At 49.6% G+C, this 115,343-nt stretch carries 98 protein-coding genes, 16 tRNA genes and 2 pseudogenes; 28 read left to right on the top strand and 88 right to left on the bottom strand.

What is annotated here, in order from left to right; all coding sequences use genetic code 11:
* The first annotated feature begins 72 nt into the window (after positions 1-72).
* Both ACAN56_RS21300 and ACAN56_RS21295 read left to right on the top strand, forming a co-directional pair.
* Positions 73-1,569, top strand: coding sequence for a DHA2 family efflux MFS transporter permease subunit (locus ACAN56_RS21300; protein WP_379145654.1), 1,497 nt, complete (start codon positions 73-75; stop codon positions 1,567-1,569).
* A gap of 199 nt (positions 1,570-1,768) precedes the next feature.
* Complete coding sequence (locus ACAN56_RS21295) at positions 1,769-2,338, top strand: hypothetical protein (RefSeq protein WP_379145653.1); 570 nt, start codon at positions 1,769-1,771, stop codon at positions 2,336-2,338.
* A gap of 68 nt (positions 2,339-2,406) precedes the next feature.
* Here the strand turns inward: ACAN56_RS21295 and ACAN56_RS21290 are convergent, their stop codons facing one another.
* The 11 genes from ACAN56_RS21290 to ACAN56_RS21240 form a co-directional block, all read right to left on the bottom strand.
* Positions 2,407-4,464 (bottom strand): iron ABC transporter permease, encoded by a 2,058-nt coding sequence (locus ACAN56_RS21290; protein ID WP_379145651.1) that lies wholly within the window; start codon positions 4,462-4,464, stop codon positions 2,407-2,409.
* Between the two features lie 8 nt (positions 4,465-4,472).
* Entirely contained in the window at positions 4,473-5,501 is a 1,029-nt protein-coding gene (locus ACAN56_RS21285) for an ABC transporter substrate-binding protein (protein ID WP_038596330.1), read from the bottom strand.
* 369 nt (positions 5,502-5,870) lie between these two features.
* Positions 5,871-7,517, bottom strand: a complete 1,647-nt coding sequence (locus ACAN56_RS21280; protein WP_379145649.1) for a bifunctional metallophosphatase/5'-nucleotidase — start codon at positions 7,515-7,517, stop codon at positions 5,871-5,873.
* Positions 7,518-7,540: 23 nt separating this feature from the next.
* On the bottom strand, positions 7,541-8,368 hold the full coding sequence (locus ACAN56_RS21275; RefSeq protein ID WP_342437185.1) for a carbohydrate ABC transporter permease: 828 nt from the start codon (positions 8,366-8,368) through the stop codon (positions 7,541-7,543).
* A gap of 12 nt (positions 8,369-8,380) precedes the next feature.
* Complete coding sequence (locus ACAN56_RS21270; protein ID WP_038596336.1) at positions 8,381-9,265, bottom strand: carbohydrate ABC transporter permease; 885 nt, start codon at positions 9,263-9,265, stop codon at positions 8,381-8,383.
* A gap of 89 nt (positions 9,266-9,354) precedes the next feature.
* Entirely contained in the window at positions 9,355-10,650 is a 1,296-nt protein-coding gene (locus ACAN56_RS21265) for an ABC transporter substrate-binding protein (protein ID WP_379145647.1), read from the bottom strand.
* Positions 10,651-10,886: 236 nt separating this feature from the next.
* Positions 10,887-11,738: a response regulator transcription factor gene (locus ACAN56_RS21260; RefSeq protein WP_379145645.1), complete on the bottom strand. Its 852-nt coding sequence runs from the start codon at positions 11,736-11,738 to the stop codon at positions 10,887-10,889.
* Complete coding sequence (locus tag ACAN56_RS21255; RefSeq protein ID WP_379145644.1) at positions 11,735-13,510, bottom strand: cache domain-containing sensor histidine kinase; 1,776 nt, start codon at positions 13,508-13,510, stop codon at positions 11,735-11,737. The genes ACAN56_RS21260 and ACAN56_RS21255 overlap by 4 nt, the downstream gene beginning before the upstream one ends.
* A gap of 305 nt (positions 13,511-13,815) precedes the next feature.
* The gene (locus tag ACAN56_RS21250) at positions 13,816-14,586 is read right to left on the bottom strand and encodes a DODA-type extradiol aromatic ring-opening family dioxygenase (protein WP_379145643.1); all 771 of its coding nucleotides are present in this window, start codon (positions 14,584-14,586) and stop codon (positions 13,816-13,818) included.
* Positions 14,587-14,592: 6 nt separating this feature from the next.
* The gene (locus tag ACAN56_RS21245; RefSeq protein WP_379145642.1) at positions 14,593-15,252 is read right to left on the bottom strand and encodes an alpha/beta hydrolase; all 660 of its coding nucleotides are present in this window, start codon (positions 15,250-15,252) and stop codon (positions 14,593-14,595) included.
* Between the two features lie 22 nt (positions 15,253-15,274).
* Entirely contained in the window at positions 15,275-15,679 is a 405-nt protein-coding gene (locus ACAN56_RS21240; protein ID WP_038596347.1) for a DoxX family protein, read from the bottom strand.
* A gap of 147 nt (positions 15,680-15,826) precedes the next feature.
* Between ACAN56_RS21240 and ACAN56_RS21235 the strand changes: the two genes are divergently transcribed.
* Positions 15,827-16,378: a helix-turn-helix domain-containing protein gene (locus ACAN56_RS21235; protein WP_038596349.1), complete on the top strand. Its 552-nt coding sequence runs from the start codon at positions 15,827-15,829 to the stop codon at positions 16,376-16,378.
* 230 nt (positions 16,379-16,608) lie between these two features.
* Here the strand turns inward: ACAN56_RS21235 and ACAN56_RS21230 are convergent, their stop codons facing one another.
* A complete protein-coding gene (locus ACAN56_RS21230; RefSeq protein WP_379145640.1) occupies positions 16,609-17,112 on the bottom strand; it encodes a MerR family transcriptional regulator in 504 nt (167 codons plus the stop codon).
* A 129-nt stretch (positions 17,113-17,241) separates the two neighbouring features.
* On the opposite strand from ACAN56_RS21230, the gene ACAN56_RS21225 reads away from it, so the two are divergent.
* Positions 17,242-18,363, top strand: a complete 1,122-nt coding sequence (locus ACAN56_RS21225) for an NADH-dependent flavin oxidoreductase (protein ID WP_379145702.1) — start codon at positions 17,242-17,244, stop codon at positions 18,361-18,363.
* Between the two features lie 293 nt (positions 18,364-18,656).
* Here the strand turns inward: ACAN56_RS21225 and ACAN56_RS21220 are convergent, their stop codons facing one another.
* Complete coding sequence (locus ACAN56_RS21220; RefSeq protein ID WP_038596355.1) at positions 18,657-20,051, bottom strand: PTS transporter subunit EIIC; 1,395 nt, start codon at positions 20,049-20,051, stop codon at positions 18,657-18,659.
* Between the two features lie 253 nt (positions 20,052-20,304).
* Between ACAN56_RS21220 and ACAN56_RS21215 the strand changes: the two genes are divergently transcribed.
* Positions 20,305-21,504 (top strand): enolase C-terminal domain-like protein, encoded by a 1,200-nt coding sequence (locus ACAN56_RS21215; protein ID WP_379145639.1) that lies wholly within the window; start codon positions 20,305-20,307, stop codon positions 21,502-21,504.
* A gap of 72 nt (positions 21,505-21,576) precedes the next feature.
* Here ACAN56_RS21215 and ACAN56_RS21210 read toward each other — a convergent pair whose 3' ends face one another.
* A complete protein-coding gene (locus tag ACAN56_RS21210) occupies positions 21,577-22,284 on the bottom strand; it encodes a GntR family transcriptional regulator (RefSeq protein ID WP_038596360.1) in 708 nt (235 codons plus the stop codon).
* A gap of 63 nt (positions 22,285-22,347) precedes the next feature.
* On the opposite strand from ACAN56_RS21210, the gene ACAN56_RS21205 reads away from it, so the two are divergent.
* On the top strand, positions 22,348-22,842 hold the full coding sequence (locus ACAN56_RS21205) for a PTS sugar transporter subunit IIA (RefSeq protein ID WP_379145638.1): 495 nt from the start codon (positions 22,348-22,350) through the stop codon (positions 22,840-22,842).
* A gap of 244 nt (positions 22,843-23,086) precedes the next feature.
* On the opposite strand, the gene ACAN56_RS21200 is transcribed toward ACAN56_RS21205, so the two are convergent.
* Positions 23,087-23,908, bottom strand: coding sequence for a TrmH family RNA methyltransferase (locus ACAN56_RS21200; protein ID WP_379145637.1), 822 nt, complete (start codon positions 23,906-23,908; stop codon positions 23,087-23,089).
* Between the two features lie 390 nt (positions 23,909-24,298).
* A complete protein-coding gene (locus ACAN56_RS21195; protein WP_379145635.1) occupies positions 24,299-24,958 on the bottom strand; it encodes a potassium channel family protein in 660 nt (219 codons plus the stop codon).
* Between the two features lie 372 nt (positions 24,959-25,330).
* Between ACAN56_RS21195 and sspI the strand changes: the two genes are divergently transcribed.
* Positions 25,331-25,567, top strand: coding sequence for a small acid-soluble spore protein SspI (gene sspI / locus ACAN56_RS21190; RefSeq protein ID WP_038596368.1), 237 nt, complete (start codon positions 25,331-25,333; stop codon positions 25,565-25,567).
* 142 nt (positions 25,568-25,709) lie between these two features.
* Here the strand turns inward: sspI and ACAN56_RS21185 are convergent, their stop codons facing one another.
* The 10 genes from ACAN56_RS21185 to ACAN56_RS21140 form a co-directional block, all read right to left on the bottom strand.
* The gene (locus ACAN56_RS21185; protein WP_038596370.1) at positions 25,710-27,296 is read right to left on the bottom strand and encodes a peptide chain release factor 3; all 1,587 of its coding nucleotides are present in this window, start codon (positions 27,294-27,296) and stop codon (positions 25,710-25,712) included.
* A gap of 487 nt (positions 27,297-27,783) precedes the next feature.
* Positions 27,784-29,334 (bottom strand): glucose-6-phosphate dehydrogenase, encoded by a 1,551-nt coding sequence (zwf, locus tag ACAN56_RS21180; protein WP_038596372.1) that lies wholly within the window; start codon positions 29,332-29,334, stop codon positions 27,784-27,786.
* Between the two features lie 238 nt (positions 29,335-29,572).
* Positions 29,573-30,388, bottom strand: a complete 816-nt coding sequence (locus tag ACAN56_RS21175; protein WP_379145634.1) for a YwmB family TATA-box binding protein — start codon at positions 30,386-30,388, stop codon at positions 29,573-29,575.
* A gap of 83 nt (positions 30,389-30,471) precedes the next feature.
* Entirely contained in the window at positions 30,472-31,125 is a 654-nt protein-coding gene (locus ACAN56_RS21170; protein WP_038600745.1) for a response regulator, read from the bottom strand.
* 23 nt (positions 31,126-31,148) lie between these two features.
* Complete coding sequence (locus tag ACAN56_RS21165; protein ID WP_379145701.1) at positions 31,149-32,162, bottom strand: sensor histidine kinase; 1,014 nt, start codon at positions 32,160-32,162, stop codon at positions 31,149-31,151.
* A 59-nt stretch (positions 32,163-32,221) separates the two neighbouring features.
* Complete coding sequence (gene liaF / locus ACAN56_RS21160; protein ID WP_379145633.1) at positions 32,222-32,869, bottom strand: cell wall-active antibiotics response protein LiaF; 648 nt, start codon at positions 32,867-32,869, stop codon at positions 32,222-32,224.
* A gap of 245 nt (positions 32,870-33,114) precedes the next feature.
* Positions 33,115-33,819, bottom strand: coding sequence for a PspA/IM30 family protein (locus ACAN56_RS21155; protein ID WP_038596377.1), 705 nt, complete (start codon positions 33,817-33,819; stop codon positions 33,115-33,117).
* A gap of 3 nt (positions 33,820-33,822) precedes the next feature.
* Positions 33,823-34,308 (bottom strand): PspC domain-containing protein, encoded by a 486-nt coding sequence (locus tag ACAN56_RS21150; protein ID WP_038596379.1) that lies wholly within the window; start codon positions 34,306-34,308, stop codon positions 33,823-33,825.
* Between the two features lie 4 nt (positions 34,309-34,312).
* Positions 34,313-34,990 carry a PspA/IM30 family protein gene (locus ACAN56_RS21145; RefSeq protein WP_038596387.1) on the bottom strand — a complete coding sequence of 226 codons (678 nt, stop codon included), beginning with the start codon at positions 34,988-34,990 and terminating at the stop codon, positions 34,313-34,315.
* 47 nt (positions 34,991-35,037) lie between these two features.
* Positions 35,038-35,340, bottom strand: coding sequence for a LiaF transmembrane domain-containing protein (locus tag ACAN56_RS21140; protein ID WP_038596389.1), 303 nt, complete (start codon positions 35,338-35,340; stop codon positions 35,038-35,040).
* Positions 35,341-35,595: 255 nt separating this feature from the next.
* Here ACAN56_RS21140 and ACAN56_RS21135 point away from each other — a divergent pair, with 255 nt between their 5' ends.
* The 5 genes from ACAN56_RS21135 to ACAN56_RS21115 all read left to right on the top strand — a co-directional run bounded on the left by ACAN56_RS21135 (position 35,596) and on the right by ACAN56_RS21115 (position 43,012).
* Positions 35,596-36,282 (top strand): response regulator transcription factor, encoded by a 687-nt coding sequence (locus ACAN56_RS21135; RefSeq protein WP_038596391.1) that lies wholly within the window; start codon positions 35,596-35,598, stop codon positions 36,280-36,282.
* Positions 36,279-37,313 (top strand): sensor histidine kinase, encoded by a 1,035-nt coding sequence (locus ACAN56_RS21130; RefSeq protein ID WP_379145630.1) that lies wholly within the window; start codon positions 36,279-36,281, stop codon positions 37,311-37,313. Before ACAN56_RS21135 ends, ACAN56_RS21130 begins: the two co-directional genes overlap by 4 nt.
* Positions 37,314-37,402: 89 nt before the next feature.
* Complete coding sequence (locus ACAN56_RS21125) at positions 37,403-38,107, top strand: ABC transporter ATP-binding protein (RefSeq protein ID WP_038596393.1); 705 nt, start codon at positions 37,403-37,405, stop codon at positions 38,105-38,107.
* The gene (locus ACAN56_RS21120; RefSeq protein WP_379145627.1) at positions 38,104-40,635 is read left to right on the top strand and encodes an FtsX-like permease family protein; all 2,532 of its coding nucleotides are present in this window, start codon (positions 38,104-38,106) and stop codon (positions 40,633-40,635) included. Before ACAN56_RS21125 ends, ACAN56_RS21120 begins: the two co-directional genes overlap by 4 nt.
* Positions 40,636-40,819: 184 nt before the next feature.
* Positions 40,820-43,012, top strand: coding sequence for an alpha-galactosidase (locus ACAN56_RS21115; RefSeq protein WP_379145625.1), 2,193 nt, complete (start codon positions 40,820-40,822; stop codon positions 43,010-43,012).
* Positions 43,013-43,111: 99 nt separating this feature from the next.
* Here the strand turns inward: ACAN56_RS21115 and ACAN56_RS21110 are convergent, their stop codons facing one another.
* From ACAN56_RS21110 to ACAN56_RS21095, 4 genes are all read right to left on the bottom strand, one after another.
* Complete coding sequence (locus ACAN56_RS21110; RefSeq protein ID WP_379145623.1) at positions 43,112-44,059, bottom strand: helix-turn-helix domain-containing protein; 948 nt, start codon at positions 44,057-44,059, stop codon at positions 43,112-43,114.
* 27 nt (positions 44,060-44,086) lie between these two features.
* On the bottom strand, positions 44,087-45,058 hold the full coding sequence (gene yedA, locus ACAN56_RS21105; RefSeq protein ID WP_379145621.1) for a drug/metabolite exporter YedA: 972 nt from the start codon (positions 45,056-45,058) through the stop codon (positions 44,087-44,089).
* An 11-nt stretch (positions 45,059-45,069) separates the two neighbouring features.
* Positions 45,070-45,264, bottom strand: a complete 195-nt coding sequence (locus ACAN56_RS21100) for an Lrp/AsnC family transcriptional regulator (protein WP_379145617.1) — start codon at positions 45,262-45,264, stop codon at positions 45,070-45,072.
* Between the two features lie 601 nt (positions 45,265-45,865).
* Entirely contained in the window at positions 45,866-46,432 is a 567-nt protein-coding gene (locus ACAN56_RS21095) for a GbsR/MarR family transcriptional regulator (protein WP_379145615.1), read from the bottom strand.
* Positions 46,433-46,653: 221 nt separating this feature from the next.
* On the opposite strand from ACAN56_RS21095, the gene ACAN56_RS21090 reads away from it, so the two are divergent.
* The 6 genes from ACAN56_RS21090 to ACAN56_RS21065 all read left to right on the top strand — a co-directional run bounded on the left by ACAN56_RS21090 (position 46,654) and on the right by ACAN56_RS21065 (position 51,970).
* Positions 46,654-47,535 carry a carbohydrate ABC transporter permease gene (locus ACAN56_RS21090; RefSeq protein WP_342437212.1) on the top strand — a complete coding sequence of 294 codons (882 nt, stop codon included), beginning with the start codon at positions 46,654-46,656 and terminating at the stop codon, positions 47,533-47,535.
* A 32-nt stretch (positions 47,536-47,567) separates the two neighbouring features.
* Entirely contained in the window at positions 47,568-48,410 is an 843-nt protein-coding gene (locus ACAN56_RS21085; protein ID WP_052092313.1) for a carbohydrate ABC transporter permease, read from the top strand.
* A 33-nt stretch (positions 48,411-48,443) separates the two neighbouring features.
* Positions 48,444-49,790, top strand: coding sequence for an ABC transporter substrate-binding protein (locus tag ACAN56_RS21080; RefSeq protein ID WP_379145612.1), 1,347 nt, complete (start codon positions 48,444-48,446; stop codon positions 49,788-49,790).
* 105 nt (positions 49,791-49,895) lie between these two features.
* On the top strand, positions 49,896-50,681 hold the full coding sequence (locus ACAN56_RS21075; RefSeq protein WP_379145610.1) for an HAD family hydrolase: 786 nt from the start codon (positions 49,896-49,898) through the stop codon (positions 50,679-50,681).
* Positions 50,678-51,019 carry a DMT family transporter gene (locus ACAN56_RS21070; protein WP_076112573.1) on the top strand — a complete coding sequence of 114 codons (342 nt, stop codon included), beginning with the start codon at positions 50,678-50,680 and terminating at the stop codon, positions 51,017-51,019. The genes ACAN56_RS21075 and ACAN56_RS21070 overlap by 4 nt, the downstream gene beginning before the upstream one ends.
* A gap of 66 nt (positions 51,020-51,085) precedes the next feature.
* Positions 51,086-51,970 carry a metallophosphoesterase family protein gene (locus tag ACAN56_RS21065; RefSeq protein ID WP_038596409.1) on the top strand — a complete coding sequence of 295 codons (885 nt, stop codon included), beginning with the start codon at positions 51,086-51,088 and terminating at the stop codon, positions 51,968-51,970.
* Between the two features lie 172 nt (positions 51,971-52,142).
* On the opposite strand, the gene ACAN56_RS21060 is transcribed toward ACAN56_RS21065, so the two are convergent.
* The 24 genes and pseudogenes from ACAN56_RS21060 to ACAN56_RS20945 all read right to left on the bottom strand — a co-directional run bounded on the left by ACAN56_RS21060 (position 52,143) and on the right by ACAN56_RS20945 (position 78,657).
* Positions 52,143-52,967, bottom strand: a complete 825-nt coding sequence (locus ACAN56_RS21060; RefSeq protein WP_038596411.1) for a MetQ/NlpA family ABC transporter substrate-binding protein — start codon at positions 52,965-52,967, stop codon at positions 52,143-52,145.
* Between the two features lie 61 nt (positions 52,968-53,028).
* Positions 53,029-53,691, bottom strand: coding sequence for a methionine ABC transporter permease (locus ACAN56_RS21055; RefSeq protein ID WP_379145606.1), 663 nt, complete (start codon positions 53,689-53,691; stop codon positions 53,029-53,031).
* Positions 53,684-54,445: a methionine ABC transporter ATP-binding protein gene (locus ACAN56_RS21050; protein WP_379145700.1), complete on the bottom strand. Its 762-nt coding sequence runs from the start codon at positions 54,443-54,445 to the stop codon at positions 53,684-53,686. The genes ACAN56_RS21055 and ACAN56_RS21050 overlap by 8 nt, the downstream gene beginning before the upstream one ends.
* Positions 54,446-54,677: 232 nt before the next feature.
* Positions 54,678-54,857 carry a hypothetical protein gene (locus ACAN56_RS21045; RefSeq protein WP_379145705.1) on the bottom strand — a complete coding sequence of 60 codons (180 nt, stop codon included), beginning with the start codon at positions 54,855-54,857 and terminating at the stop codon, positions 54,678-54,680.
* Between the two features lie 34 nt (positions 54,858-54,891).
* Positions 54,892-56,052 carry an ABC transporter permease gene (locus tag ACAN56_RS21040; RefSeq protein ID WP_379145603.1) on the bottom strand — a complete coding sequence of 387 codons (1,161 nt, stop codon included), beginning with the start codon at positions 56,050-56,052 and terminating at the stop codon, positions 54,892-54,894.
* Positions 56,006-57,274, bottom strand: a complete 1,269-nt coding sequence (locus tag ACAN56_RS21035; protein ID WP_379145601.1) for an ABC transporter permease — start codon at positions 57,272-57,274, stop codon at positions 56,006-56,008. The genes ACAN56_RS21040 and ACAN56_RS21035 overlap by 47 nt, the downstream gene beginning before the upstream one ends.
* 11 nt (positions 57,275-57,285) lie before the next feature.
* Positions 57,286-58,221: an ABC transporter ATP-binding protein gene (locus ACAN56_RS21030; RefSeq protein ID WP_038596421.1), complete on the bottom strand. Its 936-nt coding sequence runs from the start codon at positions 58,219-58,221 to the stop codon at positions 57,286-57,288.
* Between the two features lie 204 nt (positions 58,222-58,425).
* Positions 58,426-59,079 (bottom strand): response regulator transcription factor, encoded by a 654-nt coding sequence (locus ACAN56_RS21025; protein ID WP_081966265.1) that lies wholly within the window; start codon positions 59,077-59,079, stop codon positions 58,426-58,428.
* A 27-nt stretch (positions 59,080-59,106) separates the two neighbouring features.
* A complete protein-coding gene (locus ACAN56_RS21020; protein ID WP_379145597.1) occupies positions 59,107-60,273 on the bottom strand; it encodes a sensor histidine kinase in 1,167 nt (388 codons plus the stop codon).
* A 161-nt stretch (positions 60,274-60,434) separates the two neighbouring features.
* Positions 60,435-60,833: pseudogene (locus ACAN56_RS21015) on the bottom strand (endo-1,4-beta-xylanase); the annotation flags it as partial.
* A 53-nt stretch (positions 60,834-60,886) separates the two neighbouring features.
* Positions 60,887-62,425 carry a glycoside hydrolase family 43 protein gene (locus tag ACAN56_RS21010; RefSeq protein WP_379145595.1) on the bottom strand — a complete coding sequence of 513 codons (1,539 nt, stop codon included), beginning with the start codon at positions 62,423-62,425 and terminating at the stop codon, positions 60,887-60,889.
* Between the two features lie 41 nt (positions 62,426-62,466).
* The gene (locus tag ACAN56_RS21005; protein WP_379145593.1) at positions 62,467-63,426 is read right to left on the bottom strand and encodes a carbohydrate ABC transporter permease; all 960 of its coding nucleotides are present in this window, start codon (positions 63,424-63,426) and stop codon (positions 62,467-62,469) included.
* Positions 63,427-63,428: 2 nt separating this feature from the next.
* Positions 63,429-64,400 (bottom strand): ABC transporter permease, encoded by a 972-nt coding sequence (locus tag ACAN56_RS21000; protein WP_038596429.1) that lies wholly within the window; start codon positions 64,398-64,400, stop codon positions 63,429-63,431.
* A 74-nt stretch (positions 64,401-64,474) separates the two neighbouring features.
* The gene (locus ACAN56_RS20995) at positions 64,475-66,175 is read right to left on the bottom strand and encodes an extracellular solute-binding protein (RefSeq protein WP_379145590.1); all 1,701 of its coding nucleotides are present in this window, start codon (positions 66,173-66,175) and stop codon (positions 64,475-64,477) included.
* Between the two features lie 114 nt (positions 66,176-66,289).
* Complete coding sequence (locus ACAN56_RS20990; protein WP_379145588.1) at positions 66,290-67,828, bottom strand: response regulator transcription factor; 1,539 nt, start codon at positions 67,826-67,828, stop codon at positions 66,290-66,292.
* On the bottom strand, positions 67,825-69,651 hold the full coding sequence (locus tag ACAN56_RS20985) for a cache domain-containing sensor histidine kinase (RefSeq protein WP_038596435.1): 1,827 nt from the start codon (positions 69,649-69,651) through the stop codon (positions 67,825-67,827). The genes ACAN56_RS20990 and ACAN56_RS20985 overlap by 4 nt, the downstream gene beginning before the upstream one ends.
* Before the next feature lie 20 nt (positions 69,652-69,671).
* Complete coding sequence (locus tag ACAN56_RS20980) at positions 69,672-71,213, bottom strand: response regulator (RefSeq protein WP_379145584.1); 1,542 nt, start codon at positions 71,211-71,213, stop codon at positions 69,672-69,674.
* 252 nt (positions 71,214-71,465) lie between these two features.
* On the bottom strand, positions 71,466-72,872 hold the full coding sequence (locus tag ACAN56_RS20975; RefSeq protein ID WP_379145582.1) for an ADP-ribosylglycohydrolase family protein: 1,407 nt from the start codon (positions 72,870-72,872) through the stop codon (positions 71,466-71,468).
* A gap of 3 nt (positions 72,873-72,875) precedes the next feature.
* Positions 72,876-73,832: a nucleoside hydrolase gene (locus ACAN56_RS20970; protein ID WP_038596441.1), complete on the bottom strand. Its 957-nt coding sequence runs from the start codon at positions 73,830-73,832 to the stop codon at positions 72,876-72,878.
* Positions 73,833-73,871: 39 nt separating this feature from the next.
* Positions 73,872-74,810, bottom strand: a complete 939-nt coding sequence (locus ACAN56_RS20965; protein WP_038596443.1) for an ABC transporter permease — start codon at positions 74,808-74,810, stop codon at positions 73,872-73,874.
* On the bottom strand, positions 74,807-75,856 hold the full coding sequence (locus ACAN56_RS20960; protein ID WP_379145579.1) for an ABC transporter permease: 1,050 nt from the start codon (positions 75,854-75,856) through the stop codon (positions 74,807-74,809). The genes ACAN56_RS20965 and ACAN56_RS20960 overlap by 4 nt, the downstream gene beginning before the upstream one ends.
* A complete protein-coding gene (locus tag ACAN56_RS20955) occupies positions 75,849-76,538 on the bottom strand; it encodes an ATP-binding cassette domain-containing protein (RefSeq protein WP_379145699.1) in 690 nt (229 codons plus the stop codon). The genes ACAN56_RS20960 and ACAN56_RS20955 overlap by 8 nt, the downstream gene beginning before the upstream one ends.
* Positions 76,504-77,412: an ABC transporter ATP-binding protein gene (locus tag ACAN56_RS20950; protein WP_379145576.1), complete on the bottom strand. Its 909-nt coding sequence runs from the start codon at positions 77,410-77,412 to the stop codon at positions 76,504-76,506. The genes ACAN56_RS20955 and ACAN56_RS20950 overlap by 35 nt, the downstream gene beginning before the upstream one ends.
* 108 nt (positions 77,413-77,520) lie before the next feature.
* Positions 77,521-78,657: a BMP family ABC transporter substrate-binding protein gene (locus tag ACAN56_RS20945; protein ID WP_038596449.1), complete on the bottom strand. Its 1,137-nt coding sequence runs from the start codon at positions 78,655-78,657 to the stop codon at positions 77,521-77,523.
* Between the two features lie 326 nt (positions 78,658-78,983).
* Here ACAN56_RS20945 and ACAN56_RS20940 point away from each other — a divergent pair, with 326 nt between their 5' ends.
* A complete protein-coding gene (locus tag ACAN56_RS20940; protein WP_038596451.1) occupies positions 78,984-79,733 on the top strand; it encodes an AraC family transcriptional regulator in 750 nt (249 codons plus the stop codon).
* A gap of 91 nt (positions 79,734-79,824) precedes the next feature.
* On the opposite strand, the gene ACAN56_RS20935 is transcribed toward ACAN56_RS20940, so the two are convergent.
* The 6 genes from ACAN56_RS20935 to ACAN56_RS20910 all read right to left on the bottom strand — a co-directional run bounded on the left by ACAN56_RS20935 (position 79,825) and on the right by ACAN56_RS20910 (position 89,327).
* Positions 79,825-81,360: an extracellular solute-binding protein gene (locus ACAN56_RS20935; RefSeq protein WP_379145571.1), complete on the bottom strand. Its 1,536-nt coding sequence runs from the start codon at positions 81,358-81,360 to the stop codon at positions 79,825-79,827.
* 79 nt (positions 81,361-81,439) lie between these two features.
* Positions 81,440-82,300, bottom strand: a complete 861-nt coding sequence (locus ACAN56_RS20930; RefSeq protein ID WP_038596454.1) for a carbohydrate ABC transporter permease — start codon at positions 82,298-82,300, stop codon at positions 81,440-81,442.
* Positions 82,294-83,202 (bottom strand): ABC transporter permease, encoded by a 909-nt coding sequence (locus tag ACAN56_RS20925; protein ID WP_231578518.1) that lies wholly within the window; start codon positions 83,200-83,202, stop codon positions 82,294-82,296. The genes ACAN56_RS20930 and ACAN56_RS20925 overlap by 7 nt, the downstream gene beginning before the upstream one ends.
* A gap of 397 nt (positions 83,203-83,599) precedes the next feature.
* Positions 83,600-85,120 carry a response regulator transcription factor gene (locus ACAN56_RS20920; protein WP_379145567.1) on the bottom strand — a complete coding sequence of 507 codons (1,521 nt, stop codon included), beginning with the start codon at positions 85,118-85,120 and terminating at the stop codon, positions 83,600-83,602.
* A complete protein-coding gene (locus tag ACAN56_RS20915; RefSeq protein ID WP_379145563.1) occupies positions 85,098-86,900 on the bottom strand; it encodes a sensor histidine kinase in 1,803 nt (600 codons plus the stop codon). The genes ACAN56_RS20920 and ACAN56_RS20915 overlap by 23 nt, the downstream gene beginning before the upstream one ends.
* Positions 86,901-87,017: 117 nt before the next feature.
* The gene (locus ACAN56_RS20910; protein ID WP_379145561.1) at positions 87,018-89,327 is read right to left on the bottom strand and encodes an FAD-dependent oxidoreductase; all 2,310 of its coding nucleotides are present in this window, start codon (positions 89,325-89,327) and stop codon (positions 87,018-87,020) included.
* A 359-nt stretch (positions 89,328-89,686) separates the two neighbouring features.
* Between ACAN56_RS20910 and ACAN56_RS20905 the strand changes: the two genes are divergently transcribed.
* Entirely contained in the window at positions 89,687-91,918 is a 2,232-nt protein-coding gene (locus ACAN56_RS20905; RefSeq protein ID WP_379145558.1) for a helix-turn-helix transcriptional regulator, read from the top strand.
* Between the two features lie 195 nt (positions 91,919-92,113).
* Positions 92,114-92,716 (top strand): class I SAM-dependent methyltransferase, encoded by a 603-nt coding sequence (locus tag ACAN56_RS20900; protein WP_379145555.1) that lies wholly within the window; start codon positions 92,114-92,116, stop codon positions 92,714-92,716.
* 256 nt (positions 92,717-92,972) lie between these two features.
* Here the strand turns inward: ACAN56_RS20900 and ACAN56_RS20895 are convergent, their stop codons facing one another.
* From ACAN56_RS20895 to ACAN56_RS20880, 4 genes are all read right to left on the bottom strand, one after another.
* Positions 92,973-94,571 (bottom strand): extracellular solute-binding protein, encoded by a 1,599-nt coding sequence (locus ACAN56_RS20895; protein WP_379145553.1) that lies wholly within the window; start codon positions 94,569-94,571, stop codon positions 92,973-92,975.
* A gap of 104 nt (positions 94,572-94,675) precedes the next feature.
* Positions 94,676-95,569, bottom strand: coding sequence for a carbohydrate ABC transporter permease (locus tag ACAN56_RS20890; RefSeq protein WP_038596468.1), 894 nt, complete (start codon positions 95,567-95,569; stop codon positions 94,676-94,678).
* Positions 95,570-95,593: 24 nt separating this feature from the next.
* Entirely contained in the window at positions 95,594-96,532 is a 939-nt protein-coding gene (locus ACAN56_RS20885) for an ABC transporter permease (RefSeq protein ID WP_231578519.1), read from the bottom strand.
* A gap of 399 nt (positions 96,533-96,931) precedes the next feature.
* Positions 96,932-98,365, bottom strand: coding sequence for an MATE family efflux transporter (locus ACAN56_RS20880; protein WP_379145698.1), 1,434 nt, complete (start codon positions 98,363-98,365; stop codon positions 96,932-96,934).
* Between the two features lie 128 nt (positions 98,366-98,493).
* Here ACAN56_RS20880 and ACAN56_RS20875 point away from each other — a divergent pair, with 128 nt between their 5' ends.
* Positions 98,494-99,375, top strand: a complete 882-nt coding sequence (locus ACAN56_RS20875; RefSeq protein ID WP_379145550.1) for an AraC family transcriptional regulator — start codon at positions 98,494-98,496, stop codon at positions 99,373-99,375.
* A 200-nt stretch (positions 99,376-99,575) separates the two neighbouring features.
* Here ACAN56_RS20875 and ACAN56_RS20870 read toward each other — a convergent pair whose 3' ends face one another.
* The gene (locus ACAN56_RS20870) at positions 99,576-99,956 is read right to left on the bottom strand and encodes a MerR family transcriptional regulator (RefSeq protein WP_038596472.1); all 381 of its coding nucleotides are present in this window, start codon (positions 99,954-99,956) and stop codon (positions 99,576-99,578) included.
* A gap of 153 nt (positions 99,957-100,109) precedes the next feature.
* Here ACAN56_RS20870 and ACAN56_RS20865 point away from each other — a divergent pair, with 153 nt between their 5' ends.
* Positions 100,110-101,030, top strand: a complete 921-nt coding sequence (locus ACAN56_RS20865) for an aldo/keto reductase (protein WP_038596474.1) — start codon at positions 100,110-100,112, stop codon at positions 101,028-101,030.
* A gap of 801 nt (positions 101,031-101,831) precedes the next feature.
* Here ACAN56_RS20865 and ACAN56_RS20860 read toward each other — a convergent pair.
* From ACAN56_RS20860 to ACAN56_RS20830, 7 genes are all read right to left on the bottom strand, one after another.
* The gene (locus tag ACAN56_RS20860; protein WP_379145546.1) at positions 101,832-102,641 is read right to left on the bottom strand and encodes a hypothetical protein; all 810 of its coding nucleotides are present in this window, start codon (positions 102,639-102,641) and stop codon (positions 101,832-101,834) included.
* Positions 102,631-103,170: an RNA polymerase sigma factor gene (locus tag ACAN56_RS20855; RefSeq protein WP_379145544.1), complete on the bottom strand. Its 540-nt coding sequence runs from the start codon at positions 103,168-103,170 to the stop codon at positions 102,631-102,633. Before ACAN56_RS20855 ends, ACAN56_RS20860 begins: the two co-directional genes overlap by 11 nt.
* Before the next feature lie 286 nt (positions 103,171-103,456).
* Positions 103,457-103,696: a NifU family protein gene (locus ACAN56_RS20850; protein ID WP_038596501.1), complete on the bottom strand. Its 240-nt coding sequence runs from the start codon at positions 103,694-103,696 to the stop codon at positions 103,457-103,459.
* A 320-nt stretch (positions 103,697-104,016) separates the two neighbouring features.
* Entirely contained in the window at positions 104,017-105,414 is a 1,398-nt protein-coding gene (sufB, locus tag ACAN56_RS20845) for a Fe-S cluster assembly protein SufB (protein ID WP_038596505.1), read from the bottom strand.
* A 53-nt stretch (positions 105,415-105,467) separates the two neighbouring features.
* Complete coding sequence (gene sufD / locus ACAN56_RS20840; protein ID WP_379145539.1) at positions 105,468-106,775, bottom strand: Fe-S cluster assembly protein SufD; 1,308 nt, start codon at positions 106,773-106,775, stop codon at positions 105,468-105,470.
* A gap of 23 nt (positions 106,776-106,798) precedes the next feature.
* Positions 106,799-107,578 (bottom strand): Fe-S cluster assembly ATPase SufC, encoded by a 780-nt coding sequence (sufC, locus tag ACAN56_RS20835; RefSeq protein WP_038596507.1) that lies wholly within the window; start codon positions 107,576-107,578, stop codon positions 106,799-106,801.
* Complete coding sequence (locus ACAN56_RS20830; RefSeq protein WP_038600788.1) at positions 107,559-108,080, bottom strand: MarR family transcriptional regulator; 522 nt, start codon at positions 108,078-108,080, stop codon at positions 107,559-107,561. The genes sufC and ACAN56_RS20830 overlap by 20 nt, the downstream gene beginning before the upstream one ends.
* Before the next feature lie 423 nt (positions 108,081-108,503).
* Here ACAN56_RS20830 and ACAN56_RS20825 point away from each other — a divergent pair, with 423 nt between their 5' ends.
* The 5 genes and pseudogenes from ACAN56_RS20825 to ACAN56_RS20805 all read left to right on the top strand — a co-directional run bounded on the left by ACAN56_RS20825 (position 108,504) and on the right by ACAN56_RS20805 (position 112,467).
* Positions 108,504-108,692 (top strand): hypothetical protein, encoded by a 189-nt coding sequence (locus ACAN56_RS20825; RefSeq protein WP_038596509.1) that lies wholly within the window; start codon positions 108,504-108,506, stop codon positions 108,690-108,692.
* A gap of 492 nt (positions 108,693-109,184) precedes the next feature.
* Positions 109,185-109,574 carry a sigma factor-like helix-turn-helix DNA-binding protein gene (locus ACAN56_RS20820; protein ID WP_379145534.1) on the top strand — a complete coding sequence of 130 codons (390 nt, stop codon included), beginning with the start codon at positions 109,185-109,187 and terminating at the stop codon, positions 109,572-109,574.
* Positions 109,575-109,879: 305 nt separating this feature from the next.
* On the top strand, positions 109,880-110,551 hold the full coding sequence (locus ACAN56_RS20815) for a FadR/GntR family transcriptional regulator (RefSeq protein WP_379145531.1): 672 nt from the start codon (positions 109,880-109,882) through the stop codon (positions 110,549-110,551).
* Between the two features lie 54 nt (positions 110,552-110,605).
* A pseudogene (locus ACAN56_RS20810) lies at positions 110,606-111,202 on the top strand (ATP-binding cassette domain-containing protein); the annotation flags it as partial.
* A gap of 23 nt (positions 111,203-111,225) precedes the next feature.
* Positions 111,226-112,467, top strand: a complete 1,242-nt coding sequence (locus tag ACAN56_RS20805; RefSeq protein ID WP_038596519.1) for a CynX/NimT family MFS transporter — start codon at positions 111,226-111,228, stop codon at positions 112,465-112,467.
* A gap of 1,210 nt (positions 112,468-113,677) precedes the next feature.
* Here the strand turns inward: ACAN56_RS20805 and ACAN56_RS20800 are convergent.
* The 16 genes from ACAN56_RS20800 to ACAN56_RS20725 form a co-directional block, all read right to left on the bottom strand.
* Positions 113,678-113,759: transfer RNA gene (locus ACAN56_RS20800), tRNA-Leu, on the bottom strand.
* Between the two features lie 35 nt (positions 113,760-113,794).
* Positions 113,795-113,868 (bottom strand) — tRNA-Cys (locus ACAN56_RS20795).
* Positions 113,869-113,874: 6 nt separating this feature from the next.
* A tRNA-Gly gene (locus ACAN56_RS20790) sits at positions 113,875-113,949 on the bottom strand.
* A gap of 4 nt (positions 113,950-113,953) precedes the next feature.
* Positions 113,954-114,028 (bottom strand) — tRNA-Gln (locus ACAN56_RS20785).
* A gap of 19 nt (positions 114,029-114,047) precedes the next feature.
* Positions 114,048-114,123 (bottom strand) — tRNA-His (locus tag ACAN56_RS20780).
* Positions 114,124-114,169: 46 nt separating this feature from the next.
* Positions 114,170-114,245 (bottom strand) — tRNA-His (locus tag ACAN56_RS20775).
* A gap of 24 nt (positions 114,246-114,269) precedes the next feature.
* Positions 114,270-114,343: transfer RNA gene (locus ACAN56_RS20770), tRNA-Trp, on the bottom strand.
* 5 nt (positions 114,344-114,348) lie between these two features.
* A tRNA-Tyr gene (locus ACAN56_RS20765) sits at positions 114,349-114,434 on the bottom strand.
* A gap of 5 nt (positions 114,435-114,439) precedes the next feature.
* Positions 114,440-114,515 (bottom strand) — tRNA-Thr (locus tag ACAN56_RS20760).
* Between the two features lie 18 nt (positions 114,516-114,533).
* A tRNA-Phe gene (locus ACAN56_RS20755) sits at positions 114,534-114,609 on the bottom strand.
* Positions 114,610-114,632: 23 nt separating this feature from the next.
* Positions 114,633-114,710: transfer RNA gene (locus ACAN56_RS20750), tRNA-Asp, on the bottom strand.
* A 4-nt stretch (positions 114,711-114,714) separates the two neighbouring features.
* A tRNA-Met gene (locus ACAN56_RS20745) sits at positions 114,715-114,791 on the bottom strand.
* Positions 114,792-114,824: 33 nt separating this feature from the next.
* Positions 114,825-114,900 (bottom strand) — tRNA-Val (locus ACAN56_RS20740).
* Positions 114,901-114,955: 55 nt separating this feature from the next.
* Positions 114,956-115,030 (bottom strand) — tRNA-Glu (locus tag ACAN56_RS20735).
* Between the two features lie 17 nt (positions 115,031-115,047).
* Positions 115,048-115,140 (bottom strand) — tRNA-Ser (locus ACAN56_RS20730).
* 3 nt (positions 115,141-115,143) lie between these two features.
* Positions 115,144-115,219 (bottom strand) — tRNA-Asn (locus ACAN56_RS20725).
* Between the last annotated feature and the right edge of the window lie 124 nt (positions 115,220-115,343).

The raw sequence follows: 115,343 nt of genomic DNA, 5'->3' as shown, positions 1-115,343 counted from the left end.
TTTATACATTGTAAACTATACAACACATTGTATATTAAGTCCAAGATCTACGATTTGAAAGGATGGAGTGGAGTGAGTAAAGAAATAGAAGCAACAAGCAGTTCCATAAAAAAGGGACCCATCTTATTCATTATGATTTTGGGAGCCTTTCTTGCGACGTTGAATCAGACCGTAATGAGCGTTGCCGTGCCGGGATTAATGATTGATTTTAACATCTCAGCGGCAACGGCCCAGTGGCTGACAACAGGTTATATGCTCGTTAACGGAGTACTGATTCCGATTACGGCTTATTTAATGCAACGATTTACTACGCGTGAGCTTTTCCAGACTTCCATGTTTATTTTCCTGGCAGGAACGATCGTATCGGCCCTTGCCACAAGCTTCCCTGTTCTGCTGACCGGGCGCATGATTCAGGCAGCCGGCGCCGGGATTATTATGCCGCTGCTTACCAATGTCATATTAGCCCTCTTCCCTCGTGAAAAGCGGGGAGCAGCCATGGGTATGGTCGGGCTAGCGATTATTTTCGCACCTGCGATAGGGCCAACTCTGGCCGGATATATTCTGGAACATTACACCTGGGAAACGATGTTTTACGGGATGATCCCACTTACTGTCATTGTGATCATCTGCGGATTTATTTATTTGAGGAATGTATCGACACGTTCCTATCCCAAAATTGATATGGTCAGCGTCATCCTTTCCACCATCGGTTTCGGAACTTTGCTGTATGGCTTCAGCCGGGCTGCAAGTGCAGGCTGGTCGAGCGCGGAGGTGCTTTTGTCTCTCGGTGCAGGCATCCTTTCTCTCGCCTTGTTTACTTGGCGGCAGCTGGCTTCCCAAAACCCGCTTCTTGATCTCCGGGCCTTTAAATACAATATGTTCTCTTTAACCACTGTCATAAGTATCGCCGTTACGATCGTGATGTACGCCGATATGATGCTGCTGCCTCTGTATCTTCAGAATGCGCGCGGATATACGGCCATGGAATCCGGTCTGCTGCTGCTTCCCGGCGCGCTTATAATGGGACTGCTCATGCCGGTCACAGGCAAGCTGTTTGACCGGTTCGGCGCAAAATGGCTGGCCATCATCGGTCTACTGATCACGATTGCGACGACGCTAAGCTTTGTGAACTTGACAGACTCGACCAGCTACAGTTATCTGGTACTTATGTCCACAGGCCGGCGGATCGGGATGGCTCTGCTCCTCATGCCTATACAAACCTTAGGGTTGAATCAATTGCCAGCCAAGCTTAATGCGCACGGTACAGCCATCTCCAATACCGTTAGACAAGTGGCCGGTGCCGTGGGCACTTCTCTGCTTGTAACGGTGATGACAAGCCGTACCACGACTCATATGCAGGAGATGATGGCTGCAGGTGGCGCCAAGGGCGCAACACAGGAGCACATGATAATGGAAGCTTCGATTCAGGGCATCAATGACGCCTATCTCGTAATTGTGGGAATCGGTATTCTCGGATTGCTGCTCTCCTTCTTCATCAAACAAGTGGGACAAACCTCCGGGAAAGAGCCCGGACAGAAGCTGAAAACGATCACTGCGGAAGAAGTCTAGATTACAGAATAACCAGTACACACCACGACGAAGTTCCAGATAACTAGAACGCACAACTTTCCAGCCCTTTCGCTTCCCAATAGGAAGCCGGAAGGGCTCTATTCTTGTTCCGGCACATTCTACATGTCTGTATGAAGCCAAATGCAACTTTCCATAAGCAATGTCGTCTTATTATCATATTCAAAAAAGGTGGGATACAATGCTTAAATCTACCCTGGTTTCCATCCTATTGACGGCTTTCATCCTCTTAACCGCGTGCGCTGGAGGTCTAAATAAATCCAACACAGCAGTAAATACACCCGGAAACGATGTTAAACCGACAGTATCCCAAAGTCCGTTGAACGGTAATAGCGGGGTAAAAGAACAAGATATTACGGAGACAAATCTGGAGGATGTATCTAATTTTGATTCGGGAATGTTCATAAACCTGAAATCCTACGAAGATCAGTTAACTGAAGAAAACGTATCGGCGCTTTCCGCACTCGAAAAGAATCTTGCAGCGTTGGTTGAGCATAACAACACGGATTATAATGCCGGTTTTGTGAATGAAAAGCTGGTTGACGCTATGAAGTATTATTACAGCGAACAATTCCAGTATCGGTTTACAGCGATCGAGAGCATTGAGCCAAATCCGATGAATGATAATTTACACATTACTGTTACCGGACAACGTTTGGATACGAATACTCAGACGATTGAGGATGTCAAAATGATGTACGCTCTTGGTCAGAACGACCAGGGAGACTGGGTGATTTATACAATTGACTGAGCGTACAAACAAAAAACCGATACCTAAAAGGTACCGGTTTTAAGTCATTCTAGTTCTCTTCATCCCTTTTACTTCTTGCTGACAAGCGAACGGTACATTAGAAACAGGAAATATGGAGCTCCAATGATCATAATAATCAGGCCTGACGGTATTTCTATCGGGGCCATTATGGTTCTTCCAATCGTATCGGCAATGACCAGCATTAATCCCCCCAGCAGTCCCGACAAAATAATGGAGCGTCTCGTGTGATGCCCGATCATCATCCGTACTGCATGCGGTGCCATAAGCCCGAGAAATCCGATTGTCCCTACGCTGGCAACGGCTCCCGCTGCAAGCAAAACGCCAATAATCATGGCCCACAGCCGCGTTCCCCGAACCGGCAAGCCAAAACCTGTTGAACTCTCGTCGCCAAACGCCAGCAAATCAAATTTCCGGCCCAGATAATATGCAATCGGCACAAGGACAATCAGAAAGATAAACAGGCTGTAAAACTGATTCCAGCCCCGGCCATAGGTCGAACCCGTCAGCCAAATAAAGGAACTGCTGCTCCACAGGCTTGCCTTAACGATCATAACCTGTATGCCCGCAGAGCCGACGGCCGATACAGCGATTCCGAGCAGGATCAGCACAGACGGATTTAAGGCTTTACGCCAGGCCAGAAAGAATACAAAGGCTGCTGCGACAACCCCACCCGCAATCGCGGCAAAAGGTAAAACCACTACCGTCAATGCAGGCCATGCGAACAGTACGATCATCGCACCAAGCCCGGCGCCTGAGGTCACGCCGATAATCGAAGCGTCGGCCAGCGGATTGCGGACAGCGCTTTGAATTAAGACACCGCTGACGGCCAGCGCGATACCGCCGCAAGCTGCAACGAGAGTACGCGGAAGCCGCAGATTCAGCAGCACAGAAAACGATTGATCTCCCCCGGGGATAAGACTGCCCAGCAAATCAGCCAGCGGAATTCTCGTTCCCCCAAGCGATAAGCTCACAAGGATGACAACGAGGAGCAGTGCGGTCATGAATATCGCCGTAGGAACAAAACGCATACGCAGCGCGGCTCCCCCAACGCTCATGGATGACTGTCCGGAGCCTGAACCGGAAATATTCTTCATCTTGGTAAGCACCAGCCAAATGAGCCATGGCGCTCCAATAATCGCCATAACCGCACCGACCGGTATCTCACCTACATTGCTCCGCACCACACGCGCAAGCGTATCCGCTGCCGTAATGAGCAATGCTCCCCACAAGGCACTCGCGGGAATAAGCAGGCGATGCTTGCGGATACCGCTAAGCCGGACCAGATGCGGAGCGACCAGACCGACGAAACCTATCGGTCCGACCACACTGACCACGATCGCAGCCATGAGCACGGATATGCCCAGGCCCACTGCCCGGGTTAACCCTACACGCTGTCCCAGCGAACGGGCGGTTGACTCATCAAGCTCAAGCGCATCGAATTGCCGGCCGGCGAATACTGCCGCCCCAATCAGTGCAAGGACGAAAGGCCAAGCGTACCGGACACCATCCCAGTCCAGTTGAATCAGGGAACCTGCGCCCCATAAGAATAAATTTTGTGTTTCCGTCTGTTTGAAGATATGTAAGGCAGATGTGAACGCACCCAATACCATAGATACGATCATACCCGATAAGGCCAGCCGGACAGGCGTGGCCGCCTTGCCTCCGCCCAGGAAATAGGCGGCAATGGCCGCCAGAAGTCCCCCTCCCGCTGCCAGCAAAAACGGGAACTGCTGCTGCATAGCCGGGAAAGCAACCACACCTAGGACAACCATAAAGTAAGCCCCGGCATTAATCCCCAGCGTATCCGAGGATGCGAGCGGGTTCTTCGTTATGGTTTGCAGTAATGCACCAGCCGCAGCTAAAGCAGCCCCGGCCAGAATCCCGATAACCGTACGGGGCATCCGGATATCCCAAAGCAGATTATGCTCCATCACATCCTGGCGGTTCAGCAATCCATCCAATAGGGTGGCTGCCGGAATTTTGGCCTCTCCGAAGCCGAGGCTCAGGAGGAATAGAACGAAGAGGACGGCAAGGCCGCCCCCAAATATTCCAATTAGCCGCCAGGTCATTCCGATTGAGGATGCCTTGCTACTATTCTCGTTCATCAAAGTACTCATTTCGTTAAACTATTTACAACTTCATCCACGATAACCTTGGAGGAGACCGGACCGCCGAACACCCAAGTTGCGCTGCCTAATCCAAAGGTGCGTTTCTCCTTCACGAAGGTAAGGCCTTTCCAGACGGAATTATCCTTCAGCTCGTTCGAGAAAATATCATCATCCTTCTGGACGATATAGATCAGATTGGTATCCTGAACCGCAGGCAATGCTTCAACTGTCGATGTGCTGAATCCGTAAGCCTCAAAAGCTTCGGGTTTCCAATCGTTTTTTAAGCCGATCCGGTCCAGCGTCTGTACCGCCAGAGAATTATCCGTAAAGAGACGCATCGTCGCTGCATTCTGATAGCTGTAGGCTTGCGTCAGTACATAGTTCAAGCCTTCCTTGCCTGCAGCGGCCAGCTTCGTCTTGGCATCCGCATAATGCGCATCCAAATCTGCCAGGACCTTATCACCTTCCGCGGTCTTGCCGACAGCGGCTGCAATCGTTTTGAAGATGTCTTCCATCATCGTGTATTGATCGCCTTGGCCTTCAGGCGGATACAGGCCGAAAATCAGCGTTGGCGCAATGCCCTTCAATTGCTCATAGATGGCTTCATGGCTGTCTGTATTCGCAATAATCAAATCCGGCTTCAGCGCCGCAATCGTCTCCAGATTCGGCTCACCGCGTGTACCGACATCAGTCACGCCTGCATCCAGGGGCGCTTCGCCAGTTACCCACACCTTATAGTTTTCGTTATCGGCATTCCCTACCGGCTGCATGCCGAGGGCAATAATATCTTCAGTAAATGTCCACTCCAGCACTACGACCTTTTGCGCAGGCTTGTCCAGCTTAACCTCACCTTTAGCATCCTTCAGTACAATCGGGCCACTCGCCGCTTCACTGCCAGCATTCGTTGCAGTTGCAGTGGCATTGCCAGTTGCGCTTTCGTTAGCTGCCGGACTTTTCGTATTGTTGGATCCACAACCTGCCACAACCAGTATGACAGCAATAACCAGAACTAAACTCAACAACCTTTTGTGCATTTTGTAAATCCCCCTGATATTCAGATATAAGTTCTCTATGATAATCGTTATCGTTATATTGATAATGATTATCATTTCTATTCATATTAGCTATCTTATATGCGATTTCCCGGAATGTCAAAGTTAAAATTTAAATATATGGAGAAGTGACGCTTGAGATCAGGTAGCTTTCTCTTGCGCCAAATTTACTCAAGCAAGCAGCCGCTGATCAAAAACACAGAGAGCATAGCCCGGGACACAAATAATTCCGGCAAACTACATGCAGTTTGCCGGAATTATTGAGTAGATGACAAGCGGTATTGACGTTTGGAGCCTTTTTACTGTTTATGTCCTCCCTGATAAGAAACCTGATCTATCAAGGATTCTTGATTATTTAGCCTTATCACTAATTTCAGAACCACTCTGCCTGTTGATCCCAACAATGGACCAGTTGTCATCAACTTCCGGCGATAACGTCTTACGATCCCGGATGTAGCTTACAAGCATATAACGGATGCTGCATGCCGATTCCCAATGTTTTGTCGCGCTAACCAATTTGGACGCCTTCAATAAGCTGCTGTAGCGATAATTGTTGACAGCAAGCTGCAGCTGTTCGGTATCGGCAAGCGGTTTGCCTTTGTACATCACATTTATGATCCGGCTACCGGAGGGTTGCGACAGGTCGATCTGATAATCGATACCAGCGAACATATCATAGAGATAACTCGGGACCTCGGGGTTGATACTAATCGCAGAGTCACCTGGCTGCCACTGTTTGAAATGCGTTGCTGAGGCTTCCATATAAGCCTTAAGCTCTTTGCCGGTTACATTGACAATGTACAGCAAATTATCGAATGGATAAATGCGGTACACATCAGCGTACGTCAATGGGCCCTGCTTCAAATCCGCCTTGTCCGAAAAAAGGCTCGTGGCGGCAACATCCGCACCGCTGGCCTCAAGCATCGCCTTCTGAATCAATGTAATGACTGCTGTATCCCGCAATCTTCCCGCTGGTACGCCACTGGTTTCATCCTGTGGCTGGAAGTCGGCTGTTGCATAGCCCAGAATGCCACCGTCCATTTCTGTTGAGGATACTCCACCTCCCTGCTCGATGAAGCGAAGCGTCTCTTCATGCGCTTCTGAGACCAGACTCCGGAAATCCGGGTCCGGCTCCCAGCCGGCCATATCAACAATCGAGACTTCCCGGTTCACAACCCGGGGTCCTTCACCGCCAAGCTCGACCGTAAGGTCGAAGCGTACCACTTCCCGCCCCCGGTCGCGCGGTCCTCCAATGACGGTATCACCGGTACGTTCTTTAACCGTAATGTGCATATGACCGACCAGAAGCACATCAGCCTCAGGAACCAGCCGGACAATGTGTTCAGCGGCATCCGAACCGCCTTTTTCATCGAATTCCGCCACCATTCCCGCATGCGCGCTGATCATAATAATGTCAGCCTTACCTTCAGCCCTCAGTGAGGCTGCAATCCTCTGTGCCGTTTCAGCCATGGGGCCAAAGCGCAGAGCATCCACCTTCCCACCGTCCCAGCGCGGGACATTAGGGTTAGTCAGACCGATAACAGCAATCTTAATACCTTGTACCTCAACAAGCGTATAAGGCTCTGCAAACAGTTCCCCATTGAGATAACAGGCATTCGCAGCAAGCACTGGAAATTCCAGCTCCCGCCTGAATTTCTCAATCAGGGCAAGACCAAAGTTAAATTCATGATTGCCCAAGGTCATGGCCGAATATCCCATTGCATTCAGCGCCACTGAGACCGGATGTACACTATCCAGCCGCTTATTGAAGACATCATCAGTCAGCATATTGCCTTGGAACACATCACCATTATCAATCAGAATGACCTCGGCTCCACTCTGTCTGATCTCCCGGACATAGGAGGCGACTCTGGCCATCCCGTCATTTGTTGTATCCACACCGTCTTCGTAACGATAGCCCCACAGATTTCCGTGAAGATCCGAGGTGGCAATAATTACGATATTCAATATATTACTGGTGTCCGCCCGTTCAAACATAATTCCATCCTTCTCTCGTCTCTTTACTTCAGAATTGCACCTGCGGTAAAACTCTTCTCCATCTGGTCACTGAACAGCACGTAGGCCAGTAGAATGGGAAGGGTCGATATGACCATGGCTGCTGCGAGCGGTCCCCAGCTAATGCTGTATTGACCGCTGAAATTCATCAGGCCCAGCGGCAACGTCCGCAGCTCTTGCTTTTGAATAAAGGTCGCAGCCATGAGGAGCTCATTCCATACGGCTAAAAACACGAAGATCGCTACCGAAGCAAGCGGTGGCTTCAGCAAGGGCAGCACAACTTTGAAGAAGGATTTAACGACTCCGCAGCCGTCCATAAACGCAGCTTCCTCCAGTTCCTTCGGCATGGTCCGCAGAAAAGCCGACAGCATGTATACGCCAATAGGCAAATTCACAGCAATATACGGCAAAATAATCGATAATCTCGAACTGAGAATGCCAAGATTCTTCAGTATCATAAAGAGCGGGATTAGCGTAGCGTGAATTGGAACCATGACGCCCATCAATAGAACGAACAAAATCACACCGTTATATTTGAATTTCATGCGTGTCAAAGCATACGCCATCATTGAAGCAAACAGAAGCACAAAAAAGAGTGTAACCAGCGTGACGGTCACACTGTTGAAAAAGTATTGGCTGACTTTAGCGCTTACCCAAGCCTCTGTAAAATTGTCTAAACGCCATTTGGTGGGCAACGCCCAGACCGCTCCGCCAATAATCTCCGAGTTATCCTTAAACGCACTTACCACAAGCCAGTAGAGCGGGAACAACTGGAGGACGGCGATGATGATCATCAGTATGTAAATGGCTGTATTTTTCGTTTTATTGAACATGACCTGTCCTCCTTAATATTCAATTTTCTCCTGGGTCAACAACTTATTAATCACCCAGGCAATAATGAGACATTCCAGCACCATAAATACAGCAAGCGCGCTGCCGTAACCGAAATTCTGCTTCAGGAACGCTTCCTGGAACATTTTTAGCGCAATCACAGTTGTTGAATCAAGCGGTCCTCCGTTAGTCATCACATACACACTTTCGAATGTTTTCAGTGCATATATAACGTTCAGGACGATACAGATCCGCAACACATCGGATAATAAAGGAAAGGTGATGTAACGTACCGCTTTCCAGCCTGTCGCTCCGTCCAGCTTCGCTGCTTCATAATACTGTTCCGGGATACCTTGCATTCCGGCGAACAGGATCAGCATATTGTAACCAACGTAATGCCAAGTGGTTACGATTAATACGGACAGTAGTGCCGTCTTAGTGTCCCCAAGCCACGCTTGTGTCCAACTGCCCAGTCCCATGGCATCCATCAACGTGTTCAGCATGCCGATGTTCGGATCATAGATTTTGACCCATAGCAGGCTCACCATTGTTGTTGACATCACTACAGGGAAAAAGTAAATATTGCGGAACCATTTACGCCCCTTCATTTTTCGGGAGACCAGCATCGCCAAGGCAAACGAAATCGGCAACTGGATAAACACACCTACAAGCAAAAAGGCGAAGCTGTTCCATACCGCCTGCCAAAAGCTTTTATCAACCGTAAACATCTCAATGTAGTTGTCTAGTCCAATGAAGGTCATGGGATTGATGCCGTCCCAATCTTGGAGACTGTAATAGGCTGTAATCAAAATAGGCACAAAATAGAAGATCAGAAACACGATTAATCCGGGCAATAAAAACAAAGCTAATATTTTTTTATTAGAGAGCGCTTTTTCCATCACTTACCCACCTGTCAAGTTGCAGAAAAGCGATGCGGTCCAACTGACTGCATCGCTTTTCCCAGAATATATTTTTGAAACGCTACAGCTTACTCTGCCTTGCGAAGCAAGGTTTCCAGTTCAGTTGTGAACTGCTCAGCTGTCAACACGCCACCATATAGCTGCTGTGTCAGATCACGATATTCCTGACCTGCATCTGCTGAAAGCAGACCGAACCACATCGCCTGCGTTTTAGTGGTTTTACCGATATCTGTAGCGTAAGCTGAAAGCTGCTCATTCTGTGATTCAGACTTAACGTCGCTTTTGGCATATCCGGGCAGACCTTTTCTAACAAATTCGTCATTGAGCTTCAAAGACATGCGAATGGCAAATTCTTTGGCTGCATCCACATTTTTGGAGCTGTTGTTGACAAACAATGAGTAAGGCGCCTCAGCATTCTGGAAACCGATTGTTGAACTGTGGATCTCTTCTGCACCTGTTTTCGGAAATGCGATATACCCCAAATTGTCGCCCATTGCAGTCGACAGAGAAGTGAAGTTAAAGCTGCCGTCGATCCACATCAAGGCTTTATCATTCTTAAACAGTTCTTGTGCATCCAGGTAGGCGGAGCCGAGGAAACCCTTTTGGAAGGCATTTGAGTTCACCAATGTTACCACCTGATTCGCTGCATCAACAAATGGTGCGTCTGTGAATTTAGCTTGTCCCTTAATCGCCTCATCGAAGGCATTAACGTCCTCACGCGCTACAAGCATGTTGTAGAGCAGATCTGCCTGCCATCTTTCTTTCCCGCCGAGTGCGATTGGAATCACACCTTCATCGTTTGCGGTTTTAATCAACTCCTGAAGCTCATCCCACGTTGTTGGAGCAGAAGCGCCAAGCTCGCCCATCAGCTTTTTGTTATAGTAAAGAACCAGTGTTGTACTGATGTTGGAAGGAACGGAATAGATGTTGCCATCGTCCTCTGTTACCAACTGATTGTCCAGAAATTGCGAGCCTAGTCCCGTGGAATCCAGTGTATCGTTCAATGGAGCAACTGTCTTCGACTGCAGAACAGGGGTCCGGTATGACTTTCCGGCATGCTGTTGGAAAACATCCGGAAGTTCATTTGCGGCAAGCGCAACACTTAGTTTAGTTTTGTATGTCTCATCTTGTATGTATTCATAATTCAGTTCAGCGCCAATTTCCGCTGCGGTAGCTTCGGCAGTTGCTTGGTACATCGGATCTGCATCGAATATCCATAACGTGATAGATTTCTTACTATCCGCTGCTGTCGCTTCCTTGTTCTGAGTCCCTCCATTGTTTACTTCCGCACCTCCACAAGAAGTAAGCACTACACTAACAAGCGCGACGGATGCTGCAATAACCCCAAACTTTTTACCAAACATCTGATTTGGACCACCTTTCAAAATTTACGGATACGAGCTACAGGTACAATCTTAACAAGTGTGAAGCTAGGTTCGAATGGATATATATTGGTTTTGACAGTAAAATTTTTAGGTATGTTATATTACTTAACACTGAGTTTACAAACCACCCCTGTGTTAACATCCCCTGAACATCAGGTTTACTTTGCACGAACAAAAAAGCCCGGCTGGAAAACCGGACTTCAACTAGCAACTGCTCAATCTCTCTCTACATTGGACCCCTCGTATACCTTATTTGGGGTAATTCCGTACTTCTTCTTGAAGCATTTGCTAAAGTAGAACGGATCTCTATAGCCGACCTGATGTGCTATCGTCGCTACCTTTGGAGCCAAGGATTCATCCGCAGCAGCCCCTTGGCGCAACAGCTCCATAGCTTTGCCAAGGCGGACATGGGTCACATATTCCACAAAAGACTCACTTGTCTCCTTCTTGAACATGTGACTTAAATAGCTCGGATTCACGAAGAGGACACTCGCTGTACTTTGAAGCGACAAGCTGTCATCGGCATAATGTGCAGTCACATGATCAACCGCTTTGCGAACCAGCCGTTTACCGCTGCCCTGACGCCTTCCCTCCTCAGTTGACTGCCCTGCTTCCGGTTCTTGTACATAACCCGCTTCTTTTTTCAAACGATTAATATAACGCTCTGCTTCCCATTTCTCAGTCAATTGCGTACGGATAGTTATAAGTGCTTGTTCAACCGCTTCCTCATCAATAGGCTTCAACAAATAATGATCCGCTCCGAGCGAAATGGCCTTCTGTGCATAAGTAAAGTTGTCGTAGCTTGTGATGAAAATCAGCTTTGCAGCTGAGTCGAGGGCGCGGACGGCCTTTACAAAGTCGAGCCCATTCATATTCGGCATTTCAATATCTGTAATGATGAGATCGATCGCTTGTTCCTCCACAATCTTCAAGGCTGCTGAACCCTCTTCAGCCTCTGCGACCACCTCAAAACCGGCAGAAGTCCAATCAATCAAATGGATCAAAAGCTGCCTGAAATAATATTCGTCATCCACAATCAGGACGCGGGCTACCGGCGCTGTATTCATAGTCTAGCTGTCCCCTCCTCCTGTCCGCTCGTTTTCAAGATCAGCGGCAAGCGTACCTGCACTTCCACTCCATTGCCTGGTTCAGATGTCAGGACGATGCCATAAGATTCACCGAACCTCAGTTGAATCCGGTCCTGAATATTTTTAAGTCCGAAGCTGTATACCTCTTCTTCGCCATTGTCCAACCAAATAAGCCGTTTTTCCTCTTCACTCATGCCTTTACCGTTGTCACGTACAATAAAGCAGAGATTGCTCTGCTCGCCCGTCCTTTCCGTATAGCCTATAATTTCACACAGTCCTCCGTCAGGCATCCCTCTGATTCCATGGTGGATCGCATTCTCGACAAGAGGCTGCAGCAGCATCGTAGGCACTTGGCAGGACTCTATTCCCGGTTCAAACGAAATCCGGTAAGCCAGCTTTTTAAAGCGGATTTGCTGAATGTATAAATAGCTTTCCAGATGTTTTTTTTCCTGTGCAGCAGCAATTAGCTCCTGTCCATTGCTAAGTGAAATCCGGTAGAATTCGCCAAGCGCCTTCAGGATACTGCTTATTTCTTTAGCATTCGTCATCACAGCCATCGCACGTATCGTGTCCAGCGTATTATACAAAAAATGTGGTTTGATCTGCGAATACAGCAGCCTTAGCTCCAGCAGCCGCTTCGTCTTCTCTTCATCTTCAATTCTTAGCATCAACCCCTGAATATGCTCCACCATTTCATTAAATGTCGCACCCAGCCTGCCAATTTCGTCTTGCGTTTCGGCGGATGCACGAACATCAAAGTTCCCGGCACCTACTTCAACAATCACCTCACTGAGCTGGCTAAGGGGCCGAGTTAGAAGCCGCGAGAACACAAAGGACAAAAACGCTGCCGAGAGCATGCTGATCAGTCCGAAGCCGACCATTAATAATGCGATTTTCCAATACCCATAGGTCAACTCCGAAGTGGTAACAAGATGGACAACCTTCAAGCCATAGGGATCAAGGCTTTGTAAGGACACTAAATAACGCATTCCATCGACTTGCTCGGTCCTGCTCCCTTCAACTGCTGACTTCGCCCATTTGGCAAGAGAGTCATCTTGAATCGCCTGGCTGACCAGTGAAGCTTCATTCGCGGATACAATTATTCCGTCCTGGTTAATGACCAAAGTAGGATTCTGATTAGAATGTTCATTATGGTACATTCGGGCGAGTGTCCGCTCGTCAATATTCACATAAATATAACCAAGCGGAGTCCCCTTCTCCATGCTCATAATAACTCTGCACACACTAATCAAATTCTTCTTCTTCATACCGGACAGAAATGATGGCTGCAGCGTATCTCCCCAGACCGCTCCACCTTTTGCAGCATCAATCGCTTCTTTGGGATAAATGCCGAGACTCTGCAAAGTAACACCGGTCAAATTGGAGGTATAATAGAGTTCGCCGCTTAAGGATTCGATAATAACGGAATCAATATTCGGCTCGGTCTCCAGCATCGCAGCCAGCGTATTATGTATTGATTTCAGAGCAGAAACGTCATCGCTTGCTACGGTATCTCTACTGAGCACCTTCTGTGTATCCTGATTTATCAAAGCGAATTTCGAGAAGTTCTGAACAGATTGAAACACGGTCTCCATAGATTGTTTTATCAGTTTCACTTCTTGCTGCGAGCTTGCTGAAGTCCTTTCCAAGGTCTGATTAAAGACAATTCTATGAATGCTTATTATAAAGATTACCAGGGCCAGCGATACGATAAGAATGTTGCTGATTAGAATCTTTTGCCGCAGCGGCATGTTTCGTCTGACCTCCATTGTATATTAAATATTTCAGCGAAATTGATAATCATATTTTTTATATAACTATAACATTTTAAAGCAAGTCTGTTGATTATATAGATTGAACTCAAAGTTTTAGAGTACAGGATGTTCAATCTATATAGAATAGCCCCTGCACATAAAAAGTGGCAGTCCTAGACAAGAAAAATGTCCTAGACTGCCACTGTTTGATTGAGCTAACAAGCTTATTTAATCGCATTTGGTAACTTGCCCGTTTTCGCTGATGCGGAAAAATAACTCATCTCTACGACTGCCATACGATCTTAATTGAATTGCCAGCAACTTAAGCTTAGGTTACCGTACTGGTAGCTTCGGTGAAGAAGTTTCGCATTACGGTTAGCGTCACCCGTTCCCATTGCGAGAAGAAGCGGAATGAAGTGTTCACTGGTTGGTACGGCCTCTTGGGCGTAAGGAGCGAGCTCGCGGTATTGGAACAGGGCTTCCGTATCCCATAGCTCCAGTTTACTTTGAATCCAGTTGTCGAATTGTTCCGCCCACTCGTCAACCTCCTCGGACCGCCAGTTCAATGCACTTAAATTATGAACGGTTCCACCGCTTCCGATGATAAGCACATCCTGCTCGCGAAGCTCCGCCAATGCCTTCCCAATTTGATACTGCTGCTCATTAGACAGATAACGATTTACAGATAGCGCTATGACAGGGATATCCGCATCCGGATATAGCAGCTTTAGAACGGCCCATGCCCCGTGATCCAGACCTCTTGTTTCATTTCGGGTATTCTCAACCCCATGCTTGGTAAACAGGTTTTCAATCTGCTCTACTGACGAGCGGTCACTTTGGGCCGGATAAGTCATCTGGTACAGCTCATCCTGGAACCCGCCAAAATCATAAATGGTCTCATACGTTGCAGCAGCGCCAACCGTCTGTACCGCCTCCTCCCAATGAGCGGAGAAGAGAACAATTGCTTTCGGCTTTGGCGTGTGGTCTTTAAATTGTTTAAGCAGCTTTGTATATTCGTTATCCTCTAGCACGATTGATGGTGCGCCATGTGCAAAAAAATAGGATGGCATCATGTGTCTTCACTCCTTATTTATATTTGATTCGGCATCCTTCTTAAGCCACTTCAGAAAATCCAGCTGGTTCTCTTCAGATACGCCATGATCGGTCGGATATAATTTGAAAGTTATGCGCTCCGTTTGGTCTTTTAAATAGGCAGATGTCTCGTGCCCAATACGAACCGGGAACACAGAATCATATTCTCCATGCGAGACAAATATGGAAACATCCTTAACACTTCGAAGTGAATACTCCGTTTTCACAAATTCAGGAATATATCCGTTGAGTGCTACAATTCCTTTTAACTGCTCTCCCATCGTGAGCGCAAGCGTCATAGACAGGATTGCACCTTGGCTAAAACCGAGCAAATAACGTTTGTCAGGATCGATCGGATACTTCTCCGTCGCATAATGAATGAAAGCTTCGAGATCTTTAACCGCTTGGTCAAACATTTCCCGAATCGGGTTTCCCAGACTCTTCAACTCGTAATACTGGTATCCCGCACCAAGCGGCAAATTACCGCGAATCCCAATGATGATGAAATCTTGAGCTAATGGAGCGACCAAACCGAACATATTTTGTTCATTCGATCCTTTGCCGTGCAATGTAAAAATCGTCGGATATGTCTTCCCCTGCTCCAGATTATCCGGTAAGTGAACGTCATATTGATAAATAGGATTCATCTTAGTCTCCTCCTTGCTGCAGTTATCTACTGCGCTTGCTCATAATAAAATGGTCAACAGATAGCGGTGTTCGTTCAGCAACAACCAGATACAACGAGATCAATATGAATCCAAGGTCCAGCTCATACCCGGCCATCTGACCATTACCTAGTAATCCCACTGATAATTTGGCCGTCATAATGGCCCCGATGAGCACAATCACAAACAATCCTGATACATAACGAGTAAATAATCCCAGGATAAGCATAATACCGCCGACAAGCTCAATCACCGCAACAACATAAGCTACAAATCCCGGAACCCCCAGTGAGCTAAACCATGCTTCTACATTGCCAAGGCCCATTTGAAACTTATCTACAGCATGAAATACAAAGATGATGCCCAGCACCACACGCATAATAATGGAAACGACAGTTGTTCTATTCATTCGTTTCTCTCCTCTAAAATATTAGTAATAAAAATATAAAATCTATATGTGTAATTAAAGATGAATTGCGTTGACTTGTCAATATAAAAATTGATAATATGAAATTAAGTTTTGTATTACAAATATTTTTTTGGGGGGTGTGCTCAGATGGATATTGGCTCTACTATACGAGCAATCCGGAAACGAAAAAATATCACTATCGCTCAAATATGCGAAATGACCGGCCTGTCCCAAGGTTTTATGAGTCAGGTTGAAACAAATAAGACTTCACCGTCCATTTCAACGCTGGAAAATATAGCCCACGCCTTAAAGGTACCGCTAGCCTATTTGCTTTTAAAGAAGGAAGAACGAATGCGAATTGTCCGGAAAGACGAACGGACCATCACAACTAGCGGTTCAGAACATCTAAAAGTGGAACACTTGAGTTCCACAAAGAACGTACGGATGATGATCGTAGAATTTCCTCCGGGTACAATGATTGGAGATGCCCCCCATGCGCATGAAGGCGAGGAGGTACATGTGGTCATAAAAGGGAGTATATACGCGGAACAAGGGGAAGATGGGGCTGAATTTGGTGAAGGGGATTCCTTTAGTTGGAATGCTTGTACGCCCCATTTAGTAAGAAATATTGGTGAAGATACAGCAATCGTGCTAATCTCCATCTATACAGAGAACGAGAACGGACAGGACCTCATCTAAGCTAAAAGCCCTCTAAACAAGAACCACCTGCCAACGCCCCGCCGATATTACAAATGAAAACTAAAGCGAATATCTTGTCGTGTATAAAGCTAGAGTTTTCACTCCGCACATGCAAATACCATACTCAATCATCTCCCCTGAGTGTCTAAAGAAAACAAAATATTATATTGACCCCAACTACATAAAACAGTGGCAGTCATAGACTGCCACTGTTTTATGAGCTAACAAGCTTATTTAATCGCATTTGGTAATTTGCCCGTTTTCGCAGATGCGGAAAAATAACTCATCTCTACGACGGAAATGGGTTTTGTTTTTGTCTCCTTGAATTCTTCTAGAACGCCGTCTGGACTTTGATCTGAGCATTCCCCTCGGGGTCGCCCTTCTTCTAACTTTATGTCAATGAAATCAACGATTTGCTGAAGCGATGAGATTTGGCTGACAATATTATCGCGTTGGCTCCTTAATTCCTCAACCAACTCCAGATGTTCGGCGGGATCAGCGTCAGCGGAGACCTTCAAAAATGGTTTCATTGCCTCCAGGGAAATCCCCGTTTTTTTCAGACAGACTATCAACCGGATCGAATTGATGTCCTTCTGGTGGTAAACTCGATGCCCATTGTCCTTCCTGTCCGCCTGAGGGAGCAAATTAATCTTTTCGTAATAACGGATCGTGTCCTCAGAAAGTCCAGTTAGCTCCGCAGTTTGCTTTATCGTGAACGTTTGCTCGGTTATCATCCCGCACCTCCGGAAATTGAAACTTAGGGGCATTATACATCTTAGAGTCGGCTCCAAGTCAAGTCTCTAACCTTGGAACAACTAATTCTGTATTTATGTCTTGACTTAAAGCCGACTCCAACAAATAACATAGCCGTTACGGGGAAGGAGGAGCCGTTTCGTTTCAAGAATGGGGTCGAAGTAAAGAACCGCGTCGTTCTTGCACCCATGACCATTTCTTATTCTCAGCAAGACGGTACGCTATCTGATGAGATAACCGCATATTACGAAAGCCGTTCAAACGGTGTTGGAATAGCTGTCACTGGAAGTACCGTGGTGACACCAAATGGGAAGATGTTTGGCGGGGAGGTGGGGGCTGATCGTGATGATATGATCCCAAGCCTGCAACGTTTGGCAACAGCAATAAAGAAACACGGGGCAAAAGCCATTCTACAAATCTTTCATGGTGGTCGCGAATGTCTGCCCGAAGTGGTACCCAATGGTGAGATTGTAAGTGCGAGTGCGGTTGCTAAGGAAGGGGGAAGTGTGATTCCTCGAGCACTCGAAGAGCAGGAAATTATAGAGATCATTCATGCGTTTGGCGCTAGCACCCGTAGGGCGATCGAGGCTGGTTTCGACGGGGTAGAGATTCACGGGGCAAATCGATTCCTTATTCAACAATTTTTCTCACCATACACAAACCGGCGTGATGATCGCTGGGGAGGAAATGTGGACAAACGTATGGCGTTTCCGCTCGCTATTGTAGATGAAGTGAAAAAAGTGGTGGATGAACATGCCAAACAGCCGTTTCTAGTGGGATATCGGTTGTCCCCAGAAGAAGAAATGACACCCGGTATTACAATGGCCGATACACTAAAATTGATAGATGCCCTGGCAAACCAAAACTTGGATTATTTGCATGTCTCTTTAATGAACTTCTGGTCTAAGCCTAGACGTGGAGTAGAGGACAATCGCTCTAGAATGGAAATTATTTATGAGCTCGTTGGGCAAAGAGTTCCCGTTATCGGTGTAGGTTCAATCTACACACCTGATGAGGCGCTTAGAGCGTTACAATCGGGTGTCCCTTTTATAGCACTTGGACGAGAATTGATTATCGATCCAGATTGGGTTGAAAAAATAACTCAAGGTAAGGAAAGTGAAATTCGTACTGAGTTAACTTTAAATGATCAAGAACAATTGGGGATCTCTGATCCATTATGGCAGAAAATTATCAATACCCCAGGATGGTTCCCGATCGCAAATCAAGGTTAACAGCCACCCCTGTAAGAAGATGTTGATTTGCCGCAACGACAAAAAGACTGGAGAATGGATCGGGGGAAAAATCGATCTTCTCCAGTCTTTTGGCTTCTTGTGGACACTAATGTGAGTTGTAATCCCCTTCTTGCTTTGCCTTGTTCCTGTCGGACAGGATCTTATCTAAGACAACAAAAGCCCACAGTCAGCCAGTTAGGCCGAGTGCGGGCTTTTCAATATCTTTCGAAAACGTTATACAGCAAAATTTAAGGCTACCTGTAATGCTTCCCACAAATAACATATTTGCTGCATTACTGTGCAGACTGCAGGGAGGCTTTATTGGCATTTTCAACATCATTTTTACTCAGAAGTAGATTGCAAACGGTAAAACCTACCGCAACCGCAATGAGCATTCCCGAAATTGCATAGACAAAGTAGGGGCCGATGTATGCCGGAATACTGAAAATACTGGACAGTACATATCCGTACAAACGGACACCGAAGAAACTAATGTAGGCGGAAGCAACCGTACTGGCAATCGTGGCAGCCAAGAAGGCTTTTTTGTACTTTGCTAACACCCCGAACAAAGCGGGCTCTGTTATTCCCAGCAAGCCGGAGACGGCAGCGGAGACGATAATTGTTTTTTCTTTCGGGGTCTTCACTTTAAAATACACGGCAAAGGTTGCGCCTACAATCGAGAAGTTAGCCATACACATCATTGGCATTAACATATCGTAGCCTTGTGTTGCAAAGTTCTGCAGCGCAATTGGGGTCATGGCATGGTGCATGCCCGTAAAGACAGCTATTGGACGAATCGCACCAACAACCACACCAGCTAGAACAGGGGAGATGTCAAACAAGCCTTGAACCAGCCAAGCCAGTCCGTTTCCTAAATAGACACCGATTGGACCAATAACAGCTAAAGCCATAAATCCAGAGATAAATAGAGTCAACGTTGGGGTAACTACCGTTCTGAGCACTTCCGGAACAATCTTGTTAACCCAGCCATAAATATAACTCATCGCCCAAACGGCAAAAATAATCGGGATGACGGTTCCGCTATAGTTGAAAACAGGAATCGGGAGCAGATTAAGGAAATGAAAGGAGGATATCTCACCGGCTTTCGCCGCATCCACCATCGTTGGGAACATAATAGTTGCCGCTATGGCAATGGCCAAATACTGATTGGTCTTAAAAATCTTGGCCGCCGAGGCTGCCAGGAAGAATGGCAGGAAAGTGAACACACCGCTGGCCATCATATTTATTATTTGAAAGGTCTCACTTTTATCCGAGATGTAATGAAGTGCAGTCAAACCGGCAATAAGTCCTTTGATTAATCCCGCACCTGCAATTGCTGGTACAATGGGCCCGAATACGCCAGATACTATGTTCATGAAGAGAGTAACAAAACCTACTTTTTGCTTGCTTCCCTTCTCCTCTTCAGGACTCTGCGCATCCTTCAGCTTGAGCTCATTAGCCAGAACGGTGTAATATTCTCCGACTTTAGGACCTAGTATTATTTGAAACTGGTCTTGATTGAACTGCGCACCAAGTACTGGGTCCAACTCTTTGATTTTCGCAATATCTACTTTATTTTTATCTTTCAGCTCAAATCTAAGTCGTGTCATACAATGCCAAGCGTTTTCAATATTCTCCTCACCGCCTATACCTGCAATCATGTCCTTAATAGCTTTCTCTTTGCTCATCAAGAATTCTCCTGTCCTAATGGATATTGGTTCCGTTTACACACTGAATAGTATCATAAAGAAACTTCTAATAAAAGCAGTCCAAAACGGTTCGCCTTTATCAAAAAAACCTTTATAACAAAGGGTTTTTATTCAATTTCCATCATAATTGGACTGATATCTTTCGTTATTCAACCGGTTTACCAAACCAAATTGATTCTTCCTTTCAAACTATGGTTCAATACTCTTAGAAATTGTAGAAAAGAGGAGAAACATGAACCCTTCCATCATCACTAATGTGGAAAGCTTTATACTAAAACCTGACCGTCATAATCTGGTGGTTGTCAGGGTAATTACGGATAATGGAGTCATTGGATATGGCTGCGCCACTTTTCAGCAACGGCCCAAAGCCGTCCAGCTCGTCATAGAGGAATACCTCAGACCGATTTTACTTGGCCGTGACGCCAACCATATTGAAGACTTGTGGCATATGATGATGGTCAATTCATACTGGCGCAACGGACCTATTCTGAATAATGCAGTTTCCGGTGTTGATATGGCTCTATGGGATATTAAAGGCAAGCTCGCCGGTATGCCATTGTATCAGCTGTTTGGCGGCAAATCACGGGATGCCATTCCGGCATATACTCATGCAGTTGCTGACAATATTGAAGATCTGTACAGCGAGATTGATGGACTCCTTGAACAAGGATACAAGCACATCCGTTGCCAGCTTGGCTTCTACGGAGGGAATCCTTCACAGCTGCACTCTCCGGCCACTTCCACAGCGGGCTCCTATTATGATCAGGACGAGTATATGGAGACTACGGTCAGAATGTTTGCTCTTTTGCGGGAAAAGTATAACAACCGGTTCCATATTCTTCATGATGTTCACGAGCGGTTATTCCCCAATCAGGCCGTGCAGTTTGCCAAAGCGGTCGAACCGTATAAACCCTACTTTATCGAGGATATTTTGCCGCCGGATCAGAATGAATGGTTAGGGCAGATCCGCTCACAAACGTCAACGGCGATTGCCACAGGCGAACTGTTCAACAATCCGCTGGAATGGAGAAACCTGATTGCGGGTAGACAGATTGATTTCATCCGCTGCCATGTATCCCAAATCGGGGGAATTACACCTGCGCTGAAGCTTGGAGCATTATGCGAGGCTTTCGGGGTTCGTATCGCCTGGCATACACCATCCGATATTACGCCAATTGGAATTGCCGTCAATACACATCTCAACATTCATCTGCATAATGCAGCGATTCAGGAGAATATTCCGATTAAAGCAAACACCCGCAGCGTATTTTCGCACAATATTGACGCCATTGATGGCTATATTTATCCGATTGATCTGCCGGGCATCGGCGTAGAGTTCAATGAGGAACAGGCAGGTGCCTTCCCGGTGGAATACCGTATGCATGAATGGACACAGGCCAGATTACCCGACGGGACGCTAATGACGCCGTAATTAAGGCGCAGCAAAAGACTCTCCGGCACTGCGGTCAGCACGGAGAGTTTCAGGTCAATGATTAGCTGCGTATCAGAGGTTTCTTCTTTTGTGATGCTCGTTGTTGAAGGCCGTCAAGTACGTGCACTTATAGTCGACAGCCACAATTTCACTGATTTCAAAAATGGTACCGTTATTCAGTATTCCACGGCTTGAAATTTTCATTGCTGGACTTTTCTTTTTTTGCTGCAAGAACACCGCTTGTTCTTTATCAAGCGAGATTGCCTCATAAGTATTCAGGTAATGTGAGATAGTGAACTTATGCTTTTTCACAAATGACTGAATGGAATTCTCGGCATCCTTCTGTGTTAATACAGGGAATAATGTCGCAGGCAATCTCGACTGCTCAATCTGCATTGTCTGATAGTTAACGATTCTCAAGCGCTGGTACATCCACACTTCATCCTCGGCAGTTATATTAAAGATTTGCTGGTCACTAGGGGTGGAAGGAAGCTTCTGCAGCTCGATGACCTTAGACTGAATATTGGAATAAGGATTCTCTGTAAGTGAGTTGTAGATCAGCGGACTGGCTTGAATATTTTTGTTAATAAAAATGCCCGAGCCCTGGACAACCTTAACCATACCCATATATTTCAGCTTCTTAATGGATTCTTGTATTGTAAATCTGGAAACCTTATATTGCGCCGCCAATTCTCTTTCTGTAGGAAGCTTCCAGTCTGAATAATGTTTTTGATAGATTTTACTGAGCAGATCATGGATGACAAAGTCTCTTTTGTTCACAAGGCAGGCCCCCTATTCGTTGTTTCATTGCTATTCTAACACACAGTTACAGGAGGAAAACCTATGTTTGGGTTTAAGAAAAAAAAGATAGAATCGCTTTCCATAGATATCTCATCGCCTCTCTCCGGTCAATTCTTAGCTCTGGATGAAGTTCAGGACGAAGCCTTCTCAAGTAAAACGATGGGCGAGGGTTTCGCCATCTTGCCAGATTCCGGCAGGGTCATTGCTCCTTTTGACGGCATTATCGCCCATATCATGGAAAAGAGTAAGCATGCTATTCTCATCGAGCACAATTCCGGCGTTCAATTGCTCATTCATGTTGGCATGGATACCGTTTCTCTTAAAGGAAAGGGTTTTACAGCTCATGTAAGCAACAGCGACCGGGTGAAAAAAGGGCAACTTCTGCTGGAATTTGATATGGAAACTCTCCGGGAAAACGGATGTTCTACTGTTACGCCCATCGTTATTCCAGGAGGACAGGACAACATATCGCGGGTCGAGGTTGTAAGCGAGAGTAAACAACCTGAGAACGAGACGGTGTTACGTATATTTTATTAAGTTGTTCAGGGCTGCTTCCGCTAATAATTTGATTACAGAAGTACAAATTAGTCTGGTATAACTTACCATATGATATAAAAATTCAGTGTGGTATAAATAACGTTCGTACGCTGTATTACTTATAGCCCTGCCCACATACCAATAGCAGCAATCTCTTGTCACACAAGGGATTGCTGCTATTTCTCGGTCTCATCTTGAAACTATAAGCGGTCTCATTCATGCTTAAAAACAGTCCTACTTTATGTTATAACTCACAGTGAGATGGGTTTATTTGCGGTGGATACCCCCGCTGCCGCATCCCCTCAAACAGCAGAATGGTCGCTGCCATCGCCGCATTGAGCGATTCGGCACGGCCAGCCATCGGGATGATAATGCTTTTATCGACGAGCGCGGCCGTTTCCGGCGAGATGCCCTTGCCTTCACTGCCGATCAGCAGCCACTGGCTGCCGTGAAAATCGTGGGTGTAGCAGGAGTCCTCACCAGTCAGCGAGGTGCTGACTAAGAGCGCGCCGCGTTCCCGCGCCTGCGGCAAAACAACACTTAAATCGCCCTCCACCACCGGGAGATGGAACATCGAGCCCATCGTGGAACGAATGGTCTTCGGGTTGTACAGATCGGCGCAGCCTTGGCCGAGGATCACGCCGTCCGCGCCTGCCGCATCCGCGCTGCGGATGATCGTCCCCACGTTGCCGGGGTCCTGAACTCCGTCCAGCACAACGACTAGACTATCCGGCTTCGCAAGGATCGTCTCCACGCCCTGCTGTTCCTTGCGCACCACCGCAAATACCGGCTGCGGCGTATTGGTGCTGCTGCACTTCGCAATCACTGGCGCTGATACGCCGATGACCTCCATACCCTGTACCGCCTGCAGCAGTTCCTTCAGCTCAGACGGCATGCCCTTATCGAGATCATACGCCAATATTTCCACATCGGCTTCGGCCAGCAGCGCCTCTTGTACGAGATGAATACCTTCCACAATATATTTACCGGACTTATCGCGGTGTTTCTTCTCCTGCAGTCCGGCCCATTCCTTCACCCGCGTATTTTGCGGAGACATAATTTCCATGAGGTCCTACCTTTCTGTTCACCTGCAGCTTAGTTATCGCATCTTTGCTGCCTTTTTCCTTGCAGTCACTACGATCTTCCCATGTATTTCTCTAACAAGCTGCACCTGCTCACAGCTTCATTTTAAGTGTATTTCCTGCAACTAAAATCACGCTTTTTACCGCTAATTCCAATTTAGTTGTAGTCTGTACATTTATAATCATCATTATGGCTATAAATCAGGGGTATGCTAAATTTTAATTGCACGAAATACATCTATCCTTCTGAACAAGCGGTTAACGAAGCAAATAGCTGTACAGAGTGCAACTAAGTAAATCCGGCCACTATCGTCAGCGCACTTAACACTTCCTACAGCACCACGGAGCCACGTTACACTTCGTTTGCTCGTGCGTTATTGATATGCCATCTCCAGCTTAGTCAGGTTGTCCTTGTGGCCAACGATGACAAGAACATCGCCATCGGCCAGCCGGTCCTCGGCTCTTGGAGTAATATTCATTTCTTCGCCCCGGCGGACCGCCATCACATTGCAGCCATATTTGGCGCGTATATTCAGCTCCTGCAGGTTTTTGCCCAGCATCGGCCTGGGAACCTTCATATCCAGAATACTGTAATCCGGCGACAGCTCAATATAGTCAAGGATGTTCGGCGAGGCCAGATGATGCGCCACCCGCATGCCCATGTCCCGTTCGGGATAAATGACTTTGTCTGCACCGATCTTGCTTAGCACCTTGCCGTGCAGCTCACTTTTGGCCTTGACCAGAATCGCCGGCACCCCAAGGTCCTTCAAGATCAGCGTCGTAAGAATACTCGCCTGAATATCTTCTCCGATTGCCACTACGACAACATCAAAATTTCGAATACCCAGTGCGCGCAGCGCTTCCTCATCGGTGGAATCCGCAGATACGGCATGGGTAACAATTCCCGAAATTTCCTGTGTGCGCTGCTCATCCGAATCGATGGCCAGCACATCAAATCCCATCCCGCTGAGCGCCTTGGCTACACTTGAGCCGAAACGTCCCATTCCGATGATGGCATATTGTTTTTTAGCCATGTCCGTGTACCTCCCGCTCACATTTTACATCTCACACAGTATAGCATAAGCACACACAAACTTGAATTTTCAGCATCGCCGCAGGGTACATTAGTACAGGGCGTTTCAGCATGAGCAGGCTTCGAAAGCCAGTTATGCGAACCATTGGCAGGAAGCTTTGCTCACAAAACTAAGCACATGCTTTCGAAGCAGTTTTGTACGAAGGAATGCAGGAAGCTTTGCTCACAAATACCAAGCACATGCTTTCGAAGCAGTTTTGTACGAAGAATTGCAGGAAGCTTTGCTCACAAAACCAAGCACATGCTTTCGAAGTCAGTTTTGTACGAAGAATTGCAGGAAGCCTTGCTCACAAAACTTTTAAGGGGGTACATTATGCCGGTTACCATTGATTTGCGCCAGGCGATTCTCCATAAAGTGCACGGCCAGTCCGAAGAAGACCTGCGGCACATGATTGAAGGCTCCGTGGACGGGCCGGAAGCTGCGCTTCCCGGACTTGGCGTCGTATTTGAAATGGTCTGGAAGGACCTCGGAGAGGCCAAGCAGGATCATGTGATTAGTCTGCTCCATAGACATCTGGAGGAGGTTACTCCCGGATCCATCACATCCTAGAAAGCCTCATGATCCAAAAACCTCCGTCACCCAAGGTGCATCTGCACACATGGGGGCGGAGGTTTTTACTACCTATTTGAAACTGCCGCAGGTGCAGCTGTATCACCTGCATCTACAGCCTGAATTCGTCAACAGCCTACACTCAAGGAGCTGTTTCCAGGAACTTCGCAGTCGGGTTCTTCTCCATCGCTGTACGCATCGCATATTCGTTCTCGAACAGCACCACGTAGTTGCCCTTCTTATCGGTAACCAGCGTAGAGTTGATACGGAATTTGCCGGGGTCCGGTTTATTCTCATCCACGATCCAGCGTGCGAACTGATATGACATCCGCTGCAGCTGAACATCCACGCCATATTCACCCTTCATCCGGTACTCGAACACCTCAAACTGCAGCTGTCCGACTACTCCGAGCAGAATATCGTCAAAGTTGACCGTACGGAACACCTGAATCATGCCCTCTTCCGTCAGCTGATCAATACCCTTCTGGAACTGCTTCGATTTCAGCGCGTTTTTGATGCTTACTTTGGAGAAAATCTCCGGTGAGAACGTCGGCAGCTCATCGAACTCCATATCCCCGGCTTGACTGAGCGTATCGCCGATCCGGAAAATACCCGGATCAAACAGCCCGATAATATCGCCCGGATACGCCTCTTCGACGATATCGCGGTCTTGGGCCAGGAACTGCTGCGGCTGGGACAGCTTGATGTCTTTGCCTGCACGGACATGTTTTACGCTCATGCCGCGCTCGAACTTGCCGGACACGATCCGCAGGAAAGCAATCCGGTCGCGGTGGGCCGGGTTCATGTTCGCCTGGATTTTGAATACATAGCCGGTAAATTTCTCATTGGTCGGCTCAATGGAGCCAACTGTACTGCGGCGCGGCTCCGGCTTCGGTGCAAGATCCAGGAAGTTGTCCAGGAATGTCTGCACCCCGAAATTGTTGATTGCACTGCCGAAGAATACCGGAGTAAGCTCTCCGCGAAGTACCTTCTCATAGTCAAAAGGATCGCCCGCAACGTCCAGCAGCTCCAGCTCCTGGCACAGCTGATCATGCAGGTACTCACCGGCCATCTCACGGATGATCGGGTCACGGTAGCTTTCCACCTTTTGCACTTTAATTACGGAATGGTCATCACCCTGGAACAGCTCCACCTGATTCTTCATCCGGTCGTACACACCGCACAGTTCACGTCCGCTGCCGATTGGCCAGTTCATTGGAACAGAACGGATGCCCAGCACATTCTCAAGCTCTTCCATCAGATCAAACGGACTTTGCCCTTCACGGTCCAGCTTGTTGATGAACGTAAAGATCGGAATGCCGCGTTTGGCGCAGACCTGGAACAGCTTGATGGTCTGTGTTTCTACGCCCTTCGCCACGTCGATCAGCATCACCGCGCTATCCGCAGCCGTTAACGTACGGTAGGTATCCTCACTGAAATCCTGGTGACCCGGGGTATCCAGAATGTTCACCCGATGGTCTAAATAGTCGAACTGCATCACAGAGGAAGTAACGGAAATCCCGCGCTGTTTCTCTATTTCCATCCAGTCACTTGTTGCATGTTTGCTTGCCTTGCGGGCTTTAACGGTTCCCGCTAACCGGATGGCTCCGCCGAACAGCAGCAGCTTCTCCGTAAGTGTTGTTTTACCCGCATCCGGGTGGGAAATGATCGCAAAGGTTCTGCGTTTGTCCACTTCCTGTTGCAGCTTCTGATCCGGTGCCTTATTCATTGCACATATCCCTTCATATATAAATTCATGCTTCTGCTTATATCACACGGGTTGTTCATCAAATCGGCGCTCTGCTCATGAGTACAAATCCCTTCATTGGTGAATTCATTGTTATCCCATAATAGTCTCCAGTTCCGCTTCTAGTGAAAGCATCCTTTAAAGTATATCAAAATCCGGCAAACTTTATCTACAAAAAAGCGGCTTATACCAAATATCTTGTAAGAAAAACAGCGATTGCAGCCTATTATGTACAGCCCTCGGCCTATATGAGGCTATTTTCCGTGAATTTCACCAAGTGGAAACGGCTTTGCCGTCCTTTTTAAGGACGGTATCGTTTCAGCGAGAAATAGAAGGATAAGTTATCGTGTGAAACATATAAATTCTTATATTTGGGCAAATCCCGTCTCTACGCTAACGGAGGTATCGCAAAAAAGCTCTCCCTGCAGCCTCTGCAGGGGGAGCTTCAATCTTGCAGCTTATTCAGGTCTTAGCTGTTAACCCGCCAGACCACATTGTCTTCTTCCTGTCCGTTTACCGGCCACCAATGGAAACCTTCCTGAGCCAGCAATTGATCGGCTTCTACCGGACCCCACGAACCTGCAGGGTACGAAGCCAGATCAGCCGCTTCTTCCTTCCACGCTTTGGCGATACGGTCCACGAACGACCATGCCGACGAAACCTCATCCCAACGGGTGAAATAGGTCGAATCTCCACGCGCCGCATCATGCAGCAGACGCTCATAAGCTTCCGGCGAGTTGATCCCCACCATGCAGCTTTGGCAGAAATCCATAGCCAGCGGCTGAATTTCCGATTCCGAGCCCGGTTTCTTGGCATTAATCTTCACATAGATGCCTTCCATCGGATTCACGCGGATAACGAGCAGGTTAGGCTCGAGGTTATGCTTTTGACCCAGATAGACATTGGTTGGCATACCCTTGAACTCTACAACCACTTCCGTCGTCTTCACCGGAAGACGTTTACCCGTACGGATGTAGAAAGGAACGCCTGCCCAGCGGAAATTGTCCACAAATACACGCGCCGCGAAATACGTCTCGGTATTGGATTCGGGATCCACTTTGTCTTCCTGGCGGTAAGCCGGAAGGGTCTTGCCTTTATACAGGCCTTGGGTATATTGGCCGCGTACCACGTTCTCGCGCACTTCTTCGGAGGAAGCATACGGACGCAGCGAACGAAGCACCTTGACCTTCTCATCACGGATATCTTCAGCCAGCAAACGGCTTGGCGGTTCCATAGCGATCATCGTCAGCAGCTGCAAAATATGGTTCTGGCCCATGTCGCGCAGCGCTCCCGCATGATCGTAATATCCGCCGCGCTCTTCTACCCCAACGGTTTCACCAAGGGTGATCTGAATGTTGGCGATGTGCTTGTTGTTCCAGAGCGGTTCAAAGAAGGCATTCGCAAAACGGATGACTTCGATGTTCTGCACCATTTCCTTGCCCAGGTAGTGGTCGATCCGGTAAATCTCTTCTTCCTTAAACACCTGGCGGATCTGTTCGTTCAGCTGCTCAGCAGACTCCAGGTTGTAACCGAACGGCTTCTCGATCACCAGACGGTTCCAGCCTGAACTTTGCAGCATGCCACCAGCTTTGAGGTTGAACGACACGCTGCCGAACAGCTCAGGAGCAAGGGCGAGATAGAACAGACGGTTGCCCGGAATGCGGAATTTCTCTTCGATTGCCTCCGTTTGCGCGTTGAGCTCGCGGAAGCCGTCGATATTATTGATGTCCAAAGACTTGTATTCAAAATGCTGCACAAACTCATTCCATTCTGCAGCATCTCCCGCCTGGTAGCGGCAGAATTCGCGAATGGACTCTTTCACATCTTCCCGGAATTCCTCCTGGGTGCGGGGACGCCGAGCCACGCCAATTACCGCAAAATCATGTGTCAGCTTACCTTCACGGTACAAACTGTAAATCGCCGGAAAAAGCTTACGCCGGGCTAGATCTCCGGTTGCCCCAAAGATAAAAAATACAGCGCCGGGTGTATGCAGTGCATCAAGGGTTTGATTTTCAGCCATGGCTCCTCATCTCTCTGTATGTAATATAGTTGACAATCATTCTCAACGTCCGTCAAATTATAAAAAACGCATGACGGCGTGATGTCATTTTATCATATTCGCAGAAAGGATGCTATCACATTCCTGACAGTTTTTCTCGGGATTTCGTAATTTTCCATTAATCTTTCTTATTCGTTTACATACTCCAGCTTATATAACAATTAATGTATATTACCTTCGGATTTCATTGAATCCGCCCTCAATATTCAATCGTGATCAGCGGCAGCCCGATCGTTACCCGGTTGCTATTGTTGTTGCCGTTCTTATGAACAGCTGTCTGCATAGCGACAGCATGCTTCCCGCTGCTCACATAACGCGCCAAGCCCGGGACACTGTAAGAGCGGCTGTACGTGGTTTCGTCTTCATACTCTTCCACCGCCTGCATGCCGGAGACCGCGGCAGCGATGGCCTGTTCTGTATGAACAAGCGCTTCGCGCGGGGTTCCTTGTGTGGACGCCACGCCCTGAAGGGAAACATTCCACTCCGGCTCGATGCCGGCAGCCTGCATCTGCACACCCGCTTCTTGCGCCGCTACCTGAAATGCCGTTGCCTTGAGCAAATCAGCCGTTTCAAGGGTTACGATCACGTAGCTGCTGCTCTGGTCAATCCCGCTCCAGAACATGGAGATTTTCCCTGATGGGTTAAAGGAAGCGGCAGCACGGAAGGTTGTGTGTCCATCCTCTTCACTGTGCTCCGGCGTTCCAAGTCCAAGACGTTCAGCCAGGCCGGCAGCGGCTTCCGCAGATTCCGCAGCGTTACCGCTGTATTCCCCCTGCCATTTCAGCACAAGCCGCAGCGGGGATCCCGGTTCAGTGGATTTCCGTCCGGCTGTAACCAGCAGCTCCAGACCTTGCTCCAGTCCAGCCCCTTCGGAAATGATAACATCAGCCGCAGCCGATGCCGTCACAGTCTCTCCGCCTGCCCCATTGCGGAACCCCGCCAGTAATAGTGCCGCAATACACATGCATAGCAGCGCTAATGTGACCTTCCCTCTTCCTCTGTTCCGCAGCTTCATCTCCGCATCTCCCTCTCGAACCAATCTAGTAATCTACTAGAAAGGATGTCCAGGTTAAAGAGGATATATACTTCATGAGGCTGTTATTCAGCCAGACCGTTCTTGTAAGCATATATAGCTGCCTGGGTCCGGTCTTCCACACCTAGCTTGGCGAGAATGTTCGTTACGTGAAATTTCACAGTTTTGATCCCGATAATCAGCTGGTCGGCAATATCCTGATTGGATTTGCCCTGGGCCAGCAGCTTCAGCACTTCCATTTCGCGCTCGGTAAGCTCCTTATAGGCAGGTGATTCGCCCTTGGCGTTATTACGGAAACGGTTCATCATTTTGGAGGCTACCTGCGACTCCAGCACCGATTGGCCTCTTGCCGCTGCACGGATGGCATCCGCCACTTCACTGGCCCGCGAGGTTTTCAGCAAATAGCTGAAGGCTCCGGCTTCAATGACCGGGTACATTTTTTCGTCATCCAAATAGCTGGTAAGTACGATTACCTTACAATCCGGATAAAGCTTCAGGAGCTGTCTCGTTGTTTCGATGCCGTCCATGCCGTCCATCACAAGATCCATCAGCACCACATCCGGATTATATTCCTGGGCCAGCCGGATGCCTTCTTCTCCGCTTCCGGCTTCGCCCACAACTTCAATTCCGTCCTCGGTGCCAAGCACCGCAGCAAGTCCGATCCGGACCATTTCATGATCGTCCACGAGCAGTACTTTGATCGCTTCCGCTTCCTCCATCTCCATGGTTTGCCCTTGCCCCCTTATTCATTAACTAGTGGTACAGTAATTTCAATGCGCATCCCTTTGCCGGGTGCGGTGATAAATTGAATGGAACCTCCGGTTTCATTGATCCGCTCCTGCATATTGGAGAGTCCGTAGGAAGTCTGCTTACTCTCATCCATCTCGAAGCCAATCCCGTCATCCCGCAGTGTGAGCCGCACGGTATCTCCCCGGCGGTGCAGCCGGATTTCCATCTTATCCGCTTTGGCGTGGCGCAGTGTATTGGAAATGGCCTCCTGCACAATGCGGAACAAATGATTCTCGATCCCTTTAAGCAGATGCACATCCGGGTCCATCTCAAACACAATCTCCATAGGAACCTTAATCTCCAGTTCCTTAATCAACTCCTGCAGCCCCTGCTCCAGACCTTTGCCCTCCAAGTACACCGGACGCAGGTGCAGCAGCAGTGCCCGCATCTCCGACTGGGCTACGGCGGACATCTCCTCGATAAGAGCAATCTGCCGCTGTGCCTTGTCAAAGTCCTTCTCCAGCGTTCTGCCTACAGCCGTCGCCGTCATGGAGATCGCGAACAGCTGCTGCGATACAGCATCATGCAGCTCACGCGCCAGCCGCTGCCTTTCCTCCATAATCGCCGATACGCGCGCCTGTTCGGCAAGCTTGGCGTTATTGGTGGACAGCCGCTGCAGTGTGTTCACCTGGTTCTCCCACTTGCCGCTGATCCGGCCAAGCTGCAAGCCGAGCCTGCCCAATTCATCCGTACCCAGTTCCGGCATGGCCGGGGTAAGATTTCCTTTCTCCCAGGCTACGAGTGTTGCCCGCAGCCGCTCCAGCTTGCGCTTGATACGGAAGCTCTGGTAGAAACCGAAGCCAATCCCGAAAACCATCGGCAGCAGAATTAGCGTCACCGCCGTTCTTACTCCGATCTTCCAGTTTTCAAAGGGCTGCAAATATCCGTATGTATACATAATGTACAGGATAACCAGCAGCATGACAAAGGAGAACAGAGCCCCCTCGCCCATGCTGCGCGTTACCATACTCCTATTCTTTTCCTCCACGCCGGGAGCACTCCCTTCTTAGCTAACGCTCATCCCTTTTAGGACTTGCTTATATCCAGGTCACCCATTAAATAAGATACATTAATCTTCACCTTATTCTCGCTGATGTCATAATTGGCCGATTTCCAATTGAGCCGGTTCAGCATTCCGGTATCCCGATGGCTGCCGAATTCGATCGAGCCGAACAGCACAAAGGCTTCAATCTCCACTCCGTAGTCTTCCGACAAATGAACATCCATATCGCCAAAAATGCCCTGAAACAGCATGATGGTCTCTTTATCCTCCGCCATGGCCAGCGAAAGATCCACATCGGCTTCACCCATCACATGCCATGCACTCAGACTGCGCATCACCCATGGGGAGAGGTCCCAGTCAAACCGGGAAGAGAAGCTTTGCTTCTGCATGAACCCGCCGCGTTTCTGCATTCTTTTGGACTTTACAAAAAACATCCCCAGTGAGATCAGACAAATCCCCAATACAAGCAGCAAATGATCCAGCAGCATCAGTACGGCACCGACTCCAAGCAGAGTATAACCCTGCTTCACCCTGCCCGATGTCGTCCGGTAAATCCCCAGCAGCAGGAACAGGAGCGCGACAATGGAGAAAAAGCCGATCCATCTGCCAAATATCATCAAGCAGCCTATTCCAATCAGTCCGATGGCAATCAAACGGTTTCGTTTATCCATTTCGCACCTCCTTAAAGTTTTGCGGAGCAAAACTAACTTCGTAAGCATAAACCTAAAGTTTTGCGCAGCAAAACTGATTAATGTTGAAGTTTCTCCAATCGATGATTGTATGCATCATGAATTGGAGAAACTTCCACCTATAGCCGCATCCCGCTACAAAAGCCATACCGGTATGGAGAATCCATACCGTATGGCTTTACCTTGTTCAGCATATCATATACGCCTATTGTTTAGGAACTGGCTTATTATTCTTTTTTGTCAAGTGACGGGGATGAAGAAGTTGGGTTCAGCTTGCTCTTAAGTGCAGCGAGCTGCTCATCCACTTTAAGCTGCTTCTCGGCATCCACAGGCTTGCTGTATACACCGGCCGAAGGGCTGTAAGGGGCACGCATAACATCTGCTTCCGCTTCAAGCTGCATGATCTTTTCTTCCATACGGTGGAATCCGAGCGATGCACTGCCGCTTTCGATGGCATGAACACTGCTGATTTGCGACATTTGCTTCTTGGCTTTCGCCATTTGTGCACGGGATACCAGCTCGTTGCGTTTGTTGCGCAGTTTGTAGAACTCATCCTTCATGTCATGCAGCTGCTGTACCAGTTCTTTGGCTTGCACTTCCGCTTGAGCATGAAGATCGCTGTATTCAACCTGCTTCTGGTCGAAATAGATTTTTTCCTCCAGCAGCTTGCGGGTTACTTCTTCCTGGCCATTCTTCAGGGCAAGCTCAGCCTGTGCCGCACGTTGTCCGGACATTTTAGCTGCTTCATCGACGCGCTGCTTCATCCGGCGCTCATTGGCCATTTGCTTCGCTACAGTAACCTCAGCTTCGTGAATTTCTGCCTCCATATCGCGCAGATATTGATTCAGCATTACAATTGGGTCCTCTACCTTATCCAGCAAGTCGTTTACCGACGCCTTTGTCATATCTTTAATCCGTTGAAATACTCCCATGTTTTACACTTCTCCCTTCTCGTATTTAGCAAGTTTTTGTTTAAGCTCTTCGACTTCTTTCTGCAGGGCCTTCTTCTCAATATCCTTCATCATGGCATCCAGACCGGAGTCCGGGGCCGAGTAAGCATTTGCTTTGTCATAACCGGGGTTATAGCCGGGCTGACCATTATTCGGACCATATCCTCCCTGTCCATGAGGACCCTGCGGGCCTTGCGGGCCGCGTCCATATCCAGGTCCTCCGGAGTAAGGGCCGCCATAAGGGCCGCCCGGAGCTCCGGGTCCAGGGCCAAAAGGATTATACTGCGTTGGCTCCTTGGGAATGACAAGCGCTGCAACAAGGTACACCAGAATCGTTGCGCCCCCGGTAAAGGGGATGCTGACCAAGAGCAATATCCGGAACAGGGTGGAGTCAATACCGAGAGTCTCGGACACTCCTCCTGCAAGCCCTGTCATTACCTTGTCACGGGTTGAACGGTACAATCGGCTCATAGTACTACTCCTTTCCGTCATTGTTAAGCTTCTCCTTCAGACGGGCCATTTCTCTTTCCAGTACAGTTGCTACGGTTTCTCCAGCCTGCACTGCGTATTCCTGCCCCATCCGGCGCAAATCGCGCAGACTTTTCGCTTCCAGCTCCCAGTCGTTCATCCGGTCTTCCAACCGTCCGAACATCTTGGGAACATCACCGCCGTTGCCGTAGGTTCCGGCTCTTTGGTTCATCCGCTGCTGAAGCCTCAGCGACTCCATCCGTGCTGCATAATACTGGCGTTTGTTATATACGGTCTGATATTCGACTTTCAGTTCATTAAGCTGGCTTTCCAGCTCATACAGCGATACTTGGCTCTGTTCCAGCAGCCCGCTGTACTGCTCCAGCTTTTCCTCGTGAATGATCTTTTCCTGCAATGCCAGCTTGGCGAGATGATCCTCTCCTGCCTTAAGTGCCAGCAGCGCCTGTTCTTCACGCTTATTCTTCATGGCCGTTGCCTGGTTGACTTGCTGCTGCAATTGCTTCGTGTGGGAAGCGTATTGCTGATAGAGTCTTTCAGCTTCACTGATTTCTTCACGGGTTGAATGGAGAAATTGATCAATTAGCTTCACAGGGTCCTGGCTTTGTTCCAGACGTTCATTTAGATTAGCTACGGTGATATCCCTCATGCGGCGAAAAACACTCATGATTTCCTGCTCCCTCCCTGCTTCTTAGTAAGTAAACTTCTAAAAACTTAGTATGTTCTGTTTTGTTTGCCCTTCAGTACTGAGATTCCCCAAACCACAAGCGCGATACCGAGCAGGGGTCCGATGATCCAGGAAAGCTTGGCAATCAGCGACATGACACCGATGAACATTACGATCCAGCCGATAATTTTGCGTCCGCTTTTAATTCCGTAGTATCCGAGAACAACCAGCAATACCGGGAATAGAATTCTGAAGACTCCATGAATCAGAGGAAGCGCAATACCCATCAGCATTATTGCTCCGAGCACGATCAGCACAACCGCAAGTCCGTTACCTTTTCTATTTTGCATTTTCTCACCGCCTTTCGTTGACCTCAACCTTATAACCTTATTCTAGGGTAAACCGCAGACTTTCAAAACAGACCGTGGACGGTTTTATAAACTGGACCTTAGTCGGGGCAGGGGTAGGACTGCAGGCTGCCGAGAGCGGAAACAAGCCTAACTCTCTGCCGGGAGAGACTTTAAACATCGCTAGTGTGTATAATTGTTGCAGGTATCCCTTAATATAGCTTCTGCAGCATGCAGAGGAACAAAGGAGCACACACCTTGAAGACATTGTTAATCGTTGAAGATGACCGGAGTCTCAATAAAGGCATCGCCCTGACCCTTTCCCAGAATGATCTATCTATACAGCAGGCTTACGACATAGCCTCAGCGGAGCTGCTTCTCTCTTCCCTTAAGATTGATCTTATTATTCTGGATATCAATCTTCCCGACGGAAGCGGGCTGGATTACTGTGAGAAGATCCGAAGAACCTCGCAGGTGCCGATTATCTTTTTGACCGCGAACGACATGGAGCCTGATATCGTTACGGGGTTTGAGCTGGGAGGCGATGATTATATTACGAAACCGTTCAGTCTGATGGTCTTAAGGGCAAGAGTCATGGCCGTCCTCAAAAGATCTGCCCCGCACAGCGAGGACAAAGTAACGATAGGACCCTTAACCTTCGATTTTGAAAAGCTGGAGTTTTATAAGAACCAAGAGCAACTGATCCTTAGCAAAACCGAGCTGAAGCTGCTGAAAATATTTGTCACGAACCCCGGCATTATTTTAAATAGAGAACAGTTAATCGACAAGATCTGGTCGCAGGAGGCTGAGTTTGTGGATGAGAACGCGCTGACAGTAGCTGTCAAACGGCTGCGGGCCAAGATCGAGGACGAGCCTTCAGCTCCACAATACATAAAAACAGTCTACGGCTTGGGATATCTATGGGCGGAAAGGCCAAACCCGTGAGCAGCAGCAGACAGATCCACTACTCCAAACGCATTAGCCTTTTATTTTCGGCAATCTTCATTCTCCTGGTATTCGGCTATGCGGGAGTGGTCCTTTTTCTGCAAGGGGATCATCCGGCTCTCCCGGAACTCACTGCACTTTTTGTCTCTTTAATGCTCGTCATGGGTGCTGCCTGGAACTGGTCCTTGCGGCGGCAAGTTACATCCTTCGTGGATACGTTGGATGAAATGGTGGACCGGGCGATCTACGGACGGGAGAAAATGACCGATTTTGAAGAAACCCTCCTCTCTTCCATGGAACATAAATTGTTGCGTTACATTGAGATCTCCAAAGCGAATGAACAGAACCTGGAAACGGAAAAGAACAGAATCAAAGAGCTGATCTCGGATATTTCACATCAGACCAAAACACCTCTTTCCAATATCATGATCTATAGCCAGCTGCTTGCCGAAGTCCCGGAGCTGGATGGAGAATCCCGGCAACTGGTGAGCCATATTCAGTCGCAATCAGAAAAACTCGAATGGCTGATTACCTCCCTAGTCAAGATGTCCCGGCTGGAAACGGGGATGATCACCCTGCACAGCACGGTCAATCCGGTGATTCAGACGATAACCCGGGCCGTATCCCATATCTATACCCGTGCGGAAAGTAAACAGATCGATATTCATATCGGATGCAATCACCTTACAAAAGCCCGTCATGATCCGCAATGGACCAGCGAGGCCTTATTCAATCTTCTGGAAAATTCGGTAAAGTATACAGAGGCAGGCGGTAAAATTTCCATCGTGACTGAAAGCAATGAAATGTTTACCCGGATAGATGTTTCGGACACAGGCATGGGAATTCCCCAGGATGAGCTTAAGCACATCTTCAAACGATTCTACCGGGGACACAGCGCCAGGGAGTATGAAGGCATTGGAATCGGGCTTTATTTGACGCGGAGGATTATCAGCATGCAGGGAGGTTTTATTACAGCGGTATCCGAGCCAGGCAGAGGAACAAAGATCTCTATGTTTCTACCCCAAATCTAAATGTGTCATTATCATCAGATTTCAGACACTGTCCAGTTAGAATTGTCTGATATCTTAAGAGCATCAAAGATTATGGAGGATGAATCACCATGCCTATATTAAGAATAGAACACCTCAAGAAATATTATGGCAAAGATCCGCAGACGACGGTTAAAGCGCTGGACGATGTCTCTCTGTCTGTAGAAAAAGGCGAGTTTCTGGCCATTGTCGGCACCAGCGGCAGCGGAAAAAGCACCCTGCTTCATATGCTCGGCGGCCTGGACCGGGCCACTGAAGGCAAGGTGATTGTGGATGGGAACGATATCTTTGCGATGAGTGATGAGAAATTAACGATTTTTAGACGCAGATCGGTTGGTTTCATCTTTCAGAGCTATAATCTGGTACCGATTCTGAATGTGCTCGAAAATATATTGCTTCCTATAGAACTCGACGGCGGCAGAATTGATCAGAAATATCTGGATGAAGTGATCCAGGCTCTGGGACTTCAGGAGAAAATCCACAATCTGCCGTCTAACCTTTCCGGCGGGCAACAGCAGCGTGTTGCGATTGCCAGAGCGCTGGCAACTAAACCTTCCATTATTCTGGCTGACGAACCTACAGGGAATCTGGACAGCAAAACCAGTCAGGAGGTTCTTATTCTGCTGAAGCAGCTGAGCGAGAAATTCAATCAGACCATTGTCATGATTACTCATAACGAATCCATCGCCCAAACTGCCGACCGCATTATTAGAATTGAAGACGGACGCATTGTTTCCGGCAACGAGACGATATCCACCGGGGTTAAGACGTTATGATCACAACCAACAACCGCAAAATTGTAAACCGTCTCGCTCTAAAAAGCCTGAAAGCCAATCCAATGCGTAATCTGGCTGTAATCAGTGCGGTCATCCTGACTACACTGCTCATTACCTCCATCTTCACCATGGTCTTGAGCATCAACAAATCGATGGAATTAGCCCAGATGAAAACGGTTGGCTCTGACTTCCACGGAGGCTTCAAATATCTGGCGCCGGCACAGGTTGAAGCGCTGAAGAAACATCCCTCCATCCGGGAATACGGGGTTACAGTTAATGCAGGAGATTTAACAAATGATGTGTTCAAGAATAGTCGGGTAGAGGTTTTGCAGATGGATGAGAACAGCGCAAAGCACGGTTTTATAAAATTCATTGAAGGCGGGTTACCTGCCGCAGAGAACGAGGTCGTGCTAAACACCTGGGTGATGGATAAGCTTGGCATCAGGCATGCGCTGGGCCAGCGGGTTGCTCTGGATATAGATATCGGGGAGCGCGTGATTCAGCAGGATTTTATTGTTTCGGGGTACTATTACGCGGACAGAAACCTGGCCATGTCGGGGCTGGCTTTGGTATCGGAGGCTTTTGTAAACAAGAACCTGTCCACTATCGATCGGGAGAAGTCCATAGCCAGCGGTTCTTATGTGAATACCGCCGGGCTAAGTGTGATGTTCAGCAATGCCGTCGATATCGAAAAAAAGCTCAATAAGGTACTCAAGGACACAGGTGTAGATGCCCCGATCGGGATAAACTGGGGGTACACAACTTCCTCCCTTTCGGATAATATCATCAAATTTGTTCCCTATATGGGAGTCATACTCATTATCATGCTCAGCGGATATTTGCTGATTTATAATATCTTCTACATATCGGTAGTGCGGGATGTCAAATTTTACGGCCTGCTGAAGGCAATCGGAACCACGCCGCGACAACTGAGGAGAATTATTATTAGTCAGGCACAGCTGCTGTACATTGTAGGACTGCCATTTGGCCTCGCTTCCGGTTATGGCATTGGCCGGTGGTTGACCCCATTGCTTAGTAACATCTCTCCTGAAACTATGGAAGCCTCCTATTCAGCCAGCCCGTGGATATTTATTGGGGCTGCCGTGTTCTCCTACCTGACGCTTTGGATCGCTGCCAGCAAGCCGGGCCGGATGGCCGCACGGATCTCACCGGTGGAAGCAGTCAGATTCGCAGGTGTGAGCGTGAAACGGCGGATGAACAAACGCTCAACACGCGGGGCAAAACTTTACAGTATGGCCTTCTCCAATCTGTTCCGCAATAAAAAGAAGCTGTTTCTTATGCTGACCTCGCTTTCCTTAAGCATGGTCTTGTTCAGTGTTATCTTTACCGTGATCTCATCGCTGGATGTCAATAAGTACCTGGAGACTTATATTGCCGGTGACTTTGTAATCCGCAATAACGCTATCTTGTATACCGAAGGCGAACAGGCCGGAGATCCTTACAAACTTTCGGCAGCGTTCAAAAGTACTCTGGATAAGATTGACGGAGTCGAACAGGTGGACAACGTATATTATAAATTCGAAAAATACACTTTGGATGACACGATACGCGCTGCACTGAAACCTCAAGCAGAGACGCCTCAACCCGAACCTTTCCTTGTACAGACTCTTAAGAATAACTTCATTATGCTTGATCTGTACGGCATTGATGACGGCTGGTATGATCTGGTGCAAAAGGATGTTATTGAAGGAACCTTCGATAAACAGAAGTTCGCTTCCGGTAACTATGTGCTGGTGACAGAGGCTATGATGTATGGGGAAGATGCTTATGAAACTTATTATCATCCCGGTGACTCTATCAAATATGAGGGTCTGGGAAAGAGTTATGAAGTCATGGCCGTTTTAAAGCTCGATGCCCTTTATGCAGCAACTACTCAATCATATCCAATCTATGGGTACAACACCTTCCTTCCCGCCTCAGAATTAACCAAGGAGCTGCCGGCGGGAAGCAATCCGCCTATGGGATTGTCAGCAACCATTCACGCCGATCCGGCCAAGCTGAGCAGTGTTGAACAGGAGGTTAAGTCCATTGTAGCTTCAAGTGATGAGCTGGTCTTCAAATCAAGAGAAGATTACAAGGAGGAGCTTGGCTCGTTTATCCGCATTTTCCAGACGGTCGGCTACGGTCTCAGCTTTGTCATTGCGCTCATAGGCGTCCTCAATTATATCAATACAGTCATTACCGGGGTTATTACCCGCAGAAATGAATTCGCCTTACTGGAGAGCATCGGCATGACCAAGCGGCAGTTGAAAAAGGTTCTAGTCTATGAGGGAATGTACAATGTCCTGTTGACCGTGGCGATCACCTCCAGCTTAGGCCTATTTCTGACTTACATCATTTCCAAAAACATAGCGGATAATATAGCCTTTACAGTCTACCACTTCAGCTGGCTGCCGTTTGTTCTGGTCATTCCGGTCCTGGCCGCTATTGCGTACACTGTAACGCTAAGCTCCTACAGCCTGCTGACCAAGGCGACGGTTGTTGAAAGATTGCGGCAAGCAGAATAACCCCTAACGATGAAGCAGATCCGGGCAGCCGGGTCTGCTTTTTAAGGTCCGTCCCTTTATCCAATTGCAAAAGAGACTACATTCCTCCATATTCATTCTGCATTCCTCCATACGTTTGACTGCGAAACAGACTTATAATGAGGCTGTCTCATTACTTCAGCATCCACCTTAGGAGGTTATTTCCTTGTCCATTCACTATGATGCGAAGCTGCAAATCTTCCATCTGCAAACTGAAAATACCAGTTATGTATTCGGCCTGGCCCGCGGTACGTATCCCCTACATCTGCATTGGGGCAAAAAAATCCGCAGCTCTGCCGTTTCCGATTTATTCGATCCCGGAGCTATGGGCTTCAGCAGCACCGTTGATCCGGCAGAACCTTCGCTTTCCCTGGATACACTCCCCCACGAATATCCGGGATATGGTTCGGGCGATTTCAGGGAGCCCGCTTACGTAGCTGAGCTGGCCAACGGCACAACGGTCACGGAACTGGCTTACGTGTCCCACAGCATCCTCAAGGGGAAACCGGCGCTGGAAGGCCTACCTGCTGTATACGCCGAGTCTGACGAGGAAGCCGAAACGCTGCAGCTGGTGCTGGAAGATTCACTTGCCGGCCTCAGGGCCGAACTGTCTTACACGGTCATGAAGGGTTTCGATACCATTATCCGCTCGGCCCGGCTGATCAATACCGGAACCGACCCGCTTAAGCTGAACCGTGCCTTGTCCCTGGCGCTCGATTTCCCGCATGATGAATTCGAGCTGATCCATCTTTCCGGCTCCTGGGCCCGGGAACGCCATTTGGTCCGCGCCCCGCTGCGCAGCGGAAATCAGGGCATCGACAGCAAACGCGGAGCGAGCAGCCATCAGCAGAACCCCTTCCTGGCCCTGCTCTCCCCGAATACCGGGGAAGACAGCGGAGAAGCCTATGGCTTCAGCCTTGTCTACAGCGGCAGCTTCAGTGCCGGGGCCGAGGTGGACCAATACGGGTCCACCCGGGTCACGATGGGCATCAACCCCTTCGGCTTCCGCTGGCTGCTTGAGCCGGGCGAAAGCTTCCAGACGCCGGAAGCTGTACTTGCTTATTCCGATGCGGGGATCGGCGGCATGTCCCGTATTTACCACCGCTTGTACCGTACCCGTCTGGCAAGAGGGCTGTACCGCGATGAACCGCGTCCGGTGCTGATCAACAACTGGGAAGCCACCTATTTCGGCTTCGATGCGGACAAGATCGAAGATATCGCCCGTGCCGGACAAGTGCTTGGCATTGAGCTGTTCGTGCTCGACGACGGCTGGTTCGGCCGCCGGGACGATGATTCCACTTCCCTGGGAGACTGGTTCGTGGATAAACGCAAGCTGCCGCAGGGCCTGTCCGATCTGGCGGAACGGGTGAACCGGCTTGGCATGCAGTTCGGCCTCTGGTTCGAGCCGGAGATGGTCTCCCCCGACAGTGAGCTGTACCGTGCCCACCCGGATTGGTGCCTGCATGTGCCAGACCGCAGACGCAGTCAAAGCCGCAATCAATTGATCCTCGACCTGTCCCGGCCGGAGGTCTGCGACTACATTATAGATGCCGTTAGCAGCGTATTATCCTCGGCTCCGATCACTTATGTCAAATGGGATATGAACCGCCATATGACGGAGATCGGCTCCGCGTCGCTGCCGCCCGGGCGCCAAGGGGAAACTGCCCACCGCTATATGCTGGGGCTGTACCGGGTAATGGAAGAAATCACATCCAGCTTCCCGCATGTGCTGTTCGAGAGCTGCTCCGGCGGCGGCGGCCGGTTCGATCCGGGCATCCTGCACTACATGCCGCAGACCTGGACCAGTGACAATACCGATGCCGTAGAGCGCCTCAAGATCCAGTACGGCACAAGTATTGTCTATCCGGCCAGCGCCATGGGCGCACATATCTCGGCTGTGCCGAACCATCAGGTTCACCGCAGCACCCCGCTCTCCATGCGCGGCGATGTGGCGATGTCCGGCAACTTCGGGTATGAGCTGGACCTGACCCGGTTCACCGAAGAGGAGCAGGCGGAAGCGGCTGCCCAGGTTGCCTTCTACAAAGAAATCCGTTCGCTTGTTCAGCAAGGGGATATGTACCGGCTGCTTTCGCCGTTTGAAGGCAATGAAACGGCTTGGATGTTTGTAGCCGAGGACCAGTCCGAGGCATTGGCCGGCTACTTCCGTGTGCTGGCCGGACCAAACACCGCCCGCCCCCGTCTCCGCCTTCAGGGACTTGATCCGGACAAGGATTACATCCTTAAGGAAACCGGCGTTATATACGGCGGAGACCGGCTGATGTATGCCGGCCTGCTGCTTCCCGAGCTGCATGGCGATTTCCAGAGCAAGCTGCTGCATTTTGTTGCAGTTGAAAAGTAAATACATTTTCAAACAAGCAGGCCCGCAATGGATGGTGCCTGCTTGTTTTTTAAGCAACAATTTCGATATCGGAGACCACCTCACAGGCAACCTGCGAACTTATTTGGTAAAAAGACTCGTGGTTAACCCCTCCATAATCCCTTTACCAAGAAAAGGGGCAAGCGGTAGGACGGCTCCCAGACCTTGTTCCTCCACAAGCTTCCGGGCACACTCATTCAATACTTCCTCGCTCAGAAAAGGAGCAAGCGGTACCAGATCAATAAACTCTCCGCGTTCGCATGTCTTCCTGGCACATTCATCTAACACTTCTTCACTCAGAAAAGGCGCCAGTGGTAAAAGGTCGATTATTTCCCCGCTCTCCATAGCCTTCCGTGCGCATTCATCCAGCACTTCTTCACTCAGAAAAGGGGCCAGCGCCACCAGATCGCCGATTGGCCCGATCTCTATCACCTTCCTGGCGCATTCATCCAGTACTTCCTCACTCAGAAAAGGAGCCAGTGCCACCAGATTGCTGATTGGCCCGATCTCTATCACCTTCCTGGCGCATTCATCCAGCACTTCATCACTCAGAAAAGGAGCCAGCGCCACCAGGTCGCCGATTGGCCCGATCTCTATCACCTTCCTGGCGCATTCATCCAGTACTTCCTCACTCAGAAAAGGAGCCAGCGCCACCAGGTCGCCAATCGGCACATTGGCCTTTACATGCTCAAACACCTCTTCAATTTGTTCCGTCTTAAGCAGCGGCGCAACTTCCAATATTTCTATTGCAGATACCTCATGCTGATGCAGGTAATCCTCAGTTGCATTTTCCAGCACACTTGTTAGGATCGCTGTCCCCCTACCCTCTTCCAGAATCTCCTCAATAGAGACATTAAAGATTTCCGCCAGCTCCGGGAGCTTAGAGATATCGGGCATGCTTGCGCCCCTCTCCCAATTGCTGACCGCCTGATAGCTGATTCCCAGCTTATCCGCAAGCCCCATTTGCGTGAGCCCTGCGGCCCCTCTTAATTTAACGATATTCCTGCCTACCTTTAGCATATCGAACATGTTACCACCCCTTCAGCTGTGATGTCCTCAGTGTATCGATTGCTGCTGATTTTGCATATCAAGCGCTGCTTGAGTGCTTGCCTTCTGCGGCCTGCCGCGGAAAACGGTCACCAAAATTACAGCAGCGATAATAATAACGGCAGCGGTCAGGGTGTTCACGGTTATCTGTTCGCCTGCCAGCAGCCAGCCAAGCAGCACGGCAACTACCGGATTGACGAAGGCATAGGTCGAAACCAGTGTAGGATCGGCGTTTTTTAGCAGCCAGATGTAGGCCGTGTAGCCTATAATCGAGCCGAAGACGATTAGATAACCCAGAGCTGCGTACGAACGGAGGGAAATGGCCGGAACGTCCATCTTAGACCAGTCGCCGGTAAAGAAGGAGAAAACCAGCAGCAGTGCGCCACCTGTCAGCATTTGCGCAGCCGTTGACATCAGCGGAGAATCCGGTATCCGGGCGCTGCGTGAGTACATGGAACCTGCCGCCCAACTAAGGGAAGCTGCCAGCAGGGTAATAATGCCGATCAGGTCGGTTGCAGTGCCATTGTCTCCCTGCCCCGGCTGGAAGACCAGAACGGCGATGCCCAGCAGTCCAAGCACAATCCCGGCAATAACACCGGGATTTGGACGCTTGCCGCTGCGGCCAACCCACCCGAACAGCATCATCCAGACGGGCACCGCAGCGACGATCAGAGAAGCAATAGAGGAAGAGACCCTTTGCTCCGACCAGGCCACCAGTCCATTGCCTCCAAGCAGCAGCAGTGCGCCGACGATGGCCGAAGACCGCCACTCGCGTCCTGCCGGGCGCTTAGCACCGCTTAATCTGGAAATGACATAGAGTAAAGCTCCGGCCACAAAAAAGCGGATTCCGGCCATCAGAAAGGGCGGCATGGTCTCTATCGCGACCTTCATGCCGACATAAGTTCCTCCCCAAAATAAATAAACAGACAACAACGCGATGCCAACCCCATACATCGCGTTAGCTCCATTCTTTTGCAGCATACTGCACCTTCCTATCTTATAAAAATGCCGATGATCTTGCCTGTCGTTTCCTTGAAGCTCTGGCTGACCACCTTCACTGAGATCATGACTTTGATTTTCTGATCCAGCTTGCCCCAGTCCACAATCCCCTTGTAGCCTTTGATGACTCCGTTCTTCTCCAGCTTACCTACTCTTTGATGTACCGAGGGCCGCGAGATGTACAGCAATATGTGTCGTCAGCACCGCTATATACTACACGCTGTCATAGGTCGGCTCGCTCCGCACAACGCAGCCATAGATACGCTCGAATTATATCGGGTCCACAGTCAATCACCTCATACCGCCAGTATAAATGATTCGGCTCACCTTATGCAGCCCTGTGAAATAGGAGAGCAAGATTACGACAGTACCTGTCTTCCTTGCAGCAACCCAGGAACAAATCGACCAAAGCGGAATCCAACAACGCCATTGTTGCCCTTGAAAATAACGAATTGCAGGCTGTTTTTGTACATGCAAAAAACCCTCAAGACGGAATCCGTATGAGGGTGGCTTAAGCGCTGCTGGCCCGATAAATGTATTTACTACAATAAAAATGCCGTGCAACCGTTTATTTTTAGCTTTAGATGTATTCTGTACAGTTAAAAAAGGACGATAGACTCCTTTTAGCAGGATGAGCTTTAGATAGGTGTACCAAGTACAATTAGCTCCGTTTTATTGCCGATTTCTTCCCTTTTAGTTGCATAGAATGCAGTTACAATTGGAAGATGGCACCTCTGAGCTGTACACAAACTAACCAAAGAGATGAAGCTGTACTCAGAGTTCAGGAATTCACTCCCTGCCGGGCAGTCCGGCCCCGCCAAAAAACTCTCCTTCCTCCAGCCCCGACACAAACCGCTGCAGCCAGGCATAATATTCTCCCGCATGCTGGAGCTTGTCCAGGTCCCGCAGGCAGGCCTGCCGTTCCTCTTCAGGAGTGTCCTTCGCCTGGATCAGCTCCTGAAGCTCTGGCATCACCGTACCCATCGCCTCCTGCATGACATCAATTTCCCGCTGAAGCTTCAGGGTGAAGAAGTTTTTGAATGCCTGAAAAAAATCAGTCTCGGCTACATACAGCTCCTTTCGCTCGCGTTTCTCGTCCAGCTTGGTCACCATCCGGGAAGCGATCAGGGAGCGGACGCCGTAGCTCATATTGCTTTTGCTCATATTCATGACCTGCTTCATTTCCTCCAGCGTCATCGGCTTGTCCTCAAAGAACATAATTCCGTATAGCTGCCCGTAAGAATAATTCGCTCCATATAAATCCATCGTCTGCGCTATCGCATCAATCATCGGTCGCAGCAGTTGCTCCCGTGGTGATAAATGCTCGTTGTCCTCGCCAAATGCGGCCTGTTTCATTCGCTGCACCTTCACTCTTTTTTAGAATCGTTCCCTCTACATTACACAATACTGAAGCTTCGTTACAGGTTTTCTGCAAATTTTACACAACTTCCGAACGATGTTTACTTCCGCTTAACCACGGGCTTGTCTCATGAGTGTACAATTTTTTTTGAACAGAGGAGCTTTCCTCTGCATTATACCGCAAAATCAAGCTGATGGAATGGGGTATCGGAACGAAAATGACACGCTCAAAGGTTATTAACGGCTTGAAGCCCGTGCTGTTCACGCTGCCGGCGATGGTACCGTTCGTTCTGTTCTGGCTGGCGCCGCTGTTGTATGTGCTGTATCTCAGCTTCACAGAATGGGACTTTATGAGCCCGGAGAAAACTTTTGTCGGACTGCAAAATTATGCCGATCTTTTCAGCAACCCGGCCTTTTACAAAGCGCTGAGAGTGACCGCGCTCTTCTGTGCGGGCAGTGTGCTGCCGATCATTCTCCTGGGACTCGGACTCGCGCTGCTGATGAACCGCAAGCTGAAAGGCTCCGCACTTTATCAGGTGCTGCTGTTCTCGCCATGGGTCACGCCAACCGTCGCTGTATCCATTGTCTGGTCGTGGATCTATGAGCCTGAGGTCGGCCTTGCCAATACGGTGCTTGATTTCCTCGGACTCGGGAAAATCGGCTGGCTGCAAGACCCCAAATGGGCGCTTGTGGGAGTCCTCCTGGTGACCATCTGGAAATCCGTGGGCTGGGCGATGATCTTTTATCTGGTGGCACTGCGGAATGTACCTTCAGACCTGCTGGAAGCCGGGGAGCTTGATGGCGCAAGCGCTGCTCAGAAGTTCTTTCGCATCACTCTGCCGCTGATCTCGCCAACCACCTTGTTTCTATTCGTGGTACAGCTTATCCAGGCCCTTCAGGCCTACGATCAGATCAACGTGCTGACCCAAGGCGGCCCCTCCGGCTCCACCCGCACACTGCTGTATCTGTATTATCAGTCCGCCTTCGAATCCTTCCAGATTGGAGAGGCTTCCAGTGTAGCTGTTGTTCTTGTCATCATCTGCATGCTGCTGTCCGTATTCTCATTCGGCATCAGCAAACGGACGACCCATTATCAATAATCCGTACATTTTCCAAGAGGAGGTCTCACCGCTTGCGTATATTCACACGGCTGGGCGGACCGGCCCGTCATCTTTTTTTTGCCACGCTTGCCCTGCTGATGGCTTTCCCGTTCTACTGGATGGTCACCAGCGCGCTGAAAACCAATGATGAAATCTGGCGTTCCCCGCCTACACTCTGGCCTGAAGTGCCGCTCTGGGGAAATTTTGCCGCTGCCTGGAATGAGGCCCCGTTTGCAAGATACATGGGCAACAGCATTTTCGTCGCCACTTCCATCGTCATTCTGCAGATCATCAATTCCGGCATGATGGCCTATGCGCTGACGCATATGAAATTCCGCCTGAAGGGGCTTTTTGCCGGAGTGATCCTGTTCGGTTATATGGTTCCGGCTACAGCGGTCTACCTGCCCGGCTATCTTGTGCTGTCCGAGCTGCACCTGCTGAATTCCTACGGCGGCCTGATTCTCTCCAACTCTGTAAGCATCTTCGCGATCTTTCTGATCCGGCAAGCGTTCCTGCAGGTATCGCATGAGCTGGTGGAGGCCGGTGAAGTGGACGGCGCCTCGCATATGCGGATTCTGTGGACGGTGCTGGTACCGGTTACGAGGTCATCCTTTGCCGTGCTGGCGCTGATTACCTTCATTGATCAGTACAACAATTATTTCTGGCCGATGCTGATTACCAAAGACCCTGACCTGCAGTTAGTCTCGGCTGGCCTGCGCAGCTTTTTCGTGGAAGGGGGTGCATACGGATTACAATGGCCGCTGATCATGGCCGCCAGCGCCTTCACCATCGCCCCGCTGCTGCTTGTCTTCCTGCTGGCGCAGAAAACGATCATGCAAAGTGTCAATATGACGGCAGGCTCCAGTAAAGGCTGAATCTTACATTTTTGAACAAAGAGGAGAATGATGATGAACGTATTAAAAAGGTTGTCGGCGGTATCTATGATTGCCGGATTCACAGTGCTCACGGCTTGCGGCGGAAATTCCGCTTCGGACAACGTTACGGCGGGAGGCGGTGCCTCCGCAGCTCCAGCGGCAGACGCCCCTCCAGCCCAAAGCGAACCGGTAACCATTGAATTCTGGTATGGACTTGGCGGCAAGCTTGGCGAGAATATGGAATCACTCATCCAAAAGTTCAACGCCTCGCAGCAGGAGGTCATCGTCAAAGGCATCGTGCAGGCAGACTACAGCGAAACCGAACAGAAGCTTCAGGCGGCCATTGCTACCGGACAGGTTCCTGCAGCCGTGCTCTCCTCCAATATGGACTGGGCGCGTAAGGGATATTTCTCTCCGATGGATGAGCTGATCACCCAGCAGCCGGATTTTAATAAAGAGGATTTTGTCCAGACCTTTCTGAACCAGGGCCAGGTTGACGGCAAGCAGTATTTCCTTCCGATGTACGGAACGACACAGATTATGTATTACCGCAAGGATGCTTTTGAGAAAAGCGGCATCGATGCCAGCCAGCTGAAGACCTGGGAAGACCTGGCGGCAGCCGCTGGGAAAATGGCCGTTAAAGACGGCGGCAAAACAACCTTCTTCGGATGGGAGCCGATGTGGGGCTCCGGCAACATGATTGATGCCGTGCTCAGCAAGGGCGGCAGCGTTCTTAGCGAGGATGGCACCAAAGTAACGATCGACTCTTCGGAGTGGATTGAAACCTGGGATCTGTTCCGCAAATGGATTCACGAGGACAAGACCATGCGCATCCACTCCGGCGGACAAGGCTGGGAGTACTGGTACAAGACCATTGACGATGTGATGAAAGGCCAAGCGGCGGGCTATATTGGCTCCAGCGGAGATCAGGGTGATCTGGATTTCAGCATCGTCTCCGCAATGGAGCAGCCGGGCTGGGCCGGAGTTGGCGAAGGCAAGCCTGTGGCACAAGCGATCATGGCCGGTATTCCTGCCAAAGCCGGGGATGACGAGAAGCTGGCAGCGATGAAATGGCTGACCTACTTCACGAACTCCGAGAATACCGCCTTCTGGTCAATCAACACCGGATATATTTCCGTCCGCCAGTCTGCGCTTGAAGATCCGGCATTCGTCTCCTTCAGCGAGACCAATCCGCAGATCAAAATCCCGTTAATGCAGGCGTCCCACGCCTCCGCCCCCTTCCAGGATCCTACCGGCGGCAAAATCAATGATGCGCTGACCATTGCTGCGGACAAGGTGCAGATTGAAAATATCCCTGCGGCTGAGGCCCTGAAGGAAGCGCAGCAAACTGCCCAGGCTGCACTTGATAAAGTAAAATAAGCGGTATATCGTATCAAGTGGAAACGGCTTCGCCGTCCTTAAAAGGAGGCTATCCGTTTCAGCGAGAAATAGGACGTGAATTATTAAATCTAAGGGGGCGGCAGCGTGCCTGAGCTCATCACTCCGCAAGGGGAACATTCCATATCCGCGATTCTGTTCGACAAGGACGGCACACTGCTGCAGTTCGTTTCCCTCTGGGGAAGCTGGGGCGAGTGTTTCCTGGGACAGTTCACCCGGCAGCTGGAACAACGCGGCCTCGAATTCCCGGTTCAGTATCTGGCCTCCCTGCTGGGAACCGTTCACGATGCTGAGGGTAGAATTACAGACTATGACCGGAATGGTCCCTTGGCTATGGGGACGATGAGCGACCTTTACGCCATTCTGTCCTGGCAGGGTTACCTGCTAGGCTTATCCTGGGCCGAGTCCAAGGAACTGGTAGAGCTCTGCCGTCAGGAAGCAGATGTAATGCTGGAGCGCAGCCGCCCGGTGCTCCCGCTTCCCGGCCTGCTCCGGTTCCTTGACGACTGCATAGCCAAGGGCATTGCTCTGGCCGTAGTGACTGCCGATGAAACAGCGGCGGCCGAAAATCACCTCCGCTGGCTCGGTATCCAACATTATTTCTCTGCCGTGATCGGTACGGATCAGGTCGAGCGGGGCAAGCCGTTCCCAGACATGGCGCTGCTCGCCTGTGAGCGGCTTGGGGTACAACCTGCCAAGGCCGCCGTGATTGGCGATACGAACGGCGATATGCGGATGGCTAAGGCCGCCGGGGCAGCTGTAGCCGTCGGGATTTCCGGCGCAGCGGATATATCAGTGCGCGGTCTTTTGCCGGATGCAGATTCTCTGGTGCAGTCCTATGCAGAACTAAGTATTGGAAGGAATACAAGGTGAGGGCCGAAGGGGTGTGGGCCTGGGTTTTTCTCGCGCTGGCGATTCTGTTCGAGCTCTCGGGAACCATCTCTATGAAAATATCCCACGGTTTCACCCGGCTCTGGCCCTCCGTGCTGATGTTCCTGTTCTATGGGATCAGCTTCACCTCGCTGAATGTAGCGCTCACCTCGATCAAGGTCGGGGTAGCTTATGCGGTATGGTCAGGTGCAGGAATCATCCTGATCTCCGTCGTGGGGGCGGTGTATTTCGGGGAGCGGCTGACACTGTCCTCCCTATTATGGGTGACTGTGATTGTGGCCGGAATTGTGGGCTTGAACATTAGTGCCAAGGGGCATTAACAAAGTTCTATTCATATACTTTGCATTCAGTTTAATACCATGCAATCCAAGGAGGCTCTCTCGCAAATGAGTACAAATGAACCAGGCGGACCACAGCCGCTGCTTACTTTCCAAATTATCACCGATACCCATGTCACTGCCGATCCATCCCATGAGTATAATCTGAATTTCGAGCGGGCGCTGCAGGATCTGGCTCACCATGCCCAGGGCAGCAGCGGGATTATGCATATTGGCGACATTACGGATCATGGCTTCCAGGAAGAATATGAGGAAGTCCACCGTATTCTACAGCTGCATCAGGCAGCACTCCCGGAGATCCGTTACACCTTGGGAAACCATGATGTGGGCCTTGGCCACTGGGAATCCCGCCTGGCAATGTACACTTCCCGCATGGAAATGCCCGGCCCCTATCATGACCATTGGATCGGCGGGTATCATTTTATTTTCCTGGGAACAGAGGAAGGTCTGCCAACGTTTTGTAAACTGTCGGACGAGCAGCTTCGATGGCTGGACCGTAAGCTTGGGGAAAAACTGGTGGACGGACACTCGAAGCCTGAGCAGCCTGTTTTTCTCTTCCTGCATCAGCCGCTAAAGGACACTGTAGCCGGATCTTTGGAGTCACAAGAGTGGTATGGCGTCACTCAAGATAAGGAGCTGCGCTCCATCCTGTCCAAATATCCTCAGACACTTCTTTTTACAGGCCATACGCATTGGGAGCTTGAAGTCGACAACACGATGTACCCCGGCAACGGCGAGACGGCTTCCATGTTCAATAGTGCTTCGGTTGCTTACCTCTGGACGAATGCGGATGAACACAAGACCGGCAGCCAAGGGTATTATGTGGAAGTCTATACCGACAAAGTCCTTATAAAGGGACGGGATTTCACTACGGGGAGCTGGATTGAATCGGCGCAGTACGAGGTGGTTACGTCCTTAAATGTACGCAGCTAATACCTTGGCGATGCCCGGAACACCCGGTTACATTGACAAAACAGCTATAACAAAAAGCAGCCTTCTCCCGTTAGTGGTGAAGGCTGCTTTTGCATGTCGGCATCATACCATTAATATCAATAGTCGCTGGGCCGGATTAAAACACTGCAGAGCTTGCTGCGGCTACCTTGCCTCAAAACGCAGGCAAAGCAATCTCCGCATAGTTATCTTCAAGGAATTTCTTCACTTCAGGTCCGCTGATGCGCTTCGCCAGCTTTTGAATGGCATCCGAAGCCTGGTTGTCTTCGCGTGCTACCAGGGTGATGGTGAATTCGGAATCTTCGCGTTCTGTAATCAGTGCATCCTTCTTCGGTGTCAGGCCCAGCGGACTGGCATAAGCCGGAGTCATCGCTACCAGATCGGCGTCGTCCAGCATCCGGGCCAGCATCAGCAGGTCCACTTCCTCGAACTTGTAGTTCTTGGCATTTTCGGTGATGTCAGCCTGTGTAGCCTTAATGCCTACGCCTTCCTTAAGCTTGATGAGTCCAGCGTCCGCGAACATTTGCAGGGAACGTCCAATGTTCGACGGGTCGTTGGCCATTACCAGTGTTGCACCTTCCGGCAGTTCGCTGATCGCCTTGTAACGTTTGGAATACCCGCCGTAAATGGCATCATATACAGGCTGTACAGCGACCAGCTTGGAGCCTTTGCTGGCATTAAACTGCTGCATGTAGGGAACATGCTGGAAGAAGTTCGCATCCACTTCTTTGTTCGCCAGCGCTTCGTTCGGCTGCACATTGTCGGATAGCACCACAACCTCCATATCCACACCGTCTTCCAGCAGCAGCGGTTTCACAATATCAAGAATATCCGTCATCGGCGGGATCAGCGAAGCCACTTTAATCTTTACAGGCTCTTTGCTGTCTGCAGCGGGTGCCTCTGCATTCTCCTTGTTATTTCCACAACCGGCAACGATCAACACAAGCAGTGTAAGCGCGAATAGCATTGTTTTTTTCATGAGTATAACTAACCCCCAACTTTATATTTTGATTTCAAGGTCATAGATGCTTGCAAATTCCTCAGCGTTTATCCAGCAGTCTCGCCGCAGTGCTGCCTGTAAATTGAATCACCTGCACGAGCACAATCATCACGACAATCGCATAGATCATCACTTCCGTCTCGAAGCGCTGGTACCCGTAACGGATGGCGAAATCGCCTACTCCGCCCCCGCCGACAACGCCCATTACAGTTGAGAACGAAATAAAGCTAATCGTAGAAGCAGTCAATCCAAGCACCAGACCAGAACGGGCCTCCACATAAAGAAACTTGAAAATCAGCGAAACCTTTGAAGCTCCCATAGATAAGGCCGCTTCAATCGTCCCCTTCGGAACCTCCAGCAGCGATTGTTCTACCAGCCGCGAGTAATAGGCAATTGCAACAATAGACAACGGCACAGTAGCCGCTACCGTACCAATCGCCGACCCCACGAGGAAGCGGGTGACGGGAATCAGCGCCACGACAAGCAGCAGGAACGGAAACGAACGGACAACGTTAACGATGCTGTTGAGGATAAGAGACACCAGCTGATTCTCATACAGCTGGCCTTTGCGGCAGAAATAAAGCAGCGTCCCCAGCGGGAGCCCCAGCAGTACGGCTGCGCCTACCGAAATGCCTACCATTACAAAGGTTTCCCCTATTGATTGCCACATTTGATCCTGGTATTTCAGCATATCCTCAAACATAGGCTTCCCCCGCTTTGCCGGTAATTTGCTCACGGTAGGAACCTGTATAGCCGACAGGCGCTGTAAAACCAATCTCTCCGCGGGAGAAGGAATCCACGATTCTGCCCTCTTCCATCACAGATACATCACTGCAGATGCTGCGGACAACATCCAGCTCATGGGTGACGATAACAATCGTGACGCCGAGTGTGCTGTTAATCTCTTTCAGCACAGCAAGAATATCCGCCGTTGTTCCCGGATCAAGCGCCGAGGTCGGCTCATCGCAGAGCAGCAGCTTCGGGCTGTTCGCCAGCGCCCGGGCGATGGCTACCCGCTGCCGCTGCCCGCCGCTGAGCTGGGCGGGATACTGCTCCGCCTTGTCCGCAAGTCCGACGAATTGCAGGCATTCCTCCACCCGCTTCATCCGTTCGCTCCGCGGCATACCGGCCAGCTCCAGCGGAATGGCGACATTCCGGCTGACTGTAGCATTGCCGAGCAGATTAAACTGCTGGAAGATCATACCGATCTTCTGCCTCTCCTCACGCAGAGCCCTTTCCGCCATTCCGGTAAGCCTCTTGCCGTCAACCGTAACATTCCCTTCATCCGGCCGCTCCAGCAGATTGATCAGCCGGAGCAGCGTCGATTTGCCGGCCCCGCTTGCCCCGATGATGCCATGGACAGCTCCTGTCTTCACCTCAAGCGATACCTGCCGGACAGCATGATAGCAGCCTTCCTTCAACTTGAAGCTTTTACTCACCCCACTCAGCGATAGTATATGTAAGCCCCCCTCTCCAGAACGCCTATACTATAGCCTTTTATCGCCTCAAACAGTGTACTATAATTATTTAAAATCTGTTTCATTAAAAATCTCTTTAAATAATAAGGTATTTTGTCGTCTGTGTCATCATTTTTCTCAAAATGATATATCAGCGGCATGGAAGAAAAACATGCCCGCAGAAGTAGAAATTAACAAACAAAAAATCCTCCCGGTCAGGAGGACGCGAACTTCAGACATGAAAGGCTCTTGAGATCCCGTTAATCAGCAAGAACACACCCAAGATTCTCAGTACAACTCTGGTGGTTTTGTCATCCTTTTTAAAGATGATTCTCCCAAACGCTCCAATCCATACATTGATGATGAGACCTGCGAGCAGCTCGATGATTCCTGCAAGCTCTGTAATGCCCAATATTATCACTTCCCACTCACCGTTATGATTATAATCATCCCTCTAATCCTCTAAGCTCTTTGCGCATAAATACATAAGCTCCGGCCAGTCCCAAGAATCCAATCCCGGCAAGGGCGATAACTGCTGAACCTATCGAACCGTCCCGGATATTCATAACGGATGTTACTTGGATAACCCATGCCTCGGGTGTGAATTTACCGATAGTCCTCATAACCTTAGGAGCGAGTTGCATGGAGAAGAAGGAACCCCCCAGCATCCCGGTAACCGCGACAATAATGGAAGCTGAGGAGGTAAACTGTTTCTGGCTCTTCATAAATGGAAGGATTAGCATGGTTAATCCGATTAAGGCAAATAAATACATGACAAGCAGCATAACGAGAACAGGCAGATTATGATTTATCATGTTTATTCTCAGCAGATATTTTCCTGAGAGCAGTATGACTGAAATATAAATAATGCCAAATAAAAACGCTGCAGCCATTTTTGAGAGCAGATATTTCATATAGCTGACGGGTGTGCTCAATAGCCGGTTTACGGTTTTGTTTTCTTTTTCGTCGACCAGCGATCTTAAGCCCTGAACGACCACAAACCAAATGAACATCGCCATAAAGCCTGTAAACCTTTCGGCAGCAGTTTTGTTCTCTCCCTCTTCACCGCTGTTCAGAGTCTGCACATTAATGCTCGGTTTCGAAGCACCTTTTAATGCTGTAAATAAATATCTGGACATAGAATCAGCATTCAGCTGTAAATGGCCGGACATATACTCCGAGTCATTGACTACTTTACGAATTGTGCCAGCTTCACCGGCGATGATCTCTTTCAGCAGCGCCCCCTCGCCGTTCTCCTCATTTTGCACAAAGCTGAGGGGAAGCTCCTGTCCTGACAGCAACATACTGCTGAAATCCTGCCCGATCACAAATCCAAAAGGAATATCCTGCGCGTTCACCTTATTCTTAATGCTCTTCACATCCGTATTAATCACCCGCAAGCCGCTGTGCTGACTAATCAGCTCTAATAATTGCTTGGAGTAGATGCTGTGATCATCATCTGCAGCATATATAGTATCCGGCATGCTGCCTGTGGAGAACGAGAACAGATACGTTAGAATTAGTGGAAGACCCATCATCGCCAAAACGGCTATTCGATTGCTAAATATCTGTTTCAGCTGATGTTTCAGCATGATGATAAATTGCACGAAAACTCCACCTTCTCCCACTGTATTGACTAATGCATACGATAATACAGATGACTCCCAGCCCTATCAGCTCCAGCAAATCTTTATACGATCCGGCAAGTCCGTTATTTTGGCTGATACTGAGGTACGCATTAATTGCTTTTCCGTTGGGGAGCAGCCTCTGAACGGTCCGCAGACTTTCCGGCAATTCGCTTCTACTGACAAAACTTCCGCCCAAAAAACTGAAAATATACAGCACAGGTGAAGCCAAGCTGGACACAGTCGTATGGTCTTTGGCAATAAATCCCCAGAGCAGCACAAGACTTCCTATGGCAAAAGCATACACAACCGTTACCATTAAAAGCTCAAGGGGCTGGCCCCAGCTCATTGCGAACACCAGCCAGCTGATGAGAATTACGCAAGACATTTGCAATACAATCGCCAGTATAATTCCGCTCAATTTGCCTACAACATACTGCACATCCCAAGCAGGCGTTGAACGTATTCTGAACAAAGTATGGTTTTGCCGCTCATCTACGATACTGTGCACCAGCACAAAGGCCGTCATAATCGAAAACATAACTACCATGGCAATGGAGTAATACTGTATCGCATCTACCGGCACCGCATCCTTTTGCGTTGAAACCGTCGGGATATCCGGGGAACGGCCGCTGAAATTGAATATATGGCTCTGAAGCTCCGCGATTTGGGCTTGCGGAAGGCCGTTACCGCCGTTTGAGAACTGGAGAACCGCAGACTTCTCTTCATTTAACAGGTTGAGCTGCTCACAGAACTGCTCCAGTATAGTCCTCACGATTGCCGTTTGGAGCGTTTTGGCAGATTCTCCGATCACAACAAGGTTCGCCGCCTCCTGCTTTATTGCAGCATAAGTAAAGTTATCCGGCACATATATAAAAACAGCGGCATGACCGTCTTCGACTGTTTTTTTGCCTTCGTCATAGCTGGCCGCTTCCTGCAAATGTATGACTTTCCGCAGATCTTCCCGCATAAAAACATTCTTTAAGGATTTCCCCAAGGCCAGCGGGCTCCCTTGAGCAGCAACGTTTTTATCCGCATTATAAAAAGCAACGTCAAACGCCTTCACACTGGAGTCTGATCCGCCGAATGCCGTACCCAGAATGAGAATCAGTAGAGAAGGAAACAAAATCAGCTTCAGATAGAACCATTTATTTTTGGTCAGCAACCGGAAATCCAGTAAAAATAATGTGATCAGTTTTCGCATGACATCACCTTCTACTCCTCTCTTAAGGCTTTGCCTGTAATTTGGAGAAAAAGGCTTTCAAGATTCATCTCTTCGTACTTGAATCCGGTTAGCCGGATGCCCAGGTTCCTAATATCATCAACAATGTCAATCACACTTCTCTCCCCGGTAGAGACAAGCATACTAATATGTTTGCCTTCCACGGCTGCCTTGGTGACACCGGAGATTTGCTCGAGCTGGCCCAATGCTGCTTCATTTCCTTCACTATAATCCACCGTCAGCGTATCGCAGGCCTTCAAGTTCAGCTTGAGCTCCTCTTTGCTCCCCAGCGCAATAAGGGAACCATGGTCGATTATCGCAAGCCGCTTGCACAGATACTCCACCTCTTCCATGTAGTGGCTGGTATAGATAACCGTCATGCCTCTGTCCTGGTTTAATTTCTTTACCGTTTCCAGAATATGATGCCTGGACTGGGGGTCGATCCCTACCGTAGGTTCATCTAGTACGAGCAATTTAGGATCATTCATCAACGCGGCACCGATATTGACCCGGCGTTTCATTCCTCCCGACAGCTCAGACACCGCCTGGTTTCTTCGTTCTTTGAGTCCAATGATGTCCAGAACTTCCTCGGTTCTGCTCTTCAATCTGCTGCCGTAAAGTCCATATAGACTGCCAAAGAACTCCAGGTTGTCCTTCGTGCTTAACGCCTGGTACAACGCCAAATCCTGCGGTACAATCCCCATTATTTTCTTGATCTCTCTGGGCTTTCCGCTGAGCGGTTTGTGATCGACAGTGATCGTCCCTGCGGTTGGCCTTAGCACAGTGCTTATCATCGACACCATTGTTGATTTGCCTGCACCATTCGGTCCGAGCAAGCCGAACCTTTCACCGCTTTGCACATTTAACGAAATATCCTTTACAGCCGTAAAATCCTTATATTTCTTCGTCACATGGTTCAGTTCAAGCATCAGCGTGGTCCCCTTTGCGATAACTCTTACTCTGTTATCATTTTATCGCCACGCTTCGAACAGGGATATTCACTTAAGTCCCCAATCAAGAGGTTGCTTTAGTAAGCAATTTCAGTATTACTTTAGTCATATAGGTTAGAGGAAGGAAGGTCAGGAGGAGACAAAACAGCCCCTCTCTCCTGAAAAACGGGTGATCATGCGGAGTTATATATTAAGCTTCTGCAAATACAGGGTCAATTCGGTTCTGTTGTTTAATTCAAGTTTGTTAAGCATTCTGGAAACATAGTTTTTTACCGTGCCTTCTGTAATAAACAGCTCGTTGCTGATGGTTTTGTTGCTTTTTCCCTCCATAATCCCCTTGGCCACCTCAAGCTCTCTTGGCGTGAGCCAGGGGGAGACAGTGGGAGTTCTATTCTCCGTTGGCAAACTATGAATCGTCCCCGCCGAGTTAAGGGCGTCCACCAATTCCCGGGTAATCTGCGGATTCAGCATAATGTTACCCTCGCAGGCCGATCGAATGGCCGCCATGATATCCTCTGAAGCCGAATCCTTAAGGATGTATCCATCCGCTCCATGCTTAAGCCCGGCAAGGATAAACTCCCTGTCATTAAAAGTAGTAAGGATGATTACTTTAACCCCAGGATACCCCTCTTTCACAGCTTTGGTCGCCTCAATCCCATTCATCAGCGGCATTTTGATATCCATCAAAATCACGTCAGGAGAGTAATCGGCCAGCAGCCGGAGTAGTTCCTGTCCATTTGCTGCCTCTCCGATTACCTTTGCATCCGCTTGAAGGCTCAAAACCATTTTCAAGCCTTCCCTGACAATCAGTTGATCGTCTGCAATTATAATACTCACCATAACTGCTGCTCCTCCTTGCCTATGCTAGAAATCAACCATTTTAGGAATATTCGCCTGCACTTTAAAACCTGAATCCTGATTAGAATCAAATTGAACGGTACCGCCCAAAGCGTGAATCCGCTGTTCGATCCCCTGAATTCCGTTCGACTTGATAACCTCCCTGCATCCCGTTCCGTTGTTGGCAATAAGCAATGAAATCTGCCGGGGATTTTTATGAATGGCCAGGGAGAAAAGTGTGGCTTTCCCATGTTTGATTCCATTAGTGATTGATTCCTGAACCGTTTTATAAATGCAGTCTTTAATTTCGAAGTTCACAGCTTCTATGTCCTCATCCATATTGAGTTCAAACCGGGTTTGCCCGGCCGCTTGGAAATGGGTGAAGAGGTTAAGGAGCTGGCGCCGGAGTGAAAGCTCCTGCTCCTGTACGTGATGCTCCTCATTCAGCAGCAGCACAGCCTGTCTGAGCTGCACCATACATTCTCTTGACAGCTGGTAGGATTGGCCAACAACACTCCTGATTTTGTCCGTTTCCAGGTCTACAGCTTTGTGGGCGAATTCTAGATGCATATTTAATGCAGTCAGATAATGCCCCAATGAATCGTGCAGCTCCTGGGCAATCCTTGTTCTTTCTTTGCTCAGCGTCAGCTCTCTGACCGTTACTGAATACTGTTTCAGCGCCAAATTAGCCTTCTCCAGTTCCTGATTCAGCACTTGTGTTCTGGCCTTCTCAATCATAGCATTCCTGAATAGGTAGACAATGGCGAACATGATTGCATAGGAAGTTATTATGTATTTTATTGCGGTATGACCGGCTGCCAGAGAAGCGCTGAAAATCCCCATATGCAACAGCAAAAGAGGTACAGGTACCTTCCGCGTACCCACGATGAGCTCCACAAGCAAAATAATGATATAAAGCTGTGTTCCGGTACAATACACTTTCCACAGCAAAAAACCAGCGCATAAATTGCTCAACACAAAAGAAAAAGACCACAGCGTCCCCGCTACGGATAAGTATCTGCTTCTGGCATAATCATTGATTAGCAGCAGCAAAGCAAAACACGCCAAAAATACCGCTGATCCGGGATCAGCGGCATAATCTTTAAGCAGCACAGCGAATACGGATAATACGGCGAACACTCTGATTATTTTCTCCGCAAACACTCGGACACCTTTGCCCGTAAAGCTTTCCATGGCCGACCCACCTCTTTAGCCACAGTATAGCATACACAGTTTCGGGCTGACGGGACTTACCGCACTTGGAGAGTATTGCAAAATTGAATACAGCAGTGCAGCGGCCCTAAAACGCCCAACTGGGGGGAAATTCCTTAGTTGAATTCTGCACCGAAACTCCTCCAGGCGTAAATATCATTTCTGTAACGTCCGACAACCGTATCAATATGCGACTTCAACCGGGCCAGCAGCGTCTCCTTACTTACCGGACTCCCCGCCTTGTCCTGGAACAGCCAGTCGGTAGTCTGATTATGCCAGACCAGGGTATGGCCGCGCATCGCCAGCTGATGCTTCCGGGCAAAGGCAACCAGCTTGTCCGCCCCACTGAAATCATACACATCCTCTGCCGGATGCAAGCTCTCAAATTTCATTTCGTTCTCAGCGGTAATGCTATTAAAATGATAGGCAAGCAAATGTTCCTGCGACACTATCGTCCGTGGATTCACCGCCGCTCCAATCTTGAAATCATCCGCGAACACCGCCTTCAGCGCAGGCTCGGTAAAGCTGTTAATGCCCCTCATGAGTTGCCCTCCTAAAAGTTTTGTTAGCATAGACTTAAGTTAGTTTTGTTAGCCTATAATGAGCGGTAATCAAACCAGTCGAAGTAAGCCGTCGCTTCCGCTGTTTTGCCATGGCCTGTAGCGTACAGGCCGATTACGACACCGGTAAAACCGTTGCCTTCTACCGCCTGCGGCGACAAGGCATAGGCAGCTCCCGAAGCCAGCTTGGTCCATTTCTCACCGTCCAAGGAATAGAGAAGATAATATTCGGCAGCATCGGCTGCAATTTTCAGGTAGGCTTTGCCGGTTGGGGCAGGAACCTCCCCCGCAAGCTGTGTATGTCCTTTCACCGTCAAATAGGCGGATATCACTCTTTGGCCGTCTTTTTGTGCCAGGCCTATTTCATAATGCGCCTGCTCATTCATACGGGCGCATAGACCGGCTTCTTCACCGTCCGCCCCGCTATCCAGCTCCAGCAGCGTGCTCCATTCCGCAGCCACATGCTGCTGCCTTCTGCCGGCGAAAGCCACCTGGCCGATCTCGTTCAGACTTCCCGGCTGTCCGCGAAGCGCCAGCCAGCCCGGACGTGCCTGCAAAGACCAGCTGCCCTCTGCCGGATTGCGCAGAAAGGTCAGTGCATACGGCAGTACGCTGTCTGCAAATTCATGCCGCCCGTTATATTCAACAGGCTGCGGCGAACCTTTTGACGGACGCGCCACGTTCATCTCCAGCTCAACTGTTCCTTCATTATTATCAATCATCGGCCAGCCGTCTTCATTCCAGTGCACCGGTGCAAGATATGTCTCCCGTCCGAGCACCCCGTAGCCGTGTTCTCCAAGCCTCACACCCAGAAAGACAGCCCACCAGTTCCCGTCCGGCCCCTCAATCAGATCGGCATGGCCCAAATACTGAATCGGATGATCGATCCCTCTGTGTGTCAGAATGGGCTGCGGCAGCCGCTCGAACGGCCCGTACGGAGAACTGCTGCGCCCGATAATCTCACGGTGTTCCTTGGCCGTCCCGCCTGAGGCAGCCATAATATAATACAATCCGTTTATCTTGTATAAATGCGGCCCTTCCGTCCAAGGCCCGCCGTCGCCGGTCCAGATCACAACCGGTTCGGTCAACGCCTCTCCCGTAGTGATATTAATCTCATATTGGATGACATGGGAATCATAATTAGCTCCCTGCTGAGTGGTCACATAAACTTTGCCATCCTCGTCAAACATCAAGGAAGGGTCGATCCCCCCGAACGGGACACTGATCGGATCTGACCAGGGCCCCGCAGGATCGGTTGCTGTAACGTAAAAGTTGCCTCTTCCCCGCACATCCGTTGTAATCATGTAGAAGGTTCCTTCATGATAGCGGATCGTCGGTGCATAAATGCCGTCGGAGCTGCCGCAGCCGCGGATATCCAATTGGCTGATCCGGTCCAGCACATGGCCGATCTGTTTCCAGTGAATCAGATCCCGGCTGTGAAAAATCGGCACTCCCGGAAAATATTCAAAGGAGCTGCACACCAGATAATAATCTTCCCCAGCCCGGGTTATGCTCGGATCGGGATAGAAGCCCGGAAGAACCGGGTTCGAGTATTGTGTTGAAGACGGGTTCATAGCCTGCAGACAACCTTTCTGTATCAGTAACTATGATTGCGTTATTCCTTCACACTGCCCACATTCAGGCCCACAACAAAATATTTCTGCATGAACGGATAGACGAGCAAGATAGGTACCGAAGCCACTACGGTAATAGCGGCCCGGATCGACAACGGCGTCACCAACGCTCTGGCCGATTCCTGATCCATCCCTACCCCGGCGGAAACGTTCGGATTGCTGTTGGAATTCATCGTTGAAGATAACAGCTTCATCAGCTCATATTGCAGGGTACTAAGATTCTGTCTGGAAGAGGTATAGATAAAGGCATCAAACCAGGAGTTCCACGCGCCGACAGCCACAAACAGGGCAATGGTAGCGAGCACCGGTTTGCACAAAGGGAAAACAACCTTCATGAAAATTCTGAAATCCCCTGCACCGTCGATTCTCGCCGATTCCAGCAGACTTTCCGGAATCGTGCCGATGTACGTACGGATGACGATCATATTAAATGCGCTAATCATGGACGGGAGAATATATACCCAGAAGCTGTTCAGCAGGTGCAGATCCTTGATCAGGAAATACCCTGGAATCAAGCCGGCGCTGAAATACATGGTGAGTACAAAGATCACAGTAATCGGCTTGCGGAAAACATATTCCCTCCGGCTTAATGTGTAGGCAAGCATGGTCGTCAGGAAAATGTTTAGAATCGTTGAAATCACTGTGCGCGACACTGATATCAGAAATGCGTCATAAATCGTCCCCGAGGCAAAGATCGCCTTGTAGTTCTGAACAGTCCAGACTCTCGGCCATAAGTAAATGCCGCCGCGGATCGTATCATTGCCCGCGTTGAACGAAACAGCAATGGTATTAAGGAACGGATATAATGTCACAAGCACCAGGCAGATCATAAAGACCGTATTGAACGAAGTGAATAGAATCGGTTCAAGCCTGCCGGTGCCTAAGCTCTTTTTCATCGTGAAGCCTGCTTTTTTCTGAGGGCTAATTTGTCGGTTATCCATGGTTATAACAGCCTCTCTTCCCCAAGCCGCTTAGAAATTCCGTTAGCCATAAGCAGCAATGTTACGCTGACGACGGTTTTGAAAATCCCGCCAGCAGTCGCGAGTGAATAATTCCCTTGGGCAAGCCCGTATTTAAGCACGAATATATCTATCGTTTCCGCCCAGTCCACAACAAGCCCGTTGCCGAGCAGGTACTGAACCTCAAAGCCCGCTTCCAGGACATGCCCTATGGACATAATCATCAGAATTACGATCGTTGCTTTAATACCAGGCAAAGTTACAAACATCATTTTCTTGTAGCGGTTCGCGCCGTCAATTTCGGCGGCTTCATAAAGTGCTGGATCAATGGAGGCAATGGCCGCGAGATAAATAATCGTATTCCAGCCGACTTCCTTCCATACATGCGAGGCGCCTACTATTCCCCAGAAATACTTGCCTTCACTGAGCCATAGAATCGGCTCTTTAATCAGATGCAGCTTCATCAGAACGATGTTGACAATCCCGTCATTGATGGACAGCGAGGTGGCCACAATGCCGGTAACAATAATCCAGGACAAAAAGTGCGGCAGATAGGAAATCGTCTGCACGGTTCTTTTCCAGAACACCTTCTTGATTTCATTCAGCAACAGCGCGAGTACGATGGCCGTAACAAAACCAAGCACAAGATTGATAATCCCCATCGCCAATGTATTGCGCAGCACCCGGAGGAAATTATCATCGGTAAACAGAAACTTGAATTGCTTCAATCCTACCCATTCCTGTTCGCTGAAGGACTTGGCCGGCTTGTAATTCTGGAAAGCCATTGTCCAGCCCCAGACGGGGACATAGGCAAAAAGAATAATATAGAGCATTAGAGGTACAGACATCCATATGAGCTGATTCTGGCTTTTGATCAACGACCAGGTGACGGGCCGCTTCTTCTTCTTTTTCTTGGGATGCCGGACGACGGTATCTATTTCTAGGGTCTCATCCATAGTAGTTGTCTCCCCACTCAATCATTTTAATTTAGCAGGTGGAAGGCCGGAACCGGCCCCCCACCTTTGCTTCGTTATTTACTCCAGTTATCAATTCTCCATTTTATCTGTTCATTGATCTTGTCTTCATAAGCCTTTACATTGGCCTTCTTAACCTCTCCGACATAATCGCCCCAGACGGAATCAAATTCTGCCGGGCTGGCAAGGATGGCTTTAGGCAGGAACTTTGTCGACAATTCATTCAGCTTGGTGTTGGCGATTTTGGCATCCGAGCCTTCCACCAAATCGATGGACCAGGCCGGGTAATAGACAGGGTTAGCAGGGGGTTCGCTGAAGAAATCGACATAGCTGTTAAAGCCATAAGCATCCAGGAACTCCTTGTCAAAAGGTTTTAAGCCGGCTTGATATTCTTCAGGCTGCTCGGATACGCCGGTGGCATTGCCGTCGTTGAAGCTGCCCTCGATTTTAGGCATCCAGCTGTACAGCGATTTGGCCTTGTTGGCAAGCTGCCATGTCGCATCTGTAGCTTTATCGCGCTGCTCCTGTGTTCTCATGAAGCGGCCTTTCTCGTTCACGATGTAATCCTCGCCTTCAATCCCCCAGGCAAACGTCTTCTGCCAGTCTTCGCTGATCAGTGTATCCAGCAGTTTGATAATCTTCACCGGATCTTTAGCGTTGATGCTGATACCGAAGCCGTTGTTCAGGTTCAAAGCCGCTCTATCGCGATAGTAGTCTTTAGTAGCCTTATCGTATACAAGCGGAAGACCTACGTAAGTACGCTCGATTTTATTCTGCGTGGTCAGCGATTCTTCGGCAGAGCCAAAGTTCCAGTGCTGGTCAAACATCCCCAGAACCGTACCGCTGGACAGCTTCGCCATATACTGGTCATAGTTCTGAACAAAGGTCTCTTTGTCAATCAGGCCCTTCTGGTTGACTTCGTTCAGTTTCTGGTAGTATTGCTTGGCATAATCTTTGTCTGCAAAAATTTCGGCCACGCCGTCATTTACAACTACACCGCCATCGTTCGGATGACCGATCAGATGCTGCGGCGCATTGAACAGACCCCAGCTTCTCCAGTCAGAGTTAAGAATTTCGAACCCGATGGTCGGGCTTCCGTCAATCTTTGGATATTTCTCCTTATATTTTTCGATCAGATCGAAATATTCATCAAGCGTCTTGACCTTTGGATAACCGAACTCCTTGAGAATTGCCTTTTGAATCCAGAAGGCAGGACCCGAGTAATAGGCACTATTGACCTTACCGTTGTACACCCCGTAATTTGGCAGGATATAAATATGTCCGTCATTCGGGTCTTTCATCATGTTCCAGTAATCGGCGTAATGCGCTTTCAAATTCGGTGCGTATTGTTCAATCAAATCTTCAAGCGGAATGTAGGCGCCTGCAGCCGTCAGCTTCGTATTGCCCGTCATCATATCCGGGTAATCCTGGCCGGCAATCATAACACCCAGCTTCTGGTTGATGTCGCCCGCCAAAAATTCAAAATTGAAGCTGGCACCCGTTTCTTCTTTGATTTTCTTGTAAATCTTATTGTCCGGCGTCGGCTGCTGTCCGGCTTCGCCGAGGAAGATGCTGATGTTGAACGGCTCGACTTTGTCGCCCGTAGTTGCAGCCGCCGTAGTTTGTGCTCCACCGATCTCTTCCGCTTTAGCGTTGTTCTTGGTGTTGTTGTACCCGCCGCATCCGGCGAGGGTAAAGCTCAGGGATAACAGCATAATCAGGGAAAACTTAAACGTTGTTTTAGACTTGCCCCCCATAAAGCACCTCCATAATTTTTTGACGCTGCATCTTGTAAGCACTTACATTTATAAATTATAGAGGTGATAATGCCTGTAAAATACGACTGAATTAAAGGTGTATCCCCAAAAAGTTTAGAACTTTGCATTCCGGTATTCATTCGGTCCCATATGCATTTTCTTCTCAAATTGCTTCAGAAACTGTCCATAATTGGCATAGCCCACCTGCTCGGCAATTTCTGAAAGCTTTAATTTATGCTCACGCAGCAGCACCGTGGCCTCCGCGATCCGCAGGTTATGAAGCTGCTCATTGAAGTTGATTCCGTTCTTCTTCATTAGCAGCTGTCCCAGATAAACCGGGTGCAGGAAAAAGACTTCTGCCAGCTTCTGAATACTCAGACTTTCACGGTAATGCTGCTGGATATACTGATTGATCTCCCGCACGATCCCGTGCGAGCACTTGTCCTGCTCCTGCAGAAGCAGTTCAATACTGCTCTCGCCGAAGGTCCGCAGGTGGTCCATTAGCCCGCTCAAACTCATCATGGAATGCTGAATTTCAGGAAGCTTAAAGGCCTTGGCCGCATTCTCCCCGTGTTCTCCGCCAGCTTCAGGGGTCAGCTCCTGTATGCGGTACATAATATGAATTGCAAACTTCTTCACTACCTCCGGGGCGACCCGCTTCTCCCGAAAGCCGCGGGCTGCCTCATCCACAGCCTGGCGGTAACCGGCAATATCCAATGTATTGACCGGGCTGAGCAAAGCATCGATCAGCCGGATAGGATCATAGTGATAGCTGAATGTCTGTTCACGGATCTCCCGATAGGCCAACAATCCGGGATTCTCCGGCTGGTAGAAGTAATGCATAAGCGCTTCTTTGGCCGTCCGGTAACAGTTCGCTATACAGCACAAGGATTCTTCATGGTCTCCACCCGCAATAAATAAGGGCTGGCCAGGGTAAGCCTCCCGCAAGGCAAGCGTCAGCTCATGAATGCCGTCGCCCTCCACGGCATGCGGGGAACTCCCATACACAATGCCGAAGCTTCCCGCATCCAGATCAATCAAATACATCACAGCTTTCCCGGTCAGCAGGGATGCCGCCTTTTCTCTTACCTCTGCGTACATTTCCAGCGCACTTTGAATCAGGCACAGGTTCCAGTAGCTGATACCCTCCGACAGCCTGGCATACAGCGCAGTATAGGTCTTGTCTACCGGATTTTCGTTCAGCAGTTCCTTAATAAGAGTGCTGCTCTCCTCCGACGTCGCGATCAGATTCATCATCCGGCTGCGGGTCTCCTGCTTCAGCTCCTGGTGTATTTCCCGCAATTCCTCCGCCGCCTCTTCCGGAAATACCGGTTTGAGCAGATAATGGTTAATGCCGTACCGGATAGCTGTCTGGGCATATTCGAACTCGCTGTAGCCGCTCAATATGGCAAATTTAATCTCTCTTTGGCCCGCCCGCTGCCAGGCGGCAATCATCTCCAGCCCGTTCAGCAGCGGCATATTCACATCCGTAATGACCAGATCCGGCTCTAGCTCTTTCATCTGCTGCAGCCCTTCCCTGCCATTGCTGCTGGTTCCGCACACCTCGAACCCCAGCTCCTGCCAATCAATCCATAGCAGCATACCCTCCAGGGCACTCGGTTCATCATCGATCAACAGCACCTTATACTTCATGGGTTCCCCTCATTTCCCGGCGGACTAATTTGTTCAAGCAGCTTAAGCGGGATACCGAAGGCAACTACCGTCCCCTGGTTCGGTGCACTGACAATCTCAAAGCGGACCTGATCCGCATAATTCAGCTCCAACCTGCGGTACACGTTGCGGAGTCCGATGTTCGCTCCAAAGGAGTCCTCCGTGGAGATCGCGGACAGCAGCTCTTTCAGCTTCGCGGCCTCCATCCCTTTGCCGTTATCCGAAACCGTGATCTGCAGGCGGTTATCCTGAACTGCTGCCTTCACCCTAATAATGCCAAGCCCCTCTATGGTCTGCAGGCCGTGCTTGCAGGAATTCTCCACAAGCGGCTGCATGCTCAGCTTCGGAATCTTGTACCGCAGCGCCTGCTCATCAATGTCAAACTGATAGTCAAATTTATCCCTGAACCTGAACTTTTCAATCTTCAGATACATCTCAATAAACGACATTTCCTCCTGCACCGACACCACATCCTCCTTCCAGCTGAGCAGCCTGCGCAGCAGCTTCGACAAGCTCTTCACAATATCTGTCACATCGGAGTAGTTATTTTTGGTGCAGACTACAAGAATTGCATTTAAGGTATTGAACAGAAAATGCGGGTTCATCTGGCTTTGCAGGAAATTGAGTTCCGCCCTGACCCGCTCCATCTCCAGATTCTTGCTCTGAATCTCCAGCTTATATACATCATTAATCAAAGAATTGATCCTGGAGGTCATCCGGTTGAAATTATGGATCAGGCCGCCGATCTCATCCCGGCCCTCGTCGATGCGGATCAGCTCAAACTTTTCGTTCGATACCTTCTGCATATGTCTGGACAGCCGTTTTACGCGGTAATTATAGGATCTTAACATCACGTAGATAAAGCAGGAGGTCAGCAGGGTGACTGTTGTCGCCAGAACTGCCGCATACAGCTGCATATCCAGAATGGCCTGGGTAAGCCGCTCTCCCTGGGTAATTCCGATAATTCTCCAGCCCTTGAGGTAGTTGGCTGTGCCCACAGCCACAACATGAACGTCCTCCTGCTGGCCGTCATCGAGCTGTTTGAACAGCGGATACGGCTCATCTTTCACCCGCTGGTAACCGCCGTCCGCTGACATGACGATCTGATTCTGCTCGTTGACCAGGTATAGGCTCAGATAGTCTTTTTCCCTGACAATGATGTCGTAAATTTCACTAAGATCCAGATCAATCCGCAGCAGCTTATCAAATTTATTCAGTGAGCTGTAATTGTCCATCTGCTCAACTACACTAAGTGTGGGAATGGACGAGGTGCGGAGCTCGTTCTCGCTAGTCCTGTAAGCGGTGACAATAACCCGGTTGCCCGATGCACTCGCCTGCTTGTACCATTCGCTTTTCCGGACCTTCTGGTTCATGATCTGATAGTTGCCGCCGGACACAATCGATGTATTATTGGTGAACACACTGATCCGCTCGATCTGATTATTCACCGGCATATAGCTGTTGAGCCGGTCCCGCAGCTGCTCATCATAGGTATTGTAAAAATCAATCGAGTCCTTATACGTCCGGTCCAGCATTTCATACAGACTCTTATCCGCAGACAGCGTGTAGCTGACAGCTACGCCACCTTCGATAAAATCATGAACGTCCTTTCGCGCCCGCTCCAAAGAAATCTCCAGGTTCTGCTGCTCCCTTGATTTGATCAAATCCGAGATACGGTCCAGAAAGACCAGATTAATCACCATAATCGGCAACAGCACACCCACGATGTAAATGAGGATGAACTTATAATTCAGGGGAATGTCGTTGACGATATTTCCGAATCTTCTTACTTTTTTGGTTTTCATGCCTCATGCACCCGGCTTTCTTAGAGCTGCTTATTCTTTTTGGCATTTTTATAGACCGAGGGCACAACACCCACGATCAGCTTGAATTTATCTATAAAATAATCCGTATTGGAGAACCCAACTTGAAGGGCAATATCGGAGATTTTCAGCTGCGTCCGCTTAAGAAGTCCTTTCGCGGCTTCAATGCGTTTCTCATTCAAATACTCGCTGAAGCTGCGGCCTGTCTCTTTACGGAACAGCTGTCCCAAATAAGCGGAATTCATGTGGAATTGTCTCGCCAGCTCCTGAAGCTGCAGCTTGTTGCGGAATTCAAGATCGACATACTGGATAACGTTAAAAATCGTATTCCCTTCATTGGCGCTGTGCAGCTCTGCCAGATAGACAGCTGTCTGCCTGCATAGTCCATCCGCATATTTGCCCAGCATAAAATAATCGCCGAGACTGCCGAGTTCTCCATATTCCTTCTGTAGCTTATTCATAAGGATAGCCGGGTCCCCGTTCATCTCCGCCAGCAGCCGGCATAACGTCATCTCCAGGTGAGCCACCTGAGCCTGCACCGCTTCAACAGTCAGCAGCTGTTCTGCGAAAGAAGCGAACAGTTCCCTGATGCTGGGCTCAATTCCAGCCGTATCGTTAGCCTTGACCTTCTCCAGCAGCTTCTCCAGACTGTCATTCTGAAGCTCCGCCCCTGCACTCATTCTCTTGAGGTCACTATAAAAAAAGACTCCGCCCTTCTCCCGGTGATACTTCAGCTTCCATACTTCAAGCGTCTGCGAATAAATTTTCCGCATGGACTCTATCCCGTTCATTCTGTCACTGATCATGATGGCTGCCGGTTCAAGCACCTGTTCTGCAAGTGCTTTCTGGAGCCTTCTGGCATTCTCCGCCAGACTATCGCAGCTGATCGAAGCTGACTGAATCATCATGCCCGACCGGCCCGCCGCATCCTGAAAGAAACAAGTGGATTCCCAGGGGAAATAATCGTTTAAGCGCTGGTCGATATCGACGGCGGTATAAGGCGGGGCGATAAGAATGCATACCAGCTCCGTATCCGGCTGCAGGTTCAGCAGGTTGACAGCCATAACCCGCAGCTCTTCACTAAGCTCACCCTGAATCAGGCGAGTGATCAGATTATTTACGATAAACGCCCGCTTTTTCTGACGATCCACTTTGGAAGCGATTTCATTTTGAATGATCGTTTGCATCTTGCCCAGCAAGGACTCGATTTCTTCGTCGTCGATCGGCTTCAGCAGGTATTGATCGACCCGCTGGCGGAGCGCGGTCCGGGCATACTGGAAATCATCATAACCGCTTAGAATGACAAACTTTGGTGGCTTGGTCATACTTACATTTAGCTTGGCAATCAATTCGAGACCATTGAATACGGGCATATTGATATCCGTTAATACTAAATCCGGCTTCTGCTCCTGGATAAGCCTGAGCGCATCCGTGCCGTTCAAGGCTTCCCCGCATATCTCGAAACCGAACTTCTCCCAATTCACCATCGTTCTCAGACCTTCAAGAACCCACGGTTCATCGTCAACAAGCATGACCTTCAGCATGAGTCTCGCTCCTTCATATCCTTTTTTTATAGAGAGATACGTTAGCAAAATTACTATAGATCATGCTAACACAGATAGACTGAGTTATGGAATAGGTACTGGACATAAATACTTTATCCAAGATAATTTCCCATTTCAGTAAATTCCAGCAATTTCCCAAGGTACTCCCGCAGAAGCCGCAGAACTTTCGGATACAAAAAGGGATGTTCCCCGGCCTTCTTTTCAAGGCTGTGGAACATCCCTATGTTTCACTCAAACTTGCTGTTCTTGTGCCTCAAGCTCCTTGCGGATCTTCAGAAATACCTGATAACTCCGCTCGGCGCATTCCGAAATGGCTATCGGATGGAAGCCGGGCAGATCGGCATATAGTGTGTCATTCAGCGGTGCTGTCCAGCTCGCCGGCAGCTCCTTCGCGCCAAGCTTCGCCCCCATAATCGAGCCGACCGTGGCACCGTTGCAATCCGTATCCATCCCGCCGTACACAGAGGTGACTACGGCCTTCTCGAAATCATTGCCGCCATAGACAAGTGAGGCGGCGACCAGCGCAGCATTATTATTGGTGTGCACCGGATCATAATGACTGAATTGATCCCAGATTGTGCTCACCAGCTCACGTTCGCTTTTGGCCTTCCGGCCAATATCGATTCCGCGTTTCACATCGCTGGCCAGACGGCTTGTGCTTGGGATCTCGCTGAGCCCGATCTCCAGGATGCGCTCGTTATCCTGCTCGGCGAAGGCGGCAGAAATCATTGCGGCATTCAGCATCTCGCCATAGATTCCGTTCTTCACATGCGAGAAGGAGGCGTCCCGCCAGCCCAGCTCCGCCGCGAGCTCCGGATACCCGGCCGCCCCGTAGGCCAAACCATCAGCGCGTATTGCGGCGCCGATCCATTCGCGGTACGGATTGAGATGCATGCGCACACGTTCCTGCCGCTGCGGCCAATCCGCCGGCTTTTCTCCATGCATATGAGAAGTTTCCCGGGCAAAATTCATGTAAGCCTGGGTCTCTGCTGTGCAGACCTGGCTATACGTCAGATTTCCATGCCACAGCTTACCAACATCCCACGAATCCCAGTCCAAGCCCTTCTGCTCCAGCAGCATCAGACCGAGGACCGTATAGCGGATATCGTCGTCACTCTCCATGTACCGGATGGTCTCCCGGGTACTGGTAAAGGACCAGCCGCTTAAGCCCAGACCGTATTCCTTCTCCGCCCGTGAATGCTCCGGGGTATAGCCGGTAATCGGCCACGCGTCAGCACCTTGGAACCACAGCTCAATATTCTGCCAGCCCGGCCGGCCGTCTTTGCCATACAGGTAATCCCAATATTCCAGCGGCTTACCCAGCGCACAGCCGACACTTCTGCCCAGCCAAGCCCCGTAGAACTTGTCCCTCCACTCCGCAGGACTCCACCGGGCGTCAAGCTTCCGCGGTCCATCCGGGCGCAGGCTGCGGATTTCCGCAAGACCCGACGGCTCCCGGTACGGGAAATCCTCACCTACCTTGAGCTCCATCAGCTCGCGGTATACCTCCATAAGCTTCATTTCATCGCTTCCAGCGGCGGCAAGCTTGTCTGTCAGACTGCCGGCCTGGCAGCCTTCTTCCATCCGCTGCAGCAGTTCCAGCCGGACCGTCTCCTGAAGCTGTTCCCATCCAGCCATCCGCTAGTTCCCCCCGGACGCAAGCAGAAGCTCACGGTCAAGTCTGTCCAGCGAATCAAACAGCAGCTTCATGAACGCTTCCCGGTCGATCCCCAGCAGTACCTCCGTGTTCGCGGCGCGGTCCGGTTTCTTCCTTCTGTCGGCCACGGTCATCCCACGGGTCAGCTTGCCTTCCGTCTCCACCGTGACATACAAATGCTGTGATTCGAACAGCTCCGGGTGCAGCAGCCAGGCCACGGCACACGGATCATGCAGCGCGTTGCCGACATAGCCCATTTTTTTGCCATATATCGAATAGAAATCAAGCAGCTCCCCTACCATGACGGAGACCGGTCCCCGGCGTTTCAGTTCGAGAATTTCATCCTCAAATATAGCCGCCTGATCGGTCACATCCAGACCGCTCATCACAATCGGAATACCGGATTCATAGACGATCCGGGCTGCCTCCGGGTCAACATAAATGTTGAACTCTGCGGTCACTGTTACATTTCCGTATGCCAAGCCGCCGCCCATCAGTGAAATTTTCTCAATTCTTTCCTTCACCTCTGGGTAAGCGGTGATCAGCAGGGCAATATTCGTTAAAGGCGCCATCGGCACAAGTGTAATCTTCTCCTCCGAAGAGCGGATAATATCCAGCATAAATTCTACCGCCCCCTGATCTACAGGCTTGAATTTGCTGGCCGGAAGTGCCGGGCCGTCCATCCCGGATTCCCCATGCGCTTCTGCACCCGTAACCAGCTTGCCAAGCAGCGGACCCACTGCTCCTTTGGCCACGGGAATGTCGGCATTTACAAAGCTGAGCACCTTCAACGCGTTGTCGGTAATTTTGTCCAGAATCTGGTTGCCCCCAACCGTCGTAATTCCCCGGATCTCCAGCTGCTCCGGATGAGCCAGCGCGAGCAGAATGGCAATCGCGTCATCATGCCCCGGATCGCAGTCAATAATTATAGGTGTTGGCATAACGTTCGCTCCCTTGTGTGTGTATATCTGAATTCCGAATTATTTCGTGGTCGTAGTTTTTATTTTGCGGTTCTTCTTCCGGGTCTCGGAGACCGCGTAAATCACCAGGCCGATGACCGTTGCCACATAAGGTAGCGTCGCAATCAGCTCCGCCGGGATCTTCAGCACCTGGAGCGCATTGGATAGCGCATCAGCGGCCCCGAACAGGAGTGAGGTAAGCGCCGTTCCGACCGTTGTGCTCCGGCCCATTGATTCTGCCGCAATAGCAATCCAGCCCCGGCCTGCAATCATATCGCGGGTAAAGAGTGACAGATAACCCATCGACATATAAGCGCCGCCCAGGCTGGCAAAAAAACCGCTAAGCAGCAGAGCCGCATATTGAATCTTGATCACACTGACACCAACCGACTGGGCTGCATGCGGATTCTCCCCTACGGAACGGATGCGCAGGCCAAGCGGTGTACGGTTCAGCAGGTAATAGACGATCAGCACAGACAGTATAGAGAAATAGGTCAGAATATGGTGCCCCGAGAGGATTGGGCCAAGCACCGGAATATCCTTCAGCAGCGGAATCTGCACACTCGGCAGCACCTTGCTCGCCAGGGAGGTGGAAGAACCCTTGTCCCCGCTGAGCAGATACAGGATAAATACCGTCCCTCCGGATGCGAACATGTTGATCGCCACACCGCCGAGAATGATATGCGTCTTGAATCTCAGGGTAAAAAAAGCCAGAATTCCGGCGATGATCGTCCCCGACAGCACCGCACCGAGCAGCCCTATCCAGGCACTGTGGCTATAGGCACTTACAATAACACCGGCCAAGGCGGACACCAGCATGATCCCTTCCATCCCGATATTGATAATACCCGCCCGGTTTGAGATCAGCGCACCCAGCGCGGCGAACAGAATTGGCGTCGTTACACGCAGCAGAGAGAACGCGAAGTCCGTGGTAAAGATAACATCCAGCAGGCTGTTCATGCGTTATTTTTCGCCTCCTTCAGCAGCATCCGGTTCTTCCAGAATTTCAGGAACTGTTCAGCGGAAATCAGCAGAATAATGACAGCCTGGATGATCGAGATCATCTCGGAAGGCACATCGGACAGGCGTGCCATCAGATCCGCTCCAATACGGATATACGCAAGGAAAAGCGCCGAGGCAATCACGGACAGCGGGTTATTTTTGGCCAGCATCGCTACAAGTGCACCGTCCATGCCGTAACCCGGCAGTGAGGTCCACTGGAACCGGTTGTACATCCCCAGCACCTCCACCGATCCGCCCATGCCGGCGATAAATCCTGCAATCAGGTGGACGAGGATGATGACCTTGGCGGTCTTCATTCCCGAGTAGCGGGCAAACTCCCGGTTCACACCGGTCATCCGCAGCTCATAGCCCCACTTGGTTTTGTAGAGGAACAGATGGGCGAGCACAATAAGCACCAGCACGATAATAAGACCGGTATGAATCCGGGTTCCCTGAAAGATTTTATCCAGCTGCGCCGTCTTCTCGAATTTAAAAGAAACGTTGGCGAATGCCTTGGCATCACGGAGATGATAGTTGAGCAGATACAGGCCAATCCCGAACAGGATATTGTTGAACATTAAAGAGGTAACGAGTTCGTTGGCATTCCACTTGGCCTTGAGAATTCCGGGAATCGCCGACAGCAAAGCGCCTACAATCGAACCGGCTGCAATCGCCACAAGCGGATGAATCCAGCTGTTCAGGGTCAAATGGATCGCCAGCACCGAGGTCACTACCCCGGAGAAATAAAAGATTCCTTCCGCACCAAGGTTGAACATATTGGCCCGGAACAGCAGGGAGACGGCCAGACCCGTGAACATCAGCGGAATGGCCATCTCGATCACGTTGCCGATATGCCCTTTCGTGGATATAGGCTCCCATAAGAAAATGCCAATCGTCTTGAGCGGCTGGTCACTGACCAGCGAGATGATCATAAAGGCGATGACCAGGGCAATCAATATGACCGCTGTTGTCCGGATTGCCTCAAAATATTTGACTTTAAACATGGTTTTCGGCCCTCCCGGTGTGCTGCTTGTCCTGCCGGTTGATCCCCAGCATATATAGTCCGAGCTCCTCTTCGCTGACCTTAGAAGGCTCATCGAAACAGGCAACAATCTGACCTTCATACATCACGAGCAACTGATCACTCAGCTCCAGAATTTCATTCAAGTCCGCCGACACCAGCACAATGGCACAGCTGCCGGAACGCAGCTCCAGCAGCTTCTGGTGAATGAACTGGGCCGCGCCGATATCCACGCCCCGGGTCGGCTGCTCGGCAATCAGCAGCTCCGGCCCGGTCGAACATTCCCGCGCCACTACAACCTTCTGCATATTTCCTCCCGACAGCATGGCAATCGGCTGCTGCGGTCCTGAGCAGCGCACTTTGAACTCCTCCACCAGTGACGCGGCCAGGCTGGCAATTCTGGAGCCATGCAGAAGAGGGCCTTTATTCATATCCTTGGAGCGGTAACGGGTAGAGATCAGGTTATCGGAAATGCTGGCCTCCCCGGCTGAGCCCTGCCGCATCCGGTCCTCTGGAATATAAGAGACACCCAGTCCGCGAATGTCACGGATATCTGATTCACGGATCTCCGTCCCTTTCACCTTGACTGATCCGGTACACGACACTCCGCGAAGTCCGCCTGTCAGAGCCTCAATCAGCTGCGACTGCCCATTGCCTTTCCACACCGGCAATTCCGACAATCTGCCCTGCGCGAACAGAGAAATTGACGTCCGACAGCAGCGCCTTGCCCTGACTGTCATGGACACCCAGGCTCTCTACCGAAAGCACGGAGTTCCCAAGAGCCACGTTGTCCTTGTCATATTTCAAGACCACATCCCGGCCCACCATCAGCCGTGAAATTTCCTGCTCCGTTACATCCTTCGTCTGAAAGACACCTTCGCTTCTGCCGCCGCGCATGATCGAAATCCGGTCGCAGATCGCTTTGACCTCCTTCAGCTTGTGTGAAATAAACACAATCGTATGACCCTGCTCCCTAAGCTGCTGCAGCTCATGGAACAGCTCTTCCGTTTCCTGCGGAGTCAGAACCGCTGTCGGCTCGTCCAGAATCAGGATTTTGGCACCGCGCACCAGTGCCTTCAGAATCTCCACCTTCTGCTTCATGCCGACGGTAAGATCCTCGACCTTGGCTTTGGCATTCACCGCAAGGTTATATTTACGCGCCGTCTCTTCGGTCAACCGCACGGCTTCGTTGTAGTTGAAGCTCACGCCTTTGCGCGGCTCCATGCCAAGCACCATATTCTCGGCTACTGTAAAGGAAGGCACCAGCATGAAATGCTGATGGACCATGCCAATGCCCCGGTCAATGGCGTCCTGGGGGGATTGCAGCTTCACCTTTTCACCCCTGATGTAGATCTCGCCTTCACTCGGCTCTTCCATCCCGAACATAATCTTCATCAGGGTCGATTTGCCGGCCCCATTCTCTCCGGCAATCGCATGGATTTCTCCTTCACGCAGAGAAAAGTGAACGTCTTTGTTTGCAACGACGCCATTTGGATATACTTTGGTAATTCCCCGCATTTCCAGCAGAGCGTTCTGCATGGGTCATCAACGCCTTTCAACTTAGGTGTCTGCAAAAATAGGCAGCTGGAAATCTTCTTGCGGAAGAATTCCAACTGCATGAGTTAACATGTTAAATCATAAATACGATTAAGGTTTAACGGCATTACGGATAGCTTCAACTTCTGAGGTTTCCATGCCCATTGCATTGTCTACAGTAATCTCTTTGTTGATGAGCTTCTGCTTCACTTCTTCAACTTTGGCCTGCAGGTCAGCCGGGTAGACGCTTTTATAGATCTCGTTCTCTGCAATGCCCACGCCGTCTTCCACAAAGCCGAGCACATCACGTTTGCCCATTTCAAGCGTTCCGTCCTGCAGCTTCTTCACAGCTCCAAGAATGGCGCTGTCGATCTTTTTTATCGCGGATGTAACGATCAGGTTGGCTTTGTCGTTGTCTGTATCTTTCAGCAGCATCGCTTGGTCGGAATCGACGCCGATGGCATATTTGGTCTTCTCTTTGGCAGCATCGAAGATTCCAAGCCCTGTTCCGCCCGCTACGTTGAAGATGATGTCCACGCCGGAGTTGTATTGAATGAGCGACAGCTCTTTCCCTTTTGCCGGGTTCACGAAATCGCCCGCATAGGATACTGCTACCTTCACCTCAGGATCAACATATTGCGCGCCCTGAATGTAACCTACCAGGAAAGCATTGATTCCGGGAATATCCATTCCGCCTACAAACCCGATGATGTTCTCCTTATTCGCATTCGGCATATCGGATTGCGTAGCCAATGCTGCTGCCGCACCAGCCAAGAAGGATACTTCATTGGTGGAATAGGACATGTTGTACATATTGGCAGGTGCTTCTTCGATGTCCGTGTCATAGTTGATGAATTTTTTATCCGGATTGGCTTCAGCCGTTGCATTGAACATCTCGGTAATTTCCGATCCGCCCGAAATAACAACATCCCAATCCTCGGCGGCGATATCGTTAAACGTAGGCTCCCATTTCGTCTTGTCGGTTCCCATTTCTACAACCTTGGTTTCCGCACCAAGCTCATCCTTCACCTTCTGCAGTCCATTATTGGCCGCATCAAAAAATGATTTATCTCCAAGCGTTCCCGGAATCAGCAGCACGACCTTGAGCTTGTCCCCAGCAGCCGCTTCTCCGCCTTCTGCATCATTTGCGGAATTTGCTGTATTTCCATTGCCGGACGTATTATTTCCGCAAGCCGTGACAAGTACCATTACCATGAGCAACAATAAAGCAAGAACGTTCTTTTTCATTTTTTGTTCACACCCCTGTTTGTAGTTGGTTTACCTTAAAGAAATGGCTGAATGTCCCAATTGCACGTTTTGTGTTATAGCGATGACCCCGTTGAGTTTCGGCAAATTCATAAAAACTATGAAAATTAGTGAATTACTTTCAAAAGCAAACATTACATGGATACAAATCTTGAAAAACCGGGTAATTTCCGAACGAGATGGCCAGTCTGGTTGCGAATCTTCGGTTTAATTGATACGATCATAACAAATAAGGCAGCAAATATTTATATGGATTCGGTCAGGTTTTTGCACGATTCGGCTAAATGACAGAATAACGGAGGATCACAATGGATCGAGTCCTATATATTGTAAGTGCAGATCATGAAGCTAATACTTATATCCCTCCGCATCAGCATGAATGCTTCGAACTGATTTATTACATCCAGGGGCTTGGTTCCTCGAATGTGGGGACCCGCAACTATCATTTCCGGCCCTATTCATTCGCGCTGATCCCGCCCAACTTTAAACATGATGAGAAACACACGCCGGAGGCGGATGTTCTGTTCGTAGGGTTTATCTGCGGCCATCCGAATCTCCGCGCTTTAGCCGGAGTCTATGACGACGACAAGGATCAGACCGTGCTGCAGATCATGCTGCGGATGAAAGAGGAGTTCTCCCGCAAACGGGATGGCTACACCGAACTTATGAATCTGCAGATGAGTGAGATCATCGTTCATCTGCTGCGGCTGCTTGGCACGGGACATACGCCATCTCCTTCAGAGGATCAGATGCAGTATGTTCTGAACTATATGGACGAGCATTACCGCCATAAGCTTTCGGTTCAATCGCTCGCAGAAATGTCCGGCTACAGCTATGACAGGTTCCGGCATTTATTCAAGGAAAGATTCGGGCATTCTCCGCACCGTTATCTTCTGTCAAAGCGGATCAATTATGCGAAATCACTGCTGCTTCATACCCAAATGCAAATCGCTGAGGTTTCAGCGGCTGCAGGGTTTGTAAACGATGCCCAATTCTGCAATATGTTCAAAAGAGAGGTCGGCCTCTCCCCCCGGACCTTCCGGATGAAGAGTAAATGAAATAAAGACCAGACGAGAGGAAGCGATATAGCTTCCTCTCGTCTGGTCTTTTGGTCTGATGGAACGCAAGCACCTCTACAGGGTGTAACGGTCACTCCCCGTAACCCAGCTCCTTTAGTTGGGCAACCGCCGTGTCGAGGTAATTTTTGTAGCTGAATGTTCCTTCCAGTGTGCTGAGGAATTTGTCATAGTCCTCTATTTTGGCCTTGCCATAGATGAATTTGATCATTTCCTCCTCAATGAACCGGTTGGCATCTGCGGGATTATAGCCCTGCGGACTAGACACAAAACCATCCAGTGTCTGAATCCGCGGCAGTCCGGCCTCGAAATCAATGAAGGTGGCCAAATTGCTGAATTTCGTCTTGAGATATTCAGTTTCAGGCCGGCCCGTGAACTGGTACAACCAGGTGAAAGAAGCATCCGAGCGTCCTTTGTCGGTAATGGCGACCTTGTCTCCATCCAGCGTGTAGTGGGTATCCTGCACTCCGTATTGGACCAGACGGTTGCCTTCAGGCGTGGATACGTAGTTCAACAATTCCAGTACCTTGTTCAGCTTATCCGGCTCACTTTCCAGCTTCTTCGGGATGACCCACAACCCGCTGGAAGCACCGATGTTGAGGGAGTTGGCATTTTGAATGCCCGTCGGCCCCTTGGGCGGTGCCAGCTGCAGCCATTCCGCTTTTGGATTCGCGCCTTTCCACACCTCAACCTTATCATCCTTCATAATCTGCGCCCATTCTGTGTTGATAATGCCTACTTTACCCTGAAATGCTTTGTCGATCGCCATTGTGCCCTTGTTGCTGACAATCTCCGGATCTACGACCCCGGCATCAAGAAACTGCTTGAGCTTCGCCAGCACGTCTTTCATTTCCGGCTGGTAGAACGTGCTTACCACCTTGCCATCACGGACAAATAATTGCGAGGTGTCGAAAATATTCGTAATTCCGTAAGCGCCGAAGATCGGCTCAAAGGTCTGAAAGTTCGTGCCGGACAGTCCAAAGGTGTCATTTTTGCCATTCTTGTCGGGGTCCTCGGTTGTAAACGCTTTAGCAACTTCGAACAGTTCATCGACTGTAGTCGGCGGCTGCAATTTCAGGTTATCCAGCCAATCCTTCCGAATCCAGTAGGTATAGGAAATGGACTGTCCCGCTTTGGGCAGCGCATATTGCTTGCCGTCCACAATTCCCTTCTTCAGCACTTCCCCGCCGACAAAAGAGGTATATTCCGGTAGCTTCTCCATATAGGATGTCAGATCAAGCAGCGAACCGGATTGGGCCAGCTTCTGCAAGTGCGCCTTGCTCGTAGCCATCAGTAAATCAGGCAGGTTGTTAGAGGCCGCACGCACATTCATCTGATTTTCATAATCGCTCTGGTCACCCACGAGTGTCAGCTTCAGTTTTGTTCCCAGTTGTTCATCCAGTGCTTTCTTAATAAAATCGTCTGCCGGCAGGCTCGTGCCCCAGCTGATCTCTGCCGCTTCAAGCTCCACCGGACCTGAGGGCGCAGCTGCATTCCCGCCCTCCGTTGCTGCGGGCGCTTTATCCGCGCTTCCGCCGCATCCGCCAATCAGCGCTGTTGCCGCTGCCACCGTGACCCAAGCCGTGAATCGTTTGTTTCTCTGCTTCATTTTGAACCCCTGCCTTCTGTAAGAAGTTTATCCTTGCACTAGCTTATGAATGAATTGGAACCCCTTGCGGGGCTCCGCTTTATCCCTTAATGGCTCCCAGCAGCATGCCTTTGGTGAAATGCTTCTGTATGAACGGGTACACCACGATAATCGGCAGGCTGCCGGCAATAACGGCAGCCATTTGCATGGCCGCTGTAGGCACTGTCACTTCTGCCTGCAGCTCATTGGATTGAGTGAGCAGCAGCATGTTGCGGATAACTACCTGCAGCGGATGCAGATGGGTATCGGTAATGTACAGAACGGCTGAGAAAAAGGAGTTCCAATGGCCGACCATATAAAACAGTCCGACCGTCATCATTGACGGAATGGAGAGCGGGATCACAATTTGCCACAAGATCCGGAACTCCTTGGCCCCGTCCATCCGGGCCGATTCGAACAGTTCCTCCGGCAGGCTCTCGAAAAAGCTTTTCATAATCAAAACGTTAAAAGTAGCAATCGCTCCCGGAACAATGAGTGACCAAATCGTATCCAGCATTCCCAGCGAACGGACAACCAGATAGGTAGGAATCAGACCGCCGTTAAACAACATCGTAATGACGATGAAGAGCAGAAAGAACGTACGTCCCGGCAAATTCCTGCGGCTGAGCGGATAAGCGGCCAGCGTAGTCAGAATCATGTTAATGGTGGTGCCTGCCGTAGTCACCAGCACCGTAATTAGCATGGATCGGCCAAGCGCGGGATCCGTCAAAATCCGGTGATACGCCTCAAACGATATGTTCCGGGGAATGACCACGAACCCCCCGTTCTTAATTACCTCGCTGTACGGGGTCAGTGACATCGAAATCACGTAGAGCAGCGGAAAAATCGAAAGTGCCGCCACTGCCGCAAGCAGGATATAGACCAGCGTGTTGAAGATTCTATCCGATTTTCCGCTTACCATATTCCGCCCCCCCATCTTTTGGCCAGTTTATTAGCACCGACCACCAGTACGAAGCCGATGACGGATTTGAACAGTCCGACTGTTGTTGCCAGGCTGAAATTCATCTGCTCCAGTCCGGTACGGTACACCCAGGTGTCGATAATATCGCCAACCTCATATACACGCGGATGATAAAAGACATAAATCTGCTCGAAGCCGGCATCCATGATGCTGCCAATCTTGAGAATTAGGAGCAGCATGATTACCCCCCGGATCCCCGGCAGTGTAATATGCCAGATCATCCGCAGCCGGCTGGCCCCGTCCACCTTTGCCGCTTCAAACAGCGTCGGGTCGATACTGCTGATCGCCGCCAAGTAGATGATCGCGCCCCAGCCGAGGTCCTTCCAGATTTCTGTTGAGACGAGCATGCTGCGGAACCATTCCGTCGAGTTCAAAAAAGGGATGCTCGACCCTCCGCCTTCCGTGATCCAGCGGTTAACCAGCCCGGTCGTTTCCGAGAAAAAAGCTACCGAGATCCCGTAAATGATAATCCACGACAGGAAATGAGGCATATAGCTTAGCGTCTGAACCCAGCGTTTCAGCCAGGTTATCCGGCATTCATGGATCAGAATCGCCAGGATAATCGACGGCAGCATGCCAAACACCAGCTTGTAGAGGCTGATCAGCAGCGTATTGGTCATCAGCTGTGAGAAGTATGGGGAATCAAAAAACATTTTAAAATATTTATACCAGGGGTCAGCCCAAGGGCTGTTCAGAATACCATCTGTAAAATTATAATCCTTGAACGAAATGACGACACCGTACATGGGCAGATACTTAAAAATGAAATACCAGATGAGGCAAGGAAGCAGCATCAGGTAGAATGTCTTCATTCCCCAAATTCCTGCCCATGTGCGGCGCATGGACCACTTACCTGCTTTTCTTCTTATAGTGACAACAGATTGTTCCATATACTCAACCTCTCCGTCTAATTCTTTGGCCTGCTTATAGCATAGCGGATGGCTGAGGACTGGCGTAATCTTCATATCTCAGCGATTCAGTGCACGATTTTAAGATTGGGCCTGCAAGCGGGACACAAGTGGAAACGGCTTTGCCGTCCTCAAAAGGACGGTATCCGTTTCAGCGAGAAATAGAAGGATAATTTATAGCGTGAAACATATAAATTCTTATCTTTGAACAAAAAAACGATCCCGTATTCCGTAGTAAAGCGGAGGACGGGTTCGTTTTTTCGAGTTGGCATGAGTGAAGCAGCGGGAGCTGAGCAATGTCTAACCGGATTTCGGGACACTCCGCCGGGATCTATGGCCTGGTCTCCTGACCCTTTCGCTGCAGCCTGTGTTCATTGGGCGTCAGTCCGGTCCAGCGTTTAAAGATTTTGAAAAAGTAGCTGGGGTTGGCGAAACCGACACGCTCTCCGATTTCAGCCACCGTGAGCCCGGTCTGCTCCAGATAGAACTTTGCTTCATTCACCCGGATATGCTGCAAATAGTTAATAAAGGTCTGCCCGGTTTTTTTCTTGAACAGCCCGCTCAAATAATTCTCATCCATCTTGACGTAATGGGCCATTGCCTGCAGCGAGATGTCCTGGTCATAGTGCTGCAGCAGATAGCGGATCATTGTATTGATCTCGGGATGGTCTGTCTCCGGCAGACGCACCCTGCTGAGACCCTTGGCGTATGCACGCATCCGCCGGTCCATCTGCTCCAGCAGGCCGGAGTGGCGCTCAGCATCAAGCAGCGGTCCAGGCGGTTCCGCGTTCTTTCCGCTAATCCGTGCGAACAGTTTGTCCAGACGTTCCGCCGTCTCTTTCACAGACGCCATCGGCATGTTGGCCGTCTGCATGAAGGCCCATAGCTGCTCCAGCTTGCCCGAGCATTCCTTCACATCCAGACGCTCAAAGCAGCTGATCACCTCGTGCTCCTGTTCCCACGGAACGGATAACGATTCAGGGGTAAGCCCGGGCACGGCTTCCGGGAAACGAGCAGACTGGACACAGCCATAATAGTGGCGGTCCAGCATGGATAAATTCAGCAGCCAGCCGGCCGTCAACCCGGAGGCAGATGCTATGGATCGGCAAATGACGGGGAACCCCTCATATGCCGTCTCACGAATGGGTCCACGGAGCTGCGCCGTTGCACCGCGAGCCGCTTCTCCGGGCCAGACAAAAAACGTCGTCTGCCCCATATGCGTAAACCGGCAGCTGCGCACAGCTTCACCGGTACCCGGAGGCAGCAGATGCTGAAGCTCCTCAACATGCAGCAGCCGGGAACCGTTCAATACAGAAACCAGCAGCAGTCCAGGCGAGGCCTCCAGCAGCCGGCGGAATCCCTCCAGTCTGCCCGCCTCGTAAGGGTACAGCTCTTTGCCGTACATTTCCCGCCACAGGCAATCGGCATATTCATGGAAGGACTGCCATTGCAGGCGGTGCTGCTGCTCTGCCTGCTTCACCAGCCCGGCCTTAGCCTTATTGAGTGCCTGCAGCAGTTCCTCATCACTCATGGATAACTTGAGGATATAACCGGAGGCGCCGTGCTCCAGCGCCAGCCTGGCGTATTCAAATTCTCCTGCGCAGGTAAGCATGATGAATGAGCCTTCGAAACCTTTGGCGCGTGCGGCCTGCAGCAGCTCCAGACCATCCATGTAGGGCATAAATATATCTGATACCACAATGTCAGGTTGATGCTCCGCCATCAACTCCAGCGCCTCCTGCCCGTGCGATGCTTCACCGGCAATGGTGAACCCATGCTCCTCCCAGCGTATCGCCTGGCGGATCGAGCGGCGGACGAACGGCTCATCCTCAACCAGAAGTATTTTCCACATGGTGATCCCCCTCTTCATAAGGCGATGAATTCAGCAGCGGAATATCCAGTACAGCAACCGTTCCCTGCGGCAACGGGAGGAGAAGCAGCTCCCCCCGGCCCTTATACAGCAGCAGAATCCGTTCTCTCAGGTTGCTGAGTCCGATGCCCTTACGCCGTCTCTTGCCCGAGGCAGCCGCCCCCTGCTCCAGCCCCTGCCCGTTGTCCCCGATCTCCACCCGCAGCCTGTCACCCGTGCCGATTATCAGAATGGTGATCCTTCCGCCATCCTTCATGTGCACCAGACCGTGATAGATCGCATTCTCCACTAGCGGCTGAAGGCTGAACTTGGGAATCAGCGCATACTCCAGCCCCTCGCCGATCCGGTAATCGACAGTGAACCGGTGATCATAACGGAAGGACTGGATATAGACATAGGCCCGGATCAACTCTATTTCTTCTTTTAGGAAGACCAGATCGGCATCACTGTTCAGTCCTGACTCCAGCAGTTTCCCAAGATTCTGGCAGATTTCCGAGGTGCCGGTGTCACCGTGGCCCCGGGCATTCCACTTGATTGTATTCAGCGTGTTCAGCAAAAAGTGCGGATTCATCTGTGACATCAGCATCTGGAAGCGGATCGCCTCCTTTTGCCGTTCCTCCATGCGCAGCCGCTCTATAAGCTTCCGGATATCGCCGGTCATCAGATTGAAGGCGCGGGCCAGACTCAGCAGCTCACCTCTATATTTACGTTCGGGAATGCTGACATTTAAATTTTTGTCGACGAGCTCGCTCATTTTTTTCTGCAAATTGTGCAGCGGACGGACTGTGGACGACACGATGGCATACATAATCAGGACAAAGATGGCTCCTGTGACCAAAAGCGACACCATCACCTGCCGCTTCATCGCCTCAATGTTGCCGGAGAGCGCTTCCAGTGGAAAGCGGTTGATGAGATACCAATCCATATTGGGCAGATAAATGCCGTTATAGATGAACAGGCCGTTCGGATCGGTAAAATAACGGGCGGAATCCTGCTTGAACGCCGCCAGCATCCCATGCAGCTGCTGGGCGATGCGGTCATTGCGCTCCATTAGAATAGGCTGCCCTTTCCCATCCAGCAGGTAGTACGTCTGCTTCACCTGGAACCCGTTGGTGATGGAGTTCAGCCAGGTTTTCATGTCGAGACTAATACGCAGGTAAGCGAAGGTTCCGCCTTCCGTATCCTGCAGCTTGGCGAACAGGGAGAACAATTGTGTACCCGGCAGTGCGCTCGACAACAGATAATCCGGTTCGTGGACAGTCCATAGGTAAGACTCGGAAGAGCTTACCAGTGCAGAAAATCCAGGCTGCTGCAAGATCTCACTCCCGCGGACCGGCAAGACCGTCAAGCCCTCCTCCAGCGTGTTATATACCTGCCCCTGCTTGTCGAGCAGCGTAATATGAACGGGAACCACCGCATTCATCAGCCTTTGCTTCACCAGCAACAGCGTGTTCTCAATCTGCAGCTTGCGGTCTTCCCCGCTCTCCTGTCCGCTCCGGCCCAGCCGGGCCTTCAGATTAGGATCACGCTCGAGCTGCAGCATCGCACCAAGCACGCCGAATTTCAGGCTTTCGATGTTATTCTTGAGGAAGGCAAGCTGAGCCGTATTTTGCTGGGAGATATTGTCCTTCATCATCGTCTCCAGCTTCGTAATGCTGCGGGTCTGCAGGAATGCAGAGGGAATGAGCACGAACAGCAGAATGGAAATAAACAAGCGGTTTTTTAAGCTTGCAGGCCACAACCAGCTTAATCTTCTGCCCATACCCCTCTCTCCTTCCGGCTATCCGTTGGATATTTACTGCTTGATACCACAAATTTTAGCACAGCTTGCCCAAAAGCAATATGCTTCTGCCTGCGTTCGGTGCTGGAGCATGTATGATCAGGCGTAGCAGCGGATCTCGGCAATCGCAGCGCTGGGATCACCGTTCGTGGATTGAACTGTTACGCGCAGCCGATCTGTCTTGACCATCTCCGGCAGAACATGCTGGCGGCGGCATTGATAGTTGTCATAAACGGTGACCACCGGCTGCCAGTTCCCTGCAATCCAAATCTCGATGCAGTAGTCTTTGGGACACTGCGGATCACGATAGAACGGCTCATACAAATGATACTCGCGGAATAGATGGCCGGGAAACGTCAGCTCTACTGTACCGATCCACTGCGCATCCTCCCACTGCAGCTCCAGCCATTGCGGCAGCGTCTCTGACGGATCGGAACGCCACACATTCGTATAGTCATAGGGACGGGCAATCCCTGTGGTGACGTTGGCTGGACTGTAACACGGCTGCGGTGGATCAATTCGGAAGCTTAACGTCCCGCCGTCCCGGTAGCGGCGCATTCTGGACGGCCCCATCTCATAAGCCGAGGTATGGCCCGGAATGACCGTCCCGGCCATATGCCATTCCACCTGCGGATTCTCTGCCAGCTCCATCCGGATGTATTGCCCGGCGGACAGCCCATCCTGCGGACCCAGCCCCACCTCCCAGGCTACCCACTGCATTTGCCCGGGCGGAACCTTGAGCGTTCCGCTCGCCAGCGGTTCACGGACACCGCAGCTATAGTCCCAGATCGAATCCACCGGCAGCAGCGCTGCTTTAACCGTCTGCTCTATGCCGGAGTCATTGCTGAGGCAGACGGACAGCTTGCTGATCTCCGGTCTGCCGATGGCAATCCACTGCCCGCGCAGGCTGGACAGCGGCTCTCCGCCCTGCGGCGATGCGGACCGGGCCGCGCGGAAACCGCCGGAGCCGTCCCTGCTCTCCGGTCCTGCCCCGACGACCCGGGCCTCGCTGCTGGCCCGGATATCCGCGGCCCGGGCAAGCTCCCCGGGGTCTGCGCCACGGCAGTTCGGCAGAAAACAGCCTTGGCGCAGCAGCGACTGCTGCACCTCGCGGACGCCTTCCGCCTCAAGTCTGCACACCTCGGTTCCGCGCTTCAGGGCGACAGCCGCCGCCGTTCCGGCGGCCTGCCCCAGCAGCGCGGTCGTCCCCATCACACGCACTGTGCCAAGCGCCGCGTGCGTAGCGCTGATGTTGCGTCCCGCCATCAGCAGATTATCCATATCCTTCGCGATCAGCATCCGCAGCGGCAGGCCGTACGGTCCGCAGTAGCTCTGAACCGCATAATCGCTTGTCTCCGTGTAGCCTTCTGCACTGGAGGGCTCAGCCGTCGCCGCAAGCAAGCCTCCGGCACTGTGCAGGTCGATGAACCAGCCGCCGTAGGCGATCTCATCGGCGAATACCGTACGGCCTGCCGGGTCATGCTCGGTTAATAGATAACGCCCCATTACCCTGCGGCTTTCTCTTTTCCCCGGCACCTGCCCCACCCAGTCCAGCGCATAATTGGCCGCCTTCTCTCTCAGCAGCGGGTCCTTATTCTTGATCCAATCCCAGATGCCCAGCACATGGCGGGTTAATTCATGCCGGATCTGTTCATTGTCGTACACCGTATTCCAGGGCACCCCGATTTCAATCCACCAATAACCTGCATCCAAATCATAGAAATGTCTTCCCTGTTCATAGAAATAAGCAGGGTCGTCATACCGGACTGCCCAATCCGGTGCTCGAAAAGGAACCTCCCGGCCCATATCTTTGGCCTTAAAATGGATCGAGCTGCCCATCGTATCCGTACTGGCGGCAAGCGGTGCATGCGGCTCCCCGAACTCCTCCCGGCTCTCCGAGCCCCAGCGCCACTCGCAGCCCGCCTGGTCAGCAACCACAGCGTCGCCTGTGCAGTCGATGAACACCTTGCCCTGTATAGTCATCATCGTATCTGCATTCGCTACCCGCACCTTAACCGCTGAGAGCCGCCGCGTTTCATGCTTCTCCACCGCCGTAACCGTCGAATTCAGATGCACGGTCAGATTCGGAGTGCGGACCGCCATATCATAGAGGGCCATATCCCATACACTGTTCGTCCAGCCGTTTTCCCGTATAGGCTCATGATTGGCGGCACGCTCTTCGACCAGCAGTTCGGAGATAATACCTGTTTCCCGGGCATACGCGTGAAATTGCGCCGCACCATGTGGAGTCACCCGGATTTCCGAGGAGCTGTTGCCGCCCAGCACCGGCCGGTCTTGAATCAGGCAGGTGCTGACCCCCTGCCTGGCTGCGGCGATGGCGGCACAGACACCTGCCAGCCCGCCCCCGCAGACGACCACATCATAACTCTCCTGCTTGTGTGCACTCATGATCTTTATTTCCTCCATCCATAGTCAGGCCCCGCCTTGCCTTCAGGCATTTTATTCCTTAAATTGTTGATTAACGGTATATACAACGTATTGTACTGCCAGCAGAATGAAAGAAATATCAACAAATCTGTCTGATCCCATGCACATAACTGGTGGAGTTCACTTTCAATGGATCATGCGTATATAGTAGCTTTTGTACACAGATATTGGATTTGTTCACTCCCTGGCAATTCATCCTGTTCACTATTGTAATCTTGCTCTACTGTTCTGTTCATAGGGTGAAGTTTATAATTATACTGTGAACAATACAGAGAGGGCTTATTATCGCCAGTACAGACAATGAAGTCAGGGGGATGTCAATGAGACTGAATAAGATCGGCAACAAAAGAGCACTGTACAGCAAAATATTAGTCAGTATGACGTTATGTGTGTCCTTAACCTTCCTCGTCTCCACGATCATTTATTACAACTACTATATTGGCGTCGAAAAGACGCAGGCCTTCCGTTCCGACCTTAGCGACCTCACCAAAACAAGCAGAGAGGTTGTAAACATGAACGATGCTGCACAATCGCTTTCCTTTCAAATCTACCGTAACAGCACCGTCTCCAAAATTGTACTTTACGACAAGCCGGATATTTATGACGTCACGGCTGCGATGTCGGAGCTTGGCAATTATTTAAGCTCGATGCCATACATCGAATCCATTTATGTCTATAATCCGAAAAGCGAAAAATTCTACATTGCCTCCTCCAGCGGACAAAACGGTGTATTTACCGAACAGGAGCTTGTGGATAAGAACATTCTGGGCATCCTGAACCACTATGAGGAATACAAGCCGTTTATGCCGATTCCGCGGGTCTATTCCAATGGTGCCGAGGAGGACGATCAGGTCCGGGCTTATACCTTTCTATGCTTTGATGCCATCGGCTGGGACCGGGCGATTAATTCAGCAGTGATTGTGAACATCTCCGCACCCTGGATCAACAAAGAGATTACCAGTCCTGTAGATTCCAAAAGCTCGACCTTCATCCTGGCAGACCATGGCGCCTTCCTGTCCAGTAACAGCCTGGAGCAGCAGGAGCTTTCCCCGGAGGAAACCCGCTGGATCGACCAGAAGGTCAAGGGCGACTCCGCAGGTTATTTTATCGGCAAATTTGCTGGAGAGAACTCACTGATTTCTTATACCGCCCCGGATGCTTTAAGCTGGCAGTATGTGCGGATCACGCCGTATGACATCATCACCGAGCAGACCGACAACATCCGGAACGCTACCCTGCTCATTGCAGTCATTATTCTGGTGGGAGGCATCGGGCTGTCCTGGATCATGTCGAAAAGGCTGTATCTGCCCATTCACCGGATCGTCAGCGAGATGAATATTCTCGAAAGCGAAAAACGCGACAGCATGTTTATGATTAGGCAAAATACGGTGCGCGATCTGGTGCTGGGGTTAAAGCCGCTGCAATCCATGCAGCAGGTGGAGAAACTGAGGCAGCTTGGCATTCACTTTACGTTCAACGACGATTACCGCCTCATCCTGCTGCGGATTGACAACTATAATGAATTCAGGGAAGCCAGATCCTCTTATTTGCTGGCCTATAAATTTGCCATTATGAACATCGCTTCGGAAATCTGCGGCCAGACCTACCGTGTGGAGACCGTGGATATGAATGATGACGGCATACTGGTGCTGCTGAATATCATTGATCCGGTAGAATACACCGATACAGGACTGATCGAGACGCTGCTGCGGCAGATTCAGCAGGCCTGCTCTGATTATCTGAAGGTGAGCCTCACCCTTACCTATAGCCATATTGACCGGAATGCCCTGCAGTTGAATCAGCTTTATAAGCAGGTCCGGGAAGCTTCAAATCATCGTCTGTTCTATGGGCATGGCTGCATCATCAGCGCCCAGGCCGTTAGCAGTCTGCAGGCCAATACCTACCACTATCCGACCGAGAAGGAAAAGAAACTTATCGACGCTCTGATGAGCGGCAAAGTCGAGGACGCCCAGGAGCAATTCAGCGCCATCCTCCGGGAAACGGAAGCTTATCCGTTCCATACCGTGCAATTAGCATTGTCCAGGCTTAGTGTGACAATCAAAGAAATCATCAGTACCGTCCAAAAACGTAACCGTTTACAATGTGATGGGACATCAGGGCTGCCCGCTCTGGATTCCGTAGAAACCGTTGCTGAGCTGGAAGAAGCCTTCTTCGTGCTGTTTAGTGAAATGCGGGAGCAGCTCGCTGAGAAAAAAAGCTCCAAGCAGCATGATCTGATCCTCCTGATTAATCAGAAAATAAACGAGAATTATATGGAGCCGAACCTTAGCCTGAACCAGATCGCGGACGAACTTGATATGTCCCCGATCTATATCAGCCGGCTATACAAGCAGCAGACCATGTCCAGCATCGTGGACATCATTCTGGAGGTGCGCATGCGTGAAGTATGCAGCCTGCTGGAGAGTACCGATCTCCCGGTAACTATCATCGCCGAGCGCTGCGGCTTTACCAGCAGCTCCTACCTGCACCGGATGTTCAAGCGCAGCTTCGGCACCACCCCCACCGATTACCGGCGTTCCAAAAACGCGTGAAAACAGGGGCTGTCTCAAAAGCCATGAAATGGCTGCTGGGATGCCCCCTGTTTCTTTTTGCGCAAAAAGAAACCGCTATGCAAGCCCTTTTTATTGAAGTATGGGCAGATCAGTTACAAAAAAAGGTAACGTGAGCCTTTTGGCGAAATAGACTTTAACAGGGAGAGTTCCAAGTTCATTGAAGGTGGGAGATCGGTGGAGAAGCAAAAGCTAATACGTATCTTTGATAAGCAGGCAAACCAATATGATAACAAAAGAGAAGATCCGCAACAAAAACGTTGGCGCCAACAGCTTTTAAGTCATGCGAAGGGCGAGGTGCTTGAGCTTGCCGTGGGGGCAGGTGCGAATTTCCCGTTTTATCCTCAAGACATAAAGGTTACCGCAACTGACTTTAGTGAGGCGATGCTAGAGAAAGCAAAACGGGCGGCACATCATCATCATATTGAGGGTACTTTTATTTGTTCGGATATTGAAGAAATGAGCTTCTCCGATCATTCCTTCGATACTATTGTTTCTACGTTATCATTCTGCAGTTATGATAATCCATTAATGGTGTTGGATAAGATCAACCGGTGGTGCAGACCGAATGGGCAAATTCTTCTCATGGAGCATGGGATCAGCTCTAACCCTGCGGTGTCTGTTGTCCAAAAAGCACTTAACCCGCTGTTATATCGTGCTTATGGCTGTCACTATACAAGGAACATTCTAGGACTGATCAAAGAGTCGGGTCTCAAAATCAATAAGGTGGAAAGCTACTGGCTTAACATGGTTCATCTGATTTGGGCGAGCCCGAGGTAATATCGGCAGTGGCCGCCTCCTCTACTCTCCTCCCCCTTGCCCAGAAAGCCGTTGGCAAGGGGCTTGTGCCGGCTCAATGAACTTGGAGAATCACCATTAAGGTGGAAGCAGCGGAGGGGAAGTTTGGAACTGTAGGAGCGCCAGCGTCCGAAAGTCCAAACATTCCACGCAGCTGCCCAGCACCAAAATGCCCTTCCCCTTGAGCAAAGCGCAGCAAAAAGCCCCGCCAGCCATAGGCTTTCGGGGCATCTCTGCACTACTTAATACCTTTCTCCGCCACATAAGCGTTCCACTGCTTTGTCCATTCGGCCTGGATCTTCTCCAGCCCGGCTTGCTTAGCCTTCTGCATAAAGGTTTCCAGCCCTTTATCAATATCATCCACTAGACCTGCCTCAAGCGGGAAGAGGTACTGCTTCTCCACTTGCTCCAGCGCCGCTTTTTCCGCCTGGTACGAGGAATAGTCTTCCGCAAAGCCCAGGAACAGGTCAGGCTTCTGAATTTTGTCCAGCTCTTCGAAGATAGCTTTCACACCATCAAAACCTTTGTCGAACAGCATGAATTCCGGATTTCTCCACGCCCAGCCGTTCATCCCCTCACGGGAGAAGCCATTAGATTGGCTGGTGCCGACCAGTTTGTAGTAGCCGTCCTCCACGGTGTAGTTCTTGCCTTCAATACCGTATTCCGTCAATTGGTTATACCGTTTGTCCAGGACCAGCTTCTGATAGAATGCAAGTGCTCTTTCCGGATTTTTGCTGTTCTTCGGAATGGCAAAACCATTGTGTATCGGATGTACCGGTGTAGCATAACCTGTGGTTTCCCCGAACGGATAATAGCCCAGCTCCCAATCGGGATGTGTCGTGCTGATCTTCATCTTCATGTCATTATAGCGTGTCGGGTTATCCCCGAACATGCTGGCCGCTTTGCCGGAGGTGACCGGGTCCTGCATCGTGTCTTTGATATTCAGCACGTTTTTAGGAATGAAGCCTTTGTCTGCCCAGCGTTTCATCGTTTTCAGCTCTTCTTTTTGCTCATCGGAACCCCAGTAGGTGTATACGGTAGCAGGAGATTCATACTTCACACCCATACCATAAGGCAGCGCTCCAACCATTTTATTCAGTTCAGTATAAATGTAGTGCAGATTATTGCCGATATCGCTGTTGAGGGACATTGGCATCATATCCGGCTCGTTTTTGGCAATGCCGTCCATATAGGCCTCATAGCTGGCCAGATCGGCGGGCTGTGGAAGATTGTATTTCTTGCGCAGATCCTCCCGCCATACGAAACCGTTGGTCACATACTCTTTATAAGTCGCAGGAACCGTATAGATTTTACCATCCACCTTCACATCTTCCCACATCGACTCAGGTACAAATTTCTGCAGCTCCGGGGCCGCCTTTGGCAGCAATTCATCAATGGCCAGGAACGCGCCGCGTTTCGCATAAGATTGGTACTGGGTCCAGTCCGCTGTAAAAATCAGATCAATCGCCTGGCCGGAAGACAGCAGCAGCTTATATTTCTGGTCCCAATCCGTCCAGCTCGTATAGTTGAATTTAACGGTAGCATTCAGTTCTTCCTGAGCCATCTTGTTAATTTCCTCTTGAATCACCGGCAGATCCTTAGGGGCATCCCCAAGCATATAGAACTGCAGCTCCACCTTCTTCGAAGTGTCAATTCCGGTATCTGCCGGGGTTGCCGTGCTGCTGTCTGTTTTCACGGCTGTGCCTGCATTACCGTCTGTTTCACTGCTTGTGCTGTTGTTGCCGCTGTTATTGCCGCCACATCCCGCGAGCAGCGAAAGAGCCAGCGCAGCTGTCGTAAGCGTTACCAGTGATCTTCTGCCTGCTTTCTTTTTCATGATGAACCCTCCTAAAGTTTTGTTTGTCAGCACATCTATCAGAATATGACGCTATGTTAGCCGGATAACAGGCACACCGTAATGGCGTGCTCCACCATACGGTTCTAACCTTTTACAGCCCCGATCGTCAAGCCTTTTACAAAATAACGCTGGATGAACGGATACAGAAACAGAATAGGTCCGGTAACGACAATCGCCATCGCCATCTTGGTCGACTCGGTGGGCAGGTCGGCTCCCAGGCTGACACCCGTACCGGCGCCCATGTTGGCAATGAATGCCGCTGAGTTGATTACATTGTACAGATGGAACTGCAGCTGATACTTATGCGGATCATTAATGAACAGCGAAGACGAGAACCAGTCATTCCAATAAGCCAAGGCAAGAAACAGGCCTACCGTGGCGATGCCGGGCATCGACAGCTGGAGCACGATCCGCCAGTAGATTTTGAAATCACCGGCCCCATCAATTTTGGCGGATTCGAACAGCTCCTCAGGAACGGCCGAACGGATAAAGTTCTTCATCAGAATAATCAGGAACGGGGTCATCAGCCCCGGAAAAATAAGCGCACCATACGAATCGGTCAGATGCAGATATTTGGTCATCATGATGTACCAAGGCACCAGCCCCCCGCCGAACAGGGTTGTGAAATAGATGTAGAAGGAAAACGTATTGCGGTATTTGAAGTCTTTACGTGCCAGCACATACCCGGCCATCGTCATAAAAAACAGCCCCAGCACCGTACCCGTCACCGTCGTAAACAGCGTAACGCCATAAGCCCGCAGTACCTCATCCGGGAACGTGAACACCGTCTTGTAGCCTTCCAGCGAGAATTGCGCCGGTATAAAATGATACCCATCCTTAATGATAGAATCATTAGCAGTCAAGGAAGCCGAAATAATCAGCAGGAATGGAATCAGGCAGGCCAGTGAACCTAATATGATTACGGTGTAAGCCAGCCCCTGCAGCATCCTTGTATAATGGTCGTCTTTGATATGCATGCTCTTTTCCTCCTATTGCACCTTTTAGAACAAAGCGTAGTCATCATTGATTCTGCGGATAATGTAGTTCACCGTCATGATCAGGATAAAGCCGAACAGGGATTGGTACAGCCCCGCAGAAGTCGCCATTCCGATATCAAAGGTAACCTTGAGTGACCGGAATACATACGTATCCAGAATGTCCGTGGTATTGTAGAGCACACCATTGTTGCCGATCAGCTGATAAAAGAGGTCAAACTGCCCTTTCATAATGCTGCCCAGCGAGAACAGCAGCAGCACAACAAAGGTCGATTTCAGCATGGGCACCGTGATATACCAGATCCGCTGGAAAATATGCGCTCCGTCAATTTTGGCCGCTTCATAGTACTCATCACTGATCCCCGTAATGGCCGCGAGGTAGATTACCATGCTATAGCCAAGGTTTTTCCAGAGATAGAACAAGATGATGAGAAAAATCCAGACGACCGGTTTATTGTAGACATCCACTGGACCGGCTCCGAACTGGGCAAGCAGGGTATTCAAGAAACCGTTATCATAATTGAACACATTGTAGACGATAACGCTCAGGATCACGAAGGAGACAAAATACGGCAGGAACATGATCGACTGGGTAAGCTTCTTGAACCATTTGACACGCAGCTCGCTGAGCAGAATGGCACAGACAATCGCCAGTACGTTGCCCAGCAGGATAAACGCCAGATTGTAACCGATCGTATTGAGCGTAAGCTTCACCAATGTCCCGGATTTCCAGAGAAACTCAAAGTTTTTGAGGCCCACAAACGGTGCATCGAACAGTCCGGAATTGAAATCAAATTGGGTAAATGCATAATAGACTCCGACCATCGGAAAATACGAATTCACCAGAAAAAACAGCAGTGTCGGAAGCAGCATCAGAAAAAGAACCCGGTTATGGATTAGCTCATGCAGAAATCCTTTTTTCTTTTTTTTCATGCCGGCCCCCATCTGTGATGACAGCTGACCCGTTCCCTTTAAGGGAAGCTCAATGGCTAGCGGCATTCCATTCTTGCGTTTGCGCTGTCTCAAAGCCTTCACTCTCCTATACCTATATATAAGTTGCAGCGGCGCCCGATTTCCCGCCTCCGCTTGGACACTCCAGCTGCGTTTAGCGGCTCCGTCCAATGTATGACCCAAGTATAGGAGCCCCCCCTTCCGGCGAACAGTGCAGCTTGAGGGTATTCCTGCATTATGTTGCTAACCGTGCAGTGTACATTTCAGACTTTTGTGCAGAATTGTGAGAATTTGGACCTTTCCGGCAGCTTTGTGAGCACACAAATAACCCCCGGCTCCTCTTCGGATTGAAGATAGAACCGGGGGAATCGCGTCTTCAGCAGCTTGAACCTTTTATCCCTCCATCTTAAAAAGAACCTTGCTTCGCTTCCCGCTGCGTACCGGCTGTCCCCCGGCGGCTTGTGTTTCAGCCTCACGCAGCACCTTCTGTCCCCGCCAGCGCCGCAGCACCAGCAGCCCTCTTGCCGCTTCATCGGCAATCATGCAGCAATAAATGCCCACCAGCCCCCATCCGGCGCTGATCCCAAACAGGTAAGAGCCGCCTACTCCGATCAGCGACATGGAGATGATGGAGACTACCATGGTATAACGGGTGTCTCCTATGGCATTGAGGCAGTTACCCATGGCCATATTGAGCATTTTGCAGGGCTGCAGAATCAGATTCAAGGCAAGCAGTGATACGCCAATCGAGACTATCTCCTGGTCAGCAGTGAAGAAGCCCAGCAGTGTTCTGCCGAAGAGAAACAGCAGCAGCACATTGGCACTTACAATGGCAAGCCCGATATAAAGCGTGCGGTACGCCCCACGGTATGCCTCCTTCATCTGCCGGGCGCCAAAGAGGTGGGCAATCTGAATTTGCCCCGCCATGGCTATGGCATATCCCAGCGTGAAACAGAAGGATTCCAGCGTATTCAGATAGGTACGGGCCGCCAGCTCTTTGGCCCCAAGCAAGGCCAGGAATGAATAGATCGCCAGCTGTGACAACACCCATGAAGAGGAGTTCAGACCCAGCGGCCAGCTGATTCTAACAATCTCCCCGAACAATTTCTTGCTAAAGGTGCGGAAATCCCGCAGCCTGATTGTGCGTTCAAAAGCACCGCTGAACATATACAGCAGCACCACGACACCAAGCAGTCTGCTGACTACGTTGGATACGGCAATTCCGCCGAGCCCCATCTCGGGCAGCCCGAACATTCCGAAGATCAGGATATAATTCAGAATAATGTGGATCACATTGACGGCCACTCCTGTATACATCGGCCCGCGTGTATTGCCGGTATTGCGGATCGCCGAGCCGAGCGAAGCGGTCATTCCGACGAGAAACAGTCCTCCGCCGACATAAGTAAGATAGACATGTGCGAGTGGAATCAGACCGCCGGAGATATGAAGTGCACGCGCAATCGGGTCCGAGAACAGGAACAGGAGGATGCTGACCGCGAACCCCAGCACACTGCTGGCCGTAACTCCCATGATCGCTATCTTGCGCGCATCCTCATGGCGTCCCGAGCCGATACGCTGGGCAATCAGAATGCCCGCCCCGCCTGCAAAGGTTGTGAAGAGTGTGGTCAGCGCACCAAACAGCTGGTTTGAAATTCCAACTACCGCAACCGCATCATCGGAGATCCGGCTGACCATGATCGTATCCACCGTGCCAAGCAGCGTCTGTAGAAAAATCTCTATAAAAATCGGCCAGGCCAGCATCCACAGCCCAACTCTTCCACTTCCAGATTTCACTAATTCAACTCTCCCCTCACCGGTTGCACTCATAACTTTCAGCTGCAACAAGCTTATAGATCACCTTGCTAGAAGTAAATTATAGGTGATATACTCTGGGAAATGTAGCAAATTCCAAACCTAAACTTTCATTTTTCAAACCTACATCAAGGGGGTCCTTAATGAGCCTGCTTCAATTTACCGGTCCACCCGTACCTCATTACATCATCAGCGGTCTTGCCTATTTCCTGCCGGGATATATCCATATGAACCGCCAGCATATTCAGGTGTTTGATCTGCTATTCGTCAGGGAGGGCTGCCTATATGTCGGCGAAGAGGACCGCAGATACGAGGTCCGGGCAGGAGAAGCGCTGATTCTCCGCCCGGACTGCCATCACTTTGGAACCGAAGGCTGCCGGAAAGACACCTCCTACTATTGGCTCCACTTCCAGACCTCCGGCACCTGGAGTCCGGTTACCGTTCCTTCGGCCTCGTTAAAGGCAGAGGACACGGTTGATGAGTGCTCTCATTCCGCCCTGTTTGATGTCCGCACCTTCAACTTGTGGTTATCGCAGTACATGACACTGCTCCAGCCCGCCAGGATGGAAGAGCTGCTGGCCCAGCTGGAGCAGCTGAAGGTCAATGCCCACCTGGATTCAGTCCGCTTCAAGCAGCAGATTCTGTTCCAGGAGGTTCTGCAGCAGCTCTCCGCCTCCATGCACCGGGAGCAGACCGTCTCGTTAACCACCGCTTGTGCCGAGCAAGCCGCCTCTTATCTGCGTGCCCATTACCGCGAGGAGATCACGACGGGCATGCTGGGAGACAGCCTGAATTTTCATCCGGTCTATATTGCCCGCTGTATGAACAGGGAGTACGGCTGCTCTCCAATGGAATACCTGCTCCGCTACCGCATTGAACAGAGCAAGCTGCTGCTGATGCAGACCAGCTTCCCCATCGCGCGGATTGCTGAAGAAGTCGGCTTCAACCAGGCTCCCTATTTCAGCTCCAGCTTCATGAAGCTGGAAGGGATCTCTCCGCGGCAATACCGCCAGCGCTTCTCCTGATGAAATGCACTGCTGCGGATGGGCGGGTATCCATGTGGATAGCCGCAGCAAGCAAACAAGCCACTATCCGTAACTAACGGATAGTGGCTATGGATCAATCTCTATAGGTTGAACTTTAGATGCCGATCCCCTACCCGAATGGGTACATCTCCTCATCCCTTAATACGCAGCCATCGCTGACGCTGACTACCTCTGTAAGATTACTTGCAATCCGCCTTAGCCTCCTCCTCAAGCGAGGCAAAATAAGCAATTTTATGATCTACCTTTTGCGCAAAGGTCTGGAAAAACTTAATCTTCTCATCAATATGCAGCTTATGAGCCTGCAGCAATTTCCGCTGCTCGGATAGTGAGCTATGTCCTTCCTTGGAGAGCGAGATAAACTGTTTGATATCGGCGATCGGCATCCCGGTATCCTTCAGGCAGCAGATTAACGAAATCAGCTCCAGATCCTCATCATGAAAACAACGGTTTCCGTTCTCATCCCTGGCAACCACGGGCAGTACGCCCTCTCTTTCGTAATAACGTAACGTATATTGGCTCAGACCGCTTTTTTGTGATATGGTTTTTATGCTGTATCCCATGATAACAGCTCCCTTCCGCCTTTGGCTTTGGTTCCATCTCTAAAGTAACACCATTCGGGTTCTATTAAAAGCGCTTTAAAAATCTATTGACTTACAGTTAACTCTAAGGTCTACACTTTACTAGGAACCTTACATTTGAGGAGTGAGCAAACAATGGTAAAAAAAATTAAAGCAGGCAACAGCCAGCTTGAGGTCGCCCAGATTTCTTTAGGCTGCATGCGCATTGCCGATCTGTCTCCACAAGAAGCGGACGTGCATATTCACAGTGCCCTGGAGGCCGGAATAGACTTTTTTGACCATGCGGATATTTATGCCGCCGGTAAAGCTGAAGAAGTATTTGGCGACGTACTGGCCGCCAGCCCGGGCATGCGCGATCAGCTGATGATCCAGACGAAATGCGGAATCCGCCAAGGATTTTTCGACTTCTCCAAGGAGCATATTGTCCAGTCGGTGGAGAACAGTCTGAAGCGCCTGAAGACCGATTATGTAGACGTGCTCCTGCTGCACCGCCCCGACACGCTGATGGAGCCGGAGGAAGTGGCTGAAGCCTTTGATCTCCTGGAGCAAAAAGGCATGGTTAAGCACTTCGGTGTCAGCAACCTCAACCCGCTGCAAATCGAGCTGCTCAAAAAAAATGTCAAACAGCCGCTGCTCTTCAACCAGCTGCAGCTTAGCATTATGGTCTCAGGCATGATTGATGCCGGCTTCAACGTCAACATGACCAACTCCGGTTCAGTTGTACATGATGGAGGCATTCTGGAGTACAGCCGCCTGCATGATATGACCATCCAGCCTTGGTCACCGTTCCAATACGGCTTCTTTGAAGGCGTATTCCTGGGCAATGAGAAGTTCCCTGAATTGAATGAAGTCATTGGCCGCCTGGCCGCTGAAAAAGAAGTTGCCGACACCGCCATCGCGATTGCCTGGCTGCTCAGACATCCGGCCAACATGCAGCCGATCGTGGGCACGACCAATACCCAGCGTCTGCTTGATATTGCCAAAGCGTCGGATATCACACTGACCCGTCAGGAATGGTACGAGATTTATCGTGCAGCGGGCAACAAGCTTCCTTAACTTGTCCCATTTCTGGACCAGCCATAGCTTAAGAACACCTGTAAACAAACAAAGAGTACTCCAGAAGCCGCTTAAGGTTACCGGAGTACTTTTTGGTATTAACAACCTTACTGAAATTATCATGGATCAACAGCGTACATAATCTAATTGACCTTTTTCATGCACTGGGATATTTTATTTCTAAAGGATAAGTAGAACGGAGCTTGCAGATGGGGTTACACTATAAGGGGTTTCTGATATCGCTTCTGATTTTGTTGCCAAACATTCTTTTATTACGCTTTGCCCCACGATCTATTCCTAAATTAACCTCTACCTCTATTCTCTTTACAGTATTCGAACGGATTGGCCAAATCACTTGTTTTGTTCTGCCTATCCTCTATGGGCGAAAGATTGCAGAGCAACCTATAGACTATATAACACTTCTAATGGGGATCTGCCTCATAATTTACTACCTATGCTGGATTCGCTTTTTTGGGGGCGGCCGAGAGTTTTCATTATTGTTTAAACCCCTAGGTCCTATCCCAATACCAATGGCCCTCTTCCCAATGCTGTATTTTATCCTTCTGGCATATTGGCTGCACTCATATCTCTTTGTTGTCCCTGCCCTTATATTCTCCATCGGCCACTTTGTAAATAGCTGGAGTGTATATACGCAGATCAGGAGATAGTATTACACTGGTCAAAATTCTGATTTTAAAAGCTACTGCTTTCGTTTCTCTAGCCTAGCGCACCCCTTCGCCGCCCTTTTCCGCCCTTTTCCTATCACCATTTAAATGCCGCTTTAAATGACACAATAGCTTGCTATTCCGCCAGTGACAAGTAACGGTGGGCCAAATCAATCAGCAATTGCTCCTCCATCCCGTGGAATTCGAAAATTGTCACTGTCTTATTTTTTTCTTCGTGATAAAGATGCATCTCTTTCCACCCGGAATTGTGCGCTCTGATCAAGGCAATATCCTCTCCAAACCCTTCAACAAACTTCCAGCTGGCCGGATAAGAATAAGACATGTGATCCGACTTCATGCGCGGCTTGTCCGTTAGATCATTATAATCCGTACCCTGCACCACAACGATGTGTTGCTGGCTGTCATTTTCGAAAATTTCCACAAAGGCTGGTCCGAGCGGCGTCACAACCTCGTCCTTGCCAGAGTTGTCTGCATAAGAATGGTGATATTTTACAAATCCTGCGCTTTCCGTCTTGTGCCAGCCTTCAAGCTGATCAAGCGACCTCAGCGGATAATACGCAAGCTTCTGTACCTCGACAGCCGTTAATTTGTCTTTCTCCTTAAAGATCTGCTTATAGATATCCACTGGCGATTCCCAATCCGTCTCCTCTCCCATCACATCTGGAACGATGTTGTCCTCCGGGGTTCGAACCGTGAAGTCCTGACTTCCCCAATCCAGATAGTTTTTCACATAGGAGTAACCAACTGCAGGCACAATGCCCAGGAATAGCACCACAGCCATCGCAACTATCGCCATCCTCCGCTTGCCTATTGTCCGCTTGCCCCTTGATTCATGCCAAATTTGTGCCGCACTCACAGAGGTATTTTTATTTTCCACCGAATCCTTCAGCGCATGTGAAATCCGGGTTTGCACATTATCTTTCATATAGTTTGCCTCCTTGAAAAAGTGCATTATCGCTATCCTGTTTCATCACGACCCTGAGTTTGCTTAACGCGGAATTCAGCCTTGACTTGCATGTCCCGAGCGGGATACCCAAAACCTGCGCCGCCTCCTCCAAGGATAAATCCTGATAATAATGCAGCACGATAACCTCCCGGCATTTTAATGACAGCATGGCGACATGCTGCCAGACCTCTTGGCTGCTATCCGGAACAAATCCCTGTTCCCCTACTGTATCAACCGCCTCCGGCATATGCTGGCCAAACAGCTTGAGCCATGTTTGCTTACGCAGCATATTGCGCGTAATGTTCACCGCGATCCGGTTTATCCAAGGACGAAAGGGCCGCCCTTCATCATACAAATCGTATTTATTCATTACTTTAATAAAGGTCTCCTGAGTAATATCATCAGCCAGCGCCTCAGAGCGGGTTAACAATAAAGCTGTGCGGTATACATAAGCGGAATGCTCATTGAATAGCTCGGTTAATTTCTCTTCTGTTATTTGTGTTTTCATCTCACCCCTCCTCCGAAATATGGCTTGTTGAAATACTGTCATAGTATATACACAGCGAGGCAGCTGTTTAGTTCGATTTTACACTTAATAAATACACAAAAAAGCCCATTGATATTATATCAATGGACTTCTAAAGGTTGTAGTTGGTACCGGCGAGAGGACTCGAACCTCCACGGTTTCCCACTCGATTTTGAGTCGCACATGCTATTGCGACATGAGCAGAAGTTCCTAAAATCATTCGTACTTTTTGATTCCTGTTACCTTCTATGTTTCTGTTAAAAGGAATTTAGAATACTTGTACAACTTCTTTAATATCATCGATTTCCTCAAGAATTGCGCGCTCAATAGCAGCCTTTAACGTAATCGTAGCACTTGGGCAACCATTGCAAGCTCCCAAAAATCTTAATTTGGCTATACCGTTCTCAACTTCAACTAATTCAGCATCTCCACCGTCACGCAGTAAGAAAGGACGTAGTTTGAGAAGCACTTCCGATACTTCATCGAATAAAATTCCATTCTCCTCCATTATGCCAGCTCCTCTCATTGTTTTACCAACAGTCAATTCATGCCTTTTTTCACCCTAGATGTCTGAGTGATCCTTTGCTTTTTGCCTAAGAATGGCCTCTTGATCCGAAAGTTCCCTTATAAGCGTATAAATAGAGTCTAAAGGTATCATCACACCACAACTTGCGCTCAATCCTGACAGCATATTGAAGTAGAACTGAAGTTTCCGTATCTCTCGGGTAATTTGAGCTAGTTCTGAATTGTCCGAATTATTTTTCTTCATTACTAACACCTCGTACTTCTTTAAAGAGTGATAAAGGTTTGATCTATTAAATTATTGAATCAACCGATGCTTCCTTCCATTTCAAATTGAATCAGCCGATTCATTTCAACGGCATATTCCATCGGCAATTCTTTGGTAAACGGCTCAATAAAGCCCATTACAATCATTTGTGTGGCATCTTGTTCTGTAAGCCCGCGGCTCATTAAGTAAAACAATTGTTCCTCGGACACTTTGGATACTGTTGCCTCGTGCTCCAAAGTAATCTGATCGTTTTTAATTTCATTGTACGGAATCGTATCTGATGTTGACAGGTTGTCCAAAATCAACGTATCACACTTAATATTGGACTTGGATCCTGCGGAATCGCGGCTGAAGCTTGACAATCCCCGGTAGTTTACTTTGCCGCCCTGCTTGCTGATGGATTTGGATATAATCGTAGATGTTGTCTCGGGAGCAAGGTGAATTACTTTCGCGCCGGCATCTTGATGCTGACCTTTACCGGCTACGGCAATAGACAGGATGGACCCCTTGGCTCCCCTTCCTTTCAATATTACAGCCGGATACTTCATGGTTACCTTGGAGCCGATGTTTCCGTCCACCCATTCCATTGTGGCATTTTCCTCTGCCACAGCTCTTTGGGTTACCAAGTTGTAGATATTAGGAGCCCAATTCTGGATTGTCGTGTATCGGACACGGGAATCTTTCCGGCAAATAATTTCAATAACTCCGCTATGCAGAGAACTGGTACTATAAATAGGTGCTGTACATCCTTCAACATAATGGACAAAGCTACCCTCTTCGGCAATAATTAATGTCCGCTCGAATTGGCCCATATTTTCAGAATTAATACGGAAATACCCTTGTATAGGAACCTCACATTGAACGCCCCTCGGAATGTATACAAAGCTGCCGCCTGACCAAACCGCACTGTTAAGCGCCGCAAATTTATTATCGGCGGGAGGGATGATCGTTCCAAAATGTTGCTTGAACACTTCAGGATATTGCTTTAAAGCAGTATCCGTATCAAGGAAAACAACGCCCTGATCCTCCAGTTCCTTCCGCATACTGTGATAGACTACTTCCGACTCGTATTGAGCGGATACGCCTGCCAGAAACTTTTGCTCCGCTTCAGGAATCCCTAGCTTGTCAAAGGTTGCTTTAATCTCGGAGGGAACCTCCTCCCAGGTCTTTCCCTGCTTTTCGGAAGGGCGAACGTAATATTGGATGTTATCAAGATTTAGTCCGGACAAATCCGCTCCCCACCCAGGCATCGGCATTTTGTAGAATTGCTTCAAAGCTTTCAGCCGAAAATCGAGCATCCACTCCGGCTCTTCCTTGATCCGGGAAATTTCTCGGACAATCTCTTCAGTCAGACCTTTTCCAGATTGAAAAATAGACTGGTGCTCGTCGCGAAACCCATATTTATATTCGCCCATATCCGGCGCTTTTTTAGCCATTGTTATCACTCCTTTTAACCTTCATAAGACTCACTTTGATTGGCTCTGATTCCCTATGATCTGCCAAGTTTTTTCTCCACTACATCCTGCAGGCGGCTACGCACTCCCTCCAGCGGGATCTCCGAAATGACAGGAGCGAGGAATCCGAAAATAACAAGATATTCGGCTTCACTCCGTGAGATCCCGCGCGACATCAGATAATAGATTTGTTCCGCATTTACTTGCCCCACGGATGCAGCATGACCGGCGGTTACATCATCCTCATCTATCAGCAGGATCGGATTGGCATCACCGCGCGCATTTGGACTTAACATCAGTACACGTTCTGTTTGCTGACCATCACAATTGGTTGCACCTTTTTCAATTTTTGTAATCCCGTTGATAATGGCCGTAGCTTCTTCACGCATTACTGCGCGTGTGATCATTTGGCTCACCGAGCTTCTGCCAAAATGCTGGGCTTGCGTAGTATAACTCAATTTCTGGTCCCCAGAGCCTATCGCAATCACCTTAGCGTCAGAGATGGACCCGTTGCCCTGGAGTAATGTCTTGGTATCACTGGCGGTATAGCCATTATTCATCTCGCCGACAATCCATTCTACACCGCCATCCGCAAGCACAATCGCACGCCGCTGGGTGAAGTCCGTTGTTGCTGCAGCAAGCTGATGAACAGAAGCGACCTGCACCTTGGAGCCTGCCCCTGCAAACACCTCTACCACACCATTATGCAAAACCTTGATATCATCTCTGCTCGATATACAATGATCCACATAGCTGATCTTGCTGTTGTTACCAGTCACAATCAAGATGTGAGGAGCAAAAAGCGCCCCGCTCGTATCGCTATAAAAGATCGCTTGAATGGGAACTTCAACCTCTATACCATCTGGGACATATAGAAAAACGCCACCACTCCATAAGGCACTGTGCACAGCAGACAATCTGTGCTCTTCCGGCTTCACTGCCTGAAAGAGATAACGTTGAACCAACTCCTCATGCTCTTTTGCCGCAGTATGCAGGTCCGTTAAAATTACTCCCTGGGCGGCTAAGCTCTCGGACAATTTCGTATACACTACATCCGAATTGAACTGAACGATTAGTCCGCCTTTCACTGGAGAAGCAACCAAACCTCGAACAACCTCCGGCACAGCTTCCAAACCTGACCATGCATTCTCAGCTTTGTAATCTCCACTTTCGTAGATATCCCATTTTTCAAGCTTGATTTTCTCTACTTTAGGCAACTCCAGCGTCTCTGCCAGTTCGAGTGCGTGAACGCGGCGTTCAATCAGCCAGCGAGGTTCATCCTTAGCACTTGACCAAGCGCATAAAGCGTTCGCATTCATTAAAATTTTTGCTTGTATACCCACTTGCTTTTCCTCCTCTTCAGCTTTCAAACTTCCTCGCCTACCGTCTCATCCGTAATCCCAAGCTCCTCCTTCACCCAATCGTACCCTTCAGCCTCCAAACGGTGGGCAAGCTCCGGACCGCCAGATTTAACTATCCGGCCTTGCATCATGACATGCACAAAATCCGGGGTAATATAATTCAACAGTCGTTGATAATGGGTGATGATTAAAAAGCCTCTATCCGGGCTGCGCATCTCATTTACGCCATTGGCCACAATACGCAGTGCATCAATATCAAGCCCGGAATCCACTTCATCCAGGATCACAAACTTGGGTTCAAGTAGCATCATTTGCAAAATCTCATTCCGCTTTTTTTCACCGCCGGAGAATCCCTCATTCAAATAACGATGCGCAAATTCCGGGTTCATCTCCAGCCCCTTCATTTTGCTCTCCATTTCACGGATAAAACGGATTAAGGATATCTCATCGCCTTCTTCACGCCGTGCATTGATGGCACTTCTGAGAAAGTCCGAGTTGGTCACGCCGGCAATTTCACTTGGGTATTGCATAGCGAGGAACAAGCCTGCCTGGGCACGCTCATCCACCTCCATCTCCAGAAGGTCTTCATTGTCCAATGTCACCTTGCCGCCGGTAACCTCATATTTGGGATTGCCCATTAAAGCTGAAGCCAACGTACTTTTTCCCGTCCCATTAGGCCCCATAATCGCATGAATCTCTCCGCCATGAATCTCCAGTGTGAGCCCTTTTAAAATTTCTTTCCCTTCAATCTTGGATCTTAATTCCTCAATCTTTAATGTCGTCATTTATCGTAAACTTCCCTTCGGAGTATTCTTCGGCACGCGCCACCAAATCACTCATAAATTTTCCAATAGTCTGCAGCTCAGCCTCTGAATAGGATTCAATGAATTGGTAAAACCTTTCTTCTTTTTCTTTGTGCAGCTCTTTATGCAAACGATAAACGTGTCTTCCCTTATCCGTTAAACTAAAGTAAATCTCCTTACGATTGTTGTTCAGTTGACTTCTCATAATGAAGCCCATTTCCAGCAGCTTTGCACTAATTTTAGTAATGCCAGCTTTGGACAACCCCATCTTCTCCACAATCCCGGTATGATTTATCGGTTCATAATCACCAATGCAATCAATAACGTGTACACTAGTAATATTGTTGGAGAGCATTTCAATCTGGTACTTTCTGGCCTGTTGCCGAAACGAGTTAAATTCTTGTTCAGTGTACAGCTCATTCAGATGCAGCATTCTAATATATTGCTCGTAAAGATGACCTTTAAAATGATTTTGAAACTCCAATTTCGCAATCTCCCCTCTCTTGTAGTAGTTGCAGACCAAGTTCAGTACCAGCAATAGATTGTTTTTCTTTTTTTGTTCACCTGTGAACAAAATTATATTAACATAATTGATATTGATTATCAATATCAATTATGTTCAGTGTGAAGCAATCCTGGAGGCGCTTTTCATTGGTTCGTTGTCATTGTCATCGGCCTCATGCTGCGTTCCGACCAGTTGGGTCTCCTCTCCATTATCCTGGATTTATCCGTTTCGCTCCGGTGCAACGAACCTTTGGTTCATTTCTTTCGCTCCTCCGCCTGGTCGCTAGACGCCCTTCGCACCGTCTGGCTTTTGATCGTGCGAGCTCACGCGCCTTTGTTGTACCCTAACGGCAAGGTGGTCTTGATGGGTGACGGCTGCATACAAGGTAAGGAAGCCAACCGAATGCCCGGAGTCAAGAAGCTCCATCAGGAATTGGAGAATTCCGCCAATGGAGCGTATTTCTTCGGACACTGTTTCAGCGCCATCCGCCTTCTGTTGGGCACGTCCCGGAAAAAGGGGACAAAGGTGGTGCTGGCCGAGATGTTTCAATGCCGCGCCGCCACGCTTCAATACGCTACAGTGAGCGTATAAGACAAAGAAGAAGCGGTCAGTTACCTGTGTCTGTATTTGCTTTGGGGCCAAAGATTATACCAAGAACTGCGGTTTGTGCTGGTGAAGCTGAACGGGCAATGCTCTATTCTAGCTAGCATCGATCTGACCCTGGAGGCGACCGGGGTCATCGAAATGTATACCGCCCGGTTCAAGATCGAATGCACCTTCCGAGCGCTTAAGCAGTCCATCGGCGGATTCAGCTACCACTTTTGTAGCAAACCCATGCCGAAGCTCAACCGGTATTTGAAAAAGGGATAGGTCCATTCGCTGGAGTTGGTTGAAGACGAGAAAGCGCAACGGGACATCCGCCTGACTGTGAAAGCAATTGAAGGAACTTTTCACTGTTCAGTAATTCATCAAATATTTTTTAAGAAGTATCGAAAAAAGTAGTATGCCTTCCATTTTTCATGATGGAAGGTTGCCTTTTTTGACTCTGTTTCCCATTTAGGTACAGAGAGTAGATGGAAACTTATGACATCTGGAGTTGACGTTAATGATTTACTTGAAAGAGCATTCAGCAGTTATGTTAAAGCATGTCTCCGGCACGCTCAAAAAGATTATTTTGAGAAACTGATGCGTGATTCGGCTTATGTTGTTCCTTTGGATACTGTCACTTTCGAGATCGATATCAACTTTTTAGTTCGTCACCACAACATACCGGAGCCTCAAAACGTTCCTGTTCTTTCTCAAATTTCTGAAATATCGTATCTAACATCAAAAGAACAAAGACTTTTGTACCTTAAGTATTATGAAGATAAAACAGACAAGGAAATTGCTCAACTTTTAGGAACCAGCAGACAAGCTGTTTCCAAAATGAAATCAAACGTTCTGGTGAAGCTTAAAAGCATTATGGAGAAGTAAAGGCTCGTTTGCTTGTCGCAGTCTTCCCGCTTTATCATACAACGCTGATATTTTGCAATTGGATGATAAAAGGAGGATAAACATGAATAGTACTTCTACTCTGCTCCATTTAGCGCAGAATGGTGACAAAGAGGCAGAAGCCACGTTATCACTCGTTATGAGCTAGTTATTTCTACCTTTCAATTGGATTCTCTGAAAAAACTTGATGATAATCATTATCAATTTCATCTTTCCAAGTCGAAGTCAATCTGATATAATAACACCAAAATACCAAACATCCTACGTTTCGCAAAGGAGTGATGCTGTTGTTAACTCAAACTCAACGTTTAACCTTGGTGGAACAGGTGGCCTACCAGATCCAGGGGAAGATCGAAAATAGCGAATGGCAAGTAGGGATGCGTATTCCTCCAGAGCCCGAGCTAATGGAACAGCTTCAAGTCAGCCGTAATACCTTGAGGGAAGCTATTCGGGCTTTAACGTATGCGGGTCTGCTGAAGACCAGACAAGGGGATGGGACCTATGTCTGCTCCTCAAGTGTTTTGGGGTCAGTGATTAAAAAAGTGATTCAGCATACCGATAAGCTTGAGAGCCTGGAGGTCCGATATGCATTGGAAAGAGAGGCTGCTGCCCTGGCTACGCTCAGGAGAGGCGAAGAAGATTTGGAGGCGATTCGGACATGCTTGGACCAGTGCAGACAAGCAGCCAGCCAGCAGGATCTCAAAGCTTATGCTCACTGGGATGTCGTGTTTCACAAAATGGTGATTGCTGCTTCACATAACCAATTGATGGCGAATTTGTACAATCATATTTCCGAGGCGCTGCAAAACATGGTTTTGGAAACGAAGGACTTCAAAAATGCGGCTTTTTATCTCGACTCTCATGACCTGCTTTATCAAGCCATTGCCAATCAGGATTGCCACCAAGCCGAGGAGGCTGTTCGTTTATACATTGAAAAGGCCCGTGCAACACTGTGCTAAATGAAGCATTCAAATGCACCGGCACGACTAGTCCCATGAAAAACAGGTTTGAAGCTTATCAACATGCTGCCACGCTTTTATGAAGTTACACAAGGCAACATACGAATTGATGAAATGAACATCATCGATATTAGCCTTTCCTGCCTTGGAGCAATATCGGGATTGTCCAACAGGATGTCTATTTATTTTCCAGAAGCATCCGTAAGAATATCGCTTATGACGACATCTGGGAAGCCGCTCACCGGGCTTAACTAGAGGCCTTTATCCATGCACAACCTGAAGGGATGGATACAGTGATCGGAGAACGTGGGGTGGATTGTCCGGGGGGACAAAAACAGTGACTGGCTATTTACGGATGTTCCTCAAGAATTCGCCAATCCTGATCCTGGACGAGACCACCTCTGCACTGGATACCGAAACGGAAACTTCAATTCAGCATTCTCTTGCTGAGCTTTCAGCGAGAAGAACAGCTTTGATGATTGCTCACCGTCTGGCAACCATAAAGAGAGCAGATGAAGAACAAGGAAAACAGAAACATTGCTTGCCGCTGTTGGACATTACAGTCGTTTTATCACCCACAGTTTGGTGATGTACAATACATTCCCTCTTAAGGGTACTTCCTCCACATGGATGAAATTGACGATTAATTAACTTAAAACGTAGGAGAATCCCTTATGAGTTCACCAGAACAATTGTTAAAAAAACAGGATGGAATATCCAGTACCGGCATTCGCAAGCAAGCGACACTCTGGTTCATGATCGTAGGAATTATTTTTATCGCAGCGAATTTGCGTGCTCCCCTCACATCGGTGGGACCATTAGTCAGTCTTATTCGAGAGAACGTGCATATTTCGAATACCTTAGCAGGCCTGATTACCACAGTTCCACTAATTGCATTTGCATTGTTATCACCTTTTGTACCAAAATTAGGACGCAAATATGGTGTAGAACGTATTATCCTGATTTCCCTTATTTTTTTGGTCATCGGTATTGCTGTTCGCTCGTTATCCGGAGCAGTGACCTTGTATGTTGGAACCGCAGTTCTGGGGTTTGCTATTACCATATGTAATGTATTACTACCTAGCCTGATTAAACGGGAATTTCCGCAGCAAATGGGTACTATGACAGGGGTTTATTCTGTTTCCATGAATCTATGCGGGGCGATTGCTTCCGGTATTAGTGTTCCCTTAGCTGTGGGGGCAGGCTTGAACTGGCAAGGTGCCTTGGGAGTATGGGGGATACTTAGCGTTATCTCCATTCTCTTTTGGGTACCGCAACTCAAGACTCCAGCGAAACCAGCCGCTGTTGCCAACAGCGCAGGTAACAACCATCAGGTCAATATATGGCGCTCTCCATTGGCTTGGCAGGTGACTCTTTTTATGGGAATACAATCGGCCATTTTTTATGTGCTGGTGGCATGGCTGCCTGAAATACTAAAAGATCAAGGCATCAGTTCAAGTCAATCCGGCTGGTTTCTCTCGGTTCTGATTATGGCTTCGCTCCCCTTTGCATTTATCGTTCCAGTTATGGCTGGTCGCATGTCTAACCAACGGTTGTTAGTGGTTATTACAACAATTCTACTTTTGATCGGAACACTTGGACTTCTCTATAGCAGTATCCATCTGGTTCTGTTTTGGGTTATTATTCTTGGAATTGGAGCGGGCTTTGCCTTTGGCTTGTCCATGATGTTTTTCGGCTTGCGTACCCAAAGTGCCCATCAGGCGGCTGAATTATCGGGCATGGCCCAATCCATCGGATATCTACTAGCAGCAATTGGCCCAGCGCTGATTGGATACTTGCATGATGCCAGTCATAGTTGGAGCGTTCCACTCCTGATATTGGTTGGCGCTTCTGCTCTACTCGGTATCGTTGGTCTAGGTGCGGCTAGAAATCAATTTGTTGGTTCTGCGAAGTAAGTCCATGATATAAAGGACTTAAACACAAGATTCACATTCATTCTAACATGAAAGACAAGTATACAGGCACGCACTTTGGTGTGCTTGTGCTGCGCCAGCTTCGAGCCAAGTAAGAAGGCTTCGCCGCTGCCTTCGGATCACTTGCAGAAAGCGAGCTCAGACAAATTAGAGAGCGTTGCTAGCCAATATACGAATTTCCCAACCCAATTTAAAGCCTATTCTGATGGAGGTTATCAGCATTTAATTGCTCGTTATGAGCCAGTTATTATTAAGTACGCAAAATGAAATGGAACCGGCGTGCAAACAGCAGATGACGATTGCCTAGATCATGGTAGTTCGTCGCTTAGATCTTAGTCACTACGCATAAAAAAGGGACTGGCTCTGTGTATCTTACTACACAGGGCCAGTTCTTGTTTTCACACACTCTATTTTAATCTATTTAGAGAAAATTTCAGGAAACAGTTGCCCTTTTCTCTCCTAATCCCCATTTATATAACAGGAAGCAATCATCATATGAAAACCAAAAGCGACGAAGCGGAAGCACTGTGACAGTCCCAAAACGGGGCTTGAGCGACCACTGCTCCGGCTAAAATCATCCTGTGGTCGGATGAATCGCCATAACCAGAGAAGGGGATTATGATACTTCTGCCCGGCCAACGTCACGGTATTGGGGGCAGCCCGCTCGGATGAGGGAGAGCTTCGTCATAACGTTGAAGCTATGATGCTGACTTACCATCAGCAGCTTGAAATAACACTTATCCTTCACCTTATGGAGATGAAAGCATAGTAATGCCTTGTTATTATGCGCTCGGCCCACCGCTACAAGCGAATCGAATCCCTCACTTTAAAATCGGACGAGCATACAAGATACCCAAAATTCAAATTATTGCCTACCTCCGATCATTGATGTATTCGCAGCAATTAGATATGACAAATAACTTCAACACTTTAACGCATTGAATCATGTTTTAATATGCTGTAATTTAGTATAAATGGTAGGGTTGTGGGCTGCTAACCGAAGGAGGATCGGGTATGATAGCAGGCCACCTGCAAGAGAAAAAAGGATTATAAAACGGCTTCTAAATATGGCTTGTTGAATAACTGTCATAGTATATACACAGCGAGGCAGCTGTTTAGTTCGATTTTGCACTTAATAAATACACAAAAAAGTCCATTGATATAATATCAATGGACTTCTAAAGGTTGTAGTTGGTACCGGCGAGAGGACTCGAACCTCCACGGTTTCCCACTCGATTTTGAGTCGAGCGCGTCTGCCATTCCGCCACGCCGGCGTATAGATAATGATAACAATCAGTTCAAAAAATAATGGAGGCGCCACCCAGACTCGAACTGGGGATAAAGCTTTTGCAGAGCTTTGCCTTACCACTTGGCTATGGCGCCACAAAATGGAGCGGACGACGGGAATCGAACCCGCGACCCTCGCCTTGGCAAGGCGATGCTCTACCGCTGAGCCACGTCCGCAAAATGGCTGGGGATATAGGATTTGAACCTATGCATGACGGAGTCAAAGTCCGTTGCCTTACCGCTTGGCTAATCCCCAATAACATTTTAGAAAAAAATGGGGCGACTGATGGGTCTCGAACCCACGAATGCCGGAACCACAATCCGGTGCGTTAACCCCTTCGCCACAGTCGCCATATGAAGCTGTTACTAACAATTTGCCAATCCTGTTTTAAAGAAATGGGGCGACCGATGGGTCTCGAACCCACGAATGCCGGAACCACAATCCGGTGCGTTAACCCCTTCGCCACGGTCGCCATATTAAGCTTTAAAATTTTCATTGGCAGGGGCAGCAGGAATTGAACCCACACCAACGGTTTTGGAGACCGTTGTTCTACCTTTAAACTATGCCCCTAAAGATGGTGGAGGCTGATGGATTCGAACCACCGAACACGTACGTGAGCAGATTTACAGTCTGATGCGTTTGGCCACTTCGCTAAGCCTCCACAGATGGTGCCGGCGAGAGGACTTGAACCCCCAACCTACTGATTACAAGTCAGTTGCTCTACCAATTGAGCTACACCGGCATATTCAGTTAAAGAAAATGGTGGCGCGGGAGGGAATCGAACCCCCGACACAAGGATTTTCAGTCCTTTGCTCTACCGACTGAGCTACCGAGCCATATAAGTTTGTTAAGGTATTGATGGCGGAACCGACGGGATTCGAACCCGCGATCTCCTGCGTGACAGGCAGGCATGTTAGGCCAACTACACCACGGTTCCAAATTGGTTGCGGGGGCAGGATTTGAACCTGCGGCCTTCGGGTTATGAGCCCGACGAGCTACCGGGCTGCTCCACCCCGCGTCAGTAAGAAAAGTATTCATTTAAAAATTACAATGGTGGAGGCTGAGGGGATCGAACCCCCGACCCTCTGCTTGTAAGGCAGATGCTCTCCCAGCTGAGCTAAGCCTCCATAAACGAACAATTGTTATTGTAGCAATTTCACTAGATGAAATCAAGTGAAGAAATGGTGACCCGTATGGGATTCGAACCCATGTTACCTCCGTGAAAGGGAGGTGTCTTAACCCCTTGACCAACGGGCCATACCTGTAAAAAATTGTGGCGGAGAGAGAGGGATTCGAACCCTCGAGACGCTTGTGGCGCCTACACGATTTCCAATCGTGCTCCTTCGGCCAAACTCGGACACCTCTCCATATGGCTCCCCGAACAGGACTCGAACCTGTGACAACTCGATTAACAGTCGAGTGCTCTACCAACTGAGCTATCAGGGAATATTACATATCAGGCTTGATCGCCTGAAAACTGAATCCGAAACAAATCTGCGTCTTACTGTTGGATAAGCCCTCGACCGATTAGTATTGGTCAGCTCCATGCATTGCTGCACTTCCACCTCCA

The sequence above is a fragment of the Paenibacillus paludis genome, assembly GCF_042610515.1.
In the GTDB taxonomy this organism is placed as follows: domain Bacteria; phylum Bacillota; class Bacilli; order Paenibacillales; family Paenibacillaceae; genus Paenibacillus_AQ.
Note: the sequence above shows the minus strand (reverse complement) of the source record. Positions and strands in the feature narration are given on the sequence as shown.

What these genes read in the sequence shown, in the direction of transcription:
- ACAN56_RS21295 (WP_379145653.1), top strand. Translation starts at nt 1,769, where the DNA reads ATGCTTAAATCTACCCTGGTTTCCATCCTATTGACGGCTTTCATCCTC.
- ACAN56_RS21290 (WP_379145651.1), bottom strand. Translation starts at nt 4,464, where the DNA reads ATGAACGAGAATAGTAGCAAGGCATCCTCAATCGGAATGACCTGGCGG.
- ACAN56_RS21285 (WP_038596330.1), bottom strand. Translation starts at nt 5,501, where the DNA reads ATGCACAAAAGGTTGTTGAGTTTAGTTCTGGTTATTGCTGTCATACTG.
- ACAN56_RS21280 (WP_379145649.1), bottom strand. Translation starts at nt 7,517, where the DNA reads ATGTTTGAACGGGCGGACACCAGTAATATATTGAATATCGTAATTATT.
- ACAN56_RS21275 (WP_342437185.1), bottom strand. Translation starts at nt 8,368, where the DNA reads ATGTTCAATAAAACGAAAAATACAGCCATTTACATACTGATGATCATC.
- ACAN56_RS21270 (WP_038596336.1), bottom strand. Translation starts at nt 9,265, where the DNA reads ATGGAAAAAGCGCTCTCTAATAAAAAAATATTAGCTTTGTTTTTATTG.
- ACAN56_RS21265 (WP_379145647.1), bottom strand. Translation starts at nt 10,650, where the DNA reads ATGTTTGGTAAAAAGTTTGGGGTTATTGCAGCATCCGTCGCGCTTGTT.
- ACAN56_RS21260 (WP_379145645.1), bottom strand. Translation starts at nt 11,738, where the DNA reads ATGAATACAGCGCCGGTAGCCCGCGTCCTGATTGTGGATGACGAATAT.
- ACAN56_RS21255 (WP_379145644.1), bottom strand. Translation starts at nt 13,510, where the DNA reads ATGCCGCTGCGGCAAAAGATTCTAATCAGCAACATTCTTATCGTATCG.
- ACAN56_RS21250 (WP_379145643.1), bottom strand. Translation starts at nt 14,586, where the DNA reads ATGATGCCATCCTATTTTTTTGCACATGGCGCACCATCAATCGTGCTA.
- ACAN56_RS21245 (WP_379145642.1), bottom strand. Translation starts at nt 15,252, where the DNA reads ATGAATCCTATTTATCAATATGACGTTCACTTACCGGATAATCTGGAG.
- ACAN56_RS21240 (WP_038596347.1), bottom strand. Translation starts at nt 15,679, where the DNA reads ATGAATAGAACAACTGTCGTTTCCATTATTATGCGTGTGGTGCTGGGC.
- ACAN56_RS21235 (WP_038596349.1), top strand. Translation starts at nt 15,827, where the DNA reads ATGGATATTGGCTCTACTATACGAGCAATCCGGAAACGAAAAAATATC.
- ACAN56_RS21230 (WP_379145640.1), bottom strand. Translation starts at nt 17,112, where the DNA reads ATGATAACCGAGCAAACGTTCACGATAAAGCAAACTGCGGAGCTAACT.
- ACAN56_RS21220 (WP_038596355.1), bottom strand. Translation starts at nt 20,051, where the DNA reads ATGAGCAAAGAGAAAGCTATTAAGGACATGATTGCAGGTATAGGCGGT.
- ACAN56_RS21215 (WP_379145639.1), top strand. Translation starts at nt 20,305, where the DNA reads ATGAACCCTTCCATCATCACTAATGTGGAAAGCTTTATACTAAAACCT.
- ACAN56_RS21205 (WP_379145638.1), top strand. Translation starts at nt 22,348, where the DNA reads ATGTTTGGGTTTAAGAAAAAAAAGATAGAATCGCTTTCCATAGATATC.
- ACAN56_RS21200 (WP_379145637.1), bottom strand. Translation starts at nt 23,908, where the DNA reads ATGGAAATTATGTCTCCGCAAAATACGCGGGTGAAGGAATGGGCCGGA.
- ACAN56_RS21195 (WP_379145635.1), bottom strand. Translation starts at nt 24,958, where the DNA reads ATGGCTAAAAAACAATATGCCATCATCGGAATGGGACGTTTCGGCTCA.
- sspI (WP_038596368.1), top strand. Translation starts at nt 25,331, where the DNA reads ATGCCGGTTACCATTGATTTGCGCCAGGCGATTCTCCATAAAGTGCAC.
- ACAN56_RS21185 (WP_038596370.1), bottom strand. Translation starts at nt 27,296, where the DNA reads ATGAATAAGGCACCGGATCAGAAGCTGCAACAGGAAGTGGACAAACGC.
- zwf (WP_038596372.1), bottom strand. Translation starts at nt 29,334, where the DNA reads ATGGCTGAAAATCAAACCCTTGATGCACTGCATACACCCGGCGCTGTA.
- ACAN56_RS21175 (WP_379145634.1), bottom strand. Translation starts at nt 30,388, where the DNA reads ATGAAGCTGCGGAACAGAGGAAGAGGGAAGGTCACATTAGCGCTGCTA.
- ACAN56_RS21170 (WP_038600745.1), bottom strand. Translation starts at nt 31,125, where the DNA reads ATGGAGGAAGCGGAAGCGATCAAAGTACTGCTCGTGGACGATCATGAA.
- ACAN56_RS21165 (WP_379145701.1), bottom strand. Translation starts at nt 32,162, where the DNA reads ATGGTAACGCGCAGCATGGGCGAGGGGGCTCTGTTCTCCTTTGTCATG.
- liaF (WP_379145633.1), bottom strand. Translation starts at nt 32,869, where the DNA reads ATGGATAAACGAAACCGTTTGATTGCCATCGGACTGATTGGAATAGGC.
- ACAN56_RS21155 (WP_038596377.1), bottom strand. Translation starts at nt 33,819, where the DNA reads ATGGGAGTATTTCAACGGATTAAAGATATGACAAAGGCGTCGGTAAAC.
- ACAN56_RS21150 (WP_038596379.1), bottom strand. Translation starts at nt 34,308, where the DNA reads ATGAGCCGATTGTACCGTTCAACCCGTGACAAGGTAATGACAGGGCTT.
- ACAN56_RS21145 (WP_038596387.1), bottom strand. Translation starts at nt 34,990, where the DNA reads ATGAGTGTTTTTCGCCGCATGAGGGATATCACCGTAGCTAATCTAAAT.
- ACAN56_RS21140 (WP_038596389.1), bottom strand. Translation starts at nt 35,340, where the DNA reads ATGCAAAATAGAAAAGGTAACGGACTTGCGGTTGTGCTGATCGTGCTC.
- ACAN56_RS21125 (WP_038596393.1), top strand. Translation starts at nt 37,403, where the DNA reads ATGCCTATATTAAGAATAGAACACCTCAAGAAATATTATGGCAAAGAT.
- ACAN56_RS21120 (WP_379145627.1), top strand. Translation starts at nt 38,104, where the DNA reads ATGATCACAACCAACAACCGCAAAATTGTAAACCGTCTCGCTCTAAAA.
- ACAN56_RS21110 (WP_379145623.1), bottom strand. Translation starts at nt 44,059, where the DNA reads ATGTTCGATATGCTAAAGGTAGGCAGGAATATCGTTAAATTAAGAGGG.
- yedA (WP_379145621.1), bottom strand. Translation starts at nt 45,058, where the DNA reads ATGCTGCAAAAGAATGGAGCTAACGCGATGTATGGGGTTGGCATCGCG.
- ACAN56_RS21095 (WP_379145615.1), bottom strand. Translation starts at nt 46,432, where the DNA reads ATGAAACAGGCCGCATTTGGCGAGGACAACGAGCATTTATCACCACGG.
- ACAN56_RS21090 (WP_342437212.1), top strand. Translation starts at nt 46,654, where the DNA reads ATGACACGCTCAAAGGTTATTAACGGCTTGAAGCCCGTGCTGTTCACG.
- ACAN56_RS21080 (WP_379145612.1), top strand. Translation starts at nt 48,444, where the DNA reads ATGAACGTATTAAAAAGGTTGTCGGCGGTATCTATGATTGCCGGATTC.
- ACAN56_RS21065 (WP_038596409.1), top strand. Translation starts at nt 51,086, where the DNA reads ATGAGTACAAATGAACCAGGCGGACCACAGCCGCTGCTTACTTTCCAA.
- ACAN56_RS21060 (WP_038596411.1), bottom strand. Translation starts at nt 52,967, where the DNA reads ATGAAAAAAACAATGCTATTCGCGCTTACACTGCTTGTGTTGATCGTT.
- ACAN56_RS21055 (WP_379145606.1), bottom strand. Translation starts at nt 53,691, where the DNA reads ATGTTTGAGGATATGCTGAAATACCAGGATCAAATGTGGCAATCAATA.
- ACAN56_RS21035 (WP_379145601.1), bottom strand. Translation starts at nt 57,274, where the DNA reads ATGCGAAAACTGATCACATTATTTTTACTGGATTTCCGGTTGCTGACC.
- ACAN56_RS21030 (WP_038596421.1), bottom strand. Translation starts at nt 58,221, where the DNA reads ATGCTTGAACTGAACCATGTGACGAAGAAATATAAGGATTTTACGGCT.
- ACAN56_RS21020 (WP_379145597.1), bottom strand. Translation starts at nt 60,273, where the DNA reads ATGGAAAGCTTTACGGGCAAAGGTGTCCGAGTGTTTGCGGAGAAAATA.
- ACAN56_RS21010 (WP_379145595.1), bottom strand. Translation starts at nt 62,425, where the DNA reads ATGAACCCGTCTTCAACACAATACTCGAACCCGGTTCTTCCGGGCTTC.
- ACAN56_RS21005 (WP_379145593.1), bottom strand. Translation starts at nt 63,426, where the DNA reads ATGGATAACCGACAAATTAGCCCTCAGAAAAAAGCAGGCTTCACGATG.
- ACAN56_RS21000 (WP_038596429.1), bottom strand. Translation starts at nt 64,400, where the DNA reads ATGGATGAGACCCTAGAAATAGATACCGTCGTCCGGCATCCCAAGAAA.
- ACAN56_RS20995 (WP_379145590.1), bottom strand. Translation starts at nt 66,175, where the DNA reads ATGGGGGGCAAGTCTAAAACAACGTTTAAGTTTTCCCTGATTATGCTG.
- ACAN56_RS20990 (WP_379145588.1), bottom strand. Translation starts at nt 67,828, where the DNA reads ATGAAGTATAAGGTGCTGTTGATCGATGATGAACCGAGTGCCCTGGAG.
- ACAN56_RS20985 (WP_038596435.1), bottom strand. Translation starts at nt 69,651, where the DNA reads ATGAAAACCAAAAAAGTAAGAAGATTCGGAAATATCGTCAACGACATT.
- ACAN56_RS20980 (WP_379145584.1), bottom strand. Translation starts at nt 71,213, where the DNA reads ATGCTGAAGGTCATGCTTGTTGACGATGAACCGTGGGTTCTTGAAGGT.
- ACAN56_RS20975 (WP_379145582.1), bottom strand. Translation starts at nt 72,872, where the DNA reads ATGGCTGGATGGGAACAGCTTCAGGAGACGGTCCGGCTGGAACTGCTG.
- ACAN56_RS20970 (WP_038596441.1), bottom strand. Translation starts at nt 73,832, where the DNA reads ATGCCAACACCTATAATTATTGACTGCGATCCGGGGCATGATGACGCG.
- ACAN56_RS20965 (WP_038596443.1), bottom strand. Translation starts at nt 74,810, where the DNA reads ATGAACAGCCTGCTGGATGTTATCTTTACCACGGACTTCGCGTTCTCT.
- ACAN56_RS20960 (WP_379145579.1), bottom strand. Translation starts at nt 75,856, where the DNA reads ATGTTTAAAGTCAAATATTTTGAGGCAATCCGGACAACAGCGGTCATA.
- ACAN56_RS20950 (WP_379145576.1), bottom strand. Translation starts at nt 77,412, where the DNA reads ATGCAGAACGCTCTGCTGGAAATGCGGGGAATTACCAAAGTATATCCA.
- ACAN56_RS20945 (WP_038596449.1), bottom strand. Translation starts at nt 78,657, where the DNA reads ATGAAAAAGAACGTTCTTGCTTTATTGTTGCTCATGGTAATGGTACTT.
- ACAN56_RS20940 (WP_038596451.1), top strand. Translation starts at nt 78,984, where the DNA reads ATGGATCGAGTCCTATATATTGTAAGTGCAGATCATGAAGCTAATACT.
- ACAN56_RS20935 (WP_379145571.1), bottom strand. Translation starts at nt 81,360, where the DNA reads ATGAAGCAGAGAAACAAACGATTCACGGCTTGGGTCACGGTGGCAGCG.
- ACAN56_RS20930 (WP_038596454.1), bottom strand. Translation starts at nt 82,300, where the DNA reads ATGGTAAGCGGAAAATCGGATAGAATCTTCAACACGCTGGTCTATATC.
- ACAN56_RS20925 (WP_231578518.1), bottom strand. Translation starts at nt 83,202, where the DNA reads ATGCGCCGCACATGGGCAGGAATTTGGGGAATGAAGACATTCTACCTG.
- ACAN56_RS20920 (WP_379145567.1), bottom strand. Translation starts at nt 85,120, where the DNA reads ATGTGGAAAATACTTCTGGTTGAGGATGAGCCGTTCGTCCGCCGCTCG.
- ACAN56_RS20915 (WP_379145563.1), bottom strand. Translation starts at nt 86,900, where the DNA reads ATGGGCAGAAGATTAAGCTGGTTGTGGCCTGCAAGCTTAAAAAACCGC.
- ACAN56_RS20910 (WP_379145561.1), bottom strand. Translation starts at nt 89,327, where the DNA reads ATGAGTGCACACAAGCAGGAGAGTTATGATGTGGTCGTCTGCGGGGGC.
- ACAN56_RS20905 (WP_379145558.1), top strand. Translation starts at nt 89,687, where the DNA reads ATGAGACTGAATAAGATCGGCAACAAAAGAGCACTGTACAGCAAAATA.
- ACAN56_RS20895 (WP_379145553.1), bottom strand. Translation starts at nt 94,571, where the DNA reads ATGAAAAAGAAAGCAGGCAGAAGATCACTGGTAACGCTTACGACAGCT.
- ACAN56_RS20890 (WP_038596468.1), bottom strand. Translation starts at nt 95,569, where the DNA reads ATGCATATCAAAGACGACCATTATACAAGGATGCTGCAGGGGCTGGCT.
- ACAN56_RS20885 (WP_231578519.1), bottom strand. Translation starts at nt 96,532, where the DNA reads ATGGGGGCCGGCATGAAAAAAAAGAAAAAAGGATTTCTGCATGAGCTA.
- ACAN56_RS20880 (WP_379145698.1), bottom strand. Translation starts at nt 98,365, where the DNA reads ATGAGTGCAACCGGTGAGGGGAGAGTTGAATTAGTGAAATCTGGAAGT.
- ACAN56_RS20875 (WP_379145550.1), top strand. Translation starts at nt 98,494, where the DNA reads ATGAGCCTGCTTCAATTTACCGGTCCACCCGTACCTCATTACATCATC.
- ACAN56_RS20870 (WP_038596472.1), bottom strand. Translation starts at nt 99,956, where the DNA reads ATGGGATACAGCATAAAAACCATATCACAAAAAAGCGGTCTGAGCCAA.
- ACAN56_RS20865 (WP_038596474.1), top strand. Translation starts at nt 100,110, where the DNA reads ATGGTAAAAAAAATTAAAGCAGGCAACAGCCAGCTTGAGGTCGCCCAG.
- ACAN56_RS20860 (WP_379145546.1), bottom strand. Translation starts at nt 102,641, where the DNA reads ATGAAAGATAATGTGCAAACCCGGATTTCACATGCGCTGAAGGATTCG.
- ACAN56_RS20855 (WP_379145544.1), bottom strand. Translation starts at nt 103,170, where the DNA reads ATGAAAACACAAATAACAGAAGAGAAATTAACCGAGCTATTCAATGAG.
- ACAN56_RS20850 (WP_038596501.1), bottom strand. Translation starts at nt 103,696, where the DNA reads ATGGAGGAGAATGGAATTTTATTCGATGAAGTATCGGAAGTGCTTCTC.
- sufB (WP_038596505.1), bottom strand. Translation starts at nt 105,414, where the DNA reads ATGGCTAAAAAAGCGCCGGATATGGGCGAATATAAATATGGGTTTCGC.
- sufC (WP_038596507.1), bottom strand. Translation starts at nt 107,578, where the DNA reads ATGACGACATTAAAGATTGAGGAATTAAGATCCAAGATTGAAGGGAAA.
- ACAN56_RS20825 (WP_038596509.1), top strand. Translation starts at nt 108,504, where the DNA reads ATGCCCGGAGTCAAGAAGCTCCATCAGGAATTGGAGAATTCCGCCAAT.
- ACAN56_RS20820 (WP_379145534.1), top strand. Translation starts at nt 109,185, where the DNA reads ATGACATCTGGAGTTGACGTTAATGATTTACTTGAAAGAGCATTCAGC.
- ACAN56_RS20805 (WP_038596519.1), top strand. Translation starts at nt 111,226, where the DNA reads ATGAGTTCACCAGAACAATTGTTAAAAAAACAGGATGGAATATCCAGT.